This window comes from Nitrospina sp. 32_T5 (assembly GCF_052156635.1).
GTDB lineage: Bacteria > Nitrospinota > Nitrospinia > Nitrospinales > Nitrospinaceae > Nitrospina.
Genome location: NZ_JBQKUO010000003.1, coordinates 1 through 113945 on the forward strand (window position 1 = coordinate 1; position 113945 = coordinate 113945).

Annotated in this window: 106 protein-coding genes and 3 tRNA genes (1 of these 109 running past the window's edge); 64 read left to right on the forward strand and 45 right to left on the reverse strand. The window is 58.2% G+C overall.

The window, feature by feature from the left end; all coding sequences use genetic code 11:
• The first annotated feature begins 93 nt into the window (after nucleotides 1–93).
• Genes ACTRW9_RS08365 through gmd form a run of 3 tightly spaced genes read left to right on the forward strand, consistent with a single transcriptional unit; the run spans nucleotide 94 to nucleotide 3081 of the window.
• The gene (locus ACTRW9_RS08365) at nucleotides 94–966 is read left to right on the forward strand and encodes a polyprenol monophosphomannose synthase (RefSeq protein ID WP_442428998.1); all 873 of its coding nucleotides are present in this window, start codon (nucleotides 94–96) and stop codon (nucleotides 964–966) included.
• Nucleotides 963–1964, forward strand: a complete 1002-nt coding sequence (locus tag ACTRW9_RS08370) for a GDP-mannose 4,6-dehydratase (RefSeq protein ID WP_442428999.1) — start codon at nucleotides 963–965, stop codon at nucleotides 1962–1964. The genes ACTRW9_RS08365 and ACTRW9_RS08370 overlap by 4 nt, the downstream gene beginning before the upstream one ends.
• Before the next feature lie 49 nt (nucleotides 1965–2013).
• Entirely contained in the window at nucleotides 2014–3081 is a 1068-nt protein-coding gene (gene gmd, locus ACTRW9_RS08375) for a GDP-mannose 4,6-dehydratase (protein WP_442429000.1), read from the forward strand.
• 6 nt (nucleotides 3082–3087) lie between these two features.
• On the opposite strand, the gene ACTRW9_RS08380 is transcribed toward gmd, so the two are convergent.
• Nucleotides 3088–3471, reverse strand: coding sequence for a VanZ family protein (locus ACTRW9_RS08380; RefSeq protein WP_442429001.1), 384 nt, complete (start codon nucleotides 3469–3471; stop codon nucleotides 3088–3090).
• A 330-nt stretch (nucleotides 3472–3801) separates the two neighbouring features.
• Between ACTRW9_RS08380 and ACTRW9_RS08385 the strand changes: the two genes are divergently transcribed.
• Nucleotides 3802–5940: an EAL domain-containing protein gene (locus ACTRW9_RS08385; RefSeq protein WP_442429002.1), complete on the forward strand. Its 2139-nt coding sequence runs from the start codon at nucleotides 3802–3804 to the stop codon at nucleotides 5938–5940.
• Here the strand turns inward: ACTRW9_RS08385 and ACTRW9_RS08390 are convergent.
• Entirely contained in the window at nucleotides 5933–6550 is a 618-nt protein-coding gene (locus tag ACTRW9_RS08390) for a hypothetical protein (RefSeq protein ID WP_442427357.1), read from the reverse strand. The genes ACTRW9_RS08385 and ACTRW9_RS08390 overlap by 8 nt on opposite strands.
• A gap of 342 nt (nucleotides 6551–6892) precedes the next feature.
• Here ACTRW9_RS08390 and ACTRW9_RS08395 point away from each other — a divergent pair, with 342 nt between their 5' ends.
• Nucleotides 6893–7255 carry a cupin domain-containing protein gene (locus ACTRW9_RS08395; protein WP_442427358.1) on the forward strand — a complete coding sequence of 121 codons (363 nt, stop codon included), beginning with the start codon at nucleotides 6893–6895 and terminating at the stop codon, nucleotides 7253–7255.
• Nucleotides 7256–7368: 113 nt separating this feature from the next.
• On the opposite strand, the gene ACTRW9_RS08400 is transcribed toward ACTRW9_RS08395, so the two are convergent.
• The 3 genes from ACTRW9_RS08400 to ACTRW9_RS08410 form a co-directional block, all read right to left on the reverse strand.
• Nucleotides 7369–7851 carry a hypothetical protein gene (locus ACTRW9_RS08400; RefSeq protein ID WP_442429003.1) on the reverse strand — a complete coding sequence of 161 codons (483 nt, stop codon included), beginning with the start codon at nucleotides 7849–7851 and terminating at the stop codon, nucleotides 7369–7371.
• A gap of 295 nt (nucleotides 7852–8146) precedes the next feature.
• Nucleotides 8147–8224: transfer RNA gene (locus ACTRW9_RS08405), tRNA-Glu, on the reverse strand.
• Nucleotides 8225–8252: 28 nt separating this feature from the next.
• Nucleotides 8253–8325, reverse strand: a tRNA-Lys gene (locus tag ACTRW9_RS08410).
• Between the two features lie 131 nt (nucleotides 8326–8456).
• Between ACTRW9_RS08410 and ACTRW9_RS08415 the strand changes: the two genes are divergently transcribed.
• From ACTRW9_RS08415 to ACTRW9_RS08440, 6 genes are all read left to right on the forward strand, one after another.
• Entirely contained in the window at nucleotides 8457–9374 is a 918-nt protein-coding gene (locus ACTRW9_RS08415) for a branched-chain amino acid transaminase (RefSeq protein WP_442427360.1), read from the forward strand.
• Between the two features lie 504 nt (nucleotides 9375–9878).
• The gene (locus tag ACTRW9_RS08420) at nucleotides 9879–10280 is read left to right on the forward strand and encodes an FmdB family zinc ribbon protein (protein ID WP_442427361.1); all 402 of its coding nucleotides are present in this window, start codon (nucleotides 9879–9881) and stop codon (nucleotides 10278–10280) included.
• Nucleotides 10281–10294: 14 nt separating this feature from the next.
• The gene (locus ACTRW9_RS08425) at nucleotides 10295–11383 is read left to right on the forward strand and encodes a two-component system sensor histidine kinase NtrB (RefSeq protein ID WP_442429004.1); all 1089 of its coding nucleotides are present in this window, start codon (nucleotides 10295–10297) and stop codon (nucleotides 11381–11383) included.
• Nucleotides 11380–12843: a sigma-54-dependent transcriptional regulator gene (locus ACTRW9_RS08430; protein ID WP_442427363.1), complete on the forward strand. Its 1464-nt coding sequence runs from the start codon at nucleotides 11380–11382 to the stop codon at nucleotides 12841–12843. The genes ACTRW9_RS08425 and ACTRW9_RS08430 overlap by 4 nt, the downstream gene beginning before the upstream one ends.
• 12 nt (nucleotides 12844–12855) lie before the next feature.
• On the forward strand, nucleotides 12856–13818 hold the full coding sequence (locus tag ACTRW9_RS08435) for a M14 family metallopeptidase (RefSeq protein ID WP_442429005.1): 963 nt from the start codon (nucleotides 12856–12858) through the stop codon (nucleotides 13816–13818).
• On the forward strand, nucleotides 13815–14789 hold the full coding sequence (locus ACTRW9_RS08440) for a succinylglutamate desuccinylase/aspartoacylase family protein (RefSeq protein WP_442429006.1): 975 nt from the start codon (nucleotides 13815–13817) through the stop codon (nucleotides 14787–14789). Before ACTRW9_RS08435 ends, ACTRW9_RS08440 begins: the two co-directional genes overlap by 4 nt.
• Before the next feature lie 7 nt (nucleotides 14790–14796).
• Here the strand turns inward: ACTRW9_RS08440 and ACTRW9_RS08445 are convergent, their stop codons facing one another.
• Entirely contained in the window at nucleotides 14797–15063 is a 267-nt protein-coding gene (locus tag ACTRW9_RS08445; RefSeq protein WP_005005332.1) for a hypothetical protein, read from the reverse strand.
• Between the two features lie 187 nt (nucleotides 15064–15250).
• Between ACTRW9_RS08445 and ACTRW9_RS08450 the strand changes: the two genes are divergently transcribed.
• Both ACTRW9_RS08450 and miaA read left to right on the forward strand, forming a co-directional pair.
• Entirely contained in the window at nucleotides 15251–15982 is a 732-nt protein-coding gene (locus ACTRW9_RS08450) for a tRNA1(Val) (adenine(37)-N6)-methyltransferase (protein ID WP_442429007.1), read from the forward strand.
• Complete coding sequence (gene miaA / locus ACTRW9_RS08455) at nucleotides 15933–19112, forward strand: tRNA (adenosine(37)-N6)-dimethylallyltransferase MiaA (protein ID WP_442429008.1); 3180 nt, start codon at nucleotides 15933–15935, stop codon at nucleotides 19110–19112. The genes ACTRW9_RS08450 and miaA overlap by 50 nt, the downstream gene beginning before the upstream one ends.
• A gap of 65 nt (nucleotides 19113–19177) precedes the next feature.
• On the opposite strand, the gene ACTRW9_RS08460 is transcribed toward miaA, so the two are convergent.
• Nucleotides 19178–19483 carry an ArsR/SmtB family transcription factor gene (locus tag ACTRW9_RS08460; RefSeq protein WP_442427368.1) on the reverse strand — a complete coding sequence of 102 codons (306 nt, stop codon included), beginning with the start codon at nucleotides 19481–19483 and terminating at the stop codon, nucleotides 19178–19180.
• A gap of 66 nt (nucleotides 19484–19549) precedes the next feature.
• Here ACTRW9_RS08460 and ACTRW9_RS08465 point away from each other — a divergent pair, with 66 nt between their 5' ends.
• The 5 genes from ACTRW9_RS08465 (at nucleotide 19550) to ACTRW9_RS08485 (ending at nucleotide 23546) form a co-directional block, all read left to right on the forward strand.
• Entirely contained in the window at nucleotides 19550–20116 is a 567-nt protein-coding gene (locus ACTRW9_RS08465) for a sigma-70 family RNA polymerase sigma factor (RefSeq protein ID WP_442427369.1), read from the forward strand.
• A gap of 54 nt (nucleotides 20117–20170) precedes the next feature.
• On the forward strand, nucleotides 20171–20440 hold the full coding sequence (locus ACTRW9_RS08470; protein ID WP_442429009.1) for a hypothetical protein: 270 nt from the start codon (nucleotides 20171–20173) through the stop codon (nucleotides 20438–20440).
• Nucleotides 20441–20483: 43 nt separating this feature from the next.
• Nucleotides 20484–21458, forward strand: a complete 975-nt coding sequence (locus ACTRW9_RS08475; protein ID WP_442429010.1) for a methyltransferase domain-containing protein — start codon at nucleotides 20484–20486, stop codon at nucleotides 21456–21458.
• 91 nt (nucleotides 21459–21549) lie between these two features.
• Entirely contained in the window at nucleotides 21550–22473 is a 924-nt protein-coding gene (locus ACTRW9_RS08480; RefSeq protein WP_442429011.1) for a hypothetical protein, read from the forward strand.
• A 23-nt stretch (nucleotides 22474–22496) separates the two neighbouring features.
• Nucleotides 22497–23546, forward strand: a complete 1050-nt coding sequence (locus ACTRW9_RS08485; protein ID WP_442429012.1) for a molybdopterin-dependent oxidoreductase — start codon at nucleotides 22497–22499, stop codon at nucleotides 23544–23546.
• 32 nt (nucleotides 23547–23578) lie between these two features.
• Here the strand turns inward: ACTRW9_RS08485 and pgl are convergent, their stop codons facing one another.
• The 3 genes from pgl to gnd form a co-directional block, all read right to left on the reverse strand.
• Nucleotides 23579–24319 carry a 6-phosphogluconolactonase gene (gene pgl, locus ACTRW9_RS08490; RefSeq protein ID WP_442429013.1) on the reverse strand — a complete coding sequence of 247 codons (741 nt, stop codon included), beginning with the start codon at nucleotides 24317–24319 and terminating at the stop codon, nucleotides 23579–23581.
• An 8-nt stretch (nucleotides 24320–24327) separates the two neighbouring features.
• Nucleotides 24328–25860, reverse strand: a complete 1533-nt coding sequence (gene zwf, locus ACTRW9_RS08495; RefSeq protein ID WP_442429014.1) for a glucose-6-phosphate dehydrogenase — start codon at nucleotides 25858–25860, stop codon at nucleotides 24328–24330.
• Nucleotides 25861–25961: 101 nt separating this feature from the next.
• A complete protein-coding gene (gene gnd, locus ACTRW9_RS08500; protein WP_442429015.1) occupies nucleotides 25962–26858 on the reverse strand; it encodes a phosphogluconate dehydrogenase (NAD(+)-dependent, decarboxylating) in 897 nt (298 codons plus the stop codon).
• 190 nt (nucleotides 26859–27048) lie between these two features.
• On the opposite strand from gnd, the gene ACTRW9_RS08505 reads away from it, so the two are divergent.
• Nucleotides 27049–27978: a hypothetical protein gene (locus ACTRW9_RS08505; RefSeq protein ID WP_442429016.1), complete on the forward strand. Its 930-nt coding sequence runs from the start codon at nucleotides 27049–27051 to the stop codon at nucleotides 27976–27978.
• 30 nt (nucleotides 27979–28008) lie between these two features.
• Here ACTRW9_RS08505 and ACTRW9_RS08510 read toward each other — a convergent pair whose 3' ends face one another.
• From ACTRW9_RS08510 to ACTRW9_RS08540, 7 genes are all read right to left on the reverse strand, one after another.
• Nucleotides 28009–28725 (reverse strand): TVP38/TMEM64 family protein, encoded by a 717-nt coding sequence (locus ACTRW9_RS08510; RefSeq protein ID WP_442427378.1) that lies wholly within the window; start codon nucleotides 28723–28725, stop codon nucleotides 28009–28011.
• Nucleotides 28726–28881: 156 nt separating this feature from the next.
• Complete coding sequence (locus ACTRW9_RS08515) at nucleotides 28882–30036, reverse strand: hypothetical protein (RefSeq protein WP_442427379.1); 1155 nt, start codon at nucleotides 30034–30036, stop codon at nucleotides 28882–28884.
• A gap of 142 nt (nucleotides 30037–30178) precedes the next feature.
• Nucleotides 30179–31750 carry a tetratricopeptide repeat protein gene (locus ACTRW9_RS08520; RefSeq protein WP_442427380.1) on the reverse strand — a complete coding sequence of 524 codons (1572 nt, stop codon included), beginning with the start codon at nucleotides 31748–31750 and terminating at the stop codon, nucleotides 30179–30181.
• A gap of 121 nt (nucleotides 31751–31871) precedes the next feature.
• The gene (locus ACTRW9_RS08525; protein ID WP_442429017.1) at nucleotides 31872–32576 is read right to left on the reverse strand and encodes a phosphate ABC transporter ATP-binding protein; all 705 of its coding nucleotides are present in this window, start codon (nucleotides 32574–32576) and stop codon (nucleotides 31872–31874) included.
• Nucleotides 32573–33421 (reverse strand): PstA family ABC transporter permease, encoded by an 849-nt coding sequence (locus ACTRW9_RS08530; RefSeq protein WP_442429018.1) that lies wholly within the window; start codon nucleotides 33419–33421, stop codon nucleotides 32573–32575. The genes ACTRW9_RS08525 and ACTRW9_RS08530 overlap by 4 nt, the downstream gene beginning before the upstream one ends.
• Nucleotides 33418–34305, reverse strand: a complete 888-nt coding sequence (gene pstC, locus ACTRW9_RS08535; RefSeq protein ID WP_442429019.1) for a phosphate ABC transporter permease subunit PstC — start codon at nucleotides 34303–34305, stop codon at nucleotides 33418–33420. The genes ACTRW9_RS08530 and pstC overlap by 4 nt, the downstream gene beginning before the upstream one ends.
• A 26-nt stretch (nucleotides 34306–34331) precedes the next feature.
• Nucleotides 34332–35189, reverse strand: a complete 858-nt coding sequence (locus tag ACTRW9_RS08540; RefSeq protein ID WP_442429020.1) for a phosphate ABC transporter substrate-binding protein — start codon at nucleotides 35187–35189, stop codon at nucleotides 34332–34334.
• 254 nt (nucleotides 35190–35443) lie between these two features.
• On the opposite strand from ACTRW9_RS08540, the gene ACTRW9_RS08545 reads away from it, so the two are divergent.
• Complete coding sequence (locus tag ACTRW9_RS08545) at nucleotides 35444–36280, forward strand: class I SAM-dependent methyltransferase (protein WP_442429021.1); 837 nt, start codon at nucleotides 35444–35446, stop codon at nucleotides 36278–36280.
• On the opposite strand, the gene ACTRW9_RS08550 is transcribed toward ACTRW9_RS08545, so the two are convergent.
• Nucleotides 36259–37605, reverse strand: a complete 1347-nt coding sequence (locus ACTRW9_RS08550) for a hypothetical protein (protein WP_442429022.1) — start codon at nucleotides 37603–37605, stop codon at nucleotides 36259–36261. The two genes, ACTRW9_RS08545 and ACTRW9_RS08550, sit on opposite strands and share 22 nt — an antisense overlap.
• Before the next feature lie 178 nt (nucleotides 37606–37783).
• Between ACTRW9_RS08550 and ACTRW9_RS08555 the strand changes: the two genes are divergently transcribed.
• Entirely contained in the window at nucleotides 37784–38206 is a 423-nt protein-coding gene (locus tag ACTRW9_RS08555) for a tetratricopeptide repeat protein (RefSeq protein WP_442427387.1), read from the forward strand.
• Entirely contained in the window at nucleotides 38203–39186 is a 984-nt protein-coding gene (locus tag ACTRW9_RS08560) for a formylglycine-generating enzyme family protein (RefSeq protein WP_442429023.1), read from the forward strand. Before ACTRW9_RS08555 ends, ACTRW9_RS08560 begins: the two co-directional genes overlap by 4 nt.
• 116 nt (nucleotides 39187–39302) lie before the next feature.
• On the opposite strand, the gene ACTRW9_RS08565 is transcribed toward ACTRW9_RS08560, so the two are convergent.
• Nucleotides 39303–42932, reverse strand: a complete 3630-nt coding sequence (locus ACTRW9_RS08565; RefSeq protein ID WP_442429024.1) for a vitamin B12-dependent ribonucleotide reductase — start codon at nucleotides 42930–42932, stop codon at nucleotides 39303–39305.
• A gap of 447 nt (nucleotides 42933–43379) precedes the next feature.
• A complete protein-coding gene (locus ACTRW9_RS08570; protein WP_442429025.1) occupies nucleotides 43380–44822 on the reverse strand; it encodes a transglutaminase-like domain-containing protein in 1443 nt (480 codons plus the stop codon).
• Nucleotides 44823–45022: 200 nt separating this feature from the next.
• Here ACTRW9_RS08570 and guaB point away from each other — a divergent pair, with 200 nt between their 5' ends.
• The 7 genes from guaB to lpdA all read left to right on the forward strand — a co-directional run bounded on the left by guaB (nucleotide 45023) and on the right by lpdA (nucleotide 54563).
• Nucleotides 45023–46492, forward strand: a complete 1470-nt coding sequence (gene guaB, locus ACTRW9_RS08575; protein WP_442429026.1) for an IMP dehydrogenase — start codon at nucleotides 45023–45025, stop codon at nucleotides 46490–46492.
• A 73-nt stretch (nucleotides 46493–46565) separates the two neighbouring features.
• Nucleotides 46566–48125: a glutamine-hydrolyzing GMP synthase gene (guaA, locus tag ACTRW9_RS08580; protein ID WP_442429027.1), complete on the forward strand. Its 1560-nt coding sequence runs from the start codon at nucleotides 46566–46568 to the stop codon at nucleotides 48123–48125.
• A 100-nt stretch (nucleotides 48126–48225) separates the two neighbouring features.
• A complete protein-coding gene (locus tag ACTRW9_RS08585) occupies nucleotides 48226–48765 on the forward strand; it encodes a formylglycine-generating enzyme family protein (protein WP_442429028.1) in 540 nt (179 codons plus the stop codon).
• Nucleotides 48744–49481, forward strand: coding sequence for a molybdopterin-dependent oxidoreductase (locus ACTRW9_RS08590; protein WP_442429029.1), 738 nt, complete (start codon nucleotides 48744–48746; stop codon nucleotides 49479–49481). The genes ACTRW9_RS08585 and ACTRW9_RS08590 overlap by 22 nt, the downstream gene beginning before the upstream one ends.
• Nucleotides 49482–49629: 148 nt before the next feature.
• On the forward strand, nucleotides 49630–50778 hold the full coding sequence (locus ACTRW9_RS08595; protein WP_442429030.1) for an acyltransferase family protein: 1149 nt from the start codon (nucleotides 49630–49632) through the stop codon (nucleotides 50776–50778).
• A 116-nt stretch (nucleotides 50779–50894) separates the two neighbouring features.
• Nucleotides 50895–53021, forward strand: coding sequence for a pentapeptide repeat-containing protein (locus ACTRW9_RS08600; RefSeq protein ID WP_442429031.1), 2127 nt, complete (start codon nucleotides 50895–50897; stop codon nucleotides 53019–53021).
• 99 nt (nucleotides 53022–53120) lie between these two features.
• A complete protein-coding gene (lpdA, locus tag ACTRW9_RS08605) occupies nucleotides 53121–54563 on the forward strand; it encodes a dihydrolipoyl dehydrogenase (protein WP_442429032.1) in 1443 nt (480 codons plus the stop codon).
• A gap of 30 nt (nucleotides 54564–54593) precedes the next feature.
• On the opposite strand, the gene ACTRW9_RS08610 is transcribed toward lpdA, so the two are convergent.
• Nucleotides 54594–54917, reverse strand: a complete 324-nt coding sequence (locus ACTRW9_RS08610; RefSeq protein WP_442427398.1) for a Rieske (2Fe-2S) protein — start codon at nucleotides 54915–54917, stop codon at nucleotides 54594–54596.
• An 8-nt stretch (nucleotides 54918–54925) separates the two neighbouring features.
• Nucleotides 54926–55198, reverse strand: coding sequence for a hypothetical protein (locus tag ACTRW9_RS08615; protein ID WP_442427399.1), 273 nt, complete (start codon nucleotides 55196–55198; stop codon nucleotides 54926–54928).
• A 201-nt stretch (nucleotides 55199–55399) separates the two neighbouring features.
• On the opposite strand from ACTRW9_RS08615, the gene ACTRW9_RS08620 reads away from it, so the two are divergent.
• The 5 genes from ACTRW9_RS08620 to ACTRW9_RS08640 all read left to right on the forward strand — a co-directional run bounded on the left by ACTRW9_RS08620 (nucleotide 55400) and on the right by ACTRW9_RS08640 (nucleotide 59254).
• On the forward strand, nucleotides 55400–55924 hold the full coding sequence (locus ACTRW9_RS08620; RefSeq protein WP_442427400.1) for a tetratricopeptide repeat protein: 525 nt from the start codon (nucleotides 55400–55402) through the stop codon (nucleotides 55922–55924).
• Nucleotides 55925–55963: 39 nt separating this feature from the next.
• Complete coding sequence (locus ACTRW9_RS08625; protein ID WP_442429033.1) at nucleotides 55964–57337, forward strand: dihydrolipoyl dehydrogenase family protein; 1374 nt, start codon at nucleotides 55964–55966, stop codon at nucleotides 57335–57337.
• A gap of 137 nt (nucleotides 57338–57474) precedes the next feature.
• Nucleotides 57475–58035 carry a hypothetical protein gene (locus ACTRW9_RS08630; RefSeq protein WP_442429034.1) on the forward strand — a complete coding sequence of 187 codons (561 nt, stop codon included), beginning with the start codon at nucleotides 57475–57477 and terminating at the stop codon, nucleotides 58033–58035.
• Nucleotides 58036–58068: 33 nt separating this feature from the next.
• The gene (locus ACTRW9_RS08635) at nucleotides 58069–58263 is read left to right on the forward strand and encodes a hypothetical protein (RefSeq protein WP_442429035.1); all 195 of its coding nucleotides are present in this window, start codon (nucleotides 58069–58071) and stop codon (nucleotides 58261–58263) included.
• Nucleotides 58264–58339: 76 nt separating this feature from the next.
• Nucleotides 58340–59254, forward strand: coding sequence for a hypothetical protein (locus ACTRW9_RS08640; protein WP_442429036.1), 915 nt, complete (start codon nucleotides 58340–58342; stop codon nucleotides 59252–59254).
• Here the strand turns inward: ACTRW9_RS08640 and gcvPA are convergent.
• From gcvPA to gcvT, 3 genes are all read right to left on the reverse strand, one after another.
• On the reverse strand, nucleotides 59251–60594 hold the full coding sequence (gene gcvPA, locus ACTRW9_RS08645) for an aminomethyl-transferring glycine dehydrogenase subunit GcvPA (RefSeq protein ID WP_442429037.1): 1344 nt from the start codon (nucleotides 60592–60594) through the stop codon (nucleotides 59251–59253). The genes ACTRW9_RS08640 and gcvPA overlap by 4 nt on opposite strands.
• A 24-nt stretch (nucleotides 60595–60618) precedes the next feature.
• Nucleotides 60619–61008, reverse strand: coding sequence for a glycine cleavage system protein GcvH (gene gcvH, locus ACTRW9_RS08650; RefSeq protein ID WP_442427406.1), 390 nt, complete (start codon nucleotides 61006–61008; stop codon nucleotides 60619–60621).
• 73 nt (nucleotides 61009–61081) lie between these two features.
• Nucleotides 61082–62200 carry a glycine cleavage system aminomethyltransferase GcvT gene (gcvT, locus tag ACTRW9_RS08655; RefSeq protein ID WP_442429038.1) on the reverse strand — a complete coding sequence of 373 codons (1119 nt, stop codon included), beginning with the start codon at nucleotides 62198–62200 and terminating at the stop codon, nucleotides 61082–61084.
• A gap of 195 nt (nucleotides 62201–62395) precedes the next feature.
• Between gcvT and ACTRW9_RS08660 the strand changes: the two genes are divergently transcribed.
• The 4 genes from ACTRW9_RS08660 to ACTRW9_RS08675 all read left to right on the forward strand — a co-directional run bounded on the left by ACTRW9_RS08660 (nucleotide 62396) and on the right by ACTRW9_RS08675 (nucleotide 66783).
• Entirely contained in the window at nucleotides 62396–63460 is a 1065-nt protein-coding gene (locus ACTRW9_RS08660) for a nucleotidyltransferase family protein (protein ID WP_442427408.1), read from the forward strand.
• A gap of 106 nt (nucleotides 63461–63566) precedes the next feature.
• Entirely contained in the window at nucleotides 63567–65369 is a 1803-nt protein-coding gene (gene lepA, locus ACTRW9_RS08665; protein ID WP_442429039.1) for a translation elongation factor 4, read from the forward strand.
• Nucleotides 65359–66087, forward strand: coding sequence for a signal peptidase I (gene lepB, locus ACTRW9_RS08670; protein ID WP_442427410.1), 729 nt, complete (start codon nucleotides 65359–65361; stop codon nucleotides 66085–66087). The genes lepA and lepB overlap by 11 nt, the downstream gene beginning before the upstream one ends.
• 12 nt (nucleotides 66088–66099) lie before the next feature.
• On the forward strand, nucleotides 66100–66783 hold the full coding sequence (locus tag ACTRW9_RS08675) for an HAD family hydrolase (protein ID WP_442429040.1): 684 nt from the start codon (nucleotides 66100–66102) through the stop codon (nucleotides 66781–66783).
• A 73-nt stretch (nucleotides 66784–66856) separates the two neighbouring features.
• On the opposite strand, the gene ACTRW9_RS08680 is transcribed toward ACTRW9_RS08675, so the two are convergent.
• Nucleotides 66857–67033: a hypothetical protein gene (locus ACTRW9_RS08680; protein WP_442427412.1), complete on the reverse strand. Its 177-nt coding sequence runs from the start codon at nucleotides 67031–67033 to the stop codon at nucleotides 66857–66859.
• A 37-nt stretch (nucleotides 67034–67070) separates the two neighbouring features.
• Nucleotides 67071–67523 carry a DUF4399 domain-containing protein gene (locus tag ACTRW9_RS08685; RefSeq protein WP_442427413.1) on the reverse strand — a complete coding sequence of 151 codons (453 nt, stop codon included), beginning with the start codon at nucleotides 67521–67523 and terminating at the stop codon, nucleotides 67071–67073.
• 355 nt (nucleotides 67524–67878) lie between these two features.
• On the opposite strand from ACTRW9_RS08685, the gene ACTRW9_RS08690 reads away from it, so the two are divergent.
• Together ACTRW9_RS08690 and ACTRW9_RS08695 are read left to right on the forward strand one after the other, a co-directional pair.
• Nucleotides 67879–68742 (forward strand): phosphodiester glycosidase family protein, encoded by an 864-nt coding sequence (locus ACTRW9_RS08690; RefSeq protein ID WP_442429041.1) that lies wholly within the window; start codon nucleotides 67879–67881, stop codon nucleotides 68740–68742.
• A 6-nt stretch (nucleotides 68743–68748) separates the two neighbouring features.
• A complete protein-coding gene (locus ACTRW9_RS08695) occupies nucleotides 68749–69117 on the forward strand; it encodes a winged helix-turn-helix domain-containing protein (protein ID WP_442429042.1) in 369 nt (122 codons plus the stop codon).
• A 22-nt stretch (nucleotides 69118–69139) separates the two neighbouring features.
• Here ACTRW9_RS08695 and ACTRW9_RS08700 read toward each other — a convergent pair whose 3' ends face one another.
• Genes ACTRW9_RS08700 through ACTRW9_RS08710 form a run of 3 tightly spaced genes read right to left on the reverse strand, consistent with a single transcriptional unit; the run spans nucleotide 69140 to nucleotide 72202 of the window.
• A complete protein-coding gene (locus ACTRW9_RS08700) occupies nucleotides 69140–70258 on the reverse strand; it encodes a hypothetical protein (RefSeq protein WP_442429043.1) in 1119 nt (372 codons plus the stop codon).
• 32 nt (nucleotides 70259–70290) lie between these two features.
• Nucleotides 70291–71817: a histidine ammonia-lyase gene (gene hutH / locus ACTRW9_RS08705; protein ID WP_442429044.1), complete on the reverse strand. Its 1527-nt coding sequence runs from the start codon at nucleotides 71815–71817 to the stop codon at nucleotides 70291–70293.
• 19 nt (nucleotides 71818–71836) lie between these two features.
• Complete coding sequence (locus tag ACTRW9_RS08710; protein ID WP_442429045.1) at nucleotides 71837–72202, reverse strand: hypothetical protein; 366 nt, start codon at nucleotides 72200–72202, stop codon at nucleotides 71837–71839.
• A gap of 153 nt (nucleotides 72203–72355) precedes the next feature.
• Between ACTRW9_RS08710 and tyrS the strand changes: the two genes are divergently transcribed.
• Complete coding sequence (tyrS, locus tag ACTRW9_RS08715; protein ID WP_442429046.1) at nucleotides 72356–73561, forward strand: tyrosine--tRNA ligase; 1206 nt, start codon at nucleotides 72356–72358, stop codon at nucleotides 73559–73561.
• A 7-nt stretch (nucleotides 73562–73568) separates the two neighbouring features.
• On the opposite strand, the gene ACTRW9_RS08720 is transcribed toward tyrS, so the two are convergent.
• Entirely contained in the window at nucleotides 73569–74600 is a 1032-nt protein-coding gene (locus tag ACTRW9_RS08720; RefSeq protein WP_442429047.1) for a hypothetical protein, read from the reverse strand.
• 356 nt (nucleotides 74601–74956) lie between these two features.
• Between ACTRW9_RS08720 and rpmH the strand changes: the two genes are divergently transcribed.
• The 6 genes from rpmH to ACTRW9_RS08750 all read left to right on the forward strand — a co-directional run bounded on the left by rpmH (nucleotide 74957) and on the right by ACTRW9_RS08750 (nucleotide 79954).
• Nucleotides 74957–75091: a 50S ribosomal protein L34 gene (rpmH, locus tag ACTRW9_RS08725; protein ID WP_042250177.1), complete on the forward strand. Its 135-nt coding sequence runs from the start codon at nucleotides 74957–74959 to the stop codon at nucleotides 75089–75091.
• A gap of 3 nt (nucleotides 75092–75094) precedes the next feature.
• Complete coding sequence (gene rnpA / locus ACTRW9_RS08730) at nucleotides 75095–75439, forward strand: ribonuclease P protein component (RefSeq protein ID WP_442427421.1); 345 nt, start codon at nucleotides 75095–75097, stop codon at nucleotides 75437–75439.
• A gap of 46 nt (nucleotides 75440–75485) precedes the next feature.
• Complete coding sequence (gene yidD, locus ACTRW9_RS08735; RefSeq protein WP_442427422.1) at nucleotides 75486–75698, forward strand: membrane protein insertion efficiency factor YidD; 213 nt, start codon at nucleotides 75486–75488, stop codon at nucleotides 75696–75698.
• Nucleotides 75699–75712: 14 nt separating this feature from the next.
• Nucleotides 75713–77392, forward strand: a complete 1680-nt coding sequence (yidC, locus tag ACTRW9_RS08740) for a membrane protein insertase YidC (protein WP_442429048.1) — start codon at nucleotides 75713–75715, stop codon at nucleotides 77390–77392.
• 19 nt (nucleotides 77393–77411) lie between these two features.
• Entirely contained in the window at nucleotides 77412–78788 is a 1377-nt protein-coding gene (gene mnmE / locus ACTRW9_RS08745) for a tRNA uridine-5-carboxymethylaminomethyl(34) synthesis GTPase MnmE (protein ID WP_442429049.1), read from the forward strand.
• 110 nt (nucleotides 78789–78898) lie between these two features.
• Nucleotides 78899–79954: a sigma-54 interaction domain-containing protein gene (locus ACTRW9_RS08750; RefSeq protein ID WP_442429050.1), complete on the forward strand. Its 1056-nt coding sequence runs from the start codon at nucleotides 78899–78901 to the stop codon at nucleotides 79952–79954.
• A gap of 431 nt (nucleotides 79955–80385) precedes the next feature.
• Here the strand turns inward: ACTRW9_RS08750 and ACTRW9_RS08755 are convergent, their stop codons facing one another.
• Both ACTRW9_RS08755 and ACTRW9_RS08760 read right to left on the reverse strand, forming a co-directional pair.
• Complete coding sequence (locus tag ACTRW9_RS08755; protein WP_005008063.1) at nucleotides 80386–80589, reverse strand: hypothetical protein; 204 nt, start codon at nucleotides 80587–80589, stop codon at nucleotides 80386–80388.
• 250 nt (nucleotides 80590–80839) lie between these two features.
• Nucleotides 80840–81691, reverse strand: a complete 852-nt coding sequence (locus ACTRW9_RS08760) for a flagellin N-terminal helical domain-containing protein (protein ID WP_442429051.1) — start codon at nucleotides 81689–81691, stop codon at nucleotides 80840–80842.
• A gap of 195 nt (nucleotides 81692–81886) precedes the next feature.
• Between ACTRW9_RS08760 and ACTRW9_RS08765 the strand changes: the two genes are divergently transcribed.
• From ACTRW9_RS08765 to ACTRW9_RS08800, 8 genes are all read left to right on the forward strand, one after another.
• Nucleotides 81887–82483 (forward strand): hypothetical protein, encoded by a 597-nt coding sequence (locus tag ACTRW9_RS08765; RefSeq protein WP_442429052.1) that lies wholly within the window; start codon nucleotides 81887–81889, stop codon nucleotides 82481–82483.
• Nucleotides 82484–82879: 396 nt separating this feature from the next.
• Nucleotides 82880–83896 (forward strand): hypothetical protein, encoded by a 1017-nt coding sequence (locus tag ACTRW9_RS08770; RefSeq protein ID WP_442429053.1) that lies wholly within the window; start codon nucleotides 82880–82882, stop codon nucleotides 83894–83896.
• A gap of 24 nt (nucleotides 83897–83920) precedes the next feature.
• Entirely contained in the window at nucleotides 83921–85843 is a 1923-nt protein-coding gene (gene fliD, locus ACTRW9_RS08775) for a flagellar filament capping protein FliD (RefSeq protein ID WP_442429054.1), read from the forward strand.
• The gene (flgN, locus tag ACTRW9_RS08780) at nucleotides 85840–86283 is read left to right on the forward strand and encodes a flagellar export chaperone FlgN (RefSeq protein ID WP_442429055.1); all 444 of its coding nucleotides are present in this window, start codon (nucleotides 85840–85842) and stop codon (nucleotides 86281–86283) included. The genes fliD and flgN overlap by 4 nt, the downstream gene beginning before the upstream one ends.
• A gap of 19 nt (nucleotides 86284–86302) precedes the next feature.
• On the forward strand, nucleotides 86303–86803 hold the full coding sequence (locus tag ACTRW9_RS08785; RefSeq protein ID WP_442429056.1) for a hypothetical protein: 501 nt from the start codon (nucleotides 86303–86305) through the stop codon (nucleotides 86801–86803).
• A 147-nt stretch (nucleotides 86804–86950) separates the two neighbouring features.
• Entirely contained in the window at nucleotides 86951–88438 is a 1488-nt protein-coding gene (aroE, locus tag ACTRW9_RS08790) for a shikimate dehydrogenase (RefSeq protein WP_442429057.1), read from the forward strand.
• Between the two features lie 58 nt (nucleotides 88439–88496).
• Nucleotides 88497–89933: a hypothetical protein gene (locus tag ACTRW9_RS08795; RefSeq protein ID WP_442429058.1), complete on the forward strand. Its 1437-nt coding sequence runs from the start codon at nucleotides 88497–88499 to the stop codon at nucleotides 89931–89933.
• A complete protein-coding gene (locus ACTRW9_RS08800; protein ID WP_442429059.1) occupies nucleotides 89921–90946 on the forward strand; it encodes a M14 family metallopeptidase in 1026 nt (341 codons plus the stop codon). The genes ACTRW9_RS08795 and ACTRW9_RS08800 overlap by 13 nt, the downstream gene beginning before the upstream one ends.
• 53 nt (nucleotides 90947–90999) lie before the next feature.
• Here the strand turns inward: ACTRW9_RS08800 and ACTRW9_RS08805 are convergent, their stop codons facing one another.
• The 4 genes from ACTRW9_RS08805 to ACTRW9_RS08820 all read right to left on the reverse strand — a co-directional run bounded on the left by ACTRW9_RS08805 (nucleotide 91000) and on the right by ACTRW9_RS08820 (nucleotide 95279).
• A complete protein-coding gene (locus ACTRW9_RS08805) occupies nucleotides 91000–92376 on the reverse strand; it encodes a deoxyguanosinetriphosphate triphosphohydrolase (RefSeq protein WP_442429060.1) in 1377 nt (458 codons plus the stop codon).
• 163 nt (nucleotides 92377–92539) lie between these two features.
• Nucleotides 92540–92785 (reverse strand): hypothetical protein, encoded by a 246-nt coding sequence (locus ACTRW9_RS08810; RefSeq protein WP_442425871.1) that lies wholly within the window; start codon nucleotides 92783–92785, stop codon nucleotides 92540–92542.
• Nucleotides 92786–93162: 377 nt separating this feature from the next.
• Nucleotides 93163–93513, reverse strand: a complete 351-nt coding sequence (locus ACTRW9_RS08815) for a rhodanese-like domain-containing protein (RefSeq protein WP_442429061.1) — start codon at nucleotides 93511–93513, stop codon at nucleotides 93163–93165.
• 323 nt (nucleotides 93514–93836) lie between these two features.
• The gene (locus tag ACTRW9_RS08820) at nucleotides 93837–95279 is read right to left on the reverse strand and encodes an SLC13 family permease (protein ID WP_442425874.1); all 1443 of its coding nucleotides are present in this window, start codon (nucleotides 95277–95279) and stop codon (nucleotides 93837–93839) included.
• Nucleotides 95280–95606: 327 nt separating this feature from the next.
• On the opposite strand from ACTRW9_RS08820, the gene ACTRW9_RS08825 reads away from it, so the two are divergent.
• Genes ACTRW9_RS08825 through ACTRW9_RS08840 form a run of 4 tightly spaced genes read left to right on the forward strand, consistent with a single transcriptional unit; the run spans nucleotide 95607 to nucleotide 99240 of the window.
• Nucleotides 95607–96914, forward strand: a complete 1308-nt coding sequence (locus tag ACTRW9_RS08825) for a 3-isopropylmalate dehydratase large subunit (RefSeq protein WP_442429062.1) — start codon at nucleotides 95607–95609, stop codon at nucleotides 96912–96914.
• Between the two features lie 30 nt (nucleotides 96915–96944).
• Nucleotides 96945–97508, forward strand: a complete 564-nt coding sequence (locus ACTRW9_RS08830) for a LeuD/DmdB family oxidoreductase small subunit (RefSeq protein ID WP_442425876.1) — start codon at nucleotides 96945–96947, stop codon at nucleotides 97506–97508.
• Between the two features lie 34 nt (nucleotides 97509–97542).
• Nucleotides 97543–98385, forward strand: coding sequence for a formylglycine-generating enzyme family protein (locus ACTRW9_RS08835; protein WP_442429063.1), 843 nt, complete (start codon nucleotides 97543–97545; stop codon nucleotides 98383–98385).
• 54 nt (nucleotides 98386–98439) lie between these two features.
• Nucleotides 98440–99240: a hypothetical protein gene (locus ACTRW9_RS08840; RefSeq protein WP_442425878.1), complete on the forward strand. Its 801-nt coding sequence runs from the start codon at nucleotides 98440–98442 to the stop codon at nucleotides 99238–99240.
• Nucleotides 99241–99415: 175 nt separating this feature from the next.
• Here the strand turns inward: ACTRW9_RS08840 and ACTRW9_RS08845 are convergent, their stop codons facing one another.
• Nucleotides 99416–100114, reverse strand: coding sequence for a hypothetical protein (locus tag ACTRW9_RS08845; RefSeq protein WP_442425879.1), 699 nt, complete (start codon nucleotides 100112–100114; stop codon nucleotides 99416–99418).
• A 300-nt stretch (nucleotides 100115–100414) separates the two neighbouring features.
• Between ACTRW9_RS08845 and ACTRW9_RS08850 the strand changes: the two genes are divergently transcribed.
• On the forward strand, nucleotides 100415–100810 hold the full coding sequence (locus ACTRW9_RS08850; RefSeq protein WP_442429064.1) for a pentapeptide repeat-containing protein: 396 nt from the start codon (nucleotides 100415–100417) through the stop codon (nucleotides 100808–100810).
• A 93-nt stretch (nucleotides 100811–100903) separates the two neighbouring features.
• On the opposite strand, the gene ACTRW9_RS08855 is transcribed toward ACTRW9_RS08850, so the two are convergent.
• Nucleotides 100904–101461, reverse strand: a complete 558-nt coding sequence (locus tag ACTRW9_RS08855; RefSeq protein ID WP_442429065.1) for a formylglycine-generating enzyme family protein — start codon at nucleotides 101459–101461, stop codon at nucleotides 100904–100906.
• 236 nt (nucleotides 101462–101697) lie between these two features.
• Nucleotides 101698–101773, reverse strand: a tRNA-Phe gene (locus ACTRW9_RS08860).
• Nucleotides 101774–101924: 151 nt separating this feature from the next.
• On the opposite strand from ACTRW9_RS08860, the gene csrA reads away from it, so the two are divergent.
• Both csrA and fliW read left to right on the forward strand, forming a co-directional pair.
• Nucleotides 101925–102161 carry a carbon storage regulator CsrA gene (gene csrA, locus ACTRW9_RS08865; protein ID WP_442429066.1) on the forward strand — a complete coding sequence of 79 codons (237 nt, stop codon included), beginning with the start codon at nucleotides 101925–101927 and terminating at the stop codon, nucleotides 102159–102161.
• Complete coding sequence (gene fliW / locus ACTRW9_RS08870) at nucleotides 102158–102604, forward strand: flagellar assembly protein FliW (protein ID WP_442425883.1); 447 nt, start codon at nucleotides 102158–102160, stop codon at nucleotides 102602–102604. The genes csrA and fliW overlap by 4 nt, the downstream gene beginning before the upstream one ends.
• 8 nt (nucleotides 102605–102612) lie before the next feature.
• On the opposite strand, the gene ACTRW9_RS08875 is transcribed toward fliW, so the two are convergent.
• From ACTRW9_RS08875 to ACTRW9_RS08890, 4 genes are all read right to left on the reverse strand, one after another.
• Entirely contained in the window at nucleotides 102613–103965 is a 1353-nt protein-coding gene (locus ACTRW9_RS08875; RefSeq protein ID WP_442429067.1) for a hypothetical protein, read from the reverse strand.
• Between the two features lie 112 nt (nucleotides 103966–104077).
• Nucleotides 104078–106780, reverse strand: coding sequence for an AAA family ATPase (locus ACTRW9_RS08880; protein WP_442429068.1), 2703 nt, complete (start codon nucleotides 106778–106780; stop codon nucleotides 104078–104080).
• A 19-nt stretch (nucleotides 106781–106799) separates the two neighbouring features.
• A complete protein-coding gene (locus tag ACTRW9_RS08885; RefSeq protein ID WP_442429069.1) occupies nucleotides 106800–108053 on the reverse strand; it encodes a metallophosphoesterase family protein in 1254 nt (417 codons plus the stop codon).
• 95 nt (nucleotides 108054–108148) lie between these two features.
• Nucleotides 108149–108469, reverse strand: a complete 321-nt coding sequence (locus tag ACTRW9_RS08890) for a J domain-containing protein (protein WP_442429070.1) — start codon at nucleotides 108467–108469, stop codon at nucleotides 108149–108151.
• Between the two features lie 131 nt (nucleotides 108470–108600).
• Here ACTRW9_RS08890 and ACTRW9_RS08895 point away from each other — a divergent pair, with 131 nt between their 5' ends.
• Complete coding sequence (locus tag ACTRW9_RS08895; RefSeq protein ID WP_442429071.1) at nucleotides 108601–109878, forward strand: aldo/keto reductase; 1278 nt, start codon at nucleotides 108601–108603, stop codon at nucleotides 109876–109878.
• 33 nt (nucleotides 109879–109911) lie between these two features.
• Here ACTRW9_RS08895 and ACTRW9_RS08900 read toward each other — a convergent pair whose 3' ends face one another.
• Entirely contained in the window at nucleotides 109912–113130 is a 3219-nt protein-coding gene (locus tag ACTRW9_RS08900; RefSeq protein ID WP_442429072.1) for a fused MFS/spermidine synthase, read from the reverse strand.
• A gap of 129 nt (nucleotides 113131–113259) precedes the next feature.
• Here ACTRW9_RS08900 and ACTRW9_RS08905 point away from each other — a divergent pair, with 129 nt between their 5' ends.
• Nucleotides 113260–113945, forward strand: partial view of a PCP reductase family protein gene (locus tag ACTRW9_RS08905; RefSeq protein WP_442425890.1) — the 5' portion only. The gene runs 166 nt beyond the window's last position; only the first 686 of its 852 coding nucleotides appear in the window; its start codon is at nucleotides 113260–113262; its stop codon lies off the right edge, out of view.

Here is a 113945-nt window from a genome sequence, read left to right on the forward strand (position 1 = left end):
TTCCTTCAAGATTCATTTGTCAGATTGCGAATCGCCCGTTAACCTGTTTTTATGGAATATCGAGCCCATTCACCCGCAATCCTATAAAGAATCATGGCGCGCATTCTGGTGTTCACCGCCACGTACAACGAGGCGGACAACATTGAAGAGTTGATCGAGAGCATTCGCCGCTACGTCGCCGATGCCGACATCCTGGTGGTGGACGACGCCTCTCCCGACGGCACCGGCGATCTGCTGGACCGGATCGCCGAGCGCAAGAAAGGCCTGCACATCGTGCACCGTCCGGGAAAGCTCGGTCTCGGTACGGCGCACCTGTTCGCCATGCAGTTTGCGATCCAGCATAATTACGACATCCTCATCACGATGGACGCCGACTTCTCACATAATCCGCAATACATGCCCACACTGTTAAAGCTTTTGGAGGAAAACGACTTCGTCATCGGTTCACGTTACATGCCAGGGGGGCAGTGCGATTACGGGTTTGTCCGTACCTTCGTCAGCCGTACGGCCAACACGCTGGTACGCATGCTCCTTCACATCCCGACGCATGAAACCACCACCTCCTACCGCGGTTTTCATGTGAGCCTGCTGAAGCGCATGAACCTCAATTCACTGCGGTCGGAAGGCTATTCGTTTTTCATGGAATCGATTTTCCTCGTTCACCGTGCAACCAAAAAATTGGCGGAGTTTCCGATTCATTTCGAGGACCGGCGCGCGGGGCAATCGAAAATCTCCAAGCGCGAAATCCTCAAAGCCATGCTCAACCTGTTGCGCGTGGCGTTCCGCCGGTGCTTCGTCCTGCCGTGGACGGGCAAATACCTTCAGGCCACGCATCCCCTTGCCATTGCCGAGTGCAAGCACTGTCGATCCCCCCACTCCATGGAACTGGCGCGAAATGAAATTCTTACCCGGAGGAAATGCCTGCACTGTGGATACCTGTTCGATATGGAATTGGAGACGGCATGAAGACCGCGTTCCTCACCGGAATTTCAGGGCAGGACGGCAGTTACCTGGCGGAGTACCTTCTTGAACAAAACTACGTCGTGCATGGATTGATCCGGCCGGGTCCGGCGGAGCAGGTGGAGCCATCGCTGTGGCGTCTGCACGCGGTGCGGAACCGCATTACCCTGCACGCCGCTCCGCTTCTCAACACGCAGGCGCTGACCGGCATACTGAAAGACGTGAATCCGGACGAATGCTATCACCTCGCCGCACAAAGTTTCGCCGGAGACTCACCGCATTCGGAAATGGAAACCATCCAGACCAATGTGGACGGCACGCACAGCGTATTGCTCGCCATCCGCAATGCCGCGCCCCGTTGCCGCGTATTTTTCGCGGGGTCGGCGCAGATGTTCGGCGATGCGCCGCACTCGCCGCAGACGGAGGAGACCCCGTTTCGCCCCGTCAATCTTTACGGCGTCTCCAAGGTCGCGGCGTACGACCTGGTGAAGTATTACATGCGGCATCACAACCTCTTCGTCAGCTCCGGTTTGCTGTATAACCACGAATCGCCGCGTCGCAGTTTCGAGTTCGTGACCCGCAAGATCACCGCTTCCGCGGCGCGCATCAAGCTCGGTTTGCAAAAGGAGCTGCGGCTGGGCAATCTCGACAGCGTCCGCGACTGGGGCTACGCCGGCGACTATGTTATCGCCATGCACGCCGCACTCAATGTGGATGCGCCGGACGATTATGTCATCGCGACCGGCGAGACGCACCGCATCCGCGATTTCCTCAAACGCGTGTTTGCAGAGCTGGAACTGGAAGTCGAACCGTACGTCGTGCAGGATGAAGAGTTTTTCCGCCCCGCGGAAAACGTCCCGCTGGTCGGGAATGCCGCCCGTGCGCGCAAGCGGCTGGGCTGGGAACCGAAGATGCCGTTCGAGGACTGGGTGCGGCAGATGGTGTGGGCGGACATGGACTACTTTCAGAAGCTGGCGGCAGGCGGAAAACTCTCCGAAAAATAAATTTTGCCTTTATACTGAACTTCTCGACAAAACGTTTTGGGACGCGACCATGAAACAGGCCCTCATCACCGGCATCACGGGACAGGATGGCAGTTACCTGGCAGAGTTCCTGCTTGAAAAGGGTTACCACGTTCACGGCATCGTGCGCCGCTCCAGCACGTTCAACCGCGGGCGCATCGAACACCTGCGGGAGGGGCGAATCGGGGCAGGCAAACTGTCATTGCATTACGCGGACCTGACCGACTCCTCCAGCCTGAACAAGCTGGTGGTGCAGATTCACCCGGAGGAAGTATACAACCTGGCGGCGCAAAGCCACGTCGGTATCAGTTTCCAGATGCCGGAATACACAAGCGAAGTGGTGGGCATCGGCGCCATGCGCTTGCTCGACGCCCTGCACGGCACCGGACAGACCGACCGCGTCCGCTTTTACCAGGCCTCGACGAGCGAACTTTACGGCCACGCCCTGGAAACACCGCAGACCGAAGCCACCCCTTTTTACCCGCGCAGTCCCTACGGATGCGCCAAGCTGTACGCGCACTGGATCACCGTCAACTACCGCGAAGCGTACGGCATGTTCGCGTGTTGCGGCATCCTGTTCAATCACGAGTCCCCGCGCCGCGGCGAAAACTTCGTGACACGCAAGATCACGTTGTCCCTGGCGCAGATGCTGGCGGGCAAGCTGGACGTGTTGTCACTCGGCAACCTGGACGCGAAACGCGACTGGGGGTTCGCCGGCGATTACGTGGAAGGGATGTGGTTGATGCTCCAGCAGGACAAGCCGGACGACTACATCCTCGCCACCGGGCAACAACACAGCGTTCGCGATTTCGTGGAAACGGCGTTCGCGCACTGCGGCATGGAATTGGAATGGGAGGGAGAGGGAACGGAAGAAGTCGGGCGCCACAAGGCGAGCGGCCGGGTAAAAGTAAAAATCGATCCCAGATTCTACCGCCCGGCGGAAGTGCACTCCCTGATCGGCGACGCCACCAAAGCCGAAACCCGGCTGGGTTGGAAACCCAAAATTCCGTTCGAGCAATTGGTGCGGGATATGGTGGAAAGCGATCTCGCTCACTACGGTTTGAAGCGGGCGGACATTCTCAGCCCCACCAGGGCGTGATCCGCATCACCCCAGCCAGGCCCGTTCCACTTTCACCAGAATACCATTGACCCCGGCGCGGCCCAGTCCCCACCCGGCAACCACACCCAATAAGTTCGCGCCCATGTCCCAGAGATCAAACATGCGGTAGCCAATCATCGCCTGAACCACCTCAAGAGCCAGCCCCAGCTTGATAAACATGCGCATCCAGAAACCGTAGCGGTCCGGCGGATTGATCTGCACGAACCACAGCATCAGGACAAAATAAGCGGCGAAGTGAAGGATCTTATCAAGCCGGTCGATACCGAGGTCCGGCAGCTCCGGCGCGGGCATCAAAGATACGATCACGATCAGGCCGATTTGCAGATAGCCCAGTCCCCACCAAAGGCGCGATCGTTGCAACGGTTCCATGAAACGGAAACCTCAAGCAAATTGAATGAAGTGGAGCCCGGAAAGCATATCGGGCCAACCGGCCCACCGGGGTCCGGAACTGAGGGGTTTCGGAGTCGCCCCTTCCCATTGCCCAATTTAACTCAAATCCCATTACAGGAACAGGTCTTAATCCGAAGAGACGGCGCTTTCTTTATGACGCCAAATTCAACTCTTTTTAATCAATCCTTTTGAGATGGTTTTAATCAAAAAGCCATTAAAAACAAGGAATTGCTCCCTTTTTTGGTTGGCTTCATACTAAAATCTGTTAGACTTTAACTACACTCAACAATTCTAACGAATGGGAACCCCATGACCCCCAGTGTGCCTGCGTTCCGGGCCGCAGAGGAAAAGAAACTTTTCCTCAAGCGCATCGACCTGATGACTTTCTTTTCAGAGGACACCCTCGATGCGCTGGCCTCTGATTGCAGTGAGATTGTGCTGGACGCCAACACCGTCCTGTTTGAAAAGGGCGACACGGGAAAGTCCATGTACATCCTGCTCGAAGGCGAGGTGTTGATCTATATCGAGAAGAAAAACCTCGCCACGCTGAAACCCGGAGCGTATTTCGGCGAGATGTCGATGATCGAATCCCAGCCGCGCACTGCCAGCGCCAAAACGCTGATGCCCTCCACTTTGATCGAGATCAACGAAGAATTGTTCGAAAGCTACTTCGCCAACCAGCCTCGCGCGCTGATGGCGATGATGCGGAACCTGTCCGCCCGCTCGCGAAAGATTTCCTCGGACCTGGCGGCGTCATTGCCGTCGATGGACGAGGATTCCGGGGTGGATCCCATCGCGTTCATGAACGACACTTATCTCGACGTGCTGCTGTTCGATCTGGAAACATTCAAATTCACCCAGGCCAATGCTCCCGTCTGCCGGGAAGTGGGTTACTCGCCCGAAGACCTTTTCAAAATGCATTTCCTCGACCTGGCCATCAGCCTGGACCAGGAAGACATCGACCGTCTGTTCGAGCCCCTAATCCAGAACATCCGCCCGATGACGGTCTTCGAAGCCGTGTACCGCAGGAAAAACGGGTCCACCTATCCGGTGGAGTGCCGTTGCCAGTTGGTGAAGAATCTCGGCACCCATCCGCAGGTGATGGTGTGGTCGCAGGACATCACCGAGCGCAAGCAGTTGGAGGAACAGATCCGGCAGATGGCGTACTACGACCCTCTAACCGGCCTGTTGAACCGGAACCTGCTGAATGACCGGCTGGAAGTCGCCCTGACCGCCGCCTCTGTCGCGAAAGAAAAAGTCGGCATCCTGTTTCTCGACCTGGATCATTTCAAAACCATCAACGACACGCTGGGTCACGACCTGGGGGACCTGCTTCTCAAGCAGGTGGCGGACCGGCTGAAAAAGGTGGTGCGGCAGGAAGACACGGTGGCCCGCATGGGAGGAGACGAGTTCGTCATCGTCGTGCCCAACCTCACCAAAGAAGATGAAATCGTGGACCGCGCGCAGAAGGTGCTTGAAGTCCTCTCGCCTATTTACCGTATCCAGAATCACGAATTGTACATCACATGCAGTATTGGCATTTCCGTGTTCCCCGACGACGGACAAGAGATCGAAACTCTGCTCAAACACTCCGACCTCGCCATGTACCGGGCCAAGGAGCGCGGCCGCAACACCTTCCAGTTTTTCGCGCAGTCCATGAACACGCTCGCAGTGGAACGCATGGTCATCGAGAAAAACATGCGCAAGGCGGTGGGCGGCACCGAGTTCCAACTGTATTACCAGCCGAAAATCTGCCTGCGCTCCGGCAAGGTGGTGGGCATGGAGGCGCTCCTTCGCTGGGAAAACCCGGAGCTGGGATTTGTCAATCCGCAAAAGAGCATCCCCATCGCCGAAGAGACGCGGCTCATCATCCAGATCGGGCACTGGATCATCGAAAGCGCGTGCCAGCAGATCAAGCGGCTGGAGAAGATCAATCCGGATATCAGTATCGCCGTCAACCTGTCGGTCATCCAGTTCAATTCGCCGGACCTCGTCTCCGAAATCAAAGGCATCATTAAGAACACGGGCATCGATCCGCAAAAACTCCAGGTGGAAGTGACGGAGTCGATTCTGATACAGGACAGCACGCTGGCCATCAACATCCTGCAGAACCTCAACGATCTGGGTATTAAAATCTGCATCGACGATTTTGGCACCGGTTACTCCTCATTGAGCTACCTCAAGAGCATGCCGATCGATTACCTCAAGGTCGACCAATCCTTCATCCGCGACCTGACCGATCCTACAAACGAGGCCATCACGCGTGCGGTGGTCGCGCTGGCACGGAGCCTGGGAATGAGAACCATTGCGGAAGGCGTGGAAACGAAGGAGCAAAAAAGTTTTCTGCAGACGATCGACTGCGATGAAGGGCAGGGTTACCTGTTCAGCAAACCGCTGGAAGCCCACCGGGCTGAAGAATTGCTGCTGAAGGGGTTGGAGGTCACTTGAAGCGGGATGTCAACTGCTTGATGACTTTGTCCCAATCCGTATTGTCGGCCTCTGTTCCGGTAATGGGACCCATGTCCTGAAATTTTTCCCGCTCATCACCGGTCAACTCCAGGTCCTCCTCGAACAACGCCACATCCTCCTCCTGCAGCATTTCATCGGCGTCGTCCATTTCCAGAAGCGATTCGAATTCCTCCTGCGAGAGGGTTTCGTGGTTGACCGATTCCATTTCCTCTTTTCGGTGGCGCGCTCCTTCGTGCAGGGCGTCCAGGTATTCCCGGCGTACGTTGTAGTGTGAAAACCGGTAGGCGCTGATTTCCCCGGCCTGCACGAAGTCTTCCGAAGCGAGGCGGAACTGTTTTTCGCGCAGGTAAATCCGTCCGCGATACACCCGTGCCAGAAAATGGTCCGGTTTCAGGCTGAGGACCATGTTCAGGTTCATCAGGCCCCCGGCCAGGTTGTGCCGCTCCAGGTTCTTGATGGCCTGCTCGAAGTGCCGGCGAACCTGCGGACGCAGGTTTTCCATCAGGATGCAGATCGGCTCCACCACCGGAAACACCCACCTTCCCAGATGAAACCGAACGGCTCTCACGAATTCCAGGGTCCTTTCCATGGACGACCTCTGCAGACCCTCTGCCTTCCGGGGTCCGGGGGACATGCGGGCACTGTTGGCCCTCAAATTTTTCTCAAACGGATACTCAATCATAACCAAAATCCCCCATACCGTCAAACACAAACCCCGTTTGCGGTGCTGCGTGAAAATCCTGCGCAAATCCCAATATTTAAAGGTCTTTTCCGGAACGCTCCTCAGCGCCCGGAAGCCCGGTGGGAAACGCCTTTCTTGACCTCTTGAGTGTAAGTCTTTATCGTTAGCTTTTTTCAATACTTGAGCCCCAGTCCGCAGGCTTTTACAGGCCCCGGTGGAAGGGCTCCTTCAACCGGAGGAAACGCGCGCATGGCCCGACTCATCGACAAACCCACCCTGGTGGAAGCCGCCGGCACCAAGCCCAAGGTCATCAAGGAATACATCGGCAAGGTCAATTCGAAAACATCGGACGTCAGCATCGCCTATATGACCAGTCCCGAAGGCTGGCAAGAGCCGGGGCAGACGCCGGAGTTCGACGAATACACCCTCGTCCTGCAGGGCATGCTGAAAGTGGAGACGAAGGAGGAGACGTTTGAGGTGAGCGCAGGCCAGGCGGTCATCACCCCCAAAGGCGAATGGGTACGCTACAGCACACCGCGCTCCGGTGGAGCCCAGTATGTTGCCGTGTGCCTGCCGGCGTTTTCCCCGGACACCGTGCACCGCGACGAGTGATCACCCTCCTGCCTGTCCGGCAACCCGGGTTGAGGAAACCGGACGCACACAAAATAAAAAAGGGCGGGGCGAAACGCCCCACCCTCTTTCACAACTGAATCAGTTTCCAATACTCAGCGTTTTTCGGAAAACGCATCCGCAGCCTGGCCGAACGCTTTGCCCAACCGCGAGGTGGCGTCGGAGAAACCGTCGGTGATGTCCCCCCACGCGTCTTTGGAACTGCGTTTCATCTCGCCCAACCATTTCTGGACCTCGTCGCGTTCGCGTTTCAGCGCCTTCAGTTTTTCATTCAAATCCTTTTTCGCCTCGGCGCTCATCGACTCCATCTTGCGGTCGGCCTTGTTCTGCAACGCGTCGATGCGGCGGTCGAGATACTCGAGATTGTTCTCGACCTCGGCGACGGCTTCTTCTTTTTCCTGAACCGAATAGTTTTTGATCGACTCGGTCAGCGCGTCGAACCTTTTACCGATGTCCCCGGTAGTGGTTTTGTCCTTCGCTTTGGATTCTGCAAGCGAAGGCGCGGCGACACCCAGCGCGAGGAACAGAACAGAAAAAACGGCTATATAGGAGATGCGGGTTGCAAACGGTTTGGACATGAATTGCTCCTTTCTCTTTTACGGGTTCCGGAATGCTCAAGGTGAAACCCTCGATTCAAAAGAAGTCCCCTTCGGTATTAAAATTCTTTCTTTATATTGAGACAGGAGAGAAGCGGAATCGATTCATTTTCAGGCGCATAAAAATCGGGCATTGCGCATAAGTGAAGAACTGGGAGGGGTTTTCAAGGCGTACCAATTCAGAAAATTTTTTTTTTGTAATCCCAATGATACGGATAACTTTTCCTGATTCAGGATTAGTACGGGGGTGGAGAAAACAGCAAGGAAGGAGAAAACTTGGCGTCCCCAGGGGGATTCGAACCCCCGTCGCCGGCGTGAAAGGCCGGTGTCCTGGGCCTGGCTAGACGATGGGGACGCCCTGTTTGTTCTTTGTGGACAAAAAGTGAGCCGCGAAGGGCTCGAACCTTCGACCCACGGCTTAAAAGGCCGTTGCTCTACCAACTGAGCTAGCGGCTCCCGTTCACAAAGCGTTAAGATGTATCAAATGCATTGTATCATGTCAATTGATTTTATTAGGCTTGATTTTGCCCGGGGCCCTACATACAATTACTTCCTTTATTCATCCCCCTTTATCAGGCAGGCAAGACGTGGAAAAATCGGAACAAATCTGGATGGACGGCAGGCTGGTCCCGTGGGCGGAGGCCAATGTTCACGTCCTCACGCACACACTCCATTACGGATACGGGGTCTTCGAAGGCATCCGCTGTTACCGTTCGGGCAAAAAAAAATCCGCCATCTTTCGCCTGCCGGAACACGTCAAACGGCTGTTTGACGGCGCGAAAATCCTCGGCATCGAAATCCCCTACAGTGAGAAACAGATCACGCAGGCCATCATCCAGACGGTGCAGGCCAACAAGCTCGAGGAATGTTACATCCGCCCCATCGTCTTCCTGGGCGACAACAAGATGGGGTTGAACCCGACCGGCGTTCACGTTCGCGTCGCCATCGCCGCCTGGCCGTGGGGCACGTACCTGGGCGACGACGGACTGGAGAAAGGCATCCGCGTCCGCGTCTCGTCCTTCAACCGTCACCACGTCAACGTCACCATGACCAAGGCCAAGGCCTGCGGCTACTACATCAATTCGATCTTTGCCAAGGCGGAGGCGGTACGCGACGGTTACGACGAGGCCATCATGCTGGACACCAACGGTTACGTCACCGAAGGTTCGGGCGAGAACATCTTCCTCTACCACAAGGGCACGCTGATGACGCCGCCCTTGTCGACGGGCATCCTCGACGGCATCACGCGCAACGCCGTGGTGCAGATCGCCAAGCACCTCAAGATTCCGCTGGAAGAGGCCGTTCTCACCCGCGACGAGTTGTACATCGCCGACGAGATCTTCCTCACCGGCACCGCCGCGGAGATCACCCCGGTGCGCGAGGTGGACAACCGCACCATCGGCGACGGCAAACGCGGCAAGATCACCAAACAAATCCAGGATATGTTCTTCCAGACCGTCGCCGGCAAGCAGGCCAAGTTCCAACACTGGCTCACCGAAGTCTAGTCCACCAAGTGGACTGAGAACGGGGTACTGCCCTACCGGCGAAACGAGAGTCCGTGGGCCCAATCCTGAATCCACTCTCTTGCCTCCGGGCGCAGTCCGCCCCTCCACGAGGGGAAGGAAACCGGGTACTGCTCTTCTGGCGATCGATGGTCCGTGGGCCCAATCCTGAATCCACTCTCTTGCCTCCGGGCGCAGTCCGCCCCTCCACGAGGGGAAGGAACCGGGTACTGCTCTCCTGGCGATCGATGGTCTGTGTGCCCGATCCTGAATCCACTCTATTGCCCCCGGACGCAGTCCGGCCCGAAATCGACGAAAAAATCACGGACGAAAACCCGTTAAACAAATTGGATTTACCGGAAAAAATGCATTAAAATGCGGCATACAACTTGCCAAGCGCAAACGGGCATCTTATTCCTGAACAGGTTTTGCCGCCACAGCGGCGGGGAGACGGCCTCCTCACCCGGCCAGGCGATAGGTCCCATATAATTCAAGGAGTTAGAATAAATGCCCATTTACGAATACGAATGTGAATCCTGCGGCACCACGTTTGAGTTGATGCAGTCCATAAACGCCAAGGCACCCAAGCAATGCGAGACGGCTGCATGCAAAGGCAAGCCCCGGCGCAAAATATCCGCTTCGGGCTTCATCCTGAAGGGAAGCGGCTGGTACGCAACGGACTACCCGTCCGAATCCCGCAAAAAAGGTTGGGAGGCGGAAAGCAAGCAGGACAATGGCAACAGTGCTCCGGCTCCTTCGGGCGAGAGCTGTTCGAGCCCCGGGTGCGCCAACCCGGCCACCACCACCGCGCCCAAGCTGAAGTCCAACCCGATTGCGGAGGCCAGCAAAAACCCGTACTCCGGGGGCAAGAAAAAAGCCAAAAAGTCCGGGGCCAAATCCAAAAACTGAGGTCCCGCGTTTATATGGGGGAAGCAAACCCTGTTTTCAAAAACATCATTGCGTCCATCGTCGATGGCATCATCCTGATATCCCGGGAGGGGACCATCCTCCACGCCAACCTGGCCACGGAGGAGATGTTCCAGCAATCCCGGGATCATTTTTTGAACCGCCCGGCGGGCGACCTGTTTCCCGGCCAGCCGGAGTTGCAGAACAAGATCGAAGACACCCTGCAAAACGGGGTGGCCTATCACCAGATTGAAGGACAGGGTCACCGACGCGCCCATTCCACGACGTTTCCCGTGAGCATCACCATATCGCCTTACATCAACGACCAGAACCAGCCGGAAGGGGCGGTGCTGTACGTTCGCGACTGCACGCTGGCGCAGGAACTGGAGGAGATCAGCCGCCCTTTCGACGCCATCTCCCACCTGGGCACGTTGTCGCTGGGCATGGCGCACGAGATCAAGAACCCGCTCGTGTCCATTTCCGGATCTGCACAATTGCTCCGCAGAAAACTGCCGGAGGAACATCACAAATTTCTCGACGTGGTCATCAAGGAATCGGAGCGCATCAACCGCATGATCGACCGCATGCTCAATTTCGCGCGGCCCCTGGACCTCGACCTCGAGACCATCAACATCCACCAGATTCTGGAGGAAATCCTCCTGCTGGAAAAACAGTCGCACGAAGCGGCCATCCGGTTCGAGTCCGTCTACGATCCCAGCCTGCCACCGATAGAAGGCGACGGCGACCGGCTGAAGCAGGTGTTCCTGAACCTCATCCAGAACGCCATCGAAGCCATGCCGGACGGCGGCACATTGAAGGTCCTGACGCGCTATCACACGGATTATGCCGTGCGCTCCCAGATTCGCCCCGACCGGCGGAAGACCATCCTGGTCGAGATCGTGGACACGGGGCTGGGGATCACGCCCGAAAACATGAAGCACCTGTTCACCCCCTTCCACACCACCAAGAGCCAGGGAAACGGGTTGGGGCTTCCGCTTTCACTTAAGATTGTCGAAAACCACCACGGTAAGATAAAAGTCATTTCCGAACCCGGTTCCGGCACCCGGGTGCAGGTGTACCTGCCGGTCAAACAGGAGAATGCATGAACGGTTCGATAGACATCCTGATCGTGGACGACGAGGAGAACATCCGCTGGCTGTTCACCCAGGCGCTGGAGGATTCGCCCTACAATGTGGATACGGCCTGCAGTGGCGAGGAAGCCCTGCAAAAGATCCGAAGCCAGTCCTACTTCATGGTGTTCACCGACATCTTCATGGAAGGCATCAGCGGCCTTGAGCTTCTGCAGAAGGTGCGTGACACGGATCACCGCCCGCATATCGTCGTCATGACGGCGCAGGACACGATGAACAACACCATCGAGGCCATGCGCCACGGAGCGTACGATTACATAAGCAAACCGTTCGACTTCGACGAAATTTTCAAACTCATCGACCGGGTGGAAAAAAGCCGCGGGGTCCAAGCTCCGGAACCGAAGGCAGAGCAAAAGCAGGATGACTTTTCGCTGGAAGCCATCATCGGCAAGAACCGGCGCATGCAGGACATCTTCAAGGTCATCGGCAAGGCCGCCTCCACGCAGTTTCCGGTGCTCATCACCGGCGAGAGCGGCACCGGGAAGGAACTTGTCGCGCGCGCCCTGCATCACTATTCCGACCGTTCACACAAGCCGTTCATTTTCATCAACTGCGCCGCCATCTCCCGCGAATTGCTGGAAAGCGAGCTGTTCGGTCATGAAAAAGGATCGTTCACCGGGGCGGTGGAAACCAAAAAAGGCAAGTTCGAGCTCGCCGATGGCGGCACCCTGATGCTCGACGAAATCGGCGACATGGAACTTCCGCTCCAGGCCAAGATCCTGCGGGTCCTGCAAAACAACGAATTTTACCGTGTCGGCGGCAAGGACTCGATCCGCGTGGATGTGCGCATCATCGCCGCCACCAACCAGCGCCTCCCCGACCTCATGAAAGCCGACCGGTTCCGCGAGGACCTGTACCACCGCCTGAACGTCATCAACATCCACCTGCCCCCGTTGCGCGACCGCGCGGAAGACATTCCCCTGCTTGCGGAATTTTTCCTTAAAAAGTACGGGAAGTTATCGACGCAGGACCGCATATACCTCGCCCCGGAAACGGCGGAACTCCTCATGCAGTACCCCTGGCCGGGTAACATCCGTGAGTTGGAAAACATCATAAAGCGCTGCCTGGTGCTGGTGACCCGGGGCCCGGTGTTGCCGGAACATCTGCCCGACCCGCTCCTCACGGAAGCACGCAAAACACCGAAGACCAGTAAGTCCTGGGAGACACATTTAGACAACGTGGTGCGCGACTTCCTCGCCGGAAACCAGGAAAACGCCGACGGCCAGCTTTACGACCTGCTCATCCAGGCCGTGGAAAAGCACCTGTTCGAACAACTGCTGGAGAGCAAACGCGGCAACCAGGTGGCCACGTCGAAATCGCTGGGCATCAACCGCAATACCCTCAAGCGCAAGATCGACGCCATGGGCATCGAGCCCAAAAAGAAAAACAACGACTCCAACCCACTCTCGCACTAGAAAGTCCGCACTGTGAAGACGGAAGCCATCGTATCCATCAAAAATGCAATGGGTGGTCGTCTGGAAATCGTCCGTCAAACCTTCCCGGCGCACAACGGCAAACCCACCCGGCGTATTTCGTTTGTCGCGGGACTGCATGGGGACGAACTGGCGGGGCTCTACCTGTGTCACCGTATCATTCGCGCGCTACGGGAATTGCAGGACACACAGCCGGAGGTGTTTCTCGGCCAGATCAATTTTTATCCCGCGGCCAACCCGGCGGGCATACACAGTTCCAACCGTCTGTGGCCGTATTACGGACTGGACATGAACCGGGTCATTGGCCAGGAAAACGGTCATACCGTGGGAACTCGTGCCGCCTCCCTGCTTTACAAGGACATCCTGAACCACAGCGAGTATGCGGTGGATATTCACGCCAGCAACCTGCACCTTCTGGAGCTGCCGCAGATCCGGGTCATCGAGGAATTCGCAGTCGACCTTTTACCGCTGGCAAGCGAGGCGAACGCCGACCTTGTCTGGGTCCACCCGATGGCGGGATTGTTCGAATCAACACTGGGTTACAACCTCAACCAGGAAAAAATTCCGACCCTCGTCATTGAGACCGGCATCTGCCAGCGAATCCACACCCATCTCATCGATCCCCTGTTCGAGGGCATGATGCACTACCTGCTTCACCTGGGTATTCTCGACGCCAACTACCTGTCACCGGAGAGCGTCCGGTCACCACGCGTGCTCTACCCGAAGCAGGTCATGCAGGCGACGGCAAAGCACTCCGGACTGTTTGTCAGTTCGGTTCAGCCGGGGGAGACGGTCTGCCAGGGTCAACCCCTGGGACAGGTGTTGGACGTGGTGGAAGGAGAAGTGCTGGAAGACGTCACCGCACCCGCCGCGGGACTGCTGTTCACCCTGCGCGAGCATCCGCTGGTCCATTCCGGCGCCCTGCTGGCGCGCATTGCGCTGGATCCGGAATCGTGAAGCAGGAAATCTATTCCACCACCACGCCGCTCGGCGATACGCTCGCCCTCTACAAAAACATGTGGGAGGGACCGGAGGGCGGACAGAAGCTGTCCATCGTTGCGGGTATCCAGGGCGACCGGTTGAACGGCCTGCTCGCCGCGGGCCGGATCGCGCACTTTCTGCAAAGCGTCGCCGACGGCAACGAGCCCGGCCTGAAACTTTCCGGCACCGTGCAGGTATTCCCGGTCGTCAACCACCGCGCTCTGGAATCCGGAACCGCTACATGGTGGTACGACAACCTGGACGCCGACCTCGCCTTCCCCGGCAGCGAGGAAGGCGACCTCACCGAAACGTTGTGCAACCGTCTGCTTCACGAGACCGCCGGGTCGGACTACGGAATCATTCTTCAAACCGGATCGGCCCACTTCGAGGATGCGCCGCATGTGAGGGTCTACCGTCCGAGCCTCGCCATGCGCAAGGCCAGCCGCCAGTTCAACCTGTCGGTGATCCGTGAGGTTCCCGATATCCCATCGGTCAACCTGCAGCTCAGCCGCCAATGGCACGAAATGGACATCCAGACTTTCACCCTGTCCGCCGGGCGCCCGCAGGTATGCGATCCCTCTGCCATCGACGCCTTATTCGGAGCGATGATGCATTTCCTGCGCGAGATGGAATTCCTTTCCTGTGATGAACCGGACGGGGAAACGGTCGGGACGGAGGCGATGTTCTACAAATCCAAAAATGAAGTGTGGGTGAATACCCAAGTGGCAGGATTGTATCTACCCTGTGGCAGAGTGGGAGAAACGGTGGCGGCCGGCCAGAAACTGGGAGAGGTGTTCGAACTGTATGGGGGACAGTTGCTGGAAACGGTGGTCGCCCCGCAGGGGGGGCTTCTCGTAAGCCAGCGTGTTCACCCATTGGCCCATGAAAAAGAGGCGGTGGCGATCCTTCTCACCGGAGGCCATTCCAAGTGGTTCTGGCCTTTCTAAATCAAGGTCACTCCAACGAGGAGAAATGGATGACCAGAATGACGAATCCCCAAAGTGAAAAACCCGCTCCCGCCAGGGCCATGAGTGTGCCGCGGATCGAGCGCTTTTTCATCTCATCTTTCTTTTGACCATCCAGGAACCCCCATTTTTCGCGGGGATCGGTGCGGGCCATGTATTCCTTGTGTTCAATCCGGTTGCACAAGTTCAAAAGGCCGATTCCCAGAAGCATGATGACCGCGCCCATGATCGACTGTTCAGTAATGATGCCGTCCAAGGGTCCCCCTCCTATATATTAAGAGAATCCGTTTATTTGATTTACAACAAGTGTGTAAATAAAGTATAACAGAATGCACGTTAAAAAACAATAAGATCGATCTCAATCAGAGGCACGGAACCTTGCCGGAAAGGTCGCTTTGGGATAGACTGGAGCCGTTTAAAAACGACCCTGGTGCCACAGTCCGATGCCCCATTCCCTATCAATCGAGCAAAATCCAACAGGTTACCGTTATTCGGTGGAACCGTTTCTGCTGGCGCATTTCGTAGATCCTGAACCGGCTCAGCGCGTGCTGGAAGTGGGAACCGGATGCGGCATCCTGCCTCTGCTCCTCACCACACGCGAACCGAAAATAGATATCACCGGTGTCGAGATCCAGGAATCACTGGTTCGCATAGCCATTCGCAACGTGGCGCAGAGTGGCCGGGCAGGCATACGCATTCAACACGCGGATTTTCTGGAAATGGCGAGGGATCATCCTCCGTCGTCGTTCGACTGGATCGTCAGCAACCCGCCCTACCGCAAGCGCAACAGCGGCCGTATCAATCCGGATCCGGAAAAAGCCATTGCCCGCCATGAACTGAAACTCTCTTTGCCCGCTCTCATCGCCGCCGCCGCGCCGCTATTGAAACCGCATGGCAAACTGGTGCTGGCCTACCCGCCGCTTCGGCGGGATGAATGGGTGACCGAACTGAAACGCAACGGACTCGTCCCCCGGCGACGCCTCACCGTTCATGGACATCACGACACCGAGCCGCGCATCCTGATCATGGAGGCGACGCAAGCGGAACTCTGCGGCCGGTGCGAAGACCAGACGCTGGTCATGTACAACCCCGACGGCTCGTACACCGGGCCGATGCAGGCCATTTATGAACGCTTTGATTATTCTGGCCGGTCCCACCGCCTCCGGGAAAAGTGATACGGCGCTCGCTCTGGCCGGTCACATGGATGTGGAAATCGTCAGTGCCGACTCCATGCAGGTGTACCGCCACTTCGACATCGGCACCGCCAAGCCGTCTCATGAAGTCCGCTCGCGTGTTCCTCATCACCTGATCGACATTCTCGACCCGCACGAGCCATTCACCGCATTTGACTTCAAACAGCGGGCGCAGGAAGTGGTACGGGATATCCTCGCGCGCAACAGGATCCCCGTCATGGTGGGCGGCACCGGGTTGTACCTGAAAACTTTCATCGAAAACTACGAGTGCGCCGTGCAGCCGGATCCCGAAGTCCGCAGACAGGTCCAACGCGAAATCGAACAGCGCGGCCCGGCCGCCCTGCACGATGAGTTGAAAAAGGTCGATCCCGAATACGCGGCCCAGATCGAACCCAACGACCCCATCCGAATCGAACGCGCGCTCACCGTTTTCCGCCAAAGCGGGCGGCGCCTGTCCTCCTTTCACCAGACCGACATGGACAATAAAGAACCCGGATACAATTTCGACATCCACCTGTTTCTTCTGGAACGGGAGAGGCAGGACCTGTACACCCACATCAATCACCGGGTCGAAAGAATGATCGACGACGGATTGAAAGAGGAGGTCGAACAGCTCATGGAACGGGGTTACAAAAAGGAATGGAAACCGTTTTCATCCATTGGCTACGCGCAAATGGTGCGTCACCTTGAAGGCGCCATTTCCCTCGATCGGGCGTGCTATGAAATCCAGCGGGAGACGCGCCATTTCGCCAAACGGCAGATCACCTGGTTCAAAAAAATGGAGGCCACCCGCCCCGTCCCGGTCCACGCTGCGGACACGGGTTCCACCCTGGCGGAAAAAGTTCTGCGCCTCCTGCCCAGCACCGTGGCACTGCTCCTGGCTTTCTGCTTGACCCTGTTGCCCGGGAACGTGAAGGCCGGCGAGGTACAGGAGGAATACCGCCAGGCGGTGGAAATGGTGCAATCCGGAAAGTGGGACCAGGCGCTCCAAATCCTCCAGCCGCTCGAACAGCAAACACTGGATACCGTCACCCGCAAACGCGTCACCTACCTCCTCGCCCGCGTTCATTCAAACCGCCTGGACCACAAACAGGCGCTCAAGTTCTTTGATAAAAGCCTCACCCTGTACCCGGAGGTGGAAGACGACATCCGCTATCAGCGTGCCCGCTCCCAGACCGCGCTGGGCCAATACGCGGAAGCGCTGGCGGAACTGGATCGCCTGGCGGTGCGTATTCCCTCTTCACTCTTGCTGCCGCGCGTGCACCTGTTGAAAGCGGACATTCATCGCCTGCAAAATCATCCCGAACCCGCGCTGCGCCACCTGAAGGAAGCGTATCGGCTGATCCGCTCCCGCGTCAGCATGGAAGATTACATGGAAACCCTTCCGGACATCGTGACTCAACAGATCACCTTGTACGAAAAAACCGGCGACCAGCAAGGGGAATACGATGCCTGGCGTACGTTGTACGCAGTCTATCCCGATCATCCCAAAGCGGAGGATGCCGAAGCCGCACTGGCCCGCCTTACTGCAAACGAAAGCGTCACGCCAAAACCGCTGTCTCTACGCGAACGTTCGCGCCGGCTGCGCAAACTGCTCGGTCAGGCGCGGTTCGAAACCGTCATTCATGAAGTGCGGTCCCTGATGGACGCTTCCAGTCGCATCCTGCCCGGCCGTTTTTATTTCATTCTTGCCGACGCCCACCAGGGACTGCGTGACCGCGCCGCGGCAAACGAGGTGCTGAACGAGTTCATGCGTCGTTACCCCCTGCACGACAAGGTACCGAAGGCGGCGTTCATCGTCGGGCGCAACCTGTGGAACCTGGGCAACCGGGATGCGGCGCTGGAGCATTTTCAAAAAGTGGTGAAAACCGCCGGGCGGCGGGACCTGAAAACCGAGGCGGCATTCATCGTCGGGAAAATTCATGAAGAAGCGAAAAACGAGGAGGCCGCGTTGACGGCCTACGGTACGCTTGTAAAGAACCATGAGAAAACCGAGTTCGGCCAGCAGGCGGCGTGGCAGATCGGCTGGGTTCATTACCGCACCGAACGCTGGGAAGCGGCGGCAGACCAGTTCCGCACCAACCTCCAGCGGCTTCCGGAAGGGGACTTTGCCGACAAGAATGCCTTCTGGCTGGCAAAGTCTTTGGAGAAACAGAACAAAACGGACGAGGTCCGGCGGGTTTACGAGGACCTGGCACGCCAGTACCCCTACACCTATTACGGCCTGCAGGCACAAAACAAACTGGACGCAGGGACCGATCCCCATACCTTGACCCAGGTTGCCGTGACTCCGGTGGTGCAGACCGGTCTGGCCCCGGAAACCGATTCTCAGGGCAATCCCGGCCGGCCGCTGGACGACGGCGAATGGTTGCATTTTTCCCGCGCACTGGAATTGATCGAGCTCGGCTTTCACCGCCGGGCCCGCGAGGAATTACGCGAGGTCGCCGGTTCGGTGCGCAAGAACTTCGAGGGAGTGATGTGGCTGTCGCACTGGTTCAACCGCGCACACGCGTTTTCCGATTCGCAGCGCGTGCTCGGTTTGTACCGCAGCTTCAAATCGCGCCACGGGGAAAAGGAACTGCCGGAGGCGTTCTGGAAGAATTATTATCCTCCCGCCTACTTTCAGAAAGTGCGCAACTGGGCCCAGTCCTTTGAAGTGGATCCGTTGCTGGTCATCAGCCTCATGCGGCAGGAAAGCCTGTATGACCGGTGGTCGGTTTCCCCGGCCGGAGCACGGGGGCTCATGCAATTGATGCCGAAGACGGCCTCACGCATGCACCGGCAGGCGGGAAATGCCGAAGACCTGGACATCGAGGAGCTGTTCGATCCCAACCTGAACATTCGCCTCGGTGTGCGTTACTTGAGCCACCTCATGCAGGAACACGCCGGGAACCGCATTCACATCCTCATCGCATACAATGCCGGGCCTCACGTGCTGGATGCCTGGAGGAAACGGTTTGGCGATTTGGACGATCACGACGCATTCATCGAATCCATTCCCTACCCCGAAACACGCAAGTACGTCAAGCTTGTGTCGCGAAACCACGATCTGTACAAACGGCTGTATGCGGGAGCGACCCAGACCGAATCGGAAAGCAACAAGACCTTTTAGGTTTGGTTCATGAGCATGTAGGCGGGTATAATGCGTATTCCTGCTGTGAAAGCGGCAAGGGAATCCTATTCGAAGGTGATCGAACAGCATCCCAGGTCCAGCCCCAGTTCATTTTTTTTCAACATGGAACGGACTTCGGGATCGATGAAATTGATGATGCGGTTGCCTTCCCTGCGGGTGCTCACCAGGCCGCACCCGCGCAGGATGGCAAGGTGATGCGAGACCTGGGGTTGGGCCATGTTGAGCGACTGCACCACCTTCGAAACATTGCATTCTCCCTGCAATAACAACTGGACGATTTTGAGGCGGGATTCTTCGCCCAGGGATTTCAGAATGCGCGCGCATTCGGCTGTGTCGAAGGTCTTGTCCATACCGGCAGTATAGGAAATCCGGCGGATCGAAGTCAACTTGGAGCGTAAACGGCAGCATGAGGTGGCGTGGATAGCAAACCGAATATCGACAGCGAACAATGGGTGGACAGGTACGGCGATACCATGTACCGCTTTACCCTTGTCCGGGTAAAGGACCCGATGATCGCTCACGACATCATCCAGACCACCCTGCTTGCAGCCCTCCAGGCACAACACACTTTTGCCGGAAAATCGTCGGAAAAAAGCTGGCTGTTCGGCATTCTCAAGCACAAGATCATGGACCACTTCCGCAGTCAGAAAAGTCAACGGACTTACGAGTTGACCCCTGATGACGATGCCGATCCGTATGAAAACGCCTATAATGAAACCGGGCATTGGATTTCGCCGCCGCGAAACTGGGAAATCAATCCGGAAAAAGCGGTGGAGAACACCCAGCTTCTGGAAGCACTCAACCACTGCATGGGCGGGCTGTCCGACAAGTTCCGTGACATCTTTGTTATGAAAGAAATTGAGGGAATGTCGTCAGAGGATATCTGCAAGGAAATGGGGATCAAGCCGACCAACCTGTGGGTGATTCTGCACCGGGCCCGGAACCAGTTGAAAAAGTGCCTGGAAACCCACTTTAGGCGGTGAACCCGGCAGCAGGATGACTGCCTTTTTTTGGAATGCCATTGAATGAGTACCTTGATGCGATTCATGAAATTGCGGTGTGAAGACACCTCTCCGCTCATTTCGGAGATGATGGATCACACCCTGCCCCTGCCCAAGCGGCTGCGTGTGGCCTTGCACCTGTCTCTTTGCAGGATGTGCCGCGCGTACCAGCGCCAACTGAACACCGTGCGGGTGCTGGCTCGGGGGTTGGGACGGGAGGACACACCATTGGGCCCGCAGGTCACAATGTCCGATGACTGCCGGGAAAGCCTCAAGGCTGCATTAAAAAAACACCAGGGACTGTGAGCGAAGGCGAAAACCCCGGCTCAATTTGGAAAGGATGATCCGAATGAACGAACGGCGATCGGAAATGGACACGGAAGCGAAAATCTCCCACGACGATGTGCGCGAGTTTTACTCCAAAGCCGCGGCGACCACCCAGGAAAACCTGTGTTGCCCGGTCAAGTACGACCCCGGCGACCTCTCCCACATTCCGGAAGAGGTGCTGGGCATTTCCTACGGATGCGGCAGCCCGGTGAGCCGCGCCGACATCCAGCCCGGTGAAACCATGGTGGACCTCGGTTGCGGCGGCGGCATCGACTGCTTCATCGCCGCCCGGGGCGTCGGCGAAACGGGCCGCGTCATTGGCGTCGACATGACCGAAGAGATGCTGAACGTCGCCCGCAAAAACGCCGGCCGCGTGGCGGAAAACCTGGGCTACAACAACCTGGAATTCCACCACGGCTTTCTGGAAGCGATACCCGTGGAGGACAACCGCGCCGACGTGATCACTTCCAACTGCGTGGTCAACCTGTCACCCAGCAAGCGTGACGTGTTTCAGGAAATCCGCCGCATCCTGAAACCGGGAGGGCGCTTCGTCATCGCCGACATTGTCTCCGACCAGCCCGTCCCGGCCGCCATGCGTGAGAACCGCGAGCTGTGGGGCGAGTGCGTTTCCGGTGCGCTCACCCTCGACGAGTTTCTCGACTATGCCCGCCAGGCGGGGTTCCACGGATTCCTGGTCACCAAGGATTACCTGTGGAAAGAGGTTGAAGGCATCCGGTTTTATTCATACCTGCTCGCCGGTTACAAGCCATTGAACATCGAGGAGTCCTGTTGCAGCGGCAACGTACTGGCCATTTACGCCGGACCGTTCAACGAGGTCACCTGCGAGGGCATCACGTTTCCGGTTGGCCGCGCGGTGGAAATCAAGGAAGAACTGGGAGAGGTATTGAGTCACGGGCCCTACCGCGGCCTGTTCAACATCATCGACCCGGAAACCGAACAGGTGGAGGACAGCGGCGACGATTCCTGTTGCGGTTGACCCAAATCGATTACCCACCGTCCCGCAAGGACGCTTCCCGCCCCGGTCCGGTTTGCAAAGGGGCGCAGGAGTTTTTCTCCAAGGAGAGATCATGCGGAATCCAATCCGGCCCACCCCGTTTTGTATCTGGTCGCTGGCAGCGACCCTGTTTATCCTGACCTCTTTCGCGGTTTCCGCACAGGCGGAGAGCTGGAAAACCTTCAAGCATCCCGCCGGAATCCAGTTCGACTATCCCGGAGACTGGCTGCTGAAAGAGGACGAATCCGGTATCTATGTCATCCCGCAGCCGGTGCAGTTCAACCCGCAGGGCATCCCGGAAGAGTTCCTGCTGTTCCAGAGCGTTGCCGCGGAAGGCATCACCGACCCCAGGGACCCGCGCGTGGCGCAGTTCTTCGACCAGATCTGGACCACCAATTTCCCCGGCATGAAACGCTCCGACCAGCCGAAGGCGTTCACCACCAAACTCGGTGCGGCAACGGTGATGACGTTCGAGGGCAAGCTCCCTGCCGGCGTGACGCACAGGCATGTGGTGTTCCTCACCATCCACCAGGACCAGGGAATCTACATGATTCACCTTGCTCCGCAAAACAGCAAACGCGGCCTCGAAAACACGGCGCGCAAGGTGTTCGCCAGCCTCGCGTCCACACCGCCTTCGATCGACTCCGCGCTGCTCCGCAGATGGTCGAAAAGCACCACCGAAGGCAGTGTAGGCATTGGAGCCTCCGTATTCGCCAATTCGACGGTCACCTGGACGTTTCAACAGGACGGCACGGTGCTGTATTCATCAAAAACACGTGTGGACGGCAACACCACGGGGCTCGGCGTGAACGCGCATTCGGAAGGAAGCCCGAATGTAACGACCGGACGCTACTCCGCCGCCAACGGCCAGTTGTTCATTTACTGGGAAAGCGGAGCCACGGAACGTTACACGTACAAGGTTTTCCTTGACCACGAAGGCACGCCTTCGCTCAAGCTGGTGCCCTTCGGCGAAAAGAAAGCGCAGTACTACCAGTAACCCGCCGGGATGACTTTCGCGCCATGACCCGCAGTGCTTTTTTACGATTCGTTCTGGTGTCAATCGTGCTGTGCCTGATTGCGCCCTTTCGCGCGCTGGCGCGTCCGTGGCGTACAACGCACTCTCAAGCGCACCGGGGATCGGTCCTGCATGTCTCCGGAATGACGCCGGACATCGCCCGCCCCACGGGCAAGTTGCCTCCCATCACACCCGTCAAACGGTTTTACGTGGAAGACATCTCCGGCCCACCGGACTCGCTCCCGCGCGATGCGTCTGATTGGACCCTGCGCATCGAGGGTGACATTGCCAGACCGCAGTCCCTGGATTATGACGATATCGTGAAACGCCCGTCGGTCACGCGCATCATCACACTCAACTGCATCGGCAACCCCATTGGCGGTTACGCGATAGGGAATGCGAAATGGACCGGTTTGCCACTCGCGCAACTGATCGAAGAAGCCGACCCGGATTTCCTCGCTGACACGATGGTGTTGAAAGGCGCAGACGGTTACCACGACAGCCTGCCCCTGCGTGCGGCCAGACATCCCGGTGCACTTCTTGTCCACGGCATGAACGGAAAACCGCTGACACGCGACCACGGGTTCCCGCTGCGCGTGCTGGTTCCGGGGTATTACGGGATCAAGCAGGTGAAGTGGCTGAAGGAAATCCACATCCAGAACGGACCGCACACGGGATACTGGCAGAAACTCAACTGGACCCAAAGCGGCAAGGTAAAGATATTCAGCCGCATCGACCACCCGCAACAGGGGCAGTGGCTGGAGGCCCGGCGCACGACTCTGCGTGGTGTGGCGTTTGCGGGCGACCGGGGTATCCAGTACGTGCAGGTGTCGCTGGACGGAGAAAAAAGCTGGTCGCTGGCGAAGCTGGAAAAACCGCTGTCGCCTTACTCGTGGGTGTTCTGGTCGTATCCAGTCACCTTTCCACACTCCGGACGCTACCGCATCGCCGTACGCGCAGCGGACCAGTACAGCGGCATCCAACGCGACGATCACCGCAACCCGTTTCCCGCCGGCGTTTCGGGCATTCACCGGGTCGATGTCAACGTGATGTGATCGGATGCGGCGGGTTCCGCCCCAACGCAGTCCTATCCCAACTTCCCGGCGGCAGCAGAATCCACCCACCACTCCACCCGCTCCGCGTCCACAAGCGCGGCGGGGTAACGTTCCTTTCGGTCGGGAGCGTGGTGCACCGACGCCAGTCGTTCCGCTTTACTTTCTCCCGTCACCAGAAACGACACGCACGCAGCGGTATTCAACACGGGAAGCGTCAACGTGATGCGCGCCTGGCCGCTCTCCGGTTGCCTGGCCACGGCGCACAGCTCGCGGCATTGCAGAACTTCTGTTTGACCGGGAAAGAGCGACGCCGTGTGTCCGTCCGCCCCCATGCCGAGCAGGACCCAGTCGAAACGCGGCACGGCATCCGCGGAAATTCCGAATGCGCGGCGGAGTTCCTCCGCATAACGCCGGGTTTCATTTTGAGGGTCCTCCTCGCCGCGCATGCGGTGGATGTTGGGATCGGGAAGAGGAACGTGCCGGATCAATGTCTTGTCCGCCATGCAGTAATTGCTTTCCGCATGATCCGGCGGCACGCACCGTTCATCCCCCCAGAACAGGTGCACGCAGGACCAGTCGATGGCCTTCGCATTGTCCGGATGCGCGACGATCTCCAGCAGGCGTCGCGGAGTCGAACCGCCGGGAAGCGCAATACGAAACGGCAACCCGTTGGACGCCGCCACGCCGGCGCGCCGCACCCACTCCTTGGCCAATGCGTGAGCGGTGGTCTCCGCATCCTTTTGTACGACCCAGTGGATTTGTGAATCTTTCATGTGGAAGGTTACAGCTCGCAGAACAGGCCGTCTTCGACCAGGTTCCGGCAGGGGTAATGCCAGTCCATGCCGGCCAGGGAGAAGAGGGCATTGGCATGCCGGGGCCCCCATGTTCCGGCGGGATAACCGTAGATGGCTTCGTCCGGCTTGGAGGCCCAGTGTTTCAGAATGGGATCGACGAACCGCCAGCAGGATTCCACCGCGTCGCCACGCGCAAACAGCGTGGGATCGCCCTGGATGCAGTCCAGCAACAGGCGTTCGTAGGCATCCGCCAGGCTCGTGTCACCCAGGTCGGAGTAATGAAAGTCCATGTTGACTTTCTCCACGTGAAAGCCGGCACCCGGACGCTTCATCCCGAAGTTGAGCAGAATGCCCTCGTCCGGCTGAATGCGGATGATGAGCTGGTTGGGTACGGAGACATGCTCGCCCTTGTGCTGGAACAGGATGTGCGGCGTGCTCTTGAAATGGATCACCACCTCCGTCACCCGCGTGGGCAGGCGTTTTCCGGTACGGATGAAAAACGGAACCCCGCCCCACCGCCAGTTTTCGATGAACACCTTCATCGCCACGAATGTTTCGGTTCGCGAAAAGGGATCGACGTGCTCCTCTTCCCGGTACCCGGGAATGATCTGTCCGTTGATCTGCGACTTCGTGTACTGGCCCCGCACAACCGACGCTTCCACATTGTTTTCTGTAATGGGTTTCAGGGATTGAAACACCTTCACCGTTTCGTTGCGCACGGAAAACGAATCGAACGAAGGCGGCGGTTCCATGGCGATGATGCCGAGAATCTGCAGGAGGTGGTTCTGCACCATGTCGCGAAGGGCACCGGAGGCGTCGTAATACCGGCCGCGTGTGCCTATGCCCACGGTTTCCGCGGCGGTGATCTCCACATGGTCGACGAAGTTTCGGTTCCACAGCGGCTCGAAGATGCCGTTGGAAAAGCGGAACACGAGGAGGTTCTGCACGGTTTCCTTGCCGAGGTAATGGTCGATGCGAAAAATCTGCGGCTCGCGGAACACCTTGAGCAGTTTCTTGTTGAGCACCTGTCCGGAGGCCAGGTCGTAGCCGAACGGCTTTTCCACGATGATGCGCTTGTAGGCCTGATCGGGTTTCTTCTCTTTTTGCAGACCCGCCGCACCCAGGTTTTCGATGATGATTTCATACATCGACGGCGCAATGGACAGGTAGTAGATGAAATTGCCGTTGGTACCCAGGCTCTCGTCCAGTTTCTTCAGACGTTTTGCCAGCTTGTCGTAATCGCGGGACTCTCCCGGATCGATGGACTGGTAATACAGGGCCTTGGCGAACTTACGGAAGTCTTCGGGATGGGGTTTTTCTTCGGCGTCCTCGACGCCCTCCGCGAGGGATTTGCGGAAAGCGGCGTCGGTCATTTTGGTGCGGCTGACACCCAGAACGGCGAATTTTTCCGGAAGCATGTCCTTCTGGTAAAGATTGAACAATCCCGGGACAAGTTTACGCCGGGTCAGGTCGCCGGAGGCGCCGAAGATGACGAGGATGCAGTTATCGAGTTTGACCATACCCCCCTGCCCGCGAAAAGGTGTGAACTGAAGTTTGTGGGATGACTGGAATCCGTTTCATTATAAAACGGAAACCCCGGCCTGAAACAATCCTTCACCCCCTATTTATTTTTCACCGCATGACCGCCGAACTGGTTGCGAAGAGCGGCAAGGAGCTTCATGGCGAACGAGTTCTGCTGACGCGACTGAAACCGCGCGAACAGGCTCTGCGTGATCACAGGTGCCGGGGTATCGAAATCGATGGCCGCCTGCACCGCCCAGCGTCCTTCTCCACTGTCTTCCACGTACGGCTCCAGTTTCGACAGGTCCGGGTCGTCCCTCAATGCCCGCTCCGCCAGATCCAGCAACCAGGACCGCACAACGCTTCCCTTCTGCCACACCCCACTCACCGCATGGAGGTCGATGTCGAAGGGAGAGTTGTTCATGATCTCGAAGCCTTCGGCATACGCCTGCATCATGCCGTACTCGATGCCGTTGTGCACCATCTTGACGAAATGGCCGGAACCGCTGGCGCCCACGTGCAGGTGTCCGTTCTCCGGAGCCAGCGCTTCGAAGACGGGTTCCATATAACGGCACGGTTCATCATGGCCGCCGTACATCAGGCAGTAGCCTTCCTTCAATCCCCACACACCCCCGCTGGTGCCGCAGTCGATGTAATGCATGCCGCGGTCATGCACTTTTTCCGCCACCTTTCCCGTATCCCGCCAGTTGGAATTGCCGCCGTCGATGATGATGTCGTTGGGATTGAGCAATTCCATCAGGACGTCCACCGTCTCCCAAACCGGGGTCCCGGCGGGCACCATGATCCACACCGCCTTTCTCTCCGGCAATCGCTGTACCAGCGTGTTGAGGGAGTCGGCGGCCTGCGCCCCCTGCCGGACCGCAAACGCCATCCTTTCCTCGGAACGGTCATGCGCCACCACCTCGTGTCCCGCGGAAACCAGCCGCTGGACCATGTTCGCGCCCATCTTTCCCAATCCCACAAATCCGATCTTCATATCCCCTCCTTTCGGGTGGTCCGGGTTCTGTGCCTGCATGTGTTCATTATATACCCTGCACGGTCTACATCGGAAAAGCAGGCTTTGAATTTTTTCCGGAATCAGAATACAATTTCGGCACCTGAAATCGTTCTGCCATTTTCGAGTTCGTTTTCATTTTCCAGATTCATCCGCAAGTTGACAGGTACCCATGGAACTTCCCCCAACATCCGGCCCGGTCTTCACTGAGGACCAGCACACCAACCTCTATCATTTGAATGAACTGTACGGCAACGTCGCCCAAACGGTTTCCGCCGTCATGCAAAGCCGTTACGGAATGGACATCCCCATTTCGTCCGGGATCTGGGGCGGTACGTACCTCATCGCCGAACCCAACGGCAAATCCAAGCGGCGCATCTGGAGGTATTACTGCATCGTCAACCTGCCATCCGGCGGTCCGCTGGAGGAACACGAAAACCTGGAAAAACTGGTCGGTGTGTATTCCACCACCCTTCGCCAGGCATTCATGCCGGAGGGTCTGGACCTCAAACTCAAGATGTGGGGCGGCCGCCTGCCCTACACCAACAAGGTCAAACCCAACATCACCATGCACATGGAAGACGCCACCGAAACCGTGCGCTGGGTGAGGCCCATATTCGTGTGGAACACGGCGACATGGGAGCAGTCCATCATTTACGACACCCTGCGTCTGGTGAAGGAACTGAAGCAGAACCTGAACCGTGACCGCGAACCGCCGCTCAAGGATCCTCAACAGATCAAATACCTGCTCCAGGACATCATCATTCTTTACAAAACGCTGGAGCAGGCGCACGATCCGGATTTCATCGAGCACGCGGAGGGATTAATAAAAGACATGACTCAAGCCTTCCTCCAGGGCCTGTCCGAACCGGACGAAATTCTGAACTGGTACCACAAGGTGCACCAGTATCTGCTCATTTATGGATACGAGCAGACCCTGGAGATGCATTATCAGCCCTACCGCCTCGACGTGCGTGCAATGGAACACTGGCCGGTGGGCAAGATCAATTTCGTTCCCGATGAGCTCCAGACGAAACTCATCCCACCCATCCAGAGCATCTTCGCCACCTTCCGCGAGCACCTGAACAATCATTCAGGCTAAAACAACGGTCACAAAGAAAAACCTCTCCCCTTACGGGTCGTTGGCGCTTCCCGCTTCCTTCACTTCCGGCGGCAGATTCTTTTTACCTTTAAATTGTTTGTAGAGTGTTGGAATGAGGGCGAACAGGCCGAGCAGGGCAAACGACCCCAGCACTTCCGGCGAGGCGATGTCGCCCAGCTTGTCGATGGAGGCGAGGTTCGCCCCGGCGTTGGCGTAGACGAAGGAACCTGGCATGATTCCGAACATGGTGCCGATGAAATACGTGCCGAGCCGAACGCGCGTCAGTCCGGAGACCAGGTTGATGAGGAAAAACGGAAAGAGCGGAACCAGCCGCAAAAACAGGATGTATCCCAGTGCGTTGCTGGAAAAACCGTCATTGAAGGTCTTGATGCGGTCGCCGAATTTCTTTTCCACCCATTCCTGAAGCAGGAACCGCGCCACCAGGAACGCCAGCGTCGCCCCAACGGTCGCCCCGACGTTGACGATGAGAGTCCCCGTCCAGGCACCGAAGATCGCCCCCGCAGTGAGCGTGAGGATGGTCGCACCGGGCAGACTCAAAGCCACGGTCACGATATATACGGCGATGAAACCCAGGATCATCGACCACGTGTTGGCTTTATAAAATGCATCCAACTGGTCGCGATGCGTTTTCAGGCTTTCCAGCGACAGAAACCGGCCTAGATCGAAAACATAAAACGCGACGATGGCCAACGCAAACACCAGCAGCAGTGTGATCTTTTTTTTCATACCTGGCTTTTCACCCTCTGCTCTCAAAGAAGTGTTGAAACCGCTTCAGTATACCAGACGCCGGCAATGGATATGGATCGTGCGGTTGAGTCGTCAGGTAAGGCTTTTCCTTACAAATGGGAGACATTTGGGAGACGGGACCCGGCGAAGGCTGGCTCAGCAACCGTGTTCTTTGGACATCCGTTTCAGGCGGTTGTAAAACACATCCTGGATTTCCCGACGTATCTTCGCCGACTGGTATTCCACCATGCTTCCGCCTTTTTCAATGAACCGGATCTGCTGAATGACCCCGGTGCACAGGGGATTGGGTTTCCGGGCGAGGTTGACTTTGTTCTCCAGCAACATGAGGTCGCAGAACTCGATGCCCGCCTTCACCGTGTCCAGATACTTGGGATTGACCTTGAGCCCACGGTGATCAATGAGGTGCCGGCTGATTTCAAGCGCCATGGTGAAATGCTTCTTCGCCGAAAGATAGTCGCCGTCCAGCACCGCCTGGATGGCGAGCATCATTTCGAATCCCTTGTTGCCGGGAAAGTCTTCAATGGGGACATCGGTGAAATAACGCGTTTCATATTCGTTCATCAACTCCAGCGCCCGGCGGCGTGCGGTTTTGGGTGATAAAGAATCGCTGTCGGCAAGCCCTGCGTTGGCCGGATTGATCTGCTCGGAAATGTAAAACCAGATGAGCGTTTTGAGCGCCAGCGGCCGGGACAGAATTTTCTTTTCCAGCGCACGCTCGATGTGCTTGAGTCCCGTCAGTCGCAGGTCCTGCCCCCCCTGCAGAATGAAGTTGCCCAATCCCCCCAGCCGCGTGTTGCCGTAGCGGTATACGCCTAGCCCCACATGCGCGTCGGCGTGATGCGGATCGAGGCTGAGGGCGTCTTCAAGATGATTGTCGGCGCGCAGGCCGTCGATCAGGGCCGAAAGGATGTGTCCTTCACCATACTCGAGAAGGGCCACGTACCCTTCCGCCACCCCGAGAAAGAAAAACGCATCGGCTCGGTCTGACTGCTTCAGGTTTTCGCGTTCCAGCAGTTTGTTGGCGATATCGATGGTCTTCTGCGAATTGGATTGAAAGGATTTCCGGATGGATTCTATCTGGTAACTTTCGGTGAAGGACAGGGTGTGCGTGAGCTCTGCATGCAGAGCGGCGGAATAAAAATACAACTTCATGAGTTCCAGTTGATGGGGAATGCTTTGCGGTTCCGATTCCAGTTCGCGGATGCGGTGTGCGAACCGGTCGAACCACGGATCAAAACGGTAATACAGCGTGTCGATCACCGCCTTCTCCGCCATCTCGTATGCAGACATTGGCTGAGAGGGCGATTCCTTCCCACTCACCGAAACCGGAATCCCGGCAAGGACAACCGCGAGCAGGATCATCAACCAGGGGATTATGGGTTGTCTTGCTGATTGCAACATAGGGGTCTGGGAAGTTTTCATAAAAGCAGAGTCATTCGGGGGCGGCAACAAGCAGTTGACGGATCTTCGCCACGCGATCGTGGTCCTTCAACTTGAGGTACAACTTTTCGGCTTTTTTCAGATGCGCCACCGCCGGTTCTTCCACGTGAAATACTTCGCGGTAAAGGTACCCCAGAAGATAATGTGCATCTGGAAAATCCGGCTTGATGCGCAGGACTTCGACGAACGCGTCGCGCGCCGCATCATGGTTTCCGCAGTCCATGCAGGCGAGTCCCAGAGAAAACCGGACCTGCAGGGAATCCGGCGCCAACCGTGCGGCCCGCTCGAACATGTCGAGCGCGGTTTCCAGCTGGTCCTCAAAGCGATACGCCGTACCCAGGTAATAGTACACGTTGTAATTGTCCGGATCGACTTCTCTTGCCTTCTCCAGCACATAGATCACATCGTGGTATTCCCCCCGCCGCAGGTAGGCGGCAGCCAGGGCGATGTGCGCATGGATGAAATCGGGCTTGAGCCGGATCGACTGCTTGAACGCGCCAATGGCGCTGACCAGCGTGTCCATCCCCTGTTCTTCCAGGCTGCCGTAGGCAACGCCCATATTGTAATAGGCGTCGAGAAAGTTCGGTTCGAACGCGATGGCCATCTTGTATGCGTCGATGGCCCGCTGGTAGAGTCCCAGCGTTTGCAACCGAAGACCTTCTTTCATCCATTCCTCTGCGGAGTCTTCTTCCGGTGCTTCTTCGCGCGACTGGTTCAACTGCTGCGCCATCGACGCACGCAACAAATCGCCTTTTTGAACATAAAGGTGTTCGGCTTCCTCCAGGTACTTTTTGCGCCGTTCCTTGTTGCGCAGTTTTTTGATATGCAGGGCACCCAGTTCGTAATAGGCGTCGGCGAACTTCGGCTGAATGCGCACCGCATTTTTGAACGCCGTGCGCGCCGCGGCGTTCAGTTCGTATTCGATGAATGCGTGCCCCAGCATGTAATATGCCTGTGCCAGGCATCGCACTTTTTCGCCTTCTTCCTTCTCAGCCAGCGTATCGGGATCGATGTACCGCCCCAGGTTGTCCGAAGCGTAGGTCAGCCAGTGATCGGCCACGTTGAAATCCTGCACTCGCTGAACGCTGTCCTTCATGGCGGAATAGGCTTTCTGGTCCTTCCCCATCAACCAGCAGGCAATAGCCAGATCGTAATAAACCTGCACGGCATCGGGTTTCAGCTTGAGCGCCTTGCGGTAGTAATCCGCTTCCAGTTTGTGCTTGCCCATGCTTCCACACACGTAACCCAGCATGTGATAGACGGGGTAGGCCTCCGGCTCTTTTTCCATTACATCGGAGAACACGCCGAGCGCCCCCAGGTAGTTGCCGCGCACACAGTGCATCACCCCGTCCAGAAAATACTCCGGGTCCTGCCAGTCGTAAGGAAACAGCTCCATTACCGGTTCCGCCTTGCGCCGCACGGCCTTGTCGGTCCGGTGAAACCGTTCGACTTTTTCCAGCATGTCGGGGTACTTCTTGAGCAATTCCTCGCCCAGTGTGGAAAGGGCTTCGTCTCCCGACGTAAGGGAGAAACTGGATTTGCGTTCAGTGCGCGGCTTTTTCATGATGGACGGAAGATTCCGGTCAGATTGTCAATCTCCCCGATTATAAAAGGAAGTGCAGAGCTTTAAAAGCACAACGCGAAAAAGCCGGGTCAAAGCGTAAATTCAGGGGATATTTGGCGGGTTAAAGAGGTTGCCCGTTGTCCACCCGGAGCGTCCCGTTTTCCACGCGCAGAATACAGTCGGCGGTGCGCCGGGCCTGCTCTACCTGGTGAGTCACCCACACGATCGTGTGCCGTGACTTGAGGGACAGGATCAATTCCTCAATGGCCCGGGCGGATTTCGGATCGAGCGCCGAGGTGGGCTCGTCCATCAAAAGTATTTCCGGGTCGACCGCCAGGGTTCGCGCGATGGCGAGGCGTTGCTGTTGTCCCTGCGACAACGTCGGTGCAGGATCGTCCAATCGATCCTTCACTTCATTCCAGAGAAATGCTTTTTTGAGCGCCTGCTCGGCTCGCTCGGGAAACTCGATCTTTTTTTCCGGAAGATGGTGACGCAACCCAAACACCACGTTGTGGTAAATACTTTTTGGGAACACACAAGGTTTCTGGAAAATCAGGCCCACACGGCGGCGCAAGGCGTACTCATCCACGGGATCGTTGTAAATATCCTGCCCCAGGACCGAAACGGTTCCTTCCACGACAAAACCGGGCAATGCGTCGTTCATTCGGCAAAACGCGCGAAGCAGCGTGGATTTGCCGCTGCCCGAAGCACCGGTCAGGGCACAGACCGAATTCCGTGGGAACGCCCCGTACACGTTTTTGAGCACCACCCGGTCCCCGTAGCGCAGAGTGACCGCCTCCAGCGACAGCACCGGTTCATCGCTCATCGTTGGGCCTCCATTTGAATTCGCGTGCGCCAGAACAACGCAAGTGCGATCAGCCCCATCACCCCCATTAACAGGACAAACGCCGCACCCCATGCCTGAGACACGGCCTGAGGATCGAGCGCCTCCTGCGCCAGCACCAGAATGTGTGTCTGCAGGGTGGTGACAGGTTCGGTGAACGAGCGCGGTACGGTGACACCGGAGAACACCGTCGCGGTGAACATGATTGCCGCCGTCTCCCCCGCCGCGCGGGCAAGACCCAACAGGGTCCCCGTAACCAACCCGGACACGCTGTGCGGAAGAATGACGGACCGGATCAATTGCCCCGGCGTCAACCCCAACGCCAGTCCCGCCTCGCGATAGTGCGTGGGAATCGACTCGACCGTCTCGAGCAGGCTGATATGCAGTGTGGGCAGGATCATGATGGCGAGGATCAACGTGCCTGTGAGCCACGACACCCCGGTGTCCAATAAAACCCCGAACACGATATAACCCATGAGGCCGAACAGCACCGTCGGCATGGCGTTCAGCGAATAGATGAGGGAACGAAAACTTTTCTTTAAACGCGGGGAGCGCACAAACTCTGTTGTGAACAACACCGATCCCAACGCCACCGGCAGGCACACCAGGGCCGCACCTGTCATCAACAGCACCGTACCCAGAATCTGATACCGCACGCCGCCGGCCTGGCCAAACCCGGACGACGGTTCGGTGAGAAAAGCAATATCCAGAACCGGAGCGCCGCGCATCCACACCGTCACCAGAATGAATCCAAGAATGAGGCAGCCGAAAACAGCAAGCGCGCCGGAGAAGGCGATGCCCAGCTTTTCAAATGCGCGCCGGTTCATGCTTTCACCCTTTTGAGAAGCCGGTTTCCAAGCCACGACAGCATCATGACCATGACGAACAGGATCAAGCCCAGCCCGATGAGTGCGTGCCATTGCAGACCGAATCCCAACGACTCCGCCGCTTCGCGCCCGATCTTGGACGGGATGCTCTGTCCCGGAAGAAACACGTCGAACCAGGGGTCCGGGATGCGGTCGAGTCCGCCGATCACCAGCATCACAGCGATGGTTTCGCCCATGGCGCGCCCCATGCCGAGGAACACCGCACCCGCGATGCCGGGTACAGCCTGCGGCAGGACCGCACGCAGAACCGTCTCCCACCTCGTGAGGCCCAGGCCCAGTGCCGTGTCACGCACCTCCCCCGGTACCGCCTGCAGGGCGTCTTCGGCAAGCGTCATCACCGTCGGCAGGATCATCACCGCCAGCAACAGTCCCGCCGTGAACAGCGTGTTGCCGTCGATCAATCCGAAGACATCACGCACCCAGACCGCCACCAGCGTGACGCCCATCAGGCCATACACGATACCCGGCACCCCGGCGAGCAGCTCCATCACCGCCTTGACCATGAGGCGCGCGCGAGACGGCAGGAATTCCGATGTGAACACCGCCGCACCCAGAGCCACGGGCAACGTGAACGCCAAAGCGATCGCCGTCACCCACAAAGTGCCGGTGATCATCGGCAGTGCGCCATACACCTCACCGGGAAACCATTCGGTACCCGTCAGGAAAGAAACGCCCTGTTGCGAAAAAATGGGAAGGCTTTCCCATAAAAGGAAGGAGAACAACACCGCCACCACCAACACCGCCATCAGCGCCATCGCCCCGGTCACCCAGAACGCCGGGCCCCGGTAGGAAGAAACGACGATGGACGGGGTGCGGAATTGCATGCAGAGGACCTCCTGCGGATGGATAATCAGTTGACGGGCACAGGGCCGTTGACCGGAATGTAACCGGACTCCTGCACGATGGCCTGTCCCTTCGGCCCCAGCAGGTAATCGATGAACGTTTTCACCTCACCCCGGGACCGCCCGGCAGTGACCAGGTTCAGGTTGCGCGCGATGGGAAACGACCCGTTCCTTACATTTTCCAGCGTGGGTTCGATAACCCGGCCTTCGGTGCGAATGCCCACACCGGAAACGTCAGCATTGATCCACGCCAGGGACAACATGCCGATCGCGGCGTCGCTCTGCGCGATCTTGGCCTGCTCTTCGTTGTTCGATCCGGTCACCAGCCGCGCCCCCGGAGCCCGCGCCTTTTCGTCGCCGAACACGAACCGCATGAACACATGCCGCGTACCGCGATGCGGTTCCTTGTCAATAACGATTATGCGGCGGTCGGGTCCCCCAACCTCTTTCCAGTTGGTGATCCGGCCCTGGTAAATGGCGCGGATCTCATCGCGGCTGAGCGATGTCACCCCGGCCTGGTAAACTTCCGACGAGATAACGCAGGCCACAGCGTCGCGTCCCACCACATGCACCTGCAAACCCACGTCGCCATAATGCGCGGTTTCTTCCGGCGACACCTGGCGTGAGGCGAGCCCGATGTCCAGCCGTCCGGTCCCGACGCCATGGATTCCGACGCCACTGCCGCCAGCGTTGACGGTGATGCGAACACCCTCATGCAGCCGTTGAAAACGCTCGGCGGCAACCGTGAGGACAGGCAGCACCGTGGTCGACCCCCCGACACGGATGAGTGTGTTGTCCTGCGCCGGTGAAGGGACCGCATTCATGAACAGGATCGCCAGCGCACCCGCAAGCACACGAAAAATCAATGAGACCTCCCTTTTGGCTCGCCCTTCAGATTGAATGACCCGCCTCCTCCCAGTATATCTGTATATTCATATATTTATATATACGGGGCAATCGGTTTTTTCGTCGCAGTACAGGGGTGCTACCTTACGCGTTTTTTTGAATACGGACAGATCCTGAAACGGCCTTCCTCCCCAGCGCCCGTCCGGCTTGCAAATTTCGCCGTTACGACTATGATGAAAGGCCGTTGTCCTCAACCCTTTTTGAATTTTCAGCCGTGGCCGCATCCTTCCAGCTCTTCGCACCCGACTCCGAATTCCTGACCACCGATACCCGCGCCACCCGCTGGGCCATTCCCTACCACCACGCCTGTCTCAACGCGCGTGTGGATGTCCTTTTGAACCGGAACCGGGTTAACGTGGCAGGTGCGCGAGTGCTCGACCTCGCTTCGCACATCGGCACGTTTTCGTATGCGGCTCTCCAGATGGATGCGGCCTCCGTGCACGGCGTCGACACCGAAGCGGACACGATCCGCCGTGCGGAGACCCTGTTTGCCCGTCACGAGGTGCCCACGGAACAATTCCGGTTTGAAGTGCGGGATGCCTTCGACCTGCTGGAGACCTGCGGCGTAGATGCGTACGACACGATTTTCTGTTTCGGCATGCTCTACTACACGGCGGAGCCGTACCGTCTGCTCACCCTGATGAAACGCGCCGCGCGTCGCACGATCCTGCTTGACACCTTCACCGCCGCGTATGCGGCTCTGCAGGGCAAGGATGCGTTGAGTATCCATCCTCATGTGACCGATGAAGTTCTGAATCTCCCCATCCTGTTCACCACGCTCACCCAGGCGGAGAAAAAGGATTACACGTTGCCCGAATCGTTTCCGCACAAGGACCGCAACCTGAGCCTCACCACCTTTCCCAGCATTCCGCTTCTCGAAACGTGGTTCCAGTCATTGAACCTGAAAGCGACGGCGATGGACTGGTCGGCCTACATCGAAAGGCCGTGTCACTGGAAAGAGTTGTGGACGCCGGAGCAGAAGAAGGCGTCGCACTGGGCGGATGTGTATTCGGCTGGGGTGCGCGCGGCTTACCGGCTGGATGTGGCGTGAGCCGGTTCTCTGGCGGATGAGGAGGTTTCGGGTACGGCCCCGGAGGGGGTGCGGTAAATCCAATGCGCCTGCACAGCCAGCTTGCCGTGCAGATAGACCATGAGCCACCGTTTCAACCCTTCCTGCGCAATCGTGAAAGCAAAATCACGGAACAGGATGCCCGGGTGCCCGCGCCGAAACGCCTTGTAGATGAGAGTCGAATATTTCACCGCCGTGCCCACCTTGTATTTACGCAGAAGATTGAAGATCTGGCTTTCCAGAATCCAGTCGGTGGTGTCTTTCATTCTCAGCATGTGCGACAGGCGAAGGTCCAGGAGTTTGCTCAGCACCGGCTGTTCCCGCAAGGCGGCCACCTGCTCGGCGAACCGGGCCAGGGCTAGCAGCAGATCGTACGGGCGGGCTTCCAAAAGGGGATCGTCGGAGTGCGGGTGATGGTGCCGCGCAATGTCCGCTGCCAATTGCTGATACACGGCGCGGGTCTCGCTCCACTTGAGGGGCCGCGTGTGAAATAGAATCTGTTTGCGCGAGGCGCGCACCAGTTCCTTCACATCCGGAGGCAGGACGCTTTCCGCCACCGGTTCGGGTTCCGGCAGGTCGTCCAGATCCTTCAGCACGTCTTCATCCGGCGCCGTTGCGTCGGGGTCGCGATCGCGGTACACCTGGACGGCGAGCTCGCCCACCGACAGGTACCAGCGCAGAAGCAGGACGCGGAAAGCGATGTCGTACACGAAATAAAACGCCATCTTCATCGACCAGAACGTGAGGTCGAGAAGCCGTGCCGCCATGACCGCCCAGCGGGTGATCGAAAAAAACCTGAAACGGCGGGCGGCGCGGCCCACCTTGGATTCATCCCACCGGGTTTTCTGTTTCCACACACGAAGGAAGGAGCGCAGGTGGTGCAGACGGAACCGGGTTAAAGGACGCACTCCCCGCTGGCGGGAAAGCGCTTCCGCCTGATCCCGGATTTCCAGAAACGCGTCCAGCAGTCTGCCGAGCCGCGCTTCGCGCAAGGGGTGATGCGATTTGGGATGAAACGGCGCGGCGACCGACTCCAGCAGCGCACGGGTATGCTCCCACACCTTCAACTCGGATTCATCCAGCACCCAGCGCGCGCGAAGCGTGTCACAGCGAGTCACCACCGCTTCCAACGCCGCCTTTTCCGCCGTGTCCGTACTGGCTTCCAAACGCTCGCGCAAACGTTTCAGGCGCGACAGGTTCAGCCACCCGACGCGGACCACGCCGTACCCTTTCAACGTCAGCACGGCCAGCAGAACAAGCAGGAGCGCCGCGCCGCCCACGCCCAGCCCTGTCACCCAGTCCGCCATCGTGTTTCCTCCGCCCCGCACCCTCTCGCAAACCGCCTGAAACCGGGCCGATTGGACCCGGCGGGTATGGCGGTTCCCATCGGACAATGTTATGATTAAATCGAACCTTTCGGTTGAGAAACCGGTGCGGACGCAGGGGCCGGCTTCTTCTTATCCTCTCTTTCAAAAGGAGAGCACGATGCGTACCGTGACCCGGATCTGCCAGCTTTTGGCATTGCTCCTTCTGCTTGCGATTCTACCCCAATGCACGGACAAAAAAAGCAATGAATACGTGAAGGAGGGCCTCAACCACATTGAGGCCCAGGACTTCGGACGTGCGGAGTTGTCCTTCAAACAGGCACTCGAAAAAAATCCAAAAAACGCCGAAGCGCATTATGGTCTGGGGGGTGTATACAATTTTCAGGGCCGGTACGAGGAAGCCAAAGAATCCTTTCAACTCGCACTGCGTTACGATCCGGCACACATGGACGCGCACTACAGCCTGGGATACACCTATGAACAGATGGGAGACCTGGACAAGGCGCAAAAGGAATTCACCACCTACAAACGGCTCAAAAAGCGGTACGACCAATTCATGAAAGACGAGCAGGCGAAACGTTGAAGTCCCTTATATCCAGAGTCCTGATCGTGTTCCTGATGGGCGGCTGCGCCTCCGCGGACCTGCAACCGGCGCACAACCCGCATGCCAAAAAGAAAAACAACACACCGGTTCTGCCCGCAAACGGCAACTCCAAACCCGTCGCTCCGACACCGACCAAGGCAAACACCCAAACCCCCAAGCCGCACCCCGAACCGATAAAGAAAAGCGTGAAGGAATTGAAACCCGCACCGGTTTTGGAAACGAAACTGCTTCCCCCAACCCGTATCAACCGCAAGGACGGCTCCATCATGGTGCATGTCCCTGCGGGGGAGTACCTGGTGCCTCTCGATCCCCCGGGGCAGCACCGCCTCACCGACAACTCGCGCGGCCTCGCAAAAAAATTGCTCCCCGGTTTTTACATGGACCTGACAGAAGTGAAGGTGAAACAGTTCAAGCTCTTCAAACCCCAGTACGACGAGACCGTGCACACGGGCGGCGATGATTGCCCGGAGTGCCCGGCGATGGGCATCGACTGGACGAGCGCACGCAATTACTGCATGTGGGCGGGAAAACGTCTGCCGACGGAAGAGGAATGGGAAGCGGCGGCACGCGGGCAAACCCAACGACTCGTGCCGTGGGAGGGCAAATCCGGTCCCAAACGTGCCAACCTGCTGGGTGAAATGGACGGGTTTCTCGGCGTGGCCCCGGCCGGATCGTTTCCATTGGGAGCAAGCCCCACGGGGGCTTTGGACATGGCGGGCAACGTGTGGGAATGGGTGGCGACGCCCGTGCCGAATCCCACCGGCATCCCCAAACCGGTATCGAATCCGGAAGAACCGGACCCGACCCTGCCTTCATCCGCACCGTCGCAATCGTTTCTGTTGAAAGGTGGAAGCTGGAGCAGTCAGCCCCTGCTCGGCGCCATCTCCATCCGCAATCCCGTCGATGGCACCGTCGTCAACTCCACCTTCGGCTTCCGTTGCGCCAAATCGGCGAATTGATCCACTAAATAGTTTCCAGAATAAAAAAGAAAGGCCGGAGCCCTCATCCTGGCAGGGTGGATGAGAACTCCGGCCTTACGCAATACGGTGACCCGGGGCGTTTTGGCGGGCGAGGATTAGGAACACCCCGAAGTGGCACCGCAGGAAATACATTTCAGACAGGTCCCGTTTCGGACCAGGGTCAACTGACCGCATTCACCGCAGGGATCGCCCTCATACCCTTTCATCTTGGCGATGGCGGCAGAGTTTTTTGCTTCCTTGCTGAGTTGGAGCACCACCGTCCCCAGTTCCTTCGTCGTGGTTCCGGTTTTTTGCGGTGTGCTGTGGCCGTTGCCTCCGTTCCCGCCGTTACCGTGAGTGAGGGACGTGTCTCCTGCCTCACCCGGCTCTTCCGTGCGGGGGACTTTCGATTCGGCGGGCGGTTTCGTTTCCCCTTCCTCACCTTCCGCCTCCGGAGAGACTTCCGTTTCTTTCTGCAAAGCATCGGAACGCAGGTCTTCCGGGGTCACGTGCGCCAGGTCGTAGCGGTCGAGGTAACTGATCGCCAGTTCGCGGAAGATGTAGTCGATGGTGGACGTCGCCATGGTGATGGTGTCGTTGCCGGTCACCATGCCGTTCGGCTCGAACCGCGTGAACACGAAGGCATCGACGAACTCTTCCAGCGGCACACCGTGCTGGAGACCGAGTGAAATGGAGATGGCGAAGCAGTTCATCAGGCTCCGGTAGGCGGCGCCTTCCTTGTGCATGTCGATGAAGATTTCGCCCAGCGAACCGTCCTCGTACTCGCCGGTGCGCAGGTAGACCTTGTGTCCCCCGACCACCGCCTTCTGCGTGTAGCCTTTTCTGCGGAAGGGAAGCGGCATGCGTTTTTTCTGCTGATCGACGAAGACGCGCGTCAGTTTCTCCGCCACCTTCAGGGTGTCGCGTTCGGTTTCATCTTCCAGGTCTTCAAGGTTGAACTCCGCGGCGACGACGCTGTTGAGCGGCTGGCTCAGTTTCGATCCGTCGCGGTACACGGCGGTGCCCTTCACCATCAGTTTCCACGACAGCATGTGCGCCTTGTCCACGTCTTCGATGGTGGAGTTGTTGGGCATGTTGATGGTCTTGGAGATCGCGCCGGAGATGAACGGTTGCGCCGCCGCCATCTTGCGGATGTGCGCTTCGTGGCGGATGTAGCGTTTGCCGTACTTGCCGCACTGGTTGGCGCAGTCGAACACCGGATAGTGCTCTTCCTTGAGATGCGGAGCGCCTTCGATGGTCATGGCGCCGCAGATGTGGTCGTTCGCCTTCGTGATCTGCTCGTCGGTGAAGCCGATGTGTTTGAGCAGGTTGAAGTCGGGCGCGTCCAGTTGATCGCCGTCGATGCCCAGCACTTCCGTGCAGAAGTTCTCGCCCAGCACGTACTTGTTGAAGGCGAAGGTGATATCGAACACGCGCGGCAGTTCTTTCTCCACCGCACCCAGCACGTGGTCGGTGAAGCCCTTCGCTTTCAACGCTTCGTAGTTGATGTACGGGGCGCCTTTCAAACTGGCCGCACCGACGCAGTGGTCGACGATGGCCTGGATCTGTTCCTGCGGATAACCGAGGTTCTTGAGCGCCAGGGGCACCGCGCGGTTGATGATCTTGAAATACCCGCCACCGGCAAGCTTCTTGTACTTGACCAGCGCGTAGTCGGGTTCGATGCCCGTCGTGTCGCAGTCCATGACCAGCCCGATGGTGCCGGTGGGCGCGATGCAGGTGGTCTGTGCGTTGCGGTACCCGTGCTTCTGGCCCAGCTCCAGCGCCTGCTTCCACGCATCGAGCGCCGCCTCGTGCAGGTACACCGGGCAGTTCATGGGATCGATCCCCTGCGGGTACACGGTGAGGCCTTCGTACTCGCGCGCGTCGGCGTTGTGCGCGGCACGCTGGTGGTTGCGCATGACGCGCAACATGTCTTCGGCATTTTCCTTATATTGCGGGAACGGCCCGACCTCTCCCGCGATCTCCGCCGACATGGCGTAGCTGGTGCCCGTCATGATGGCGGTGATGGCGCCGGTGATGGCCTGCGCCTGCTTGGAGTCGTACGGAATGCCGGACACCATGAGCAGCGTGCCGAGGTTGGCGTAACCGAGACCCAGCGTGCGGTACTCGTAACTTTTCTGCGCGATCGCCTTGTTCGGGAACTGCGCCATGGTCACGGAAATCTCCAGCGTCAGCGTCCACAGCCGGCAGGCGGCAATGAATTTCTCGACATCGAACTGGCCCGTCTCCGCATCGTGGAACTTCATCAGGTTGATCGACGCCAGGTTGCACGCCGTGTCGTCGAGGAACATGTATTCCGAGCACGGATTGGAGGCGTTGATGCGGCCGCCCTGCGGGCAGGTGTGCCATTCGTTGATGGTGGTGTCGAACTGCACGCCGGGGTCGGCGGAGGCCCACGTCGATTCGTTGACCAAGCGCCAGATATCGCGCGCCTTAACCGTCTTGACCACCTTGCCCGTGGTGCGGGCCACCAGGTTCCAGTCGCCGTCGCATTCCACCGCGTGCAGGAATTCGTTGGTCAGGCGCACCGAGTTGTTCGAGTTCTGGCCGGAGACGGTCTGGTAGGCTTCCGACGTCCAGTTGGTGTCGTACTCCTCGAACTCGACGTCTTGGACCCCCTGCTCGGCGAGCTGGATGACACGGTAGATGTAGTTCTGCGGGACGAACACCGCCAGCGCATCGCGCACGGCTTTTTTCAGTTTCTTGTTCTGTTTGACGTCGAAGCGGGTGCTGGCGTGGTCCCAGTCCCAGCAGGCATCGAGCACGGCCTTCAGGTGCTTGCGGCACAGCTTGCTCCCCGCCGCCAGCGCCGCCACCTTGCGCTCTTCTTTCACTTTCCACTGGATGTATTCCTCGATGTCCGGATGATCGACGTCGAGCGTCACCATCTTCGCTGCGCGGCGCGTGGTGCCGCCGGACTTGATCGCGCCCGCGGCGCGGTCGCCGATCTTCAGAAAGCTCATCAGGCCGGAGGACTGGCCGCCGCCGGAAAGCGACTCACCGCCGCTCCGCAGTTTGGAGAAGTTGGTGCCGGTGCCGGAACCGTACTTGAACAGCCGCGCTTCCTGCTGCCACAGGTCCATGATGCCGCCCTCGTTCACCAGGTCGTCATTTATGGACAGGATGAAGCAGGCGTGCGGCTGCGGGCGCTCATAAGCGCTCTGCGATTTTTCGGTCTGGCCGGTCTTTTCGTTGAAAAAGTAATGCCCCTGCGGCGGGCCTTCGATGCCGTAAGCCCAGTTGAGGCCGGTGTTGAACCACTGCGGCGAGTTCGGCGCGCCGCTCTGCCGCGCCAGCATGCAGCACATCTCGTCGTAATAATTGAGCGCCGCTTCCTCGTTGCTGAAGTAACCGCTCTTCCAGCCCCAGTAGGTCCAGCATCCCGCCAGACGGTTGAACACCTGCCGCGCATCGGTCTCGCGCCCGAAACGCTCGTCTTCGGGCAGGTTTTCGAGGGCTTCGAGGTCGGGTTCCGACGGGCACAGCCATTCGGGGACGTCGTGCTCATAGCGTTTTTTGGTGACGGCCGGAATGCCCGCCTTGCGGAAGTATTTCTGCGCAATGATGTCCGCGGCCACTTGCGACCACGAATCTGGAACCATAACCCCCGTTATTTCAGAGACTACTGACCCATTTGCGTTGGTGATTTTAGAAGACCGCTCGACAAAATTCAGGCCTTCGTACGGGTCCTTGCGGCTCTTGGTAAATATGCGGGGGATATCCATAAGCTTCTCTCCAGACTCAATGTAGGTGGGTGACTGTCTTCCCCAATTCTCAATGTAATGCCAATGGACCAAGTTTCAATGGCTTTGACCCAATTTCCACTATATTTAGTAGTGGAGGCTCTAACTTAGCACTATATATTGTGATGTCAACGGAAAATTGGAATGCCCTTGTCGGAGTTTTCCGAACTGCCCAAGAAATCAGGATTTAGCGAAACAAGGTTTTTAAAATCTGATAGATAGGGAGGCTTTACCCATCCGGGTTGAGGCCATTACCAACGCGGAAAACCGCGTGTTTGCGTCCTGTACCGGGACCTCACGCAGGCGGGGCTTGGGTTTGCGGAATTGAAAGGTTAAATCACAGCATGAATATTGGGAAACCGGCTGCATGGGGTCGGCAACCCGCCTCCCATAGCGGGGTTCCGGAAGGGGCCGGGTTCTCCACAGGGGCTAATTTTCGAGAACGTCGATGTCGAGGCGGCCGACGAACTCCATCAGCTTCAAGGAACCGTCGGTGTTGCCCTCGGACAGCTTGATGTGCGTCGCGTCCACCCCTTCCTGCCCGAGGGTCGGGTCAAGCGCCCGCCACTCGCCGACATACACCTCCGGCCAGGCGTGATAGACGAAACCCCGGAAGTCCTCCGAGTACACGATGCCGTTCACGACGCGGGTCGGGATGCCCGCGGCACGGGCCAAGGCGGTGTAGAGGTTGGTGTGGGACTGGCATTCCCCGCGCCGTGAGTGGAGTGCGTCCACGGCGGTGAAAGCGTCCACCAGCACCTTCTCAAGATTGGAATACACCCATTTATTGATAGCCAGCGCCACGCGCCAGGGATCGGTACTCTGCCCTTTCAGTTCACGGGCCAGGGCGCGGATCATGGGGTGCTCGGACTGGATCTGCGAGGTGTCTTCGAGGTAAGGCCGTATCGCTTCATCATTGAAGGGAAACGACACCGGATTCGCCGGAGCCGGTGCCTCCTGCTCGATCAACAGGGTCGCCTGGTAGTCGCCGCCTTTCATCGGGGCGGTGTTCAGCACCTTCTGCCGGTGGTCGCTGGGCAGGGAGTCGGGTCCGGTGAGGTTGCGGAGCGTCAGCTTGAGCGCCTTCACCGTGCGCGGCTTTTCGATGGGCCTGTTGGCCTTGACCAGGCTCAACGTGATGAAGTTGCTGACCGACATGGCCTCCGGCGGCAGTTCGCGCGCCACCGAGGCGGGTTCCTTGACCGACTCAAATCCCTGCACCGTGCGCTCGCGCAGGACCGTGCCGTCCACCGTGGCCCAGGTGAACGTCTTGATGCCGGAGTATTCCTGCTTGATGACGTAGGTCTCCACCGGCTTGCCGCGGTGGTCGATGGTCTCCTGCCGCAGCACTTCGTATTGGAGCGGGGCGGTCATTTGGAACGGCTCGATCAACAGCGTCATCGTGCCCTTTTTGCCCACTTCCAGCCCGGCATGGACGAGGTTCAGCCACGCGGTGGACGCGGGCACGGCGTCGGCGGGCAGGTCCATTTCCTTGTCCTTGCTGTAGCCCTGCGTGGTGATGTGATAGAGAAGTTTGCCGTCCTCCACCCGCGCCTCGATGCGCTGGCGGCTCCCCATGATTTCCTGCAGCAGGCTGAAGGTTTTGAGCTTGAGGTCCGGGGTGAGGCGCGTGTCCTGCGACACCGAGGTCACCTGCTCGATACCGCCGGCCTCCAGCCGCAGGAACATCTGCGTGTGGACGCGGATCTCGTCCTCCTTCACCTCCACCACGGCGCGGTTGAAGCCCAGCTTCTGGCCGTTGAAGTAGGTGCCGGACCAGTCGTCGCGCTCCACGATGGGCGCGGACGCCGCGGGCCCGGCCAAAAGCAACGCCACCAGACAAACCACCAAAAATGTGAACCGTTTCAACATGCGCCCAGAGTAACACAGGCAATCCGAACCCGGCACAAAATCACAGGCATGGCCGGGTTGACCGCCCGCTTGTCAAAGCATTCCATTTTTCCTGTGAAAACCCGATTCGGGCCGTGCTAAGATAACCTCTTTACACACGGCGGCCGGCATCGTGCCGCCCGTTTTGGACTGTTCGGCAACCACACTCTCCCCCCGATTTCATGGCCAGAAAACAGAAAGACATCGAAACCTATCTCACTTTTGACGACGTCCTGCTCCTGCCCGCTTACTCGAAGGTGATGCCTTCCGAGGTGAGCCTGAAGACGCAGTTGACGCAAACCATCACTCTCAACTGCCCGCTGGTGAGCGCGCCGATGGACACGGTGACAGAGGCCGACCTCGCCATTGCGCTGGCGCAGGAGGGCGGCATCGGCATCATCCACCGCAACCTGCCGCCGGAGTTGCAACGCAAGATGGTGGACAAGGTCAAGCGTTCGGTCAGCTACATCATCCCGGACCCCATCACCATGGAGCCGGAGCAGAAACTGCACGAGGCGCTTGAGGTGATGGAAAAGTTCCGCATCACCGGCATCCCCATCGTCAAAAACAAAAAGCTGGTCGGCATGCTGACCAACCGCGACATCCGCTTCGAAACCAAGACGGACAAGGCCATCTCGGAGTTGATGACGAAGGACAACCTGGTCACCATCCAGGAGAAGACGCCCCTGGACAAATCGAAAAAACTCCTGCACGACAATCGCATCGAAAAGCTGCCCGTCGTGGACAAGAAGGGCTACCTCAAGGGCCTGCTCACGCTCAAGGACATTTTGAAGGTCACCGAGTTCCCCAACGCGGCGAAGGACAGAAAAGGCCGGCTGCTGGTCGGCGCGGCACTGGGCGCGTCCACCGATTACATGGACCACATCGCCGACATGGTGAAGGTGGGACTGGATGTGCTCACCATCGACAGCGCCCACGGTCATTCGGAAAAAGTGCTCCGCACCATCCGCGAGATCAAAAAGTCGTTCCCCAATTTGCAGGTCATCGGCGGCAACGTGGCGACGGTGGAGGGCACGGAGGCGCTCATCAAGGCCGGGGTGGACGCGGTGAAGGTCGGCATCGGGCCGGGCTCCATCTGCACCACACGCGTGGTCACCGGCGTCGGTGTGCCGCAGATCACGGCCGTGCGCAAGTGCTCGGCGGTCGCGGCGAAGAAGAACATCCCCATCATCTCCGACGGCGGCATCCGTCATTCCGGTGACATCACCAAGGCCATCGCCGCGGGCGCGCACTCGGTGATGATCGGTTCCCTGTTCGCGGGCACGGAGGAAAGCCCCGGTGAAAAAATCCTGTACCAGGGACGAAGCTACAAGGAATACCGCGGGATGGGATCGATCGGCGCCATGCAGAAGGGATCGAGCGACCGCTACTTCCAGGAACTGGGCCTCAACGAAAGCAAGCTGGTGCCGGAGGGCGTGGAGGCGCGCATCCCGTATCGCGGCCTGCTGGCGTACAGCGTGCACCAGTTGATGGGCGGCCTGCGCGCGGGCATGGGGTACTGCGGATGCAAGACCATCGACGCGCTGCGCAACGATTCGCAGTTCATCAAGATCACCATGGCGGGCCTGAAGGAAAGCCATGTGCACGACGTCATCGTCACCAAGGAATCGCCCAACTACCACATCGAATGAACGCCCCGCGGACGCCGCGCCATCACCGGGTGACGCGGCCGCGCTTTCATCAACCCATCACCGAACACACGCAATGACCATCGGCGAAGACATTCATTCCCAGCGGATCCTGATCCTCGATTTCGGGTCGCAATACACGCAGAACATCGCGCGCAAGGTGCGCGAATGCCAGGTGTACTGCGAAATCCATCCGTGCACCATCGGCATCCAGAAAATCCGCGAGTTCAAGCCGAAGGGCATCATCCTCTCCGGCGGACCCGGCAGCGTGCTGGCGGAAGACGCGCCGGTGCTCGACCCCGTCCTGTTCGATTTCAAAATTCCCGTGCTCGGCATCTGCTACGGCATGCAGTTGATCACCTACCTCAACGACGGCGAGGTGAACCCGGCGAAGGAGCGCGAGTTCGGCCGTGCTGAGCTGGTTCTCAAAACCTTTTCGCACCTGTTCAGCAACGTCAACAACAACTCCATCGCGTGGATGAGTCACGGCGACCGCATCACCCGCCTGCCCAACGGATTCAAGGTCACCGCGTTCACCAGCAACTCGCCGGTGGCGGCGATGGAAGACCCCGTCCGCAAAATCTACGGACTGCAGTTTCATCCGGAAGTCGTACACACGCAGGAAGGCAAAAAGATTTTCGAAAACTTCCTGTACAAGATCTGCGGGTGCGATCCCATCTGGAAAGTCGAATCGTTCGCCGATTACGCCATCGAAAAAATCAACCAACAGGTGCAGGGCGGAAAAGTGTTGTGCGCGCTGAGTGGCGGCGTGGACTCGTCGGTCGTGGCGGCGTTGCTGCACAAGGCCGTGGGCGAACGGCTGATCTGCATCTTCATCGACAACGGACTGCTGCGCATGAACGAACGCGCGCGCGTGGTGGACACGTTCCGCGAGCATTTCAAGATGAACCTGTACGTGGTGGACGCGTCGAAAACGTTTCTCGACAAGCTGAAGGGCGTCACCGATCCGGAACAGAAACGCAAGATCATCGGCAACACGTTCATCGAGGTGTTCGAGGAGGAGGCGCAGAAGGCGGGCGACTTCACCTACCTCGCACAGGGCACGCTGTACCCGGATGTCATCGAGTCGGTGTCGTTCAAAGGCGGCCCGTCGGCGGTGATCAAGTCGCACCACAACGTGGGCGGCCTGCCGGAAAACATGAAGATGGAACTGGTCGAACCACTGCGCGAACTGTTCAAGGACGAAGTGCGCAAACTCGGGCGCGAACTGGGTCTGCCTGATGAGATCATCAACCGCCAGCCGTTCCCCGGACCGGGCCTCGCCATCCGCATCATCGACGAGATCACGCGCGACCGCATCCGCATGGTGCAGGAAGCGGACAAGATCATCCTGGAAGAGATCAAGGGCGCAGGGCTGTACAACGAAATCTGGCAGTCGTTCGCGGTGCTCCTGCCGGTGAAGACGGTGGGCGTGATGGGCGACGCCCGCACGTACGAGAACGTGGTGGCCCTGCGGGCCGTGACCAGCACCGACGGCATGACCGCCGACTGGGTTCACCTGCCTTACGAACTTCTTGGTAAAATATCAAACAGGATTATCAACGAAGTCCAGGGCGTCAACCGTGTTGTCTACGACATCAGCTCCAAACCCCCCGGCACCATTGAGTGGGAGTAAAATTCCCGCACTCGCTCTCTTCTGCTTTCTATTCCTTGTATTAGCGCTCACTCGCTCTACATTCGCCTCCCCCCTGATCGAGATCCCCGCCGGAAAGGTTGTGGTGGGTGACACGGAGAAAACAAGCACGGTGATGGTCGAGGCGTTCTTCATCGATGAGCATGAGGTGACGAATGCGGAGTATGCGGAGGTGGTGGCGACGCACGAATACCGTGAGGGGGCGGCGGGGCATCCGGTGACGCACGCCACCTTCCACGAGGCGAAAGCCTACTGCAATAAACGTAAGGCGCGCCTGCCGACGGGCGACGAATGGGAAAAGGCGGCGCGCGGCACCGACGGCCGTATCTACCCGTGGGGCAACACCCCGGCCCGGCGCAAACCGCACCCGTTTTACTCCGGCGTGGTCAAAAAGTCCGCCGGATCGAACCGCCGCGACGTCTCGCCCTACGGCGTACGCGACATGGCGGGGTCGGTGTGGGAATGGACGGATGCGGGCGACGGCGACCTGCGCGAAACGCGCGGCGGCTTGTGGAACCTGCACCTCGATTTCGAATACAGCAAAACCTTCGACCGCAACCGCCTGCCGGCGGACTCTCGGTTCATCTTTTTAGGATTCCGATGCGCGCGTTCGGCCGACTGACACGCAGACGTTTTTTTCGGATCACAGGCGGCCTCGCCACCCTGGCAGCGGCGGCGCTGCGTCCAACCAAAACCCTCGCCAGCGAACCCAACTATTTCGAGGGCACCGCTTTTGTCGGCAAGACCCGCGCCGGACGCTACCGCGATTTCTACATCAACTACTGGCAACCGATGCGCCGCATCGATCCGGCCACATGGTCGCTCACCATAGACGGCCTGACGGAACGACCGACCACCCTGCGCTTCGACGACCTCAAAACCTTTTCCGCGCAATCCATGGACTCGCGCCTCAAGTGCGTCGAGTGCTGGTCGGCGCGCGCCGTGTGGACGGGCTTCCCGTTTTCCGAGATCGAGAAACTCGCGCCGCCGAAACCGGAGGCGGTCGGCGTGCTGTTCCATTGCGCCGACGAATATAAAGAATACCTTTCGCTCGAAGCCCTGCGTCACGCACGCACGTTGATGGTCACGCACATGAACAATGCGCCCTTGACTGACGAGCACGGTTTTCCGCTGCGCGTCATCTGCCCGTTCAAGTACGGTTATAAAAATCCCAAGGCCATCCTGCGCATGGAGTACGTGGACCGCGTGACCTACGGCACGTGGAGCAAGATCGGTCCCTACTCCCCCGACGGCACCATCCTGCCCGGCACCGATCACCCGCTCGAGTTCGGCAAACAGCCGCGGCGCATCCCCGGCGGCGAGATTTTTGATTACTGATTTTCGCGGCCGAACCGCAGGCATCCTTTCATTCGCCTCATTAAACATGACAAGCGGCACCCCGGCCCTTACACTGGATGGAAACGCCGTTTCCCATCAACGAAAGGATTGCCGACGCGTGCCGACCGCATCCGAGACCCCAGTCCCTGTGGCCCCATCCCCGGCCCGCCCGCCTGCCGCGATGGAACCCGCCGTCGCCCGTTTCTGGGCATTGGATGTATTACGCGGCCTCGCCGCCCTGGGCGTGGTGGTGTGGCATTACCGTCATTTCACCCCGTTCGCGCCGTCGCTCGAAACCGAACGTCCTTTCAATGCTCCTCTCTTGTTCTTTTACAATTCCGGCTTTGTGATGGTCGACCTGTTCTTCTGCCTTTCCGGGTTCATCTTTTTCTGGAAGTATGCGGAGAGCATCCAGAAACGCGAGATCGGGTTCCGAAAATTTCTTTACCTGCGGTGGACGCGGCTGTATCCCCTCCATCTCGCCACACTGTTGTTCGTCGCCATCGCTCAGTACTTCATCCATTCCAGCCACAACACCACCTTCGTGTACCAGTTCAACGACGTGCGGCACTTCGTGCTGAACCTGTTCATGGTCTCGCAATGGGGGCTGGAAGAAGGACTGTCTTTCAACGGTCCGGCGTGGTCGATTTCCGTGGAGATGTTTCTCTACATCGCGTTCTTCGGCGTGGTGTTTGCCTTCGGGCGGCGCAACGCGCTGGCGGCGGTGTTGCTGGCGGCGCTCGGCTGGTTTCTGTACGCCAACTATTACGACTGGATTTTATTGAAAGCGACCATCGGCGAGGGACTGGTGTCGTTTTTCATGGGGGGATTGGCGTACAAAGTTTACAACCGTATCACGCGGGAGAACGGGCCGCGCATCCCCGCCGCGCTGGCTCTTTCGGCCGCCGGCATGCTGACATTCTGGGGGATCGTTTATTTCCTCACCTACCATCCCGGACCGTGGGCGGCTTCCCTCGGCAACTGGTTTTTCTGGACGGTGATCCTGGGGTTTCCGGTGACCGTGTTGTTCCTGGGACTGGTGGACAATTCGAAACGAGCCGAGGCCGCGTTTCGCAAACTTGCGTTTCTGGGCGATATCTCATACGCCGTGTACCTGTTGCATTTCCCGCTTCAGCTTTTGTTCTTCTTCGCTGCTCAAGAAGTGGCGATTGATTTCACCTCCCCTGCCATCTTCCTGTTGTACGTCGTTGGAACCGTGGGCATCGCGTGGCTGGTGTACCGGGGGTTCGAGGTCCCCGCCCGCCGGTTCCTGCGCAAACAGTTTTTAAAACCATAAATGCAACCAGCCCTCTCCCGGCAGAAACGCTCTCGCAAAGACCCAACTATTTCCCATTCCCGCCCGGAATCTGCTAGAATCCGATATCGGTAAGCCAAAGATATGAGGCGATCGCCATGTCCTCCCCGAAGATTTCGCAAAACGATTCCGAAAGCCATTCAGACCCTGTTCCGGCTGAAGTTCCGAAGGGGCTGGAGGACACATTCGAGGCCATCAAGGCGCGGCACGACGAAATCTCGCGCAACATCCGTTCGGTGGCGCTGGCGCTCATGTCCTACGCACTGTTCTGTTTCCTCACGCTCGGCCAGTCGGACAATATCGTGTTCAGGGAAACCGGCCAGATCCAGATCCCGTTCTCCGGCGGCATCGTCGTCAACTTCAGCACGTTTTTCATTGTGGGCCCGATCATCCTGATCGTCCTCACCTTTTACCTGCACATCTTCATTCATGAGCTCCAACGTTGTGAGCTGGAAGCCTCGCGCAAACTGCCATTTGTTTTCAACCTCGACAACTGGTTCGCCAAAGCCATCACGTTTTTCGTTTTTTATTTTCTGACACCCCTGGTTTTTCTTTCCTTCATCTGGTCGATCCGCGCTTCCGAGCACGTGACCTTGTGGTCACTGGTGGCGCTGGGAGTGTGCCTGGCCCTGGTGTGGCTGTTTCATTGCGCCACGCAGGTGCAAGGGGGATCGCTCCGCCGTCAACCTTTTCCACTGATGGTCCTGGTTGCGGTGTTCATTGTTTCGGCGGTTCCCGGGAATCTCACGTTTGTCGGTCCCATCAAGCTGGTAAAAAGCGACCTGAAAAACACCAATTTCCGGAATTTCATGCTGGACCGGATGAACGCCGATTTTGCGCACCTGGAGCATTCCGATTTCACACGCAACCAGAATGTGAAACACGCCCTGTTCAACAATGCATTTCTAACCAACGCCCAATTTTCCGGAGCCAACCTGTCCCAATCCAGTTTTCGCAAATGCGATCTCACCGGGACCCGCTTTCGCGGAGCCAATCTCAACGACTCCGTGTTTCAGGAAGCGAAATTGACGGGAAGCGATTTCTCTCCATTCACAGTTCCGGCGGAAATCGAACACGGGGGTTTTTCCTTTCTCAACCTGTTCCGCAGAGACTCCCGCAAATCGAAAGCCCGCGGAGAGGTGGCATCCGGCCTTCAATACGGTCCCACGGCACCCTCCTCTTCTTCCCCGGACGCTGAAAATGAAAAGGGCGCACCCAAACAACCGGACGCCACCAGCAACCAATCGGAAAAGCTCGCATCCAAATCAGGCGTTTCTCATCGCACCTTGTTGAAAAACGCGGATTTCACCAAGGCACAGTTGAACCAGGTCAACTTCAGCTCCGCGGATCTGGAAGGGACGCGGTTCAATATTTCAAAAATCGAAGGCTCCATCTTTTCCAACGCCTCCCTGCTTCGTGCCGATTTTTCCGAATCCATGATCAGCGACTCGATTTTCCAAAAAGCCCGGATGGATTCGACCCAGTTTGTTCGAACAGAAATGAAGAACATTCGTTTCAACGATGCACATCTCGCCCAGACTGTATTTCAAAATGCCTATCTCACCGATGTGCAGTTCAAAGGGGCCGACCTCAGCCATTCCAGTTTTGCGGAAACCGATTTTGAAAATGTGGACTTCAGCCACGCCATACTGGAAGGAACGGATCTTTCCGGAAACAATTTTTACGGCGTCACATTTGAAAACACCAGCATGGCCTATGTTCTCCTCAATCTGGCGGATCTTACGGAGAGCACCGCCCTGAATACCGATTTCAGCGGTGCCGATCTTTCCGGCACGCTGTTTTACCGGGCCAACCTGACCGGCTCCCGTTTTCAGAATTCAGACCTCGATTCGGTCGAATTCGCCGGAGCCAACCTCAAGTTCGCCGACTTCCGCAACGCCCGCAACCTGAGGGACGCCCGAGGCAATTTGCAGCCCACCATCTCCAGAGCGAAAAACTGGAAGAAAGCTCTTTGGGATGATGACATCCGCCAGGAACTCGGCATCGATGACCGGACCCTGAATCGATCCATCATGCTCTATGTCGATCATCATTTCGGAAATGAATCGCAGGAAGAAAGAAGCCGGGTCACCCGAAACATCCAGGAGTTTTACGGACTCGTCCAGGCGCCCATTCAGCAAAAAGTACTTACCATCAGGGCATTGGGACGCAACCCGGACGTCACCAGCCAGCACCGTACGGTGCCCCCCGCCACCAATCGTTGAATACCCCGTCCCCATTCTTTCATGTAAGGGATTCTGTCATTCCTGCGACAGGACCTGCGAATCACTGAAAATTATGTTTTAATGAATCGGGGAACGTGCATGGCGAAAAAAGACTACAACCTCATTGTGATTGGCGGCGGCTCCGCGGGCCTGGTTTCGGCGTATATCGGATCGGTGCTGAAAGCAAAAGTGGCACTCATCGAAAAACACAAGATGGGTGGCGACTGTTTGAATACCGGTTGTGTGCCGAGCAAGGCCCTCATCCGAAGCGGCAAAATCCTTTCGTATATCCAGCGTCATGAAAAATTCGGTTTGAAGTCCGCCACCGCCGATTTCGATTTCGCCGACATCATGGAGCGCGTGCAGGCGGTCATCAGCAAAATCGAGCCGCACGACAGCATCGAACGTTACACGCGTCTGGGAGTCGACTGCTTTACCGGAGAAGCACGAATCCGGTCCCCCCACGAAGTGGAAGTGAACGGCAAGATCCTGACGACAAAGAACATCATCATCGCCACCGGGGCGCGCCCGGCCGTGCCGCCCATCCCCGGCCTCGACCAGGTGGAACCGCTCACCTCCGACACCCTGTGGAATCTGCGTGAATTGCCGAAACGCCTGCTGGTCGCGGGCGGCGGGCCCATCGGTTCGGAGCTGGCGCAGGCCTTCGCCCGCGTCGGCAGCCAGGTGACGCAGGTGGAAATGCTGCCGGACATCCTGAGTCGGGAGGACGAGGAAGTCAGCCGAACCGTGCGCGAAAAGTTCATGGCGGAAGGCATCGATGTGCGGGTCAATACCAGGTGCAAGGAAGTGGTCAAAGAAGGCGGGCGCACGTTCATGCGGGTTGAAACCCGGAACGGTACGGAAGACATCGAGTTCGACCGTGTCCTCGTCGCCGTGGGACGGGCCGCAAATGCGAAAGGATTCGGGCTGGAGGAGATCGGTGTGAAACTCGGTCCGCGCGGCACGGTGGAAGTGGACGAATACCTGCGCACCCCCGCGCACAAGAACATCTATGCCTGCGGCGATGTGGCGGGGCCTTACCAGTTCACCCACACCGCGGCGCACCAGGCGTGGTACTGCGCGGTCAACGCATTGTTCAGCCCGTTCAAAAAATTCAAGGTCGATTACCGCGTCATCCCGTGGTGCACGTTCACCGATCCGGAAGTGGCCCGGGTCGGCTTGAACGAAATGGAAGCGAAGGAGAAAAACATACCGTATGAAGTGACGACCTACGGAATCGACGATCTCGACCGCGCCATCGCCGACAGCGAGGACCACGGTTTCGTGAAGGTGCTGACCGTGCCCGGTAAAGACAGGATTTTAGGCGTGACGATCGTCGGCTACCACGCGGGGGACCTCATCGCCGAATACGTGCTGGCCATGAAGCACGGCCTCGGCCTGAACAAAATCCTTGGCACCATTCACATCTACCCCACCATGGCAGAGGCCAACAAGTTCGCCGCCGGCGTCTGGAAACAGGCACACGCCCCCCAGGGTCTTCTCAAGTGGGTGCAAAAATTCCACGCCTGGCGGCGCAGTTAACCCGCTCTTTACGCCTCAACGATTTCGGTTTCAGATTTCGATGTAGAGTCCGTCGTCCCGTACCTGCACGCGGTAGGTCGGCTGGGATTGTGTGCGGTCGAACTTGCACAACCCGGTTTTGATGTGCCAGGGGTGACCTTCTCTCGCGCAGGCAGCGTACATGCCTTTCAGGGAGCCCCGTCCCAGGCTCGATCCGCACATTTTGCAGGCATCGGTGATGACAAAAAAGCGGCCTGCACTCTGGAAAAGGGCAAGGGTATATGGGTATTCCGTGAATGGATGGTTGAACTGGATGATGCGGCCTTCGTTTTCGGCCGGGGTGTCGTCCAGCCCGGAGATTTTGACGTCGGACATGGATTCGGTTATTCCTTGGGCAGATAGGGACCGAAATGGTCGCGGAAGTATTTTTCCAGGTCCCAGCGGAACCGGCCTTTGAGGTGCGGCAGTTTCTCAGCCACATCGTGGTCAAATTGCACATATTCTTCTGAAAGAGATTGGACATCGTCCGCGCGCTTCACGTTGGGATCCAGGTAGGAGTCCCCCAAGGCGGAGGAGGCGACGATCAGGTCCTGTCCTTTGCGGATCCAGCGACCCAGCAACAGACGTTCTTCTTCGGAACCGGGTTCAATACTCATGTTTTTCCTAACTTCCTCTATTCTTACGGTTTATCGGATAAAATAAGGGCGTAATGATTTGAAAAGAAACGACCGGAAACCCCGTGGGGGAATTGCGGGTACGGGTGTTGAAAATTGGTTGGGTAATAAGTTAGCATAGGGTCCTCAGAATATCAACGACTTGCAATCCTGCAATCCCGATCCACTAATAAGGGAATTCGAATGACGACGGAAAGTGAAACTCCGCGGTCTGCGGAGCAATGGTTTCAAATTGGCCTTGAGCGCGGTCGTGCCGGGGACAACGATGGCGCGATTGAAGCGTACGATAAATGCACCGAACAGGACCCGGCCCACTTCAAAGCCTGGTTCAACAAGGGTATTCGCTACGGCAAGATCCCCAAGAACGTGAAGGCAATGGAATGCTTTCAGAAAGCCGTGGAGCTGAAGCCGGACGATGTGATGGCGCATTACAGCCTGGGCCTCATCCTCAACCTGCTGGGCATGATCGACGAATCGGTCAAGCATTATGAAGAGGCGCTCAAGATCAATCCCAACTTCGCACGCGCCCACAGCAACCTGGCGACCGTGCATTACTCGGTCAAACGCGGACGCGAGGCCATCCACCACCTGCGCATCGCCAAGGACCTGTTCAAGGAACAGGGCGACACGGTGATGACGGAAACGGCGGAGGACCTTCTGCGTGAATGCTACCACGAGTTCAAGATGTCGCCGGAAGACTTCGAGTGACGCCCCTTTCCGACTCTTCCAAACCGATTCGCATTCGTCATGGACTTTGACATCATCGTGATCGGCGGCGGCTCCGCGGGATACGCCGCGGCAAGCGCCGCCGAACGCGCCGGAGCCAAGGTCGCCATCTTCGATCCGGGACCCCTGGGCGGGCTCTGCATCCTGCGCGGTTGCATGCCGACCAAAACCATCCTGCGTTCCTCGGACGTGATGGCGCTGATGCTCCGGGCCGGGGAGTTCGGCCTCGCCGCCGACAGCCCGCGCGCCAGTCTCACCGCCATCATCGACCGCAAAACGAAACTGATCGACGACTTCACCCGTTACCGCATCGAGCAGTTGAAGAGTCCGCGGTTCACGCTGATCGAACAACCCGCACGGTTCGTCTCGTATAGCTCCGTTGAAGCCGGAGGAAAACGCTACAGTGCGCGTTCTTTCATCATCGCCACCGGATCCGTTATCGCCGACATTCCCGTACCCGGTTTGAATGAGGCCGGGTTCCTGACGAGCGACGACGTGCTCGAATTACGCGAGCAACCGGATTCGATGATCGTGCTGGGTGCGGGATTCGTCGGCGTGGAACTCGCCCAGTTTTTCCAGCGCATCGGCACGAAGGTAACCCTGGTGCAGCGAAGCGGTCATATTCTTTCGTCGCAGGATGAGGATATGGCACGCCCGGTGGAAGCGCGCTTTCGGGAAGAAGGCATGACGGTGTACACCGGCACGCGCGATCTGAATATCAGCGTGCAGGATGGAAAACGTTGTGCCCACTTTCTGCATGAGGGGAAAGAAACCACCGTGTCGGCTTCCACCATTTTAAACGCGCTGGGCCGAACGCCCAATGTGGCCGGGTTGAACCTCGAAGCGGCGGGCGTGAAGATGGGAGACTGGGGCATCGCCGTGGACGCTACCATGCGCACCAGCAAACACAACATATTCGCCGTAGGGGACGTCAACGGCCTGCACGAGGTGGTGCACATCGCCATCCAGCAGGGCGAGATCGCAGCGCACAACGCACTGAATCCCGACGGCGCGCAACAACGGTTTGAAGAACGGATGAAAACCAGTGTGGTGTTCACCGACCCGGCGGTGGCCAGTGTCGGGTACTCCGAGAAGGAATGCCGGGCGAACAACTGGCCTTACCTCACTGCGTCGTACCCTTTTGACGACCACGGCAAGTCGCTGTGCCTGGGTGAGACGCACGGACTGGTGAAACTGTTGTGCCGTCCGGACGACGGCACGCTCATCGGCGGGCACATCACCGGGCCGGAAGCGGGCGAGCTGATCCACCACCTCACCGCGGTCATGTATTACCACGGCACCGTTTACGACATGCTCCAGATGCCGTACTACCATCCCACCCTGTCTGAAATCCTCACCTACCCCGCCGAGGAACTGGCCGATAAAATCGGTTGACCACACGGGCGAATTCATTTTTAGTTGATTTTTTCGCCTTTCCGAACCATTCTGAACCCATCATTACCATTCACCCGCCCTGTTTCGGAACTTCCCCGCCCGGGAACCGTTTCGGAAAAAATATTTAGGAGTCCGTCATGAAACGCCGATCGATCGTCCTGTTCCTTCTGCTGTCCACTGTGGGGTGTGCGCACTTCGTGGACCCGGCACGCGACCACGAACTGGAAACCAACAAACAATACTGGCTGGATTACGACGCCAGCCGCCGCGGCACGTTTTTTTTCAAGGACAGTGCAGGCAATTACAAAACCTGTGCCGAGCCCTCGCCGGACGTGGCTTACAAGCTGGCCGAAAAGCTGGAAGCCATGGGCACCTACGCCGGGGTCGAAGGCAAAGGCAAAGCGGAGTTCAACCAGGATGTGGTCAACCTGGCCGAACGCACGCAGATGATCATGTTCCTGAGGGAGGCCCTGTTCCGCCTGTGCGAATTGAGCATGAACTCCAACCTGAAACCGGAAGACCACGTGAAGCTGTACAAGGATGTCCTGAAAGCCGCTCTGAACCTGGCCGAGTCCGAAGCCAGCAAAAGTCAGGCGCGTTTGACGGAAGCGGAGACCAAACGGTTGGAAACCCTTCAAAAAATCAAAAAGAGCACCGGGTCCCTGCTTGAAGGGATGGAAAACCCCACCCGTCCCTGACCGACGGTTTATGGAAAACGAAAGGAGGTTGCAATGAGTGCGTTCTTGGATGTATTGAAGAAACTCAAGGAACAGGACCAGGAATTCGTCACCGTGCTGGGGGGGCGGGAAATTCCGGTCAAAATCAAAACCATTCAGGACGACTGGATCGTTTTGGTCGATGATGCAAACAACCAACGGTACGACCTGCACACCACCAGCGTGATCATCGTCAGCACGGTTCAATAACCCATCCAAAGCGCCCCGGGCGGGCGGCAAGACGGTTCACCCGATCCGGGACGCACATTCTCGGGGAGGGATCGTTATGGACAAACAAATAGCGGTGTTCATCGTTCACGGAATCGGCTCTCAAATAAAAGGATTCAGCGAGCACATAGAGAAGAACCTGCGTTCCAACTTCAAAAAAGCACTCCGGTATATGGGTGAGGACCATCGGGCCGGAGTCCGCGACGCATTGATCTTCAAGGAAGGCTTGTGGGCGGACATTGTTCAAGAGGGAGAAGATGAATTGAAGAAAAGGTTGTTCCGTGACCCGCACACGGATGTCGACTGGCTTTGTTGTCGCCGGTTTTCCATCGACTACTTCGGGGATGCCATCTCTTACTGCAAGGGACCCAACGAAGGCCCCTACTCCCAGTACCGCAAAATCCATGAGCGCATCGGCCAGCTCATCAAAGAGATTTCCGATCAAACCAGCCCCGACCAGAACACCCTGCTTACCGTCGTGTCGCACAGCCTGGGAACAGTCATTCTATCCGACTATTTTTACGACACCCGCAATACACTGAAACCCGACCGACGGCTGATCTTCACCAATTTTTTCACTCTGGGAAGCCCCATCGCCCTCTACGCAAACCGGTTTTATAATCACAATAGCGGCTCGGATCCCTTCGATAAATTCTTACCGCAAAAAGTGGAGGACCCCCAGGGCGTCTGGGTGAACATTTTTGATCAAGACGACATCGTCGGTTACCCCATCCGCCCGATCAACGCCCATTGCAGGGAAGCCGTCACGGCGGATATCAACATCGGGGTGGGATCGTTTTTCTTGGGGTGGACCCCTATTTGCCACTGGGGGTACTGGGAAAGCGAAAGGGTCGGCAAGGTCATCGCCGAAAAACTGGCGATCGACTGGTTGCGCGTGAACGGGGAGACCGCGGAGACGACAAAAAAACGAATCGGCGATTACAAAAAACGTTACGAAATGCCGGAGAATTAAACGCGGGACAGTTGATCGGCCAGGCGGTCGATCTGGTCCTGCGGGGTGAGCTCGGTGGCGCAGAGAAGCAGGCAGTTGGTGAGCTCTTCATAATGCTGACCGAGCGGCAGGCCGGCAACGATCTTCTCCTGCAACAGTTGATCACGCACTTCCTCTGCGGGCTTCGGGCATTCCAGCACGAATTCGTTGTACGTTTCGCCTGAAAAACGAATCTTGAAATCCTTCAGCTTCGACAGTTTGTTCTTCATGTAATCGGCGTGGAGCAGGTTGCGTTTCGCCACCTCGTGCATGCCGTCCTTGCCCATCGCCGCCATGTACACCGTGGTCGCAAGCGCGCACAGGCCCTGGTTGGTGCAGATGTTGGATGTCGCTTTTTCGCGGCGGATGTGTTGTTCGCGCGTGGCCAGGGTCAACGCATACGCACGGTGGCCTTCGCGGTCCAGCGTTTCGCCGACGATGCGCCCGGGCAGTTGTCGAAAGAACTCTTCCTTGGTCGCAAAGAAGCCGACATACGGGCCGCCGTAGGACACCGGCAACCCCAGCGCCTGGCCCTCGCCAACGCAGATGTCCGCACCGCGTTCGCCCGGTGGTTTCAATATGCCAAGGGACGTGGCTTCCGCCACCGCCACCACCAGCCGAGTGTTCTTCTCTTTCAGAAGCTCGGACAATTCCGCGTACTGCTCGGCCACGCCAAAGAAATTCGGGCTCTGGATGACCACGCAACTGGTGTTGTCTGTTAGGTTCTTTTTGATGAACTCAAGATCGATGCGTCCGTCGTTACCGAACGGGATTTCCTTGTACGTGATGCCGAGGCCCTGCGTGTAGGTGCGGGACACGTGCCGGTACTCCGGGTGCACGCTTTTCGCCATCAATACCTCGGTCCCGTTGTTGATGCGATGCGCCATCAGCACCGCCTCCGCCAGCGCCGTCGAGCCGTCATACATCGACGCGTTGGCGATTTCCATTCCCGTCAGCATGCAGATCATGCTCTGGAACTCAAAGATGGCCTGCAGAGTACCCTGGCTGACTTCCGGCTGGTACGGCGTGTAGCAGGTGGCGAACTCGCCCCGCAGGATCATGTGGTTCACGATCGACGGGGTGAAATGCCGATACGCTCCCGCGCCGAGGAACACCGAGTATTCGTCCGGATTCAGGTTGCGTGCCTCCAGCCGCCGCATGGCCTGCACCATGTCCGCCTCGGAGAGTGCAGCGGGCAGGTTCAGGGGTTCCACCAGCCGCAGGCTTTCGGGGATGGATTGGAACAGCTCAGATACCTCGCCAATGCCGATGGCGGTGAGCATGTCCTGAATGTCGGTTTCTGTGTGCGGAATATAGCGCATTTCAATACAGAGGGAGTTTGAGGATTACTGGTTCTGTTCTTTCAGGAAGTTTTCGTAGTCGGCGGCGGAGAGCAGGCCGTTGTTCTCGCTGGCATCCTTCAACTCCACTTCTACAATCCACCCCTTGCCGTAGGGCTCCTGGTTGATCAACTCCGGATGAGCTTCGAGTTCCTTGTTGATCTTCGTAACCTTGCCGCTTGCCGGGGCGTAGAGATCCGACACGGTTTTGACCGACTCCACCACACCGAACGTGTTTTCCTGTTGCAGGTCGGAGCCTTCCTTCGGCAATTCAACGAACACCACATCGCCCAGTTGGTCCTGAGCGAACGCCGTGATGCCGATCACCCCTTTGTTGCCGTCTATGCGGAGCCATTCGTGCTCGCGCGTGTACATCAGGTCCTTCGGGACTTCCATTGTCGCCTCCTGTTATTCATTGCATCGCGACCCGGCCGGATGATTTCTGTCCGGACCGGCACGCCGTCCTGTTTCAGTTTTTCTTGACGTTGCTGGGCACCATGGGGAGAGGGATGATCTCCGCAGCCACCGCCTGGTTGCGGATTTCCACCGAAAGCGCGTTGCCCACCTGAGCCATGTCTGTGGGTACATAACACAGAGCCACCCCGGTATTCAAGGACGGGGAAAAGGTGCCGCTGGTGACCTCGCCCACCGCCCGGCCATCCTTCAGGATTTTATAATGCGACCGGGGAACGCCGCGTTCCTTCATCTTGATCGCTACCAGCTTCCGTTGCAATCCAGCTTCTTTTTGTTTTTTAAGCGCTTCCTTGCCTACAAAGTCAGCTTCTTTTTTCAGTTTGATGACAAATCCCAGCCGCGCTTCGAGCGGGTTGTGCTCGGCGTCGATCTCCTGCCCGTAAAGCGGATACCCCATCTCGATACGCAGGGTGTCGCGTGCACCCAGGCCGATGGGTTGCAGGTCGTATTGTTTTCCCGCCTCCAAAATTTTTTCGTAAACCACCGCCGCGTCGTCCACCGACAGGTAAACCTCGAACCCGTCTTCCCCGGTGTAGCCGGTGCGGGAAATGATGCAGTCGGCATCTTCGATTTTGCCGCTCTGGAACGTGTAATAGGCGATGTCACCGACCGGGATGTCCAGCATGGGTTTCAGCAACGCTTCGGCGTGCTTGCCCTGCACCGCCAACTGGGCTGTCTGGTCGCTCGTGTTTTCGACGCTGACGTCAAATTTCTTTGCCTGCTGTTCGATCCAGTCAAAATCCTTGTCCGTATTGGCAGCGTTGACGCACAGGAAAAAATGGTTGTCGTTGAAGCGGTGTATCAAAAGATCGTCCACCACGCCGCCGTTCTCATAACACATCAGGCTGTAGAGAATGCCGCCGTCGGCCATCTTCTCCACATCGTTGGTGACCAGGTGTTGCAGAAAGGCCATGGATTGCGGGCCTTTGACCTCCACCTCGCCCATGTGGCTCACGTCAAAGATACCGACGCCGTCGCGCACGGTGCGGTGTTCGTCCATGACCCCCTTGTACTGAATGGGCATATCCCACCCGGCAAACGGCACCATTTTGGCGCCCAGGCGGACATGGATGGCGTGAAGGGGGGTGGTTTTTAAAGGCGTGTTGACGGACATGTGTTTTTATAATGACAAAAAATTCGCTGCATGTAAAACGACTTGTATAATGAAATTCAGGCGGGAGATCAACCCGGAATTGGATTTATCCTTAATTCATAGTATATTAGGCGCTTTTTTTCAGCGCGGACACATTGACTCCCTGTTTTTCTGTTTCATATTTATAATGGTACCACCAATCGCCTGACAAAAGCCATGGACGTTCCTTACCAGTACAAACAATTCGATGCCGTCGTGGTGGCGGGGGAAGGCCTGCACAGCTACCAGGTCCTTCACCAGCATAAAGCGTTTCTCGAAATCGAAAACCGCTCCGTGGTGAGCTACGTCATCGACGCCCTGTTGAACGCACGGACGGTGCGCAACATCTACGTGGTCGGCAAGAAAAAAGAACTGCGCGAGCACCTGCGGAGGGACGGGATCGACTTCAATCACCCGAAAACCATCACCCTGCTCGAGCAGAAGCAGTCGCTGTACGAGAACGTGTGGTTCGCTTATATGGAAAGCCTGCCGGAGCCGGTGCCGGAATCGCACCTCGAAAACTCCATTCACAAGGACAAGGCGATCCTGGTGGTGCCGTGCGATTCGCCGCTGATCACACCTCACGAAATCGATTATTTCATCGCGCACGCGGACACAGACAATTTCGATTACGTCCTGGGGCTGACGCCGGAGAAAGCGATGCGTCCGTTCTACCCTAAGAAGGGCCAACCCGGCATCAAGATGGCCTACCTGCATTTGAGGGAAGACAAATTCCGCATCAACAACATGCACCTGGTGAAACCGGGGCGCATCGAGAACCGGCATTATATCCAGACCATGTACCGGTACCGCTACCAGCGCGACATCAAGAACGTGGTCCGTTTCAGCATCGAGCTGTTCAAAAAGGACTGCTATCGCGGCTACCGGTTTTACCTGTGCCTGCTCGTGTGCCTGATGTGCGCCCGCCTGAAACTGGACCGGGTGGCGGACTGGGTTCGCCGCTGGGTGCCGAAACGCCACCTGGAGGGCTGGGTGTCGAAGGGCCTCAAGACCCGTTTCATGGGCCTGGTCACTCCCTTTCCGGGAACCACGCTGGACATCGACAACAACCGCGATTTCGAAGTGATGAAGCTCCGGTTCCGGGACTGGAGGCAATACCTGCGCGGGCTGGTGGAACGGTACCCCCTGCCGGAAGAATTGTCCCCTCACACGGCCATGCCACGGGTTCCGGTTCCTTCCCGGATGGAGGCTTCCGGAAAAGACACCGAGACGGTCCGTTGACCCACACCGGCCGAACCCGCCCTTTTCGTAAAAAGAAATACGGCGCTTCCCATAACTTGCTACAATACCGGGTCTGCCCAGAGCACACCCGAACCAATACCCCGAGATGAACCAAACACACATTCGCAATTTTTCAATCATCGCCCACATCGATCACGGGAAGTCCACCCTCGCGGACAAACTGATCCTGAAAACCGGTGCGCTCGAACAGCGCGTGTTCAAGGACCAGTACCTCGACAACATGGACCTGGAGCGGGAACGCGGCATCACCATCAAGGCACAGACCGTGCGCCTGCCGTACCGCTCGCAAAAAGGCGACAACTACACTTTCAACATGATCGACACCCCGGGCCACGTGGACTTCTCCTATGAAGTGTCGCGCAGCCTTGCCGCCTGCGAGGGCGTCCTGCTGTTGATCGACGCGTCGCAGGGCATCCAGGCGCAGACCATCGCCAACGTCAACCTGGCCATGGCGGGCAACCTGACCATCATTCCCGTTATCAACAAGGTGGACCTGCCGAGCGCCGATCCGGACATGGTACGCGAGCAGCTGGAGGATATTCTGCAGATCGATTCCACCGAGGCCATCCTTGCCAGCGCCAAGCAGGGCATCGGCGTGGAGGAGATCATGGAAGCCATCGTCGAGCGCATCCCGTCCCCGGAAGGCGATCGGGACCAGCCGCTCAAGGCGCTTCTGTTCGACGCCTGGTACGACCTGTACAAGGGCGTGATGATCCTCGTGCGCGTGGTGGACGGCCACCTGAAAGAAGGCATGACCATCCAGATGATGGCCACCGGCCACACCTTCGAAGTGGAAGAACTGGGTGCGTTCACGCCGGTGCCGAAACGCATCGACAGCCTGAGCGCGGGCGAAGTCGGCTTCGTCATCGCCGGCATCAAAAAACTGGATGAAACGAAAATCGGCGATACCGTCACCGAATTCAAGAACAATTGTCCCAACCCCCTGCCCGGCTACAAGGACGTCAAACCGATGGTGTTCAGCGGGCTGTACCCGATCGACGGCGACCAGTACGAAAACCTGCGCGACGCCCTCAAGAAGCTCCGCCTCAACGACGCCTCGTTCACCTACGAGCCGGAGACCTCCGCCGCCCTCGGTTTCGGCTTCCGGTGCGGCTTCCTGGGCCTCCTGCACATGGAAATCGTGCGCGAACGGCTCGAACGCGAATACAACGTGGACCTGCTGACCACCGCGCCCACAGTGGTGTTTCACCTGAAACCGGAGCACGGCGACATGGTGGTCATCGACAACCCGTCGAACCTGAAAAAGCAGGACCGCACCGACACCATCCTCGAACCGTACCTGAGGGGCACCATCATCGTACCCGACGAGTTCGTCGGTGCGGTGATGAACCTGGCGCGCGACCGCCGCGGAATTCAATTGAAAATGGAGTACCTGACACCCAAAACCGTCATGCTCCAGTACGCCCTGCCGTTCAGTGAAATCGTGTTCGACTTCTACGACCATCTCAAATCATCGACCAAGGGCTACGCATCGTTCGATTATGAATTTTTGGATTTTCGGGCGTCGGATTTGGTAAAGTTGGACATCCTGTTCAACGGAGAGACGGTCGATGCCCTGTCCATGATCGTTCACCGTGACAAGGCCTATTACCGGGGCCGCGAACTGGTTAAAAAACTGAAAGAGCAGATTCCCCGGCAAATGTTCGAGGTCGCCATCCAGGCCTCCATCGGCGGCAAGGTCATCGCCCGCGAATCCGTCAAAGCCCTGCGCAAGAATGTGCTGGCCAAGTGTTACGGAGGCGACATCACCCGCAAACGCAAACTTCTGGAAAAGCAGAAAGCCGGGAAAAAACGGATGAAGCAGATCGGCAAGGTGGAAATTCCGCAGGAGGCCTTTCTGGCGGTGCTGAGGACTGATGTCAAATAATACCGAACAGAACGCACGCGGCCCCGCTTCGCCCCCGGTCTCCAACCCCAAACCCCGGAAAAGCACGCTGAGGGAGTACACCGAGGCGATCGTCATCGCCCTGGTGCTGGCCCTTCTCATCCGCACCTTTGTGGTGCAGGCCTTTAAAATTCCTTCCGGCTCGATGGAAGACACCCTTCTGATCGGCGACCACCTGCTGGTCACCAAGTTCAGCTACGGCATCCACATTCCGAACGAGATCCCGTTCGTCGGCATCCGGTTTTTTCCGGACATCCTTTTGTTCCAGGAAGTGCCGGAGCGTGGCGACATCATCGTTTTCAAATACCCGCTCGATGAGACCAAGGATTTCATCAAACGGGTCATCGGTCTTCCGGGTGAAAAGCTGGAGCTGCGCCACCAGCAGGTGTACATCAACGGCCAGCGCATGGAGGAATCCTACGTGCACCACACGGAACCGCCCAGCCTGGAACCGGTGCCGGAACGCGACGACCTCGGCCCCCTGCTGATTCCAGACGGCCACGTGTTCGTGATGGGTGACAACCGTGAGAACAGCCACGACAGCAGGAAGTGGGGCTTCCTCGACCTCGACAAGGTACGCGGCAAGGCGCAGTGGATCTACTGGTCCTGGAACGGCGACCGCGGCAGTGTGCGGTTCGACCGCATCGGCCTGTCCGTTTACGATCATGAACACACCGGCCCCGAGCTGGCCAAACCGTAGCGATTTATTACCGTGAGCAACGATCTCAAAACCCGCATCACCGAATTGACCCGGAACAGCGAAGGCGTCATCCTCGACTTCGACGGCCTGATCGCCGATTCGGAACCGTTCCACTACAAGGCCTACAATGCCGTATTCGAGCGCTACGGGCACAGCATCGACCCGGATGAATACTGGGTCGAATTCACATCCAAGGGAAAAGGCCTCAAGGGAGAGATCGAACGTTACAACCTGAAACTCGATGTCACCCCCGAGGCGATGCGGGAAGAGAAGTTCGAGATCTATTCGCGGTTCTGCCAGGGGGGGGATATCAAGCTGTTCCCCGACGCAATGCGGTTCATGGAAGTTGTGACCGAACGCTTCAAGGTGGCCATTGCCTCCGGGTCCTGGGAGCATGACATCCGTGCCATACTTGAGAATGCCGGCGCCGGGCACATGGTGAAGACGATTCTCGGAAAATCCCCGGGCACCCGGCGGGAAAAGCCGGCTCCGGATATCTTCCTGCAGGCGGCGCAACAACTGGAGTTGCAGCCTGAACGCTGTTTCGTGGTGGAGGATGCCCTCAAGGGATTGCAGGCGGCGAAGGACGCGGGCATGGCCTGCGTCATCGTACGCAACCCGCTCAACCAGAACATCGACTTTTCGGAAGCCGATGTGGTGGTATCCGGCCTGGCGGAGTTCCTCGACCACCTTTAAACCGGAATTCGCGCATAAAAAAACGCGGAGGCGTTTGCCTCCGCGTTTTGTTTTTTGGAACGAACGGGTGCAATCAGTCCCGGTTGGTTTCCTTGATTCCCAGCCGTTCGTAATCCTCAGCGGTCAACTGTTTGACATCCGAGTACGAGGAAGACGAGGAGGACGAAGAGCTGCCGGTTCCACCGCTCGAAGCACAGCCGATGAGCATAAAAATGGCCATGATTGCAAAAACCCGTGTGAGAATTTTCATTTTCAGACTCCCAGAATTAACGTTTTTTCAAAAGTTATTACTGAACAAACACAACTATGGAATCGGTAACCGGCGGATCATAAGGAACGTGATTGCCCTTGGCGAACAGCGCCTGAATCCGGTGCATACCATCTGCCAATTCGAGGGTTTTGCAGGTGGAGCCGTCACCCATGTGGACGTGATTGCTGTCCTTCGGAATGGGTTGACCGGCCGGCGGCAGATCGACATCAATGATCAAATGATGGTGCCCCTTGCCCTCGTTGACGCCGTTTTTGGCGGGTTCCACGGTATAGCCGTCCGCCTCAATGCAGACCTCCACCTTGTTGCCCACACTCTCAGCGGTTCTCGGTTTAACGATTGTAATGCCCTTTCCGCTGCTGGAAACCCGGTCCATGCTGCCCGTATCGCCTCCTCCGGAGCCTCCCTGTGCCGCACAACCTATCGAGAATACCAATGTCGCCAAAACCCCCAAACGAACCGTTTTATTCATGATAGAGCGCCCTTTCTTATATTGGATAAGATTATTATTCTGGGAGCCTGCCTGAAAAACGAGGCTCGATCATATCGATTTTTAGAAGTGAATTCGAATTCCTACGAAGTCAGGCCATTATAAACAAAAACCATTCAAAATCAACTCACAGCGACAAATAAATCCTTGAATTATCTAGATTACCGCTATATCAAAGATAACCCCCCCGGCTTAAAACACTCAAAAGGGGCCAGTTGAAAGAATTCGGTCCGGGATGAGGATCGAATGGGAAATTTGTTATAATTCAACAAGCTGTTGGCCACCCCACACCGGTTTCCCGGTTGGAATGAGGTTGCAACCCAGAGTTGGCGGATTCATGAAGTTCGGCTTTCACACCCAGATCATCGGCGCCCTTCTGGTCTCCCTTACTTTGGGAACCGCAACGGCCGTCCCCTCCGGGGAAAATCCCGGTGAGGTCCCCTGGGTGGAGTTGGAGCCGGGCCTGCAACTGGGCACCTTTCTCTCTTCCCGGAAATCCGCCGTCGGGGATTCGCTGGTTCGCGTGTTACGCATCAATCCGTCCCATTTTCGTTTTCGCCTGCTCAACGCGTCCGCGGACCGGAACAAACGCCGCTCGGCCCGCGAATGGGTGGTGGAACATCGGCTTGTCGCCGCCATCAATGCCAGCATGTACCAGATCGACAACCTGACCAGCGTGTCCCTCATGAAAACCATCGGGCACACCAATAACACCTGGTACTCGAAAGACCGGGCCCTGCTCGCTTTCCACCCCACAGGAGAGTCCCTGCCCCCGGTTCAGATTCTGGACCGGGACTGCCAGGATGTGGAATCTCTCCGCACCCGGTACCGGACCCTGATCCAGAGCATCCGCATGATTTCCTGCGATGGGGAAAACGTATGGAAGCAGCAGGAGCGTATCTGGAGCACGGCGGCGATCGGCATGGATGAAGACGGCCACATCCTTTTCATTCACGTTCGTTCGCCCTACAGCACCCACGACCTCATCAACATTTTACTGGAGTTGCCGATTCAACTGAAGCGCGCCATGTATGTGGAAGGCGGACCGGAAGCGCAGTTGTTCATTGCCTCCGGTGGAAAACAAATGGAATTTTTGGGCAGTTATTCCACGGGCTCCAACGAGAACGATGCCAACCGGATCGCCTGGCCCATACCCAACGTGGTGGGGATCGAACGCCTCCCCGCCCCCGACTTACAGTGAGACCCCATGCCGAAAGCCCCATCCAAAACCGCACAGTTGAAACCGCGCTTCCGCATCACCCTCCACGGCGATATCGCCCTCGGTCCGGGCAAAGTGGATTTGCTGGAGGCCATCGGGCGCACCGGGTCGATTTCCGCAGCGGCCCGGGAAATCGGCCTGAGCTACCGCCGTGCCTGGGGAATGGTCGACACCATGAATCAGTGCTTCAAAAGCCCGCTTGTGGCACGCAGTAAAGGCGGGGCGGGTGGGGGTGGAGCGAAACTCACTGAACTCGGCCAGGGCGTCATCGACCAATACCGCACCATGGAAACCAAGGCCTTCAAAAGCGTGCAGGCGGAGTGGAAGTCTCTCAGCAAACACCTCAACACAAAATGATGCCGAATTTCGGCACCCTCCGTCAGCCAACCTTTTCAGCGACGATCTCGAAACCCAGAAACTGAAGCGACAGATTGTCGCCGGGATAATAGCTGTACGCATCGGTTTCATCGAAGAACTCGTGGTATTCGAAATCCTCCACCACAAATCCCGCCTCGCGAACGTCTTCGACCAGGTTGTGGCAGAACTTGTCCTCGATGTCCACCAGCGTCTCCAGGTAACCCGGCATCAGCTTGTCCCGGTACTCCGGCTTCTCCGCTTCTTTCAGGATGCGGTATTCGAGATCGGTGTCCACGATCATCATGCGGCCGCCCGGTTTCAGCTGGCGCAGCGCCCACTTGAGGAATGCCCGGCGGTCCTCCCTCTGGAGATGGTGCAGGAACTTGCTCACCTGCATCCAGCCAAACGCAGGGGTTCCATCCACGCCCTGCGGAAACCGCGCGTCCACGATCTCAACATTGCTTTTTCCGATGCAGTCGCGGTAATGCGTGAGCGCCTCAATGATGAACGGCATGGAATCGCTGAGATACAGCGGCGGGCGGTCCTCCGGCCAGTCGTGCAGGATGCTGAACCCCGTCAGCCCCGTCGCCACGTCCAGCACGGGTTCGTTGATCGGCGGGATGAGGTCGGCGAGCCCCTGGTCCCAGGGAAAATTTTCCGTAATCACAAGGTACGTGCTGTAGCTTTCCGCCAGCAGGCACACCACCACCGGGTCTTCCGCCAGATTCCGGTTGTGACGAATGGCATGCGCCAGCGAGCGGAACAGAAATTCCATCTCGTGGTTCATGTCCTCGTCCGAAAGGTTTCGAAGAGGCGCATTGCGGTCGGCGCGCCGGTTGCCGTCGATGTGGTCCAGGTTCAAAAACACCATCGGACGCTCGTGCTGAACATACACCAGGTCGGCGAGATCGATCATGATTTCCGGGTAGGCGTATCGCAGGATCAGGTTGAAACACTGCTGTTGGTGACGGCCCGATTCGTTGTCGCGGAAACCGATGTGCTGGTTGAGGTATTCGAACAACTCCACCACGCGGCGGTTGAGGTCCGGCGCGGACGAACGCTGCAGGCCGAAGTAAACGCGGCCGGTGTCGGTCACCAAAGGGAGCCGGTCCGGACCGGTTTCAAACACGGGTGTTTCCATTCGGTCAAGTCCTCAACAAATCACGGGAGCCATCAGAGCAAAGGACCGGTCACTTTTTCCACCGCGTCCAGAATGTCATCATTGTCGATCAGGCGCGCAACGGTTTCAATGTCAGGATTCAATTCGCGGTCGGCGTCCATGTGCGACACGTGTTGGCGCAGTACCTGGTAGGCCGCCAGCGTGCCCTGCCCCGGCTTGAGGTTGGTGAACAGATCCATCGCCTGCGCGCCGCACAACAGTTCGATGGCGGCCACGTTTTTCAGGTTCTCCACCACGTGCCGCGCCTTGCGCGCACCGATGGTGCCCATGCTGACATGGTCCTCCTTGTTTGCCGAGGTGGGGATGGAGTCCACCGACGCGGGATGCGCCCACGCCTTGTTTTCCGACACCAGCGCCGCCGCGGTGTACTGCGCAATCATGAAACCGGAGTGGAGCCCGCCGCCTTCGATCAGAAACGATGGCAGGCCGCTGAGGTTCGGGTTGACCATGCGTTCGATGCGCCGCTCGGAAATGTTCGCCAGCTCCGCCAGTGCGATGGTCATGAAGTCCATCGCCAGCGCCACCGGCTGGCCGTGGAAGTTGCCGCCGGAGAGCACCTGGCCGTTTTCAAACACCAGCGGGTTTTCCGTCGCCGAATTCATCTCCGTCTCCAGCACCCGGCGCACGTGCGCCAGCGTGTCGCGCGTGGCCCCGTGCACCTGCGGCACGCACCGGAGCGAGTACGCGTCCTGCACGCGGTCGCAGTCCTTGTGCGAGGAGATGATCTCACTGCCGTCGGTGATCTTGCGCATGTTGGAAGCGGTGTCGATCTGCCCCGGGTGCGGCCGGATGTGATGGATGCGTTTGTGAAACTGCGTGTTGGTGCCGAGTAACACTTCCAGGCTCATGGCGGCGGCGATGTCCAGGATCTTCGCCAGCTTCAAACCCCGGCACAGGGTGAGCGCGCCCAGCGCCGTCATCACCTGCGTGCCGTTGATGAGCGCGAGCCCTTCCCCTTCCGCCAGCGTGACGGGTTCGATGTCCGCCCGTTTCAGAGCTTCGGCGCCGGCCATCTCTTCCCCCTGATACCGCGCGCGGCCGCGTCCGGTCAGCACCAGCGACAGGTGTGCCATGGGAGCCAGGTCTCCGCTCGCGCCCACCGATCCCTGCCGGGGCACCACCGGCACGACCCCCTTGTTGAACAAATCCATCAGGGTTTCCAGCGTGGACAGGCGCAGACCGGAATAGCCCTTGGCCTTGCTGTTGGTCATGAGCAGCAGCGTCATGCGCACGACTTCATCGTCGAACGGCGGCCCCACCCCGGCGGCGTGGCTTCGCAGCACATTATTCTGCAGGGCGCGCGCGTCTTCCGGTGGGATCACCACGTTGCTCAATGCGCCGAAACCGGTGGTGACGCCATAGACCACCTTGCGCTCGCGCACGGCGGCATCGATCTGTTCTCGGGAATGGATGACCCGGTCGCGGGCTTCTTTGGTGAGGGATAAAGGCGTGCCGTTTCGAACGGCGCGAACGGCCTGTTCCAGGGTCAGGTTGTTGCCGTCCAGTTGCAGAGGTTCCATGGGCGCTCCCGTTCGGGCGTCAACGCCAGTTGAAGAACGCCCGGCACAGCATGTATAAGGCGGCGACGGTGGACGGAAGGACGTAGGGAACCGCCTCGAACGCGTCACCGGTGGCCAGCGTGTAGATGGACCCGGAAACGCGCACGGTGTAAATGAAAATCAGGATGCCAGCGAGTATCCGTCCACCCCTGTATATAAAATACGACAGCGTGCCGAACAAAGCCAGCGCCAACGCCGTGTATCCCGCGCCCTCGGCAACACTCAGGTTGAACGGCGGAAGAAACACGTACACCATGGCGACGTAATACAGGTTGAGCAGCAAAAACGCCCAGCCTGCCTGCCGGTATTTTTTCACGTGGGATTCCGAGATTGGTTTTGCGGTCATGCGGGTTGCATCGGAAACGGGGTTTCTTGAGGGCACCCGGTGTCATGAGGGGATTTCCAAAGGCGTTGCAGTGAAACCGGGGGTGTGCTAGCTTGCAACATTCCGGTTCCGTCGCGGGCCGATCCCTTCCCATCCGTTAAACAATAGACCATCATGTTGCCAGTCGAAGAACAGTTGAAAGTCATCAAGCGGGGCGCGGTCGAGATCATCGACGAAAAGGAACTCACCCGCATTCTGGAACGGTCCATTAAATCAGGCAAGCCTTTGCGCGTCAAGGCCGGGTTCGATCCCACCGCCCCCGATCTCCACCTCGGCCACACGGTGCTCCTTCAGAAGATGAAACACTTCCAGGAACTCGGCCACGAAGCGGTGTTCCTGATCGGCGACTTCACCGGCATGATCGGCGACCCGACGGGCAAATCCGAAACGCGCAAAAGCCTCACCGCCGAAGAGGTTGCGGAAAACGCCAAGACCTACCTCGAGCAGGTGTACAAGATCCTTGACCGCGAACGCACCACCGTCATGTTCAACAGCGAATGGATGGGGCCGTTCACCGCCACCGACATGATCAACCTCGCCGCCAGGTACACCGTGGCGCGCATGCTGGAACGCGACGACTTCACCAAAAGGCTCAATCAAAACCTGCCGATCTCGCTGCACGAGTTGATGTACCCGCTGGTGCAGGGTTATGACTCGGTCGCCATGAAGGCGGATGTGGAACTGGGCGGCACTGACCAGAAGTTCAACCTGCTGGTAGGGCGCGACCTGCAACGCGCTTACGGACAGGAACCGCAGGTGGTGCTGACCATGCCGCTCCTCGAAGGCACCGACGGCGTGCAGAAGATGAGCAAAAGCCTCAACAACGCCATCGGCATCCTGGAACCACCGGGCGACATCTTCGGCAAGGTCATGTCCATCTCCGACGACCTCATGTGGCGTTATTACGAACTGTTGAGCGACCTGGGTGTGGATGAGCTGGAGGCGTTGAAAAAAAGAGGCGAGACGGAAAACCCGCGCGACATCAAGATCGAACTGGCGCAGGAGCTGGTGGCAAAATACCACTCGAAGGAAGACGCCGACCGGGCGGTGGAAGAATTCAGGAACGTGTTCAGCAACAAAAACCTGCCGACGGACATTCCCACCGTGCCGGGCTGGGGCGACGAAGAGCGTGAAATCGCCAGCGTCCTGGCCGGTTTCGAACTGTGCAAAAGCACGTCCGAAGCCAGGCGTCTCATCAAGCAGGGGGCCGTCACCGTGGACGGCGAGCGCGTCTCCGATGAAAAAATGCAGCTGGCGGGAAACCGCGAAACCCTGATCAAGGTCGGCAAGAAACGGTTTCTGAAAATCGCCGCGCCCTGACCCTGGCTCAGCGTTTCGAGCGGATCTTGTGTCCCGGCAGAAGCGGCTCGGTCTGGTTCACCACCATCGCGGTGGCGGTGTGCTCCTGAGTGGACAGCACCACCAGTTCCCCGATCACATGCGGGGTCAGGTCATCTACAAACCAGCCTTCGCGTTCCGGCACGATGTACACCTCAAAGTGGTCGCCGACGGCCACGTTGTCCACCGCTCCCTTGTCGATATACACCTCATCTCCATAAGAACTGAACACGCTGCTGGTGCGGTCGTTGGCCACCAGGAAACCCTGAATGTCCTTGCCCTGAGGCTGGTGATTGAGCTTGACCATTTCCGGTTTTTCGCGGGGCATGGGAACCAGCCAGTTCCCAACCTGAATGGCCTGGAATCCTTCAATGATTTTCAGTTTGGCAATCCGTCCCTGGGAATTGAGGTCCACCACCTCCACCACACCGTTGATCATGAATTTCTTGCCCACGGCGTCGGTGCGGAAATCCACGGAGTAAGCGAACTCGCCGTTGTAACCGAAATCCAGTGAATTGACTTCACTGGTGTCGGTGATGCCGAAAGTGGTTTTGGGGTGACGCACGGTTTCATTGTTCACCACCACGCGAAAGCGGTCGCCGATCTTTACGTTCACGCCCCCGTCTTCCACCTCTTCAAACTCGGCAAAGATGAATTGAATCGGGCTGAAAGCAATGTGATGCCGCATGCCCTGAATCACCTCGCCCACCGGCTCGACTTCCTGCGCGACATGCCCCATGCGGAAAAAGGTGGGGTAGGTAACCCAGGTGTCGGTTTTCTTGCCTGGAGTGATCCGGATGACGCGTTTCTTCTTTTTCTTTGCCTGCTGCTGGGATCCCGTCTGCCCGACCAGTCCCCTGGACAGCACCACAGGATACGTGGGGTTCATCTTGGCAACCTGCACGCCACCGGCAGAGCTGGAAGATTCCGAATCGGAACCTGCCGCCCATGCGGGCGATCCGTTCAGCATCAACCCTGCGGCCAGCAGAGCACTCCACAGAAATCGGGGTTGGTAACACATGGGCAATCCCTTTCCAGAAAATTGAACCGGTGCAAGCGGTTATTTGGAAACCCTTTGATATAATTTGGGTTCTTTGTTTTTTGGGGTGAAAACAGGATAGCAGAAATCCACTATTTGTAAACAAAATAGTTGGCACAACCATCTTGTTTTCAAACATATATAAACCAGGCCCGCATCAGGTCAGGGTTTTCCCGGAGAGGTGGCGGTAAAAACCTTGGTTTCATTTGAATTTCGCTTGACAAACTTGTCAAGCCAATGGAATAATCGTTGCCAACTCCCGAGTGCCTCGCAGAACATCATAATCAATTAAAAAATAAGGGATTACGCAGGCAACACTGTCCTGCCGAACTGCTGTCATGAAACGAACCTATCAACCGAAAAATCTCAGAAGAAAGCGCACCCACGGCTTCCGGGCCCGGATGGCCACGGTGGGCGGACGACGGGTGCTGGCCAACCGCCGCCGTAAAGGACGCAAGCGCCTGACCGTGTAAGGCATGCCGGACCAATCCTTTCGCAAGCACGAAAGACTGTTGCACCGACCCCAGTTCAAGAAGATCATGGCCGAAGGCCGCAAGCAAAGAGTGGAGGATCTCTGCACTCTTTTTTATTTGCCAAACGGTTTAGGCCACCATCGGCTGGGGATCATTGCATCGAAAAAAATCGGCAATGCTGTGGCACGCAACCGGGCAAAGCGTAAGATCCGGGAAGTTTTCCGCCATCACAAACAGGTGGGCCCGGCGGGCATGGACATCGTGGTGGTCTCCGGCAGAAACCTGGTCCCCCTGCCCTGCACGAAACTGGAAAGCAAACTGTCCAAACCCTTGCGCAGGATGAAATAACCAAACGGCGATCCGGCTGTCTCCTTCCCGGCCCCAAATAACCATCATGATTCGATACCTTTTCAAACAGTGCATCCGCGGATACCAGATCGGCATCGCGCCGTTTCTTCCGCCGGCCTGTCGGTTTCATCCCACCTGCTCGGAATACGCATGCCAGGCACTCGATCGCCTGCCGCTGTTTACAGCCGCGTGGCGCATCGTCACCCGTCTCTCAAAATGTCACCCGTTCCACCAGGGCGGGCATGACCCGGTTCGTTAAGCGGAGGCTGAGTCTTGGAAAACCGATTGCTTCTCGCTTTTGTTCTGTCGCTCGGCGTGTTCATCGTCTGGGGATGGATCATGGCGCAATTCCAGCCGCCGCCGGAACAACAGGCGAAGAAATCGCAGAAGACACAACAACAGAAAGTCCAGCCGCCTCAGACCGGGACCGAAACGCCCGACACCGTCATCCCCCCTGCGAACACACAGGAAAGCGGTGCGATGGAAATGCCGTTCGGCCAGGATACGGAAGCCTTTCCCGATTCCGGCACGGCCACTCAACTCACTTCCCAGCCGGGTGAAACCATCGAGGTGGAAACCCAGTCGGTCACCTACCGCTTCTCGACCAGAGGCGGGGTGTTGACGCACGCGCTCCTGCATAAGAACAAGAACCCGGACGGCGAACCGCTCAACCTGGTGCGCCACCCGGAAGGATCGCTCTACCCGCTCACCGTCATCACCGGCGAGCCGAAGCTGGACCCGATCTTGATGAACGGTCATTTCGAGCCGTCCAAAAAATCGCTGGTGCTGACCAAGGACCAGCCGCAGGGCGAGATCACGCTCCACCTCAAACACGAGTCGGGACTGGAAGTGGTGCGGCACCTCACTTTCGAATACGGCAAGCCTCTATTCCAGGTGCGCACACAACTGCGTGCGCCGCCCTTCGCCGACAGCAATTTGAAGTACGCCGTGATCTGGGGGCCCGGCATCGGCGGTGCGGATACTGCGGGTCCCAACTACATCTCCTTTTCCGGTCCCACCACCTTCGTCAACAACAACCGTGTCGAAAACCCCGCCGAAGACATGACGCACACCGTCACCCACAAGGGCGACCTGGTGTGGACCTCGTTCCAGAACAAATATTTCGCTGCCGCGCTCATTCCCGAAAAGGGCGTGAAGTCGGCGTTCGTGCAAAAAATCGACGACAGCACTCAGTACGTCGGGTTGAATTTCGAGACGGTGCAGGCCGCCTCCTCCGCCACCTACCAGGTGTACGTCGGCACCAAGGAACTGGAACTGCTGGAGAGCCTGGGCCACAAGCTGGTTCGGCTGATCGACTACGGCTGGTTCGGCAACAAGTTCGCGTTCCTTGTCAAACCCATCCTGAAATGCCTCAACTATTTTTATGACCTGATCGGCAACTACGGCTGGGCGATCATCCTGCTCACCTTTGTCATCAAACTGATCTTCTTTCCGCTCACGCACAAGAGCTTCAAGTCGATGAAAGGCATGCAGAAGATCCAGCCCTACGTCAAGGTCCTGCAGGAACGGTACAAGGACGACCGGCAGAAGATGAACGAGGAGATGATCGGGCTCTACCGCAAGCACAAGGTCAACCCGCTGGGCGGCTGCCTGCCGATGCTGTTGCAGATTCCGGTGTTCATCGCGCTCTACCACGCGCTGTTTTTCTCGATCGAGTTGCGCGGCGCGCCGTTCATCCTGTGGATCCACGACCTGTCCCAGAGCGACCCGTATTTCGTCACGCCGGTGCTCATGGGCGCGACCATGTACCTGCAGCAGAAACTGACGCCGACGGTGGCCGATCCCGTTCAGCAGAAAATCTTCCTGATGATGCCCATTCTCTTCACGTTCCTGTTCATCACCTTCCCGGCGGGGCTCGTGGTTTACTGGACCGTGAACAACCTCCTCACCATCACCCAGCAGTACTACATCTACCACGTCGCCAAAGACTGACCGTTTTTGGAGGGCCGTAATGGACGACACCATCGCCGCCATCGCCACACCGCTGGGAGAAGGAGGCATCCACATCGTCCGCATCAGCGGCAAAAACGCCTGGCCCATCGCGACCAAACTGTTCCGGGCCGCACCACCTCAGGCGACCGACTCCATCCCTCCGCTCAAGGCCACGTTCGGCCACATCGTCGATCCCGAAACAACACGTGTGATTGATGAAGTGCTGCTGATCCGGTTTGAGGCGCCACGCAGTTACACCTGCGAAGACGTGGTGGAGATCCACGGCCACGGCGGCGCGTTCGTCGCCGCGCGGATCCTGCAATACGTGCTCGATGCCGGAGCCCGGCTCGCCCAGCCCGGCGAGTTCACCCGCCGCGCGTTTATGAACGGACGCCTCGACCTCACCCAGGCCGAAGCGGTGGCCGACCTCATCCACGCCGCGTCGGACAAGGCCCTCGCATCCGCCGTCTCGCAGCTGCAAGGCCAACTCTCTGTGACGTTGAACGGGTTGTATGACCGGTTGCTGGCGGTGTTGTCGCAACTGGAGGCGGCGATCGATTTTCCTGAGGAGGGGCTGGAGTTCGAACGCAAGCAGGCCATGGCCGGACAGGTGCGCTCCGTGCAGAAAGAAATCGAAACGCTGATCGCCACCTTCCGCGCAGGACGCATTTACCGCGAAGGTTGGAACGTCGCGCTGGTGGGAAAGCCCAACGTCGGCAAATCGAGTTTGCTGAACGCCCTGCTGAAAGAGGACCGGGCAATTGTCACGCCCCACCCCGGGACCACGCGCGACGTGCTGGAAGAACGCGTGCGCATCAGGGACCTGCATCTCAATATCGTCGACACGGCGGGGATCCGGCACCAGCCGGAAGAGATCGAAGAAGAAGGCATCCGCCGAACGCGTCGCGCTTTGGAGAAGGCCGACCTGGCGCTGGTGGTGCTCGATGCCTCGTCGCCACTCGACGGCAACGACACCCTGCTTTTGGACGAGGTGAAAGGCCGGCCGTGCTTCCTTCTGCTCAACAAAAGCGACCGGACTCAGCAACTCGACACCCAGGAACTCGCACAAACATTCCCCGGTGAGACCCCGCTCACAATCTCCGCCACCACCGGTTCGGGATTGGACACATTGGTCGACCGCCTGCACGCCCGGATGCTGGAGGGCGTGCCTTCCGGCGAAGGCGCCATCATCACCCGCGAGCGTCACCGCGCGGCGCTGGCCAACGCGACCGACGCACTCGCCAACGTGGTCCACTCGCTGGACGGCGACCTGTCGGAAGACCTCGTCGCCGTCGACCTCAACACCGCACTCGAACATCTGGGCGGCCTGCTCGGCAAAACCTTTGTCGAGGACCTCCTCGACCAGATTTTCGACGATTTCTGCATCGGCAAGTGACCAACAAATTTTTATTTAAAAATCAACCGGTTACAAAATTTTCGTTAAAAAACCAACATTTTTCGACAAATTTTTGACAAAGCGAAAATTTTGTATAAAATATTGGATTTATGGGGCTTGAACTAAAAAACGATTCCTACCACCTGATCGGCAACAGCGACGCCATTTCCACGGTTTACGACCTGATCGAGCGCGCCGCCGACTCCAATTCCACCGTCATCATCACCGGCGAAAGCGGCACGGGCAAGGAGCTGATCGCCCGCGCCCTGCACCACAACAGCAACCGCAAAAACAAACCCTTCATGCCGGTCAATTGCGGCGCCATCCCGGGCGAGCTTCTGGAAACGGAACTGTTCGGGCACGAAAAGGGCGCGTTCACCGGCGCCGTCAATCACCGCGTCGGGCGCATGGAACTGGCGCAGGACGGCACGGTGTTCCTCGATGAAATCGGCGACATGCCTCCCCTGCTTCAGGTGAAGCTTCTGCGCGTTTTGGCGGAGAGCGAAATCGACCGCGTCGGCGGCAGCAAGCCGATCAAGATCGACGTGCGCGTCATTGCCGCCACCCACCGCAACCTGGAAGAGGCCATCGGGCAGGGCAAGTTCCGCGAGGACCTGTTCTACCGACTGAACGTCATCCCCATCTCCCTGCCGCCCCTTCGCGAGCGCAAGGAGGACATCCCCCTGCTGGTGAACCATTACCTGAAGCGGTTCAATGAAGAGAAATGTAAAAGCGTCACCGGCATCAGCGACGCGGCGATGGAAATCCTCTGCCGCTACCCGTGGCCGGGCAACATCCGTGAACTGGCCAACTTCATGGAACGCATGGTGGTGCTGAGCACGGCCAGCACGTTGACGCCGCGCGACCTGCCGGAGAAGGTACTGGGCGACGTGCCGCGCGAACAATGGGAACCGCTGGTCCAGGCCGAACCCACCGAAACCCCCGCCGAATTCCTGCGCAACACCATGAACTCGTCCTACTTCGTCGGCATCCCGGACGAGGGCATCAACCTGAAAAAAATGGTTGAGGAGTTCGAGAAGGAACTGATCTTGGAAGCACTGGAAAAAACCAACTGGGTGAAGAACAAGGCCGCCGCCCTGCTTGGCCTCAACCGCACCACGCTGGTGGAAAAACTGAAGAAGATGAACATCCAGCGCGAAGACTAACCGGACCTCGTCCGGAGGAAGCTGGGTAATGCGTCCTGGGCGAACGATGGCCGAAGGGCCCGTTCCAAAACGTATTTATCCAACGCGAAGACTAGCCCGGCTGAGCCGGGAGGCAACGGGGTAATGCCCGGCAAGCGAACGACGGCCGAAGGGCCCGTTCCAAAACGTATTTATCCAACGCGAAGACTAGCCCGGCTGAGCCGGGAAGCAATGGGGTAATGCCCGGAAAGCGAACGAGGGCCGGAGGGCCCGTTCCAAACGAACCCCTTCCCACGAAAAGACTCACACCGTAAAACCCAACGGGCAATACAGCCTGCCGTCACGCCGGGATTCCCGGCATGCCCCGAACAGAAAATCGAGTGAAGCAGAAAAAATGAAAGTGCGCGGCGGTGCGCCCGATTGCGGGCTCGCCGCGGGAGGGAAAAACCGCGTCAGCCTTCGATGCGGGCGTAGGCCAGTTCCTTGGCGATGCGGATGGCCTCTTCCACGAATTGCTTGTAGGCCCGGTCGGTGTCCTTGTGCTGGGTCTGCTTGACGATCTTCTCACCGTTGGCGTCGATCACCAGGTCGAGCACGTTGACACCGGGGGTGACGTGGTGTTTGCGGATTTCAATCTTGATGGTGTTGACTTCCATTGCTGGTCTCCGGAAATGGACTGAGTTTCTTTGGAATCAAGGGATTTAAGTACCATTTCAGAGGGAAGGAATCAAGCGCAAATTCCGGGCAATGCCCGGGGTGATACGGCAGGGGATGGAAATGGCCTCGCAAATCAACATTCCCCGTAAAACACGCACTTGCAGGAAAAGGGGAACCCCTCGGAACGGGCCCTCCGGCCCTCGTTCGCTTGCCGGGCATCACCCCGTCCCCCCACGTCGTGGGGCCGGGTCAGGTGTTGATGTTGAGCAGGCGTCCAACCCGGTTCTCGTTGGACCGGTTCTGGATGCCAAGGGCACGGATGGACGTCTCCACCCGGGTGAGTTCCTCAGTCAATTGAGAAATGGACCGGGCGAGGTCCGTGCCCGCAATTTCCTCTTCCGCCGCAGCCAGGTTGACAATGGTGTCACGCGTCGTGGCGGCGGTGGCAGCCAGCCGGTTCGAAACCGACCCCACGTTGGCCCGGGTCTGGTTGATGGTTCCCAATGCGGTGTCGATGCTGTCGATTGCCGTGAGCGCGTTGTTCACGGTGGTGATGTCCAACCCCGCGAGGCCCAGCGTCGTGGTGTCCGTGGCCTCGACCACGTTCAGGTTGATCTGGTTTTCCGCTCCACTCCCGGAACCGACCTGAATATTGACCTGGTTGGGAGAACCCGGGGCGAGATCCCCATTCAGGATATTCTGGCCGTTGAATTCGAGGGACTGCGAGATGCGGTCGATTTCCCCCAGCACCTGTTGGAACTCCGTATTGAGAATGCCGCGCTCGGTGTCCCCCAGCGTGCCGTTGCTGGCCTGTACCGCCAGCTCCCGTCCCCGCGCGGCCAGGTCGTTGATGGTGGCGAGTCCGCCTTCGGCCACGTTGATGAAGTTGGACCCGGTCTCGATGTTGCGGCTGGCCTGGGAGAGCGCGCGGATCTCCGCATTCAGCTGCTCGGACAGGCCCAGTCCCGCCGGGTCGATACCCGGGTTGACGAGGCGGTTTCCCGAGGCCACCTGCGCCAGTGTGGTGCGCAGCCCGGACTGGTTGCGTTGAATCAGGGTCAACAAACGACTGGTGGTATTCGGATCGATGGAGCTGGCCATGCTCATTCTCCTTCGGGAGCCTGGGGTCAGACCCCTCAAAAATTTTTGACTTTATAATCAAAGTTAATAATATTGGGACAGGATGTCAAATCGGTCGCCCGAATGCGGCGCCTTCCGCCCCCCGGGTCATCCAACACCGCCATCTCCGGTGGCGGCGGTCTTCTTCCACTTCCAACACTCTCACCAGGTCTCCCTATGAAAATCTTTATCAACGGCAACGAAGACAACACCTCCTACACTCAAACCAGGCTGGGCGACCTGCTGGAACATATCCAGAAAGAAACACTGAATGACGATCAGTTTCTTTTTAAAATCCGTATCAACGACCAGAGCATGGAGTTCGGCTCCAATGAATCCAAGGAAATGCTCCTGACCGAAATACAAAAGCTGGAGATCGAAACCTCGACCATGAACGACATGGTCAACGAAAACATCCATAACGCCATCGGGTACCTGGAGCGCTTGATACCCGGTCTGCAACAGGTGGCCCAGATGTTCCGCGAGGGCAAACAGCAGCAGGCCAACCAGTTGTTCATGGACGTGGTCGACGGGATCGACTGGTTTTCCCAGCTCGTGGAGCTGGTGGTGCAGGCTCGCCAACTGGACGTGAACAACACCCAGTACAGCGGCAAAACCCTGTCCGACCGCAAAGAAAAGTTACTGCAAATGACCCAGGCTGTACTGGAAGTCCATAAGAACCAGGACTGGATTCGCCTCGCCGACCTGCTGGAATACGAATTTCTGCCTTATTACGAAGACTGGCTTGAGGTCCTGCCCCAACTCAAAAATTGACATTTTCGGGCTCCCCCCCCTCCCAACTCCCTGACTCCCCTATTCAACCTTCCTGTTTTCAATAAGTTAAAAAATATTCAAACTTTATTTATTTTTCCCTAAAGTCTCATGTGCGAACGCCGTTAAGGAAATAGGGTTTGTTTTGCCCGGGCTTGGTTACCCGATGGCATACCCGTTCAATTTCATTAAAAAACAATAAGTTGTGTGAATTGACGCATCAGGGGACGGTACATAAGGATTGACGGGGTGAGCCCTGGGGATTGATTTCCTTATTATTTTTTTGAAGGCATCCGGGTCGGGAAAGTTCAGTTCGCCTGTACTTCTTAACGGATTAAAAAGATAAGACTTGAGCAATTGGGATCACCGGCACCCCAAAAAGCCGGAAAGCAGGACACCATGGCAGAAATAGACAGCAATTTCCCATTCAATCGCATTGGTCTTCCCCGCCTGGGGGAGAACAACAACGATGAGGGCCCGGTCAGTCGGTTGCGCCGCGCGCAAGAGGAGCGCGAGGAGAGGAGAGAACAAGCCCTCCGTACCGGCCAGCCGACAGACCGGGTGAATCTCGCACCCCGTCCGCAGGAAGAGGTCCGCCCGGTCGAGGACGTGGTCCGGCGCGAGGCGGAAACGACGCCGATTCCCTTGCGGGACCTCGGTGTGAACCGCCGGATCATCGGCCAGGAAAACGACGAACCCGGGCTGGTTCTGGACCGGAACAATCCGGACGATCCCCAGCCGTTCAGTCCCATCGAACAGGCGATCGCGGCTGTCATTCGCCGCCCCGGCAACCTGGAGCTCAGGCCTCAGACGGGTGGGGGCCTGGCCACGGAGCCGGGCGGAGAGGGCCCTGCGGCAAGGCTTGAGCTGGCCCCCGAGCCCCTGGTGCTGGACCCGGCCCGTTTTCAACAGCAACGGGCACTGGAAGATGAACTCGAAGCACCGCAGCCTCTGGATCGGGAAACACCGCCTTCCGCCAACGCACAGCCCCGGATTCTGGAGCAGGAGGAACCGGAGACCAATATTCAGCAATTGACGGAAAACCGCGGCGCCCTGCGCTCGAATTTCCTGGAAACGGACCCGGCCCTGCGCGCCAACCGTGAACTGCGCAACCTCATCCGTGAAAGGGATGACAACGAGGACACCCCCATTGAACGGGGCAGCAACAACCTGCTGTTGAACGAGCGAGAAGCCTTCGTGCCTCCGGGAGCGGTGGAGGAACCGGGCGTCGCCCCGGTGGCCCAGTCCATCGTCGCGGAACGGGCAGAGCAGGCCCGCATTGAGCGGGTGGAAGAACAGGTCGAGGCCCGGCGCATCCGCCGGCAAGAAGAGGAAGAACAACGCCCCCGGCCTTTGGATCTGGATCCGGAATCCCGGGTGGCCCAGCGTGGGCTCAACATCAACCGGTTCATTTAAGCAGGACCCTGTCGAGCATCGACCATGGCACTTTTGAGTAATAACATTCTCAGCAACTTCAACCTTTCCCTGACGGGAACGTTGAATCTGCGCTCGTTCCTGTCGCCTCTGAATCTGGGCGGGACCCTGGGTGGATTGGGCCAGGTGCTTTCCGGGATCACGGACAGCATCGTCGACCAGGTGGACCTGTCCCCGGAAGCCACCGAGGGCATTCTCGGACTGGGACGCACCATCGGATCGCCTCTTCCCAATCGCGGTGCCTTGCTGGCGGGTTCCTTCAGTTTTGTCGAGCGGGGGTTCCCTGTGATCAGCGATCTGCGCGGGCCCCTGTCGGCATTGCGGGTTGCCCAGAGCGGCCGCTTTTTGACTGAGAATTTCCGGGATACGGGCCTTCCCCTGCTCGATGAGTTCACCAAACGCGACTCGGTGGTGCAGTTGCAGAACGATGCCCTGGGCGACCTTCGCTCGCGGCTGGAGAAACTGCAGCGCTCGGTGGAGACCCTGCGCCAGACCGGAGCGCTCAACCTGCTGACCGGATTTTCTTCCGACCGCAACGTCGTCCAGGTAACGGCAAACGAGACAGCCCCGATATCCCGTTTTCAAGTGAATGTGGTGCAACAGGCCACCCGCGAGTTGCGGGTGTCCGACGCCCAGTCTCTCGGTGCACTGGGCTTGAGTGGCAGTTTTTCCATCAACGGCGTGGAAGTGACCGTCGCCGCCGGCGACACGCTTCTGGACATCGCCAACAAGATCAACCGCGGCGAAGACGTGAACGGCAACGGCGTGCTGGACGGTCCGGAAGACTTCAACGGCAACGGCCTGATCGATATCATAGAAATCCCGGCCACCCCGTTTTTTGAAGGCCTGTTCATCATCGAGGACGCCAACAACAACGGCGTGCTGGACCCGGCGGAAGATGCCAACGGCAACGGCATCCTGGACGGCGGCACGGCCCAGACCGGTGTCACCGCCACCTTGTCATCGGACAACCGCCTGGAGCTGACCGCGGCGGAAGGAGAACGCATCAACCTGGACGATCCCGACGGGCTCCTTCTCCAACTCGGATTCTTCACGCTCAACAGCCAGAACGTTTCCGTGCTCAAGGACAAGCAGCTGGTCACCGTCAACAACCAGGTGACGGACCTGAACCGGCTGGCGCAGGATGCGGTGATCGAAATTGGCGGAAAAGAATTCCAAAGCGCGACCAACACATTTGACGACATCCTGAACGGGGTCACGATCAGACTCAGGGGTACCTCCAGCCAGGCTGTTGAGGTGGGCGTGCGGGTCGATGCCAAAGGAGCGGCGGAACAGATTGAAACGCTCGTGGACCGGTTCAACGACGCAATCCAGGCATTCAACAAAATCCTGGGCGGCGACAAGGTGTTTGCCCGCGACCTCGACATTCAAACCCTGCGCAACAACCTGATCAAAAATTCGCAGGGCGTGCTTGAACAGATCAATGAAAGGGATGCACGCACGCAGGAACAGGCCCGGTTCCAGAGAAACACCCGGTCCCTCGGCATCAACAGCGTCAACACGGAAAAGACCACGTTTCAGGAAATCGGCCTCACCAACGCGGTGCGCAACCTGAAAGACAATTCGACGGATTTGTTCAAACATGTTGGCAGCAAACTGTTCCGGGAACTGTCGGCCATCGGTATCCAGACGGAGTCGGACGATACCCTGAAAATCAATCGCCCCCAGCTGGAACGGGCGTTGAACCAGAACCCGGGAAAGGTTTTTAATATCCTGACTCGCGAAGAAGGTGGTATCCTTTCCAGAATCGAACCGATACTGGAACTGGCACTCAGCGACAACCTGGGTATCCTGAATTTCAAACAGGAGCAGATCCGGGAGCTTTCGCAGGTGCCTTCCAAGGTGGCCGAGCTGTTCCAGGAAAATGCCGGCAATGACCTGTTGCGCAACCTGATCGCGGTGGTATGACTGTGACTTCCAAACTGGCACAACAGATCATGGACGGCCTCGAGTCCCAGAAAACGGGTTACAACAAGCTTCTGGAACTGGCCGGTCAGCAGAAAGAGGCCATCGATGCCGGAGACGACGAGACGTTGGTGCGGGTGATCCAGAACAAGGAACAACATCTTCGCTCGATGCAGGAACTGGAGCGGGCCCTGAAGGAAAGCGCCGACACGCTGACCGACGGGGACCGGCAGGATCTTCAGGAACGGGCCCGGCCCTTACAGAATGAGGTGCTCGGTCTGATGGAAAAACTGATCGAGCTGGAAAACACGTGTACGGAAACCCTGAAGGCGAAAGCCCTGAACACGCGGGAGGAGTTGTCGGAACTGAAAACCCGCAAGAACAACATCAAGCAGTACGGCATGTTTGGCGCCAAGGGAACGGAATTTTCCGGCGATGCGTGAATAAGGAGATCGTGGACTCATGGATTTCAGCGTAACCAGAGTATCCCGTGCGTTCCAGGTTTACCAGAGCCAGACCCGCATTGCGGATCTGAACAAGCAGAGCAACCTGAGAACCGTGCAGGGACAGGCCGACCGCGTCAGCCTGTCCACGGAAGCTCTGCGCCTGTTCGAGCAGAACCAGGTGCGCGCGTCGAACCCGTCCGAATCCACGTTCGAATCCAGGCAGGCCGCACAGCAAAACACCACCCCTTCCGCAAGCCAGGCGGCTTCGACGACCTCCGCCCAGGCCGCATCCACGCCCACGGCTCAGGCGGCTTCCGCTGCCGGCCCACAGGCGGCGATACCGATCACCCCGCCCGCGACTTCACGGCCGCAGACGGCTTCGGTCCGTGGTGGAGAACCCCCGAAAGAGAACCCGTCCGATGAAGAACTCCTCGACTTCCTGAACATCGCCAATTCTCAGGAGGAAGAAGAATTGGAGATTCCGTTTTCTTTCCGCCGGGGCAGCCGACTGGGCTGATGCCCGGCACGTCGGCGGACCCGTTCCCTGATCCAACACACTCACAGCCAAACTCCCTTCGCTGGATTTTCCCCACCGCATCGGGCATAATCGGGGCTCGCCGCTGACGCGCACCGAATTTTTCCGCCCATCATCCAACGAGGTTTCATGATTTGCGTTCCCATCGTCGGTCCCAGCATGGACCGCGCGCTTGAAGATATCGACGCCTGCAGGAAAGTCGCCGACTTCATCGAATTCCGTCTCGACCTGATCCCCGATCACGACCTGCCGCGCCTGATTGAGGCCGCGGGCGACACGCCGTACATCGTCACCAACCGCGCCAAGATGGACGGCGGCCAGTTTCCCGGCACCGAAGAAGAACGCGTCGCCGTCATCAAACAGGCCATCGAGCTGGGCGCGATGTACATCGACATCGAAACCTCCACGCCGCCGGAACTCCTGCGCTCGGTGCTGGAGAACAAGGGTAATTCCAAAGCCATCCTGTCGCACCACGATTTCACGCGCACCGACGACAAGGTCGATGCGCTCTACGAGTTGATGACGCAGATGCCCGCCGACGTGCTCAAGATCATCACCTACGCGCAGGACCTGAGCGACAACCTGCGGCTTCTGCAACTGCTCAGCCGGGCGCGCCGCGACGAGGTGAACCTGATCGCGTTCTGCATGGGCGAGAAAGGCGAGGTCAGCCGCATCCTCTCTCCCATGTACGGCGGCTGGCTGACGTTCGGTTCCCTCGACCGCGGCAAGGAAAGCGCGCCGGGACAGATCCCTGCCACCACGCTGAAACACATTTACCGCGTCAACGACCTCAACCTGGACAGCAAGATCTTCGGCGTCATCGGCGACCCGGTGAACAAGAGCATGGGCTACCTCATCCACAACCGCGCCTTTTCGGAACTGAACCTGCCGAACGTGTACGTGCCCTTCTGGGTGAAAAGCCTGACGCGCTTCTTCAACACCTACCAGGCGTACTTCACCGGGCTCAGCGTCACCATGCCGTTCAAGGAAGACATCATGAAGCACATGGACCGCGTCGACCCGCTGGCGAAGAAGATCGGCGCGGTCAACACGGTGGTGCGCGAGGACAACGACTGGGTGGGCTACAACACGGACGTCACCGGCGCGCTGTCGGCGCTCACTGCGGTGACGGAACTCAAAGGCAAGCAGGTGCTCATCATCGGCGCGGGCGGCACGGCGAAGGCCATCGGTCACGGCGTCACCGAACAGGGCGCGGCGCTCACCCTTACCTACAACCGCAATAAAGAGAAAGCCGAGGCGCTGGCGCAGGAGCTGAACGCAAATCTCATCAGCATCCGCGACATCGATTCGCACACAGCCGACATCGTCATCAACTGCTCGCCCGCCGGCATGACGCCCAACACCAAGGACACGCCCTTCCCGGCGCGCCTGCTCAAGCCCGGCATGGTGGTGTTCGATTCGGTGTACAACCCGATGGAGACACGCCTCATCAGGGAAGCCAGGGAAAAGGGATGCACGGTGATTCCGGGCATCGAGTTGTTCGTCAACCAGGCCATCGAGCAGTTGAAATTGTGGACGGGACAAACGCCGCCGCGCGATCCCCTGCATGAAGTTGTGGAAACCCGCCTGCGCGAGCTGGCGGCAAAAGGCGTTTGATTCGCCACCGGATGCGTTATACTTTCTAAAGTGAAGCCGTTTTCCGGAGGCGCCGCCCATGGGCCTGGACATTCCGCATTCCCAGTTTTGCGACGCGGACTTTGAAGAGTTCAAACGACGCCTCCACCGGGAGACAGACCACCTCTCCGCCTGGTTCCGGGACGGCGCGTTTGACAACCAGCCGGGGGCCTGCGGGTTCGAGCTGGAAGCGTGGCTGGTGAACTCGCAGTTCCAGCCTGCGCCGATGAACGACGTCATCCTGCCCACCATCAACCACGGCCTCGTGGTGCCGGAACTGGCCCGCTTCAATTTCGAAATCAACAGCACGCCGCAAACCCTGTCCCCGCACATGTTCCGCGACATGGACACCGAACTCGCCGCCATCTGGGAGTTGTGCGAACACCGCGCGCGGGACCACGACTGCGGCGTGATGACCATCGGCATCCTGCCCACCATCACCGACGACGCGCTGACCGTCGCCAACATGTCGGTAAACAGCCGCTACCAGGCGCTCAACGAACAGGTCCTGCGCCTGCGCAACGGACGCAGCCTCATTCTGGAAATCGACGGCAACGACCGCCTGCGCGTGGAACACGATGACGTGATGCTGGAATCGGTGACGACGTCCCTGCAGATCCACATCCAGTGCCCGCCCAAAAACGCGGCCAGGCATTACAACCTGTCACAGATACTGGCGGCGCCGATGGCGGCCGTCACGGCCAACTCGCCGTACCTGTTCGGCAAGGATTTGTGGGACGAGACGCGCATCCCGGCGTTCGAGCAGTCGATCGCCGTCGCCAGTTTCCGCGCGGCGGACGGACGCACCATCGGCCGTGCCACCTTCGGCACCGGTTACGCGCAAAGCTCCATCCTCGAACCCTTTCTCGAAAACCTGTACGCGTACCCCGTCCTGCTCCCCATCCACTTCGAGGACCGAGAGGAAGACCTGAGCCACCTGCGCCTGCACAACGGGACCATCTGGCGCTGGACGCGTCCGCTTGTCGGGGTGAACGCAGACGGCGTGCCGCACCTGCGCATCGAACACCGCGTGCCCGCCGCCGGACCGAGTCGGCCGGACATCATCGCCCACGTCGCCTTCCTGCTTGGCCTCATGGTGTACTTCGTCAACGACGATGAAAAACTGGAAGACGGGATCCCGTTCATGCAGGCGCGCGACAATTTTTACCGCGCCGCCAAAAACGGCCTGTGCTCGGAGATCAAGTGGGCGGGCAACCGCACCGTGCGCATGCAGGAGTTGATCCTGGAACACCTCGTGCCCGCCGCACGGAAAGGACTCGAACGCGCGGGGGTGGACAAGGCGGACATCGAGCATTACATTCACGGCATCATCGCCGAGCGGGTGCGGTCGGGGCAGAACGGCGCGCGCTGGCAAAGGGATTTCGTCGCCAAGTACGGAACCGACATGGCCGCGCTGACCGCCGCCTACTACCACAAACAACACTCGCACCGGCCGGTGCACACGTGGAGCGTGTGACGATGGACCTGCACCTGCTCGATGCCGTGCCGCCGGACCTGCTCACCACTCCCGTGGAAGGACTGGATACCATCCTGCCGGGCCCGACGCTGCTGCGTCTTCCCGGCCGCACCGATCCGCCGCTGTTCATCTCGACGCTCCTGCACGGCGACGAGCCGACGGGATTCCAGGCCATGCAGAAACTGCTGGCGCATTACCTCGCCGCGCCGGAGGGACTGCCGCGCAGTGTGTGGCTGTTCCTCGGCAACGTACACGCGGCGAAGGGCAACCTGCGTCATCTCGACCAGCAACCCGACTTCAACCGCATCTGGAACGGCGGCGACCGGCCGGAGCACCGCCTTGCGGCGCGCGTGGTGGCGATGGTGCGGGAGAATGGGCTGTTCGCGTGCATCGACATCCACAATACGTCGGGCAAGAACCCGCCCTACTCCGCCATCAACAAGCTCGACCCGGCGTGGGTGTTCCTCGGCAAACTGTTCAGCGACAAGCTGGTGTACTTCACCCGGCCCGACACGGTGCTGACCAAAGCCTTCGCGGAGATCTGCCCGGCGGTGACGGTGGAGTGCGGTCAGCCGGGCGACCCCAAAGGCCTTGAGCGCGTGCACGGCTTCGTCGATCAGTGCCTGAACCTCACCGCGATCGTGCCGACGGGGTACCGCACGGCGGACGAGTCCGTGTTTCACAGCATCGGGCGCATCGAGTTTCCCGACGGGTGCACGGTGGGGTTCAATCACTCAGGGGGATCGGAGGACTTCGTGTTCGTGGAGGACCTGGACAGCCTGAACTTCAAGGAACTGCCGGAGAACACGCGCATCGGCTGGCGGCACGATGAAAGCAAGCGGCTGATTGTGTATGACGAGACGGGGAAGGAAGTGGGCGACGAGTTTTTCGTGTACAAGGGTAACGAGATACGACTGAAGCGGGCGGTGGTGCCCTCCATGCTGACCACCCGCCCCGACGCCGCCCTCGACGACTGCCTGGGCTACCTCATGCAGAGATATGTGCTGGAGTGAGAGAATCTTGCAATGGAAGAGAATCTACCTGCATCTACTTATTGCTTGTTTTTTTAACGATTCGGAAGGGACATTCCTGTTATTTGGCGATAGGTTGCTACAGCAAATGAATCAGACATCCCGGCTATATAATCTGTTACCTTTATTAGAGCCTCATATGGAGATTTCTTTTTAAATTCTTCAAAATCTTTATTTCCTAATACAAACTCAGCAACCTTCCTACTTTTGGGAGATGCTTTTTTTCCTTTCAAAATTAAATCAAATGCCGCAGGGACAAATAAGTTAAGTAGCTCTCCCAATACCTTGAATCCAGCCATTTCAATGGAAACAACCTTTCTCAATTTATAAACTTCTTTTTTGTTAAATTTATCTAATTTCTCCAAAACACTTTTTTCTTTTATTTCCTCTAATAATGGCTTGTCAAATTCCCCCTTTAAAATTGCAGACTCTTTTTCATCAAATTTAGTAACAACTTTTCCTATTAACGAATTTATGGCCTTAGCTCTCAAATACTCCACCTTCTCTTGATCTGAAACCGACTTTCTTTCCAAAAAGCTCCGCCCAATATCCTCATTTAAAAGCTTCGATAGGTGATCTCGCACCTCGCCAAAATTAACGTGCCTTAACAAAAAGGCATCTTCCAAATCCACAATTTGATAACAAATGTCGTCCGCTGCTTCGACCAAAAATGCCAAGGGGTGCCTAAACCAAACAGAATTTCTTTTCTTTGGCTTTAGTTTATTTTTATTTGCAACTTTTAAAAAATTGCTTTTGTCTATTTGAAAAAAACCGTGCTTTTTAGAACTAGCACCACTTATTTTTGAGTTAGCTTTTTTAACAAATGACTCCCTAGGATATTTTGAATACGCTCCTAAAGTTGCGTAAGTAAGTTGCAAGCCTCCACTTTGTTTTGGTCTTTGCAAACTTGTCAATATCCTAAAACCCTGCGCATTGCCCTCAAAGTTCAGAAAGTCTAACTTCTGCTCTTTTTCCAAATGTTTAAATTTACTTTCTCTTTTATCGTTTTCAGCACTAAACCAAGTCTGAATTGCTTCTTCACCCGAATGACCAAATGGTGGGTTGCCTATGTCATGGGCTAACGAAGCAGCCGCAACAATTGCTCCGATATCGTAGGGAGAAAGTAAATTTTCTCCAAAAATATTGGAATATTTTTTCTGAAGGCGAAAACCAACTTCAATTCCTAGCGAGCGACCAACAATCGAGGATTCTATACTATGCGTTAATCTTGTACGTGGATAATCGCTTTCAGATAATGGAAAAACTTGCGTTTTATCTTGAAGCCTTCTGAAAGCAGAAGAAAAAACTATCCGATCATAGTCCTTTTGCCACTCGGATCTTTTTTGATCTGGGTTAGATTTCTTTTTTTCCTTACCCAATCTTTTATAAGATAGTAATGTTGACCAGTTCATTTATTTTGCTCATAAGAGAAACGATAATTTGTCTTATTTTTGCACAATGCCATTTAAAAGAAAATTCAAAGGAAAAATAAAAAAATGGACTTAGCCCTTTTAGGCTAAATCCATTTTTAAAATCAAAGGTGATCTAACTATATAGTTTATCTTCGCAATATCTTTATCCCCGCTTCCATTCCTTGAACTGGAGCCAGGCCTGGTCGAAGACGGCTGGGTCGTAGTGTTTTTTGGTGAGGGGCTGGTCGCCTTCCGGCGAGCGGGCGACGACGATCTGCTTGTCGCGCACGTTGCTGTTCTCCATGTAAATGGCGACGCCGTCGGCCATCACCGCGCCTGTGCCGCGCAACAGTTCCTCGCGCACTTCCTTCGGGTTGTCGATCACTTTCATTCCGTCTTTGTTGATCATCGTCTCCTGCCTTGTTGATTGAACCACCCTGTCATTTAAAAAAGCTTCGCTGCCGCTCCGCGTGAACCAACTGGAGGAAAAGGCCCCCCAGCCCCACTGCGTGGGGAGGAAGCCGGGTACTGCTCTCCCAGCGAACGATGGTCTGAGGGCCCAATTTCAAATACAATCTGTTTCCTCCGGGTGTGACCCGGCTTCGGAGAAGGGGGGGCCTAAAACCCCCCTCACGCCCGACACTCTGTGAGTGCCTCCACGGGTGGAACACATGATAACGTTTGAAGCAATGGGATGAAATCGAAATGGTAGAGGATGCGGAACCGGGCCCACGAACCCTCGTCTGCCAGAAAGGAACGACCCCGTTTCTTCTCCCTGCAAGGGAGCTACATTTGAGAGCGGTAGCGGGGGATGGAGGGATCGGCGATCTGCGAGTAAGCATCGATGCCGCCGATGAGGTTGTACACGGTGTCGACACCGGATTCTTTCAGGATCTTCCCGGCGCGAAGGGACCGCTCGCCGAAGTGGCAATAGACCACGATCTCGTCCTCGAACGCCAGTTCCTGGAACCGGTCCACGAGCTGGTTGAGCGGAATGTGGATGGAATTTGGCAGCGCGGAGAGGGAATGTTCCCAGTCTTCCCGCACGTCCAGCAGACACTCGATTTCACCCTTGTCCAGCCGCTTCTTCAACTCCGAAGGCGACATGGGCAAGATCTCCAGCGACTCGGCATCCATACTTTAGTGCCCCCCTGAAAAGAATTCCACCCGCAATGTTCCAAGCGAGCGGTCATAACAACCTTGACCCTTATATAATCTAGCATTACCCAAAAGGGTAGGTCACGACTTTTTGCTAATTTTAATGACAACTATTCACAATTTGAATATACTGCGCATCCTAAATATGTGGGTGGGCACCTTTTTTAGGTTGTGTGCCAAAACGATCTTTTCTTGTCAGCCAAAACTGAAATTAAAGTTGAAGGCAGGAAGTGAGGCACTCTGTGTCTTCCAAGGTTGGCCACCCCTCCCGGTCTCCTTGGCCTGCCTTCTTTCTTTTTCCCTCATTCGAACCCGATGAGGGGCCAGTATCCCCAAAGCAGAACCAGGTAGGACAACATCCCAAGCGCGCTGAGCAAAAGCCCCGCCTTCACCATGTCGGTCAACGGGATGTAGCGCGAGGAGTACGCCAGCGCCGACGCCGGTGTGGCGATGGGCAGGATGAACGCGAAGTTGCTGGGCAGGATGACGGTCATCGTCGCCACCACCGGGCTGATTCCGTACGCCGGGCACAGGGTGAGTGCCGGCGGCAGCAGGATGGCGATGACGGCGCTGTTGCTCATGAAGGTGGTGAACAGGACCGAGAGCACCGCCAGCGTCAGCAGGAAGGCCGTCGGCGACGCGATCCATCCATGGAACACCTTCTCCGCCAGCCACAGGGCGGCCCCCGATTCCGCCATCACTTCCCCCAGGCAGATGGCGCCTCCGTACATCAGGATGATGGCCCAGTTGACGTGCGGCTCCACCGCGCGCCAGGTGATGAGGTTCAGCACGAACAGCGCGAACACCGCCATCAGGGCGATGTTGGCGATGCCCAGGGTGTCGCCGAACCCGAACCACAGCACCAGGGTGACGGCCATCACCGCGCCGACGCCCATCTCCTGGTACGAAATCTTACCGAGGCTCAGCGATTTGCGCTCCAGCGTCTCCAGAGCCGGGGTCACATCGACCGCCTCCGGCTTGAACAGCGTGCGCAGGACCACCCACCCGCAGACCAGAAGGATGGGAATCATCGGGAAGGTCAGCACCGAGTACTGCAGGATGCCCAGCGTGTGTTCGTTTTCGGTGCCCTTCTCCAGCATCTCGACCGCCAGAGGCACGCGTCCGCCACCCAGCACCGTGGTGGCGCCGCCGATGATGCACCCCCAGCCGAGCGCAAAGTACAACTGCTTGCCGTACTGCGAACGCCCCGGAGCGAGCTGCAGGGCGGAGGCGATCTCCGCCACGATGGGAAACAGCATCGCCGCCACGGCGTGCTCGGACATGATGGTGGAACCCGCCGCCCCAAACAGGTAGATGGAGGCCAGCAGCTTGCGCGGGTCGTGGCCCCAGTTCTCGATCGTCCACAGGGACAGACGCACGCTGAGCCCGCAGGAGATCATCGCGCCGGATAAAATGAACGCGCCCAGGATGAAGAACACCGCCTTGTTGCCGAAAAACTCGTACACCTGCGAGTCTTCCATGATGCCCAAGAGGGGCACCGCGCCGATGACGAACAGGCTCGTTGCGGACAGCGGAATGACGTTGGTGGACCACAACGCGACGGAGAGCCCGAACAGGCACAACACTTTGTACGCCTGCGGGGTCAGCCCCTCGGGAGCGTCCTGGTTGAGGAACACCACGAACAGCGCGAACAGGATCGCCACCACAATGCCGCGGCGCAGGCGGTCGAAAGCCACGATCCAGAGCGGACGGCGGTCGATGACGATTTTGGGCGATTCGTTCACGAGGCGGATAAGATTTTGAAATTCAACGATAAAAGGCCAATTGACCTAAACTACAAGAAATGCGGGGGTGATTCAATAACTATAACGGCTTGCGGGGTTGCGAGAGACCTCCGGGGAACGGGGTGAAACGGTGGGTGCATGCAGGATACAATCTCCCGCTCAGGAAAAGCCTCAGACTGTTCCTGCCCGCCGCATTTCTTTATCCCTTGCACGTCGGCTCTTTTTTTGTTCCTGAAAAGCGGGTATAAATGGTAAGGTAGAACACCTGTTCAGGTAACAAATCCATACAATTGAACGAATCAACCGCTCCCGTCGGAGAACGCACTAATGGGAATGACCATCACTGAAAAAATCATAGCCGCTCATTCGGGCAAAGCCTCGGTCAAACCGGGCGACAATGTCTGGGTGGATGTGGATGTCCTGATGACGCACGATGTGTGCGGCCCGGGCACCATCGGCATCTTCAAAAAACAATTCGGCGAAAACGCCAGGGTCTGGGACCGCGAGAAAGTGGTCATCATTCCGGACCACTATATATTCACGTCCGATCCGCACGCCAACCGCAATGTCGACATCATCCGCGCGTTCGCCAAGGAGCAGGACCTTCCTTATTATTACGACGTCGGCACGGACAACTACAAGGGCGTCTGCCACGTGGCGCTGGCGCAGGAAGGCCACAACCGGCCGGGCGAGGTGCTGTTCGGCACCGATTCGCACACCTGCACCTCCGGCGCGTTCGGCATGTTCTCGACCGGCATCGGCAACACCGACGCCGCGTTCATCCTGGGCACCGGCAAGCTGTGGGTGAAAGTGCCCGAAACCATGCGCTTCGAGTTCCGCGGCCAGTTCCCGCCCTACATCATGGCAAAGGACATCCTTCTCCAGGTGATCGGCGACATCGGCTGCGACGGCGCGACGTACCGCACCATGGAATGGGCGGGCGACGCGGTGATGAGCCTGTCCATGGAAGAGCGCATGACGCTCTGCAACATGGCCATCGAGGCGGGCGGCAAGAACGCCGTCATCGAAGCCGACCAGACCACTTTCGATTACCTGGAGACGCGCAACAAGAAACCGTACAACGTGGTGCACGGCGACAAGGACGCGAGCTACTTCTTCTCCAAGGTGTACGATGCCGATGCCATGGAACCGGTGGTGGCCAAGCCGCATTCGCCGGACAACCGGGCACTGGCACGCGAGTGCAGCGACGTCAAGCTCGACCGCGCCTACATCGGGTCGTGCACCGGCGGCAAGCTGACGGATTTCATCGCCGCGGCGGAAATCCTGAAAGGCGAGAAGGTCAAGATCGGGACTTTCATCGTGCCTGCCACCATGGAAGTGGAAAAAGAATTGAAGACCCACAAGATCGACGGCAAGACGGTCATGCAGATTTTCGAGGAAGCGGGATGCCAGATCGGCGAGCCCTCCTGCGCCGCCTGCCTGGGCGGTCCGGCGGACACCTTCGGCCGGACGCAGGGCGAGGAAGTGGTGATCTCCACCACCAACCGCAACTTCCCCGGACGCATGGGGTCGAAGCAGTCCTCGGTTTTCCTGGCGTCCCCGTACACGGCGGCGGCTTCCGCATTGACCGGACGGGTGACCGATCCTCGTGAATTCATGGCCGCGGCGGTATAACCGCCGTTCGGCCTTTGGAGTTTCATACACATGAAAAAGAAAATTTCGGGGCGTGCGTACGTCCTCGGCAACAATATCGATACCGACCAGATCATCCCCGCTCAACACCTGGTGTACAGCCTGAGCGATCCGGAAGAACGCAAGAACTACGGCAAGTTCGCCCTCTCCGGCGTGCCGAATGAGGCCGCGGGCCTGCCGCAGGGCAACAAACCGTTCGTGGAAGAGGGCTACGAGTCGCCCTACACCATTGTCATCGGCGGCAAGAACTTCGGTTGCGGCTCGTCGCGCGAACACGCCCCGGCATGCATGGAGATCGCCGGTGTGCAGGCGGTGGTGGCAGAATCCTACGCCCGCATCTTCTACCGCAACTCGGTGGACGGCGGCTTCTTCATTCCGCTGGAAACGAAGGACCCGCTGACTGACAAGATCCAGACCGGGGACGATCTCGAGATCGATCTGGAATCGAACACGCTGACCAACAAGACGCAGAACACGACGTACCCGTTGCAGCCGCTGGGCGATGTCATCGACATCATCGAGGCGGGCAACATTTTTGAATACGCCCGCAAGTCCGGGCTGATTCAAAGCAACTGACCGGTTACCAACCCCATTCATCGGGAACCGCTCCATGAACCCTGAGGTGCAGGAACCGCACTCTCCGGGAGGGTGCTGTGGGTCTGGGCTGCGTGCCTGGGTACCCATCCTCATCGCCCTTCTGCTCGGCGGCGGGCTTTCGGCCTGCGCTTCCAATCCCTCCCACAATCCCAGTCCCGGCATGGTTTTCGTTCCTGCCGACCCCTTTGTCATGGGCAGTTCCGAGGACAACATCCAGTGGGCCGCCAAGACGTTTTTTTCCGAGTCGCTGGAGTACTACCGCGACGAAACTCCCGCCCACAAGGTTCAGGTGAAGGCGTTTGAGATCGACAAACACGAGGTCACCAACGCCGAATACCGAACGTATCTGAAAGCCACCGGACGCCCCGCACCCAAATACATGGACAATGAAAAGTTCAACCAGCCCACCCAGCCCGTGGTCGGGGTGACTTGGCAGGAAGCACACGATTACTGCGAATGGGCCGGCAAGCGGCTGCCGACAGAGGTGGAATGGGAAAAAGCCGCGCGCGGCCCCGACGGCCGTTTCTATCCGTGGGGCAACGATCCCGACCCCACACGCGCCAACGCCCGGGGCATGAAGGACGGGCACCGTTACCCGGCCCCGGTCGGCACCTTTCCAATGGGAGCCAGCCCCTATGGGGCACTCGACATGGCGGGCAATGTGTGGGAGTGGACCTCCGACTGGTACCTGCCCTACCCTGAGAACCTCGTCAAAAACGACCTTTACGGCAACACGTTCCGGGTCATGCGCGGCGGCTCCTGGTTTTCGAATATGGATTTGGCTCGTTCGACGGTTCGCGGTAAACTGACCCCGGATCAGCGGCAGAACTATATCGGGTTTCGGTGTGCGCGGTGAGGCATCCGTAGAGGAAGGGACCCCAAACAGGACTCACAACAAGGAAGGACCACAATGAAACGATTCCATACCTATCCGGCATTGATGGCATTGATCACTCTCTTCGTGCTTGCTGGGTGTTCCTCCGGCAAGTCCCCGCATGGGTACGGCGCCTACGGTTACGGCAAAAAAGGCGCGACGAAGGGCAGTTACCACGGTTACGGAAAGCGCACCGGCCCGCCGGAAGACATTCCCCAGCACATCCTGGAGCACACCAACGCCGATGGCAGCGGCATCAACCTCAACAATTCGCACATCGGCGTGAAAGGCATGCGCATTCTTGCCCAGACGCCCAAAGCCCAGAATGTACGCACGCTGGCCCTCAAATCCAACGACCTCGGTGATGAGGGCGTGAAGATCCTCGCCGATTCCGGGACCTTCAAAAACCTGGAAAAACTTTCGTTGTGGGACAACAAGATCACCCCCACCGGGGCGCAAATGCTGGTGGACTCCGCCAATTTTCAGGGCCTGACGGAACTCAACCTGATGAAAAACCAGTTGAACGACGAAGGGGTGAAGGTGCTGGTGAATTCGGCCATCGTGGATTCATTGACCCTGCTGGACCTCAGCAAGAACAAAATCACGGATGAAGGTGCGATCGCCATTGCCAACTCACCCAAGCTGGTGAACCTGAAGCGGCTGGACCTGTACCGCAACCAGATCAGCCCCAAAGGAGCCGAGGCCCTGCTCAATTCACCCTATCTCAAGAACCTTGAGCACCTGGAGCTGACGGCAAACTCCATCGACGTCGACAGCTCCAACCGGCTGAGGGAATCGCACGCGCTGCCAAACCTGCGCTACCTCGCGATTTATTGACCGGACCCTGCCCGGAGTGAACGTCCCCCATCCAGAAGCAGGGGGAACAACCGCCAAAGACAAAAGCCCTCTTCTTAAGGAAGAGGGCTTTTTTCATCTGCACCGGACGCCGTCCGCACGCCAATGATCCTCACCGAAGCAAGGCCGCAGGCCTCGGCCTGTTAACGCAGTGGAACTAGAAGCGGACGTGCAGGCCGATGGTGAAGACGGGATAGAACGGCACGTCGCTGAGATCGTCCTCCAACTGCCGCGCCTCGCGGTTGAGATCCGCCTGGGAAATGGCGGGTCCACTGAGTTGCCGGAGGTTGACTTCCGAATCGCCGACATAAATCACACCCAGGTCCATCGAAAGCCCCACCGCAACCGGCAGATCGAGAAAATTGTCGTCCGCCGCGTTGCCCCAGCCGATGCCGAGGTAAGGCCCAAAGTCCTGCCCATGCTGGATGTCCGCACGCACGGAGGCATTGTTATATGTATTGTTGCCCACCCGGAGGTTGCCGGAGGCGGTCAGAATGGCATCGTGATCCAGCCAGAACACCCCGCCCGTTACACGGAAATTGCCGTGAAACGGATGGACGTCGATGAACAGCGGAACGTCCTGGAATTCCAGGTCGGCTTCGTAATCGACCCCACCCAGGTCATCGATCGATGTGGAAAAATAGGTGAGGTTGTTGTAGCCGAGACGCAGGTTGACCCAGTTGGTGATGAGCGGAACCGTCAGGTCCGCACCCAGGCCCGTGGTCCCCGCCTTGCCTGTGATCCCGACACCCAGAACCGCCGATTGTCCAGGTGAGGCGAAAGCCAGAAATGCGGCCACCACCGACACCGCCACCCACGATATTCTCCTAACCGAATTCCCCCCTGGTTGTTTCATGCTCCCCTCCTTTTGCGACGGATTGTCTGGTATGAAAGAATGGACCGCCCGGGCCACGCGCCCTTACGCCGATAAAACAAACAAAAAATAAGGGGACTTCCGACAGTTGTCAAACTATTAAGAACGCCGGTTCATGCAATCGGGTCAAAATCAAAGCAAGGCAGTTCGTATGGGTTTCCCGAAAAGACTTGCAAAAGCTCCCCCGTCGTTTAAAACTGAATGATATAAGTCCCACAGTCCAAACACGGTAAAACAGGATTTCACCGGACAGCAACTCAGGATTTGAGGACGTTTCCCTCCATGGCCAAGGCACAATTCTTATCGGACCGACAGCGGGCTGAAAAAGGCAAACGCAATCTGATTCGCGCCGACCTTTCCTGGCAGAGTCTTGGCGGAGCCAACCTGACAGGGGGGAATTTGCGCGGCGCCAACCTTTCACATGCCAACCTGTCCGCCGCCAATTTGAGTGAATGCAACCTGGCCGCGGCCAACCTGACTGGAGCCAATCTTCAAAACGTGAAACTCGACCGCGCCGTACTCACCGGGGCCGATTTCACCAAAACCGACCTCTCCGGAACGTACCTGAGGAATGTGGACCTGAGCCGCGTCCGCAACCTGACCCGGGCGCAACTCAATACCGCCATCGTGGACAACGCCACCACAAAACTCCCCACCTACCTGAGTAAAGGGAGTTGAACCCAAACGGAAACGGAATCAAGACCCGGGTCGCAATCCGGACCTCATCCCACACTGAAGTGTATTGCAAAAAGAAATTGCTGGAGCAAGTAACTAAGGGGTGAGGGCACAGCGGAAGCCGACGTAGTGGTACTGGTAATGCGGCAGGCTTAAGATACGGTAAGCGGTCTGCAAGGTTTCTTTGCCGTTGCGCCAGGAACCACCGCGCTGAACCTTGCCGCCGTTTTCGTGATCGCTCGCCGTCCACTCCCACACATTGCCCGCCATGTCGTAAAGACCGAATGCGTTCGGCGGTTTCTGCCCGACGGGGTGCGTCTGCTTGTCCGCGTTTTCCTTGAACCAGGCGTGATCGACCGCGGGCGCGTCGCCCCAGTAATAGGGAGTGGCCGTGCCCGCCTTCGCCGCCTTTTCCCATTCCCATTCCGTCGGCAGGCGGCGTCCGGTTTTCAGGCAGTAATCCCGCGCCTCGAACCAGTCCACTTTCTCCACCGGACGGTCGGGATCTTTAAAGAAAGACGGATTGCGCCCGATCACGCGTTCGTACTCCCTCTGCGTCACTTCGTGGGTGTCGATGTAAAACGCCTTGAGTTCCACCGCGCGGGCTTTGTCCGGGGGGCCGGCGGTGAAAGGTCCGGCAGGAATCAACGTCATGCCGTCGACAGCTTGCTCAATTTCCTGCGCGGGGACGGCATCCGCGGCCAACGCTTTCGTGGGAGTGAAAAGGAGGAAGGAAAAAGAAAAAAGAAAAAACCAGCGTCCCGCTCCACTTCGAAACGCGGCAGCAATCTTTGTGCGGGTCCAGCCAATCATGTTCAAAAGCTTATCACGATTGCAATGGGGTGCAAAAAAGAGGATTGCGATGCTGGAGAAAGCGTGCAAGGAAAGGATGGTGCCGAGGGACGGAATCGAACCGCCGACACGAGGATTTTCAGTCCTCTGCTCTACCGACTGAGCTACCTCGGCCCACTGTTGCCGCTGGATCAAGAATCAGGGAAATTAGCACAATCCCCCTACCCTGTCAATTGAATCGCCCGTCCATCTTTTCCCGGACCGCCCCGGGTTCATCTGTTATAATCGCGCAAGCGGGTCCCGGTCACCAACAAGAGGAGTCGGCATGCTGGTTTTGACGCGAAAAGTCGGGGAAAGCATTCGAATCAACGACGACATCAAGGTGACGGTGATCGAAATCAAGGGCAAAACCATCCGGCTGGGCATCGAGGCGGCCCCCGACACCAAGATTTACCGCGAAGAGGTGTTCGCCCGCATCAAGGAAGAAAACCAGTCCGCCGCGTCTCCGGAATTCGACCCCGCCGCCCTCCATCAGATTCTGCAGGACAACATCAAGTTATGAAATACGCCTCCACCCGCCTGGGCGAGTTTGAAGTCCCGCCCGCCTCCGTCCTCACCTTCACGCAGGGGCTGTCCGGCTTCGAGCTGGAGACGGAGTACGCGGTGCTCCCTTTCGACGCCAGGACCGAAAGCCCTCTCCACTGGTTGCACTCGCTGACCAACCCGGGCCTCGCGTTCGTGGTGACCAATCCCTTCCTCTTCGTTCCCGATTATAAAGTGGACCTCACCGCCGCGGACAAGGCGGAGCTGGGCATCGGCGTCAACGACACGCTGGCGGTTCTGGTGATCGTCCGCGTTCCAGAGGATTACCGGCAAATGACGGCCAACCTGATTGCGCCGGTGGTCATCAATGAAGCGCGGCGCCTGTGCAAGCAGGTGGTCCTCACCCATCCGGATTACGACACCCGGCATTACCTGCTGCCGGAATCCGTCCGCAAAAACTGAAAAAGACGTCAACGCACAGGGGCGGGGGAATCCTTACCGAATTTCAAAAGGTGGGCTTCAAACTCCGGGTAGGGACTGCGCATATCGACGTAAATATAATACGCCCGCGAATTGGAGTTCAACGCGAAGTTGAGGCGGGACACCTGCGTGCCGTCCACAAACATGACGTCCGTGGCGGTTCCCGCCGGACGGAAATCCGGATGGGCGCGCACGAAATCGATGAAGTACTCAAAACCCTGAACGCACAAGGCAGATGCGAGGTCCACCAGGTCGCACACCGCGCGAAGGCCGGTGGCATTGTTTTTGGTGAGCCCCTCCAGTTTCTCGGCACGGGTCACGGCTTTTTCGATCTCTCTTTTCTCCGGCTTGGCGGCAAACACCTTTACGATTTCTTCCGGCGCCATGTCGTAACGGAACGCCACATTGTAATCGCTCTGGATGCGGGTATTGTACCGGGTCACCCGCACCCGGCCCCAGGTTTTTGATTGCAGCACCTCGGTTTGTGCGGCTTTATGAAAGTTTTCCGCACCCTGGATGCATTCCTGCGGAGAAAGGGATACATCGCAGTAAAATGTGGGCAGTTGCAGTTTCTTGAACGTGTCGCCGAACCGTTCCTGAATGGTTTCGTACGCTTTCTTCTGAATCTCCCACTCGTTCCAGGTCGTGTCTGCGCGCAGCTGCTGTGTCATCCTCTCCACATCCGCATCGTAGCGGAGCGGCAGGATTTCCGGGTTCTCCTTCGCCGTTTCGGAATCGGTGATTGTCACCTCCGCCCACATCTTGCGGCGAAGCGCCGGATCGGGTTCCACTTTGGCCAGCGTTTCGTATCCCCGCAAACACTGATCGTTGGTGATGGTGAGCGAGCAGTACAACTCGCGGATGAAGAGCTTGCCGTGAATGGTGGTTTTGACGGCGGCGATCTTTTCCAGAAACGCCTGCTGGTCCGCAGGTGACAACCGTTCGCGAAGAATACGTGCCAGATCCGTCACCTCCGCATCCCACGGAATCAGTACGGTGTGGAATCCACCGGTACGCAGAAACCGCGTGCTGATGGCCACGCGATTGAGGTCTGCGTCAGGCACTTCCTTCAACGCGGCGGTGAGGGTGAGAACTCCCTTCAGGCATTCGTGAATGCGCCGGGTTTCCCCTTCCCGGTCGCCGAACTTTTCCATGAAGGGAAAACATTCCAGGCGGGCGATGCCATGGTTTTTTTCAAGAAACCGTTTCTGGAGGACCAACCGGTTGAAGGCGCTTTCTTCGGCCTGGGCCGGAAATGCGGCCGTGAGGAAAAAAATACCCAGCAGGGCCGCCGCCAGAAGGCTTGGGGTCTGCGTTGCGCGTGGGATTCGGATTGCCTTCATGCCGACGCCTCCATTACAGGAAAAGGGGAAGATACCCCCCGATTGTACCACCCCCGGCCTTGGCAAAACCACTGCAAGGGAACCCGGTTCAGAAACGGGAAATGAAACACGTTCAGGCGGAAGGCAGAGGCACCTCATAAGCGCCGTGACGCAGGCACAACTCCCGCGAGGCGCTGTGGCAGGACAGCACGATCACCTGCCGGTCTTTCGCAAACTCCGCCAGCACTTCCACGAAGCGGTCCCGGCGGGCGTCGTCGAAGTTCACCCACACATCGTCCATCAGCACCGGCAGCGGCTCGGATTCCTTTTCGTATTCCTGGATGAGCGCGAGGCGCAGCGCCAGGTACAACTGCTCGCGCGTGCCGCGGCTCAGGTGTTCCACCGGTTTGAAGTCGCCGGAAGCGGTCCTTACGTCCACCACGTCCGATTCCATTTGATACCGCACCGCCTCATACGCCCCCCCGGTGATGCGGCCGAACCAGTCCGACGCGGCGCGGTAAACAGCGGGCTGATGCGTTTCCTGATATGTTTTGAGGGACCGGTCGAGCATGGAAAGCGCGAGCGTCGCCACCGCCCAGTCGCGGCCGGCCCGCTCCAGTCTCTGCTTCAGCATCCCCACCTGCGACTGCGCCTCGAACAAGGCATCGTTGCTGGCCAGACGCTCCTGCTCCTTTTTACAACCGCCGAGTTTCTGATCGACCTCCTGAATCTGTTTTACCAGCTCATCCACCTGTTCCTCGGATGCAACGCGTTCGGAGTCCAACCGGGTCGGGTCGGCATCCCGCAACTCCTTCACAACCGCGTCGAACGTCTCGCCCACGCCCATGCGCGACTGGACATCCTGCCGCGCGCGATCGGCTTTCTGCTTCAGTCCACAGGCCCGTTTCCAGGAGGACACCAGTTCTTCAAACCCGGCCTCGTCCTTCGCTCCCGCTTCGAGGATGAGCCTGTCCAGATTGCGTCGCGGTGTCTCCTTTGCCGCTTTCAAACGGTCAAGCCTCTCTACGTGCTCCTCAAGAGAGGCATTGATCTGCCTGCGTTCCTCCTGCCGCGCACGCTGGGCTTCATAACGGTCCGCCACCCATTCCATGTTCACCAGCAGGTTGTCTTTCAATTTCGTTCCGGGCAAGGCCGATGCCGCACGTTCCACCAAAGACCGTGCCTTTTGCAAATCGGCTTCCATGGATTCGATCCGCGCATCCAGCTCGTCCCTCTCGCGAAGCAAATCCTGCGTGCGCTCGATTCGCCGCATCACGTCTTCCAGCTGGTTCGCATCCAGCCCGGTGTGAAAACTGCGTTCCGCAAGCCATCCCTGCCAGTCCTCGATGGAACGCGCCCGCCCGGCCTGCGCCTGCTCCACATCGTCACGATAATGCCGTTCCAGGGGATCTTCGGCCTGCACGGAGTGCGACTGCCTGCGAACCCATACAGCTGCCGCCGCCGCAAGCACGGTACCCAGCACGGCAATCCCGACACCCCACAAAAACCCCGCGAACCACGCGGCCACACCCCCCGCAATGCTCAATCCCGCAAACAGAAACAGGAACACGCTCACCCCCGCAGGCACGGAAGGGCGGGCGCTTTCGCGTGCCCGGTGCTCGCGGTGCGAGTCCAGAAGAGTCTGAGCTTTCGATATTGTTTCCGCGGCGGATTCCAGGTCAGAGCGGTGCTTGCGGGCGCGGGCCTGCAATTCGTCGATCTTCTGGAACGATTTCAGCCGCACTTCGTCCCAGCCCTCGCCGATGCGATTGAGGTTCTGTTCAATCACTCCATTTTTTTCACTGCGTTGGCGGCGGAGGCCGTCGATGTCCTTCAGAATATTGCTCACCGACTGGTGTGACTGGGTGAGCTGTTTCACCTCCGCCTCCAGTTGCAACAGCGCGTCGTTGAGCTCGATAGCATCCCGCGCTTTTTGCAGACGTTCGACTTTCTGCTGAGTTTCATCGTGCTGCTTTTTGACCGACGCCCATTCCCTCCGCAGTGCGTGAAACTGCTCCACCACCGGTTCGCTGAGATCCGGCACACCGTGCATCGCTTCAAGAGCGTTTTCAGAGTCCACCCAGTCCACGAACCGGGGATACACCTCGCTCAACGCCTTCAATCTCTGCACCCGGTGCTGGGCTTCGGCCAGCGGTTCCCTGAGCTCTGCGCGTTTCTGCGTGAGCGACTCGATTTCCGCGTGCAGGGCATCGTACTGCACGAGGTCTTTCTGCATTTCCTGAATTTCCTTTTCGCGCTTTTTGATTTCGGCGGTGAGGGCATTGATGGTTTGTGTTTTTCCCCGTTGCCTGAACAATCTGTCGCGATGTTCGGCCAGAGCCCCCTTCACCCCGGCGAGCGACACCGCCCCCAGGCCCAGCCCCGCACCGACGATGCGTTGTTTCACCTCCTCGTCCTTCACAAAATCCAGTTGCTGCAATTCCTCGATGGTGAAGGCATACGTGTTCTTAAACAATCCGGAGGGAATGTACCCCAGAAACGGGTTGAGGTTCTGCTGATCTCCCACTGTGCGCGATGGCGTGGTGATACTGACTTGCGTTTTCTGTTTGCTTTGAACGCTGCGCAGAATCGTCACCGCCTCCCTGTCTGCCGATTCGCACTCCAGCGATCCCTCCTGCTTTCCGCCGTCCTCCGGAGCATATTGATCCGCATACATCGCGTCTTCGCCGAACAGCGCCCAGCGGACGAACTGGAGGAGGGTCGTCTTGCCCGCTTCATTTTCTCCATAAAGGAGGTTGAGGCCGGGACGCAGTCCGGTGACGGACGTGTCTTTGAACGCCCCGAATCGTTTGATGTGCAATGCGCGCAGTTGCATGGTTTATTCCCGGTCTCCGTCAATCCTCATCCGCTACCAGGTGGTCCAGCGTCAGGTCACGGGCCTGTGCAACCCACTCCCTGAGCGTGTCCGCATCCGGCGGCGGCAGGCGTCCACCGCGCTCGGCGAACACCGGCTCCAAATCCCTGAGTAAATCTTCCAGGTCGTCCTTCGCCAGTACCGCGTCGTAACGGGCAATGACATCGGCGATGAAGTCCCTGCCCTGCCTCAGGGCATCGAGGTCGTAATGACCCGTGGTGCGCGATTCCAATTCCACCCATACCCGTTGCGTGCCCCCTTCAAATTCCGTCAACACGTGTTCCCGAAGGGCCGCGAGGTCTTCCGTATTCTGCAACAAGGCGTGCACCCGGGTGCGGCCGGTGAGGGTCCACTCGGCAACCAGATCGCGTCCGCCGATGGCAGTCAACCGATTGCGGCAGGCATCGGCGATGCGGGCGGCCACCGCATCCGCCGTGTCGTATCCGGTCACATCGAGCTGCTCCCTTATAAAGCGCACGGTGTCCACTGCATGAAACACGATGTCGGGCGCTTTGCCTTTCTCAAGCGCTACCAGAAAGCATCCCTTTTCGCCGCCTTCCCTGAAATGCCGTGCCTGCGGGTTGCCGCTGTACACCACCGCCGGGTGTGCGTCACGCAACACTTGCCAGGCATGGATGTGGCCCAGCGCCCAGTAATCGACCGCCACTCCGCACAGGTCCTCAATCTTGCACGGCGCGTAGTTGTCGTGATTGCTGTTGCCGCCGACGTTGGCATGCAGTACGGCGACGGTCGGCACGGTTGTGTCGATGCCCGTAAACAACGGCACCAGGGTGTCGCGGACTTCTTTTTTCGGGTAGCTGGTGCCGGAAATTTCAGCGACAATCCGCCCATCGCGTTCGACGGGAATCGACACGGCTTCATTGCCGGGGAACACGTGCACCCCTTCCGGCCATTGCAAGGTGTGCGACCAGGAGCTCAAAGGATCGTGATTGCCGTGCGCGATGAACGCGGGAATGCCCGCCGCGCTCAGGCGGTCGAGTTCCTTCCTGAAACGGAACTGCGCCTGCAGACTCTTGTCCTCGCCGTCGAACACGTCCCCCGCAATGACGACGGCATCCACTTTTTCATTCAACGCGAGGGTGACGATGTTGGCGAAGGCTTCGGAGGTCGCGACGCGCAGGCGGTCACGCATGGCGTCATCGACGCCGTCCAGCTTCTTGAACGGGCTGTCGATGTGGAGATCCGAGCAATGGATGAAACGGAAGGCAGACACGGCACCGCCTGGTTGAGTTGAGCATTGTGGAAAGTGCGGCCACTGGATGAGCCGGATTTATTATAGACCTCAACGGTTGGAGGACCCAACCGGAATCAGAACAGTTCGTCCTGCAGGCCGCGGTAGGCCTCGTTGATGCGTTGCGTCATGCGGGACGCTTCCTGCTGGGCGTCGTCGTCCTCGGAGATCAGGTCCTTGTGGTACTTCGCCAGAAGTTGTTTCCACGCACGCCTGCAGGTGGCGAGATCGGACCCCTCCGGCACGCCAAGCATCGCGTACCATTCCCGGACCAGTGCCTGCTTTGCTTCGGGAGTGAGGTCCCCGGTTGCCGGTGGCGCCTCCTCCGGCGGCTCGTTTTTTTTCATCCAGTCGAACAGCTTGTCGAACATGGGCTCATTCTGTCTGTGGGGACGCATACCCCATATTTATTAATGTAAAGATTTTTCGCAGCGGGGAGGAAACGCCGCCACGGCATTGACTCCCGGCCCGTTCTTTTTTAGCATGAAACCGGCCTCATGCTGAACCCCCAAATCTCTGGAACCGGACCATGCCTGACACCGCCATCACCCCGACCGACACGATGGACCCCCCGGCCCTGCCGCCGATGGAGTACCGCCGTTTCGGCAGGACCAACGAATCGATTTCCGTTCTCACGCTGGGCGGCATGCGTTTCGAACAGGGATGGGACGCGCCCCGGGACTACCTGCCGAAAGCGGCGCTCGACAACTGCATCGACACCACCCGCCGCGCCCTAACCTGCGGCATCAACCACATTGAAACCGCCCACGGCTACGTCAAAAGCGAACACCTGTATGGCGCAGCACTGAAGGAACTCGGTACCCCGCGCTCGGCATACAAAATGATGACCAAGGGCGCGTCGATGACCGCTGACGACACCCGGCGGCTGGTGGACGAACAGCTGCGGGCGTTGCAACTCGATTTTGTCGATTTCTACGGCTGGCACGGCATCAACAACCAGGAACGGCTCGATGCGGCGGTGAAACCCGGCGGCCCGGTGGAAACCCTGCACCGCCTGCGTGAGGAAGGACTCGTCCGGCACATCGGCTTTTCCACCCATGCGCCACTGGAGATCATCCTCGCCGCCATGCGCACCGGCCTGTTCGATTTCGTCAACCTGCACTACTACTATTTTTTCCAGCGGCACCGGGAAGCCATCCAACTGGCGGGCGAGATGGATCTCGGCATCCTCATCATCTCCCCCAACGACAAGGGCGGGCAGTTGTGGAACCCGCCGCCCAAACTGCAATCGCTGTGCGCGCCGCTCACCCCGGTGCAGTTCAACGGACGCTTCTGCCTGAGCCATCCGGAGATCACCACACTGACCATGGGATTCCACGCACCGGAGCACTTTCCGCAGAACCTGGCGATTTTGAACGGCGGCGATTACTTGACGCCGGAAGACACGCCAGTGAAAGAGAAAATGGACGGACAGACGGCGCGCATCCCCGATTACTGCACGGTGTGCAACGAATGCCTGCCGTGCCCGGAGAACATCAACATTCCCGAGGTCCTGCGTTTCCGCAACATGCTGAAGGGGTACGGCATGCGTTCGTTCGGCAAGTACCGTTACAACATGTTGCAGAGCAAGGGACACTGGTTCCCCGGCGAATTCGCCAACCGGTGCACCGAGTGCGGCGACTGCCTGCCACGCTGCCCCGAGGAACTGAACATCCCCAAACTGCTGTTTGAAACCCACGCGCGGCTGTACAGTCCGTGGCGCATCTGGAAAGGCCGCATCACCAACTGGCTGGAAGTCGCCTGGCTGGGCGTGCGCAACCGCCTTCGCGGCCTCTCCTCCCGCTGAAAGCACTTACCTTGTAATTCAGCCGCTCAACGTTCACGCAGCGGGGACGGCTTCTCCCGATTTCTTTTTGCACCGGTCCAGCCACTTCTGTGCGCTCTGGTAGGTGTCGTCCACGGCGAGGATTTTTTCGAGGAAGGGTGCGGCCTTGTCGCAGTTCAGAATCTTGATATACATCTCCGCCATCAGGTACATGTACTGCAAATCATCCGGGTCCACGTTCCCGTACTGGAAACCGGTGGCGATGACCTCCCGCGGCTGACCCAACCCCCGGTAGCTGAACATCTGACTGCGCAGGGCCTCCCGGTCGAGTGCGTTCTTTGCCAGCACGCGGGACGAAAATTCGAGTGACTTCAGATGCTCGCCGCGCACGTTGTAAAACTTGGCGGCGGCGTTGAGGAGCAGGAGATCATCGGGGGTCTCCTCCAGTTTTTGCAGGAGGTCGATCAATCCGACCTGCTGCATGACGTTCCGCATCTCACCCGGATTGTTCCGCACCGCATCCTTGAGCGCGGTTTCCGCCTGCTCCAGTTGTCCCAGTTCCATCAGGTCGTACCCCGTGTACAGCAACGCGAAAGGGTTTTTCGGCTGGCGTTTTCTCACCATCGTCAGAAACTCGAGGCTCTTTTCATATTGCCCAATTTGATAAAACGAATGACCGAGGTTGAGCAGGGCTTCGAGGTTTCCAGGATCGGCCTCCACCTGCTCCAGCAGCTCCTGGATCTGCGGCTCCCCCGCCTGCAGGTGGTAGCGCAGGAGGCCGTCGTCATTCGACAGGCGCAGGGCTTCCAACAGCATTTCCCGGTTGGCGTACATGACACCGCGCTGGTAGAGATCCATCACCCGGAACTGACGGCGGAACTCGGCTTCATCGTCCGCAGACGCGTTTTGCACCCGTTCCCAAAAGCGGCCCGCTTCCACACGGTTGAACACGATCCGCTCCAGCCCCGGCGTGCCGACGACGTTGCCGTAGTCGAGATAGAATTCGATACGCGGACGGTTGTCGGTGATGAGCGGCTGGCCTTCGCCGAGGGCGTGCATTTGATCTTCCAGAAACCAGATGTTGGCGAGGAAGGAGTGCACGTCCGGAATGTGGATGGCGTCCATCGCCTCCTTGATGCGCGGCTCGGCAAAGCGTGTTTTGAGTTTGGCCAGGTCGATGTCGATGGGCTGGTCGGAGCCGATCAGAAGAATTTCATTGGCCACCGACATCCACGCCTGCGCATGCGGAAACACGGAGAGGAACGTCTTGAAGTGCATGTCCACTTCGCGCGCGCTCTGGCTGTGGAGCGGCACCCACTGCGCCACGATGCCGCCGGGCCGGAGCACCCGCAACGCCTGCTCGTAAAAATCCTGCGTGTACAGGTTCACCGTGAACGCCGTGCGCGGCGGCGGCGGCTCGCCGGTGATGACGTCGTATTTCTTGTCGGTGGTGAGCAGGAAGTTGCGTCCGTCCTGGATGACGATGTTCACCTTGTCGTTGTTCACCACGTCGTGGTTCTCTTTGGCAAACGCCGGAGCGGCATTGATGACACTGGGCGACAACTCGATGCTGTCCACCGACTTGACTCTGGGATGAATGCCCGCCGCGCCCGTGGTCTGCCCGGTGCCGAAACAGATGACCAGCACGTTGTCCGGAGTGTCGGACAAAAGAATGGGCACGTGCGCAAACAGTTTCATGTAACGCGTGGCGATCACGTTCGACGCGGACATGGAGATTCCGTTGGTGATGAGGCGCTTGGCATCGGGGTCGAGAATGCCGTAGTTGTCCTCGAACACAGCGACGGTATCGGTGAGGCCCTCTTCAAAATACAACAGGCTTTTTATGTCGCGCTGGCCGACGCTGTCGCGCATGAAAAAGGGGTTGAGCAGGTTGCCGGGCATAACGAGAGTGAAGGCGAGGATCACTGCCACAATCGCAGGCGTCCCCACCTTGCGTACTTTGAGCGGTGCGTTTCCCGTACGGAACAACAGTGCCACCACGAGCAGGTTCAACGTCACCACCGCCACCAGGCTCTCTTCCGTGCCGATGAGCGGCAACAGCACAAACCCCGCAACCAGCGAGCCAAAAATCGCGCCCACGGTATTGGCGGCGTAGATGCGTCCGGTACCCCCGCCCACGTGGGCGTGGTCGCCGGAGGCAAGCTTGATGAGGATGGGCAGGCTCATGCCGAGGAGCGTCGTCGGCACCAGCATGAGCGCCGACGAGTCTTTCAGGTACCGCCAGAAGGTCGCCATCGGCCGGTCGAGGTTGTAGCTGTTCCACGGCGCGGACAACAACGCCTCCATGTTGAACAGGGTGAACGTCACGTAACCCGCGATGCCCGCCTGCAGGACCATCAAAACGTTCCTGAGGTCGCGGCACCTGGCGATCACGGGGACGGCCAGCAGACTGCCCAGGCAGATGCCGAGCAGGAACACGGCGAGCATAATGCTGAACGAGTACACCGTGCTGGCGATGCTGAACACCAGCAGCCGCGTCCATAACACTTCATAGGCGAGCGCCGTCAGGCCGCTCAGGAAAGCGACGATCATCCACAGTTTCTGCGACGCATCCGCTTCGAAGCGCGGCCACGTCGGTTTCGGAAGACGCGGCAGGATCTTCACGCCGGGGTTGTCTTCCTGGTGGATGCGGATGCAGCCGATGCCGATGATGAGGTTCGCCGCCGCCGCAAGCAATGCCGTCTGCAGAACGCCGAACAGCGAGATGAATATGAAGCCGGTGAGCAGGCACCCCACCGACGCCCCCAGCGTGTTCAGCGCATACAGGTACCCCACCTGCGTGCCGAGGCGGGCGTCATCGGTGACGTAATATTTGCTGATGATGGGCAGCGTCGCGCCCATGAACGTCGTCGGCACGAACATCAACAGAAACGCCAGCACCGCCTTGATGGCCGCGAACAGGGCGGGCGAATCCGGAACGAACTGGTGGAACCACGCATAGAACACGTGGAACTTGTAGAAAATGAGGCTGAGGAGCGCCGCCGAGGCGAAGATCAGGATCTCGATGAAAGCATAGACGACCAGCGGCGGATGCTTTTTCTCCTCCACGGCGCGGTCGATGACGTGGCCCCATACGTAACTGCCGAAGCCCAGCCCGGCCATGAACGCCGCCAGCACCACCGAAACGGAGTACACCGTGTGGCCGAACACGAGCGTCAGCATCCGTGTCCAGATGATTTCGTAAACCAGGGCGGTGATCCCCGAAACGAAGAAAAAGCCGTAAACCATTGGGGAACGGTGAATTGAACTCATGCGCGCGGGGCCTTCCTGGTTGTTGACATTGAAATGGGGGTGAAGTAGTGTAAAATCAGTCCGTTTCCGATGTGACCTTAAATCAAAAATGCGCTTTATTTCAAGCCCGCATTTTGGGAAAATACCGCTATGCAAGAAGATTACACAGCCCACGAAAAAGAAATCGAGGCCTCCGACCGCATCGACCACCCGTACGCCGACGAAAACGGCGTGGAGTGGACGGTCGAAGCCTGGGAGCGGGTCAAGCACGCACCGGAGTTCGTGCGTCCCGGCATCCGCAAGCTGATGGTCCAGCGGGCCGTCAAGAGAAACTACAAATATATCACGTCCGACTTCCTCACCGAAATCCGCAACGAATCGATGATGCTGGTCTCCAAGCGCGTCCGGCAGTTCGGTTTTGAGGAACTGTCGATGGGCGCGTTCGACGTCGCCAAGCAGAAGATGGCCGAGAGTCCGCGCAAGGTGGAAGTGATCGAGGAGATCCAGGACTTCCTCGCGCTCCGCACCGAAAAGAAAGAGGACATCGTCGACAAGTTCAAAAACTACATGGAGTCGGCGCCGACCAGCGGCATGCCGTGGACGCAGGACGCCATGGAGAAGATGGAAAAGGTGCCTCCCTTCGTGCTGGGCATGGCGAAGCAGACCATCGAGGCCCGCGCCCGCCAGCGCGGCGACAAGATGGTGACACCGGACATCATCGACGAAGTGTTCACCAACGTCATGCCCGCCTCCGCCAAGGAAGCGATGGGCATGGAAGTGACCGAAGAAGACAAACAGCGCGACGTCGACTACGCCAACCAGCAGGACGACGAGCC

Excerpts from the sequence above, each read along its gene's own strand:
- ACTRW9_RS08900 (WP_442429072.1), bottom strand. The coding sequence starts at position 113,130 with ATGAGTTCAATTCACCGTTCCCCAATGGTTTACGGCTTTTTCTTCGTT.
- ACTRW9_RS08460 (WP_442427368.1), bottom strand. The coding sequence starts at position 19,483 with ATGGACAAGACCTTCGACACAGCCGAATGCGCGCGCATTCTGAAATCC.
- fliD (WP_442429054.1), top strand. The coding sequence starts at position 83,921 with ATGGCACTTTTGAGTAATAACATTCTCAGCAACTTCAACCTTTCCCTG.
- rpmH (WP_042250177.1), top strand. The coding sequence starts at position 74,957 with ATGAAACGAACCTATCAACCGAAAAATCTCAGAAGAAAGCGCACCCAC.
- tyrS (WP_442429046.1), top strand. The coding sequence starts at position 72,356 with ATGTTGCCAGTCGAAGAACAGTTGAAAGTCATCAAGCGGGGCGCGGTC.
- aroE (WP_442429057.1), top strand. The coding sequence starts at position 86,951 with ATGATTTGCGTTCCCATCGTCGGTCCCAGCATGGACCGCGCGCTTGAA.
- ACTRW9_RS08855 (WP_442429065.1), bottom strand. The coding sequence starts at position 101,461 with ATGACGTTGATTCCTGCCGGACCTTTCACCGCCGGCCCCCCGGACAAA.
- zwf (WP_442429014.1), bottom strand. The coding sequence starts at position 25,860 with ATGGTCAAACTCGATAACTGCATCCTCGTCATCTTCGGCGCCTCCGGC.
- ACTRW9_RS08890 (WP_442429070.1), bottom strand. The coding sequence starts at position 108,469 with ATGCGTCCCCACAGACAGAATGAGCCCATGTTCGACAAGCTGTTCGAC.
- ACTRW9_RS08610 (WP_442427398.1), bottom strand. The coding sequence starts at position 54,917 with ATGTCCGACGTCAAAATCTCCGGGCTGGACGACACCCCGGCCGAAAAC.
- ACTRW9_RS08365 (WP_442428998.1), top strand. The coding sequence starts at position 94 with ATGGCGCGCATTCTGGTGTTCACCGCCACGTACAACGAGGCGGACAAC.
- ACTRW9_RS08880 (WP_442429068.1), bottom strand. The coding sequence starts at position 106,780 with ATGCAACTGCGCGCATTGCACATCAAACGATTCGGGGCGTTCAAAGAC.
- ACTRW9_RS08400 (WP_442429003.1), bottom strand. The coding sequence starts at position 7,851 with ATGTCCAAACCGTTTGCAACCCGCATCTCCTATATAGCCGTTTTTTCT.
- ACTRW9_RS08640 (WP_442429036.1), top strand. The coding sequence starts at position 58,340 with ATGGACAAACAAATAGCGGTGTTCATCGTTCACGGAATCGGCTCTCAA.
- ACTRW9_RS08590 (WP_442429029.1), top strand. The coding sequence starts at position 48,744 with ATGCGCGCGTTCGGCCGACTGACACGCAGACGTTTTTTTCGGATCACA.
- ACTRW9_RS08840 (WP_442425878.1), top strand. The coding sequence starts at position 98,440 with ATGAAACGATTCCATACCTATCCGGCATTGATGGCATTGATCACTCTC.
- ACTRW9_RS08505 (WP_442429016.1), top strand. The coding sequence starts at position 27,049 with ATGGAACTTCCCCCAACATCCGGCCCGGTCTTCACTGAGGACCAGCAC.
- ACTRW9_RS08395 (WP_442427358.1), top strand. The coding sequence starts at position 6,893 with ATGGCCCGACTCATCGACAAACCCACCCTGGTGGAAGCCGCCGGCACC.
- lepB (WP_442427410.1), top strand. The coding sequence starts at position 65,359 with ATGTCAAATAATACCGAACAGAACGCACGCGGCCCCGCTTCGCCCCCG.
- ACTRW9_RS08430 (WP_442427363.1), top strand. The coding sequence starts at position 11,380 with ATGAACGGTTCGATAGACATCCTGATCGTGGACGACGAGGAGAACATC.
- fliW (WP_442425883.1), top strand. The coding sequence starts at position 102,158 with ATGAAATACGCCTCCACCCGCCTGGGCGAGTTTGAAGTCCCGCCCGCC.
- ACTRW9_RS08600 (WP_442429031.1), top strand. The coding sequence starts at position 50,895 with ATGTCCTCCCCGAAGATTTCGCAAAACGATTCCGAAAGCCATTCAGAC.
- ACTRW9_RS08765 (WP_442429052.1), top strand. The coding sequence starts at position 81,887 with ATGAAAATCTTTATCAACGGCAACGAAGACAACACCTCCTACACTCAA.
- gcvT (WP_442429038.1), bottom strand. The coding sequence starts at position 62,200 with ATGTCCGTCAACACGCCTTTAAAAACCACCCCCCTTCACGCCATCCAT.
- ACTRW9_RS08425 (WP_442429004.1), top strand. The coding sequence starts at position 10,295 with ATGGGGGAAGCAAACCCTGTTTTCAAAAACATCATTGCGTCCATCGTC.
- ACTRW9_RS08630 (WP_442429034.1), top strand. The coding sequence starts at position 57,475 with ATGAAACGCCGATCGATCGTCCTGTTCCTTCTGCTGTCCACTGTGGGG.
- ACTRW9_RS08625 (WP_442429033.1), top strand. The coding sequence starts at position 55,964 with ATGGACTTTGACATCATCGTGATCGGCGGCGGCTCCGCGGGATACGCC.
- ACTRW9_RS08550 (WP_442429022.1), bottom strand. The coding sequence starts at position 37,605 with ATGGCGGACTGGGTGACAGGGCTGGGCGTGGGCGGCGCGGCGCTCCTG.
- ACTRW9_RS08835 (WP_442429063.1), top strand. The coding sequence starts at position 97,543 with ATGAACCCTGAGGTGCAGGAACCGCACTCTCCGGGAGGGTGCTGTGGG.
- ACTRW9_RS08555 (WP_442427387.1), top strand. The coding sequence starts at position 37,784 with ATGCGTACCGTGACCCGGATCTGCCAGCTTTTGGCATTGCTCCTTCTG.
- ACTRW9_RS08685 (WP_442427413.1), bottom strand. The coding sequence starts at position 67,523 with ATGAATAAAACGGTTCGTTTGGGGGTTTTGGCGACATTGGTATTCTCG.
- ACTRW9_RS08690 (WP_442429041.1), top strand. The coding sequence starts at position 67,879 with ATGAAGTTCGGCTTTCACACCCAGATCATCGGCGCCCTTCTGGTCTCC.
- ACTRW9_RS08420 (WP_442427361.1), top strand. The coding sequence starts at position 9,879 with ATGCCCATTTACGAATACGAATGTGAATCCTGCGGCACCACGTTTGAG.
- ACTRW9_RS08450 (WP_442429007.1), top strand. The coding sequence starts at position 15,251 with ATGCCCCATTCCCTATCAATCGAGCAAAATCCAACAGGTTACCGTTAT.
- gcvPA (WP_442429037.1), bottom strand. The coding sequence starts at position 60,594 with ATGCGCTATATTCCGCACACAGAAACCGACATTCAGGACATGCTCACC.
- mnmE (WP_442429049.1), top strand. The coding sequence starts at position 77,412 with ATGGACGACACCATCGCCGCCATCGCCACACCGCTGGGAGAAGGAGGC.
- ACTRW9_RS08795 (WP_442429058.1), top strand. The coding sequence starts at position 88,497 with ATGGGCCTGGACATTCCGCATTCCCAGTTTTGCGACGCGGACTTTGAA.
- ACTRW9_RS08390 (WP_442427357.1), bottom strand. The coding sequence starts at position 6,550 with ATGGAAAGGACCCTGGAATTCGTGAGAGCCGTTCGGTTTCATCTGGGA.
- ACTRW9_RS08760 (WP_442429051.1), bottom strand. The coding sequence starts at position 81,691 with ATGGCCAGCTCCATCGATCCGAATACCACCAGTCGTTTGTTGACCCTG.
- ACTRW9_RS08850 (WP_442429064.1), top strand. The coding sequence starts at position 100,415 with ATGGCCAAGGCACAATTCTTATCGGACCGACAGCGGGCTGAAAAAGGC.
- ACTRW9_RS08565 (WP_442429024.1), bottom strand. The coding sequence starts at position 42,932 with ATGGATATCCCCCGCATATTTACCAAGAGCCGCAAGGACCCGTACGAA.
- ACTRW9_RS08510 (WP_442427378.1), bottom strand. The coding sequence starts at position 28,725 with ATGAAAAAAAAGATCACACTGCTGCTGGTGTTTGCGTTGGCCATCGTC.
- yidD (WP_442427422.1), top strand. The coding sequence starts at position 75,486 with ATGATTCGATACCTTTTCAAACAGTGCATCCGCGGATACCAGATCGGC.
- gnd (WP_442429015.1), bottom strand. The coding sequence starts at position 26,858 with ATGAAGATCGGATTTGTGGGATTGGGAAAGATGGGCGCGAACATGGTC.
- ACTRW9_RS08785 (WP_442429056.1), top strand. The coding sequence starts at position 86,303 with ATGGATTTCAGCGTAACCAGAGTATCCCGTGCGTTCCAGGTTTACCAG.
- lepA (WP_442429039.1), top strand. The coding sequence starts at position 63,567 with ATGAACCAAACACACATTCGCAATTTTTCAATCATCGCCCACATCGAT.
- lpdA (WP_442429032.1), top strand. The coding sequence starts at position 53,121 with ATGGCGAAAAAAGACTACAACCTCATTGTGATTGGCGGCGGCTCCGCG.
- ACTRW9_RS08680 (WP_442427412.1), bottom strand. The coding sequence starts at position 67,033 with ATGAAAATTCTCACACGGGTTTTTGCAATCATGGCCATTTTTATGCTC.
- gmd (WP_442429000.1), top strand. The coding sequence starts at position 2,014 with ATGAAACAGGCCCTCATCACCGGCATCACGGGACAGGATGGCAGTTAC.
- gcvH (WP_442427406.1), bottom strand. The coding sequence starts at position 61,008 with ATGGAAGTCCCGAAGGACCTGATGTACACGCGCGAGCACGAATGGCTC.
- ACTRW9_RS08380 (WP_442429001.1), bottom strand. The coding sequence starts at position 3,471 with ATGGAACCGTTGCAACGATCGCGCCTTTGGTGGGGACTGGGCTATCTG.
- ACTRW9_RS08520 (WP_442427380.1), bottom strand. The coding sequence starts at position 31,750 with ATGAAAAAGCCGCGCACTGAACGCAAATCCAGTTTCTCCCTTACGTCG.
- hutH (WP_442429044.1), bottom strand. The coding sequence starts at position 71,817 with ATGGAACCTCTGCAACTGGACGGCAACAACCTGACCCTGGAACAGGCC.
- ACTRW9_RS08845 (WP_442425879.1), bottom strand. The coding sequence starts at position 100,114 with ATGAAACAACCAGGGGGGAATTCGGTTAGGAGAATATCGTGGGTGGCG.
- ACTRW9_RS08750 (WP_442429050.1), top strand. The coding sequence starts at position 78,899 with ATGGGGCTTGAACTAAAAAACGATTCCTACCACCTGATCGGCAACAGC.
- pstC (WP_442429019.1), bottom strand. The coding sequence starts at position 34,305 with ATGCAATTCCGCACCCCGTCCATCGTCGTTTCTTCCTACCGGGGCCCG.
- ACTRW9_RS08615 (WP_442427399.1), bottom strand. The coding sequence starts at position 55,198 with ATGAGTATTGAACCCGGTTCCGAAGAAGAACGTCTGTTGCTGGGTCGC.
- ACTRW9_RS08530 (WP_442429018.1), bottom strand. The coding sequence starts at position 33,421 with ATGAACCGGCGCGCATTTGAAAAGCTGGGCATCGCCTTCTCCGGCGCG.
- ACTRW9_RS08485 (WP_442429012.1), top strand. The coding sequence starts at position 22,497 with ATGACCCGCAGTGCTTTTTTACGATTCGTTCTGGTGTCAATCGTGCTG.
- ACTRW9_RS08710 (WP_442429045.1), bottom strand. The coding sequence starts at position 72,202 with ATGACCGCAAAACCAATCTCGGAATCCCACGTGAAAAAATACCGGCAG.
- ACTRW9_RS08475 (WP_442429010.1), top strand. The coding sequence starts at position 20,484 with ATGAACGAACGGCGATCGGAAATGGACACGGAAGCGAAAATCTCCCAC.
- ACTRW9_RS08515 (WP_442427379.1), bottom strand. The coding sequence starts at position 30,036 with ATGTCTGCATACGAGATGGCGGAGAAGGCGGTGATCGACACGCTGTAT.
- ACTRW9_RS08660 (WP_442427408.1), top strand. The coding sequence starts at position 62,396 with ATGGACGTTCCTTACCAGTACAAACAATTCGATGCCGTCGTGGTGGCG.
- miaA (WP_442429008.1), top strand. The coding sequence starts at position 15,933 with ATGAACGCTTTGATTATTCTGGCCGGTCCCACCGCCTCCGGGAAAAGT.
- ACTRW9_RS08635 (WP_442429035.1), top strand. The coding sequence starts at position 58,069 with ATGAGTGCGTTCTTGGATGTATTGAAGAAACTCAAGGAACAGGACCAG.
- csrA (WP_442429066.1), top strand. The coding sequence starts at position 101,925 with ATGCTGGTTTTGACGCGAAAAGTCGGGGAAAGCATTCGAATCAACGAC.
- ACTRW9_RS08895 (WP_442429071.1), top strand. The coding sequence starts at position 108,601 with ATGCCTGACACCGCCATCACCCCGACCGACACGATGGACCCCCCGGCC.
- ACTRW9_RS08755 (WP_005008063.1), bottom strand. The coding sequence starts at position 80,589 with ATGGAAGTCAACACCATCAAGATTGAAATCCGCAAACACCACGTCACC.
- ACTRW9_RS08385 (WP_442429002.1), top strand. The coding sequence starts at position 3,802 with ATGACCCCCAGTGTGCCTGCGTTCCGGGCCGCAGAGGAAAAGAAACTT.
- ACTRW9_RS08570 (WP_442429025.1), bottom strand. The coding sequence starts at position 44,822 with ATGTTGAAACGGTTCACATTTTTGGTGGTTTGTCTGGTGGCGTTGCTT.
- ACTRW9_RS08480 (WP_442429011.1), top strand. The coding sequence starts at position 21,550 with ATGCGGAATCCAATCCGGCCCACCCCGTTTTGTATCTGGTCGCTGGCA.
- flgN (WP_442429055.1), top strand. The coding sequence starts at position 85,840 with ATGACTGTGACTTCCAAACTGGCACAACAGATCATGGACGGCCTCGAG.
- ACTRW9_RS08525 (WP_442429017.1), bottom strand. The coding sequence starts at position 32,576 with ATGAGCGATGAACCGGTGCTGTCGCTGGAGGCGGTCACTCTGCGCTAC.
- ACTRW9_RS08825 (WP_442429062.1), top strand. The coding sequence starts at position 95,607 with ATGGGAATGACCATCACTGAAAAAATCATAGCCGCTCATTCGGGCAAA.
- ACTRW9_RS08770 (WP_442429053.1), top strand. The coding sequence starts at position 82,880 with ATGGCAGAAATAGACAGCAATTTCCCATTCAATCGCATTGGTCTTCCC.
- ACTRW9_RS08620 (WP_442427400.1), top strand. The coding sequence starts at position 55,400 with ATGACGACGGAAAGTGAAACTCCGCGGTCTGCGGAGCAATGGTTTCAA.
- ACTRW9_RS08720 (WP_442429047.1), bottom strand. The coding sequence starts at position 74,600 with ATGTGTTACCAACCCCGATTTCTGTGGAGTGCTCTGCTGGCCGCAGGG.
- ACTRW9_RS08805 (WP_442429060.1), bottom strand. The coding sequence starts at position 92,376 with ATGAACTGGTCAACATTACTATCTTATAAAAGATTGGGTAAGGAAAAA.
- ACTRW9_RS08470 (WP_442429009.1), top strand. The coding sequence starts at position 20,171 with ATGCGATTCATGAAATTGCGGTGTGAAGACACCTCTCCGCTCATTTCG.
- ACTRW9_RS08695 (WP_442429042.1), top strand. The coding sequence starts at position 68,749 with ATGCCGAAAGCCCCATCCAAAACCGCACAGTTGAAACCGCGCTTCCGC.
- rnpA (WP_442427421.1), top strand. The coding sequence starts at position 75,095 with ATGCCGGACCAATCCTTTCGCAAGCACGAAAGACTGTTGCACCGACCC.
- ACTRW9_RS08815 (WP_442429061.1), bottom strand. The coding sequence starts at position 93,513 with ATGGATGCCGAGTCGCTGGAGATCTTGCCCATGTCGCCTTCGGAGTTG.
- ACTRW9_RS08875 (WP_442429067.1), bottom strand. The coding sequence starts at position 103,965 with ATGAAGGCAATCCGAATCCCACGCGCAACGCAGACCCCAAGCCTTCTG.
- guaB (WP_442429026.1), top strand. The coding sequence starts at position 45,023 with ATGGCCAGAAAACAGAAAGACATCGAAACCTATCTCACTTTTGACGAC.
- guaA (WP_442429027.1), top strand. The coding sequence starts at position 46,566 with ATGACCATCGGCGAAGACATTCATTCCCAGCGGATCCTGATCCTCGAT.
- ACTRW9_RS08370 (WP_442428999.1), top strand. The coding sequence starts at position 963 with ATGAAGACCGCGTTCCTCACCGGAATTTCAGGGCAGGACGGCAGTTAC.
- ACTRW9_RS08810 (WP_442425871.1), bottom strand. The coding sequence starts at position 92,785 with ATGATCAACAAAGACGGAATGAAAGTGATCGACAACCCGAAGGAAGTG.
- ACTRW9_RS08830 (WP_442425876.1), top strand. The coding sequence starts at position 96,945 with ATGAAAAAGAAAATTTCGGGGCGTGCGTACGTCCTCGGCAACAATATC.
- ACTRW9_RS08700 (WP_442429043.1), bottom strand. The coding sequence starts at position 70,258 with ATGGAAACACCCGTGTTTGAAACCGGTCCGGACCGGCTCCCTTTGGTG.
- pgl (WP_442429013.1), bottom strand. The coding sequence starts at position 24,319 with ATGAAAGATTCACAAATCCACTGGGTCGTACAAAAGGATGCGGAGACC.